General features: G+C 57.7%; 109 protein-coding genes, 3 tRNA genes and 3 pseudogenes (1 of these 115 cut by a window edge). 70 read left to right on the top strand and 45 right to left on the bottom strand.

Features of this window, described 5'->3' with window-relative positions; translation table 11 throughout:
* From AC0B60_RS00005 to AC0B60_RS00015, 3 genes and pseudogenes are all read left to right on the top strand, one after another.
* A pseudogene (locus AC0B60_RS00005) lies at nucleotides 1-139 on the top strand (4-oxalocrotonate decarboxylase); the annotation flags it as partial.
* 16 nt (nucleotides 140-155) lie between these two features.
* The gene (locus AC0B60_RS00010; protein ID WP_465083064.1) at nucleotides 156-347 is read left to right on the top strand and encodes a 2-hydroxymuconate tautomerase; all 192 of its coding nucleotides are present in this window, start codon (nucleotides 156-158) and stop codon (nucleotides 345-347) included.
* 363 nt (nucleotides 348-710) lie between these two features.
* Nucleotides 711-1052, top strand: a complete 342-nt coding sequence (locus tag AC0B60_RS00015) for a hypothetical protein (RefSeq protein WP_465083065.1) — start codon at nucleotides 711-713, stop codon at nucleotides 1050-1052.
* 185 nt (nucleotides 1053-1237) lie between these two features.
* On the opposite strand, the gene paaI is transcribed toward AC0B60_RS00015, so the two are convergent.
* Entirely contained in the window at nucleotides 1238-1684 is a 447-nt protein-coding gene (paaI, locus tag AC0B60_RS00020; RefSeq protein ID WP_465083066.1) for a hydroxyphenylacetyl-CoA thioesterase PaaI, read from the bottom strand.
* A pseudogene (locus AC0B60_RS00025) lies at nucleotides 1681-2450 on the bottom strand (3-hydroxyacyl-CoA dehydrogenase family protein); the annotation flags it as partial. The gene paaI and the pseudogene AC0B60_RS00025, both read right to left, overlap by 4 nt.
* Here AC0B60_RS00025 and AC0B60_RS00030 point away from each other — a divergent pair.
* Nucleotides 2430-2762, top strand: coding sequence for a hypothetical protein (locus tag AC0B60_RS00030; RefSeq protein WP_465083945.1), 333 nt, complete (start codon nucleotides 2430-2432; stop codon nucleotides 2760-2762). The pseudogene AC0B60_RS00025 and the gene AC0B60_RS00030 overlap by 21 nt on opposite strands.
* Nucleotides 2763-3277: 515 nt before the next feature.
* Here AC0B60_RS00030 and AC0B60_RS00035 read toward each other — a convergent pair.
* The 3 genes and pseudogenes from AC0B60_RS00035 to AC0B60_RS00045 form a co-directional block, all read right to left on the bottom strand.
* A pseudogene (locus tag AC0B60_RS00035) lies at nucleotides 3278-3520 on the bottom strand (ISNCY-like element ISMaq5 family transposase); the annotation flags it as partial.
* Between the two features lie 237 nt (nucleotides 3521-3757).
* Complete coding sequence (locus AC0B60_RS00040; protein WP_465083068.1) at nucleotides 3758-4657, bottom strand: haloalkane dehalogenase; 900 nt, start codon at nucleotides 4655-4657, stop codon at nucleotides 3758-3760.
* A 491-nt stretch (nucleotides 4658-5148) separates the two neighbouring features.
* Complete coding sequence (locus AC0B60_RS00045; protein WP_465083070.1) at nucleotides 5149-5493, bottom strand: hypothetical protein; 345 nt, start codon at nucleotides 5491-5493, stop codon at nucleotides 5149-5151.
* A gap of 148 nt (nucleotides 5494-5641) precedes the next feature.
* Here AC0B60_RS00045 and AC0B60_RS00050 point away from each other — a divergent pair, with 148 nt between their 5' ends.
* Both AC0B60_RS00050 and AC0B60_RS00055 read left to right on the top strand, forming a co-directional pair.
* Entirely contained in the window at nucleotides 5642-6766 is a 1125-nt protein-coding gene (locus tag AC0B60_RS00050) for an AI-2E family transporter (RefSeq protein WP_465083072.1), read from the top strand.
* Between the two features lie 81 nt (nucleotides 6767-6847).
* The gene (locus tag AC0B60_RS00055; protein WP_465083073.1) at nucleotides 6848-7273 is read left to right on the top strand and encodes a peptidoglycan-binding domain-containing protein; all 426 of its coding nucleotides are present in this window, start codon (nucleotides 6848-6850) and stop codon (nucleotides 7271-7273) included.
* 70 nt (nucleotides 7274-7343) lie between these two features.
* Here AC0B60_RS00055 and ilvD read toward each other — a convergent pair whose 3' ends face one another.
* Nucleotides 7344-9179, bottom strand: a complete 1836-nt coding sequence (gene ilvD, locus AC0B60_RS00060; protein WP_465083074.1) for a dihydroxy-acid dehydratase — start codon at nucleotides 9177-9179, stop codon at nucleotides 7344-7346.
* A 147-nt stretch (nucleotides 9180-9326) separates the two neighbouring features.
* On the opposite strand from ilvD, the gene AC0B60_RS00065 reads away from it, so the two are divergent.
* Both AC0B60_RS00065 and AC0B60_RS00070 read left to right on the top strand, forming a co-directional pair.
* The gene (locus AC0B60_RS00065) at nucleotides 9327-10583 is read left to right on the top strand and encodes an HDOD domain-containing protein (RefSeq protein WP_465083076.1); all 1257 of its coding nucleotides are present in this window, start codon (nucleotides 9327-9329) and stop codon (nucleotides 10581-10583) included.
* Between the two features lie 56 nt (nucleotides 10584-10639).
* The gene (locus tag AC0B60_RS00070) at nucleotides 10640-11218 is read left to right on the top strand and encodes an LON peptidase substrate-binding domain-containing protein (RefSeq protein ID WP_465083077.1); all 579 of its coding nucleotides are present in this window, start codon (nucleotides 10640-10642) and stop codon (nucleotides 11216-11218) included.
* Between the two features lie 10 nt (nucleotides 11219-11228).
* Here the strand turns inward: AC0B60_RS00070 and AC0B60_RS00075 are convergent, their stop codons facing one another.
* From AC0B60_RS00075 to AC0B60_RS00085, 3 genes are read right to left on the bottom strand one after another with little or no spacing between them, the layout of a single operon-like run.
* On the bottom strand, nucleotides 11229-12683 hold the full coding sequence (locus AC0B60_RS00075) for a bifunctional DedA family/phosphatase PAP2 family protein (protein ID WP_465083079.1): 1455 nt from the start codon (nucleotides 12681-12683) through the stop codon (nucleotides 11229-11231).
* Nucleotides 12680-13678, bottom strand: coding sequence for a GGDEF domain-containing protein (locus AC0B60_RS00080; RefSeq protein ID WP_465083081.1), 999 nt, complete (start codon nucleotides 13676-13678; stop codon nucleotides 12680-12682). Before AC0B60_RS00080 ends, AC0B60_RS00075 begins: the two co-directional genes overlap by 4 nt.
* Entirely contained in the window at nucleotides 13675-14685 is a 1011-nt protein-coding gene (locus AC0B60_RS00085) for a GGDEF domain-containing protein (RefSeq protein ID WP_465083083.1), read from the bottom strand. Before AC0B60_RS00085 ends, AC0B60_RS00080 begins: the two co-directional genes overlap by 4 nt.
* Before the next feature lie 180 nt (nucleotides 14686-14865).
* Here AC0B60_RS00085 and AC0B60_RS00090 point away from each other — a divergent pair, with 180 nt between their 5' ends.
* From AC0B60_RS00090 to lipB, 11 genes are all read left to right on the top strand, one after another.
* The gene (locus tag AC0B60_RS00090; RefSeq protein ID WP_465083085.1) at nucleotides 14866-16122 is read left to right on the top strand and encodes a glutamate-5-semialdehyde dehydrogenase; all 1257 of its coding nucleotides are present in this window, start codon (nucleotides 14866-14868) and stop codon (nucleotides 16120-16122) included.
* Nucleotides 16123-16128: 6 nt separating this feature from the next.
* A complete protein-coding gene (gene nadD / locus AC0B60_RS00095) occupies nucleotides 16129-16761 on the top strand; it encodes a nicotinate-nucleotide adenylyltransferase (RefSeq protein WP_465083087.1) in 633 nt (210 codons plus the stop codon).
* Between the two features lie 88 nt (nucleotides 16762-16849).
* Nucleotides 16850-17200 carry a ribosome silencing factor gene (gene rsfS, locus AC0B60_RS00100; RefSeq protein ID WP_036203834.1) on the top strand — a complete coding sequence of 117 codons (351 nt, stop codon included), beginning with the start codon at nucleotides 16850-16852 and terminating at the stop codon, nucleotides 17198-17200.
* 2 nt (nucleotides 17201-17202) lie between these two features.
* Nucleotides 17203-17673 carry a 23S rRNA (pseudouridine(1915)-N(3))-methyltransferase RlmH gene (gene rlmH, locus AC0B60_RS00105; protein ID WP_465083089.1) on the top strand — a complete coding sequence of 157 codons (471 nt, stop codon included), beginning with the start codon at nucleotides 17203-17205 and terminating at the stop codon, nucleotides 17671-17673.
* A gap of 14 nt (nucleotides 17674-17687) precedes the next feature.
* Nucleotides 17688-19580 (top strand): penicillin-binding protein 2, encoded by a 1893-nt coding sequence (mrdA, locus tag AC0B60_RS00110; RefSeq protein WP_465083090.1) that lies wholly within the window; start codon nucleotides 17688-17690, stop codon nucleotides 19578-19580.
* Nucleotides 19580-20722, top strand: coding sequence for a rod shape-determining protein RodA (gene rodA / locus AC0B60_RS00115; RefSeq protein ID WP_465083091.1), 1143 nt, complete (start codon nucleotides 19580-19582; stop codon nucleotides 20720-20722). Before mrdA ends, rodA begins: the two co-directional genes overlap by 1 nt.
* A gap of 138 nt (nucleotides 20723-20860) precedes the next feature.
* On the top strand, nucleotides 20861-21886 hold the full coding sequence (gene mltB / locus AC0B60_RS00120; protein WP_465083092.1) for a lytic murein transglycosylase B: 1026 nt from the start codon (nucleotides 20861-20863) through the stop codon (nucleotides 21884-21886).
* Nucleotides 21886-22755 carry a septal ring lytic transglycosylase RlpA family protein gene (locus AC0B60_RS00125; RefSeq protein ID WP_465083093.1) on the top strand — a complete coding sequence of 290 codons (870 nt, stop codon included), beginning with the start codon at nucleotides 21886-21888 and terminating at the stop codon, nucleotides 22753-22755. Before mltB ends, AC0B60_RS00125 begins: the two co-directional genes overlap by 1 nt.
* A 31-nt stretch (nucleotides 22756-22786) precedes the next feature.
* On the top strand, nucleotides 22787-23953 hold the full coding sequence (locus AC0B60_RS00130) for a D-alanyl-D-alanine carboxypeptidase family protein (protein ID WP_465083095.1): 1167 nt from the start codon (nucleotides 22787-22789) through the stop codon (nucleotides 23951-23953).
* 32 nt (nucleotides 23954-23985) lie between these two features.
* Nucleotides 23986-24255 (top strand): HP0495 family protein, encoded by a 270-nt coding sequence (locus tag AC0B60_RS00135; protein WP_036203854.1) that lies wholly within the window; start codon nucleotides 23986-23988, stop codon nucleotides 24253-24255.
* 4 nt (nucleotides 24256-24259) lie between these two features.
* Nucleotides 24260-24898: a lipoyl(octanoyl) transferase LipB gene (gene lipB, locus AC0B60_RS00140; protein WP_465083096.1), complete on the top strand. Its 639-nt coding sequence runs from the start codon at nucleotides 24260-24262 to the stop codon at nucleotides 24896-24898.
* 58 nt (nucleotides 24899-24956) lie between these two features.
* Here the strand turns inward: lipB and AC0B60_RS00145 are convergent, their stop codons facing one another.
* On the bottom strand, nucleotides 24957-26045 hold the full coding sequence (locus AC0B60_RS00145) for a GGDEF domain-containing protein (RefSeq protein WP_465083097.1): 1089 nt from the start codon (nucleotides 26043-26045) through the stop codon (nucleotides 24957-24959).
* Nucleotides 26046-26304: 259 nt separating this feature from the next.
* On the opposite strand from AC0B60_RS00145, the gene AC0B60_RS00150 reads away from it, so the two are divergent.
* Nucleotides 26305-27747, top strand: coding sequence for an ABC1 kinase family protein (locus AC0B60_RS00150; protein WP_465083098.1), 1443 nt, complete (start codon nucleotides 26305-26307; stop codon nucleotides 27745-27747).
* Here the strand turns inward: AC0B60_RS00150 and AC0B60_RS00155 are convergent.
* Nucleotides 27690-28130, bottom strand: a complete 441-nt coding sequence (locus AC0B60_RS00155) for a YqaA family protein (RefSeq protein WP_465083100.1) — start codon at nucleotides 28128-28130, stop codon at nucleotides 27690-27692. The two genes, AC0B60_RS00150 and AC0B60_RS00155, sit on opposite strands and share 58 nt — an antisense overlap.
* Before the next feature lie 105 nt (nucleotides 28131-28235).
* On the opposite strand from AC0B60_RS00155, the gene AC0B60_RS00160 reads away from it, so the two are divergent.
* Nucleotides 28236-30362 (top strand): methyl-accepting chemotaxis protein, encoded by a 2127-nt coding sequence (locus tag AC0B60_RS00160; RefSeq protein WP_465083102.1) that lies wholly within the window; start codon nucleotides 28236-28238, stop codon nucleotides 30360-30362.
* A gap of 180 nt (nucleotides 30363-30542) precedes the next feature.
* Entirely contained in the window at nucleotides 30543-30794 is a 252-nt protein-coding gene (locus AC0B60_RS00165; protein ID WP_465083104.1) for a GrxA family glutaredoxin, read from the top strand.
* Between the two features lie 64 nt (nucleotides 30795-30858).
* Here AC0B60_RS00165 and AC0B60_RS00170 read toward each other — a convergent pair whose 3' ends face one another.
* Nucleotides 30859-32121 (bottom strand): 6-phosphofructokinase, encoded by a 1263-nt coding sequence (locus AC0B60_RS00170; protein WP_465083105.1) that lies wholly within the window; start codon nucleotides 32119-32121, stop codon nucleotides 30859-30861.
* Nucleotides 32122-32275: 154 nt separating this feature from the next.
* Between AC0B60_RS00170 and mpl the strand changes: the two genes are divergently transcribed.
* From mpl to AC0B60_RS00190, 4 genes are all read left to right on the top strand, one after another.
* Nucleotides 32276-33670 (top strand): UDP-N-acetylmuramate:L-alanyl-gamma-D-glutamyl-meso-diaminopimelate ligase, encoded by a 1395-nt coding sequence (gene mpl, locus AC0B60_RS00175; RefSeq protein ID WP_465083106.1) that lies wholly within the window; start codon nucleotides 32276-32278, stop codon nucleotides 33668-33670.
* A 41-nt stretch (nucleotides 33671-33711) separates the two neighbouring features.
* A complete protein-coding gene (locus tag AC0B60_RS00180) occupies nucleotides 33712-34359 on the top strand; it encodes a flavin prenyltransferase UbiX (protein ID WP_465083108.1) in 648 nt (215 codons plus the stop codon).
* Nucleotides 34360-34477: 118 nt separating this feature from the next.
* Entirely contained in the window at nucleotides 34478-35623 is a 1146-nt protein-coding gene (locus AC0B60_RS00185) for an acyl-CoA dehydrogenase family protein (RefSeq protein ID WP_465083109.1), read from the top strand.
* A 154-nt stretch (nucleotides 35624-35777) separates the two neighbouring features.
* Nucleotides 35778-37631, top strand: coding sequence for a hypothetical protein (locus tag AC0B60_RS00190; RefSeq protein ID WP_465083110.1), 1854 nt, complete (start codon nucleotides 35778-35780; stop codon nucleotides 37629-37631).
* A 120-nt stretch (nucleotides 37632-37751) separates the two neighbouring features.
* Here AC0B60_RS00190 and AC0B60_RS00195 read toward each other — a convergent pair.
* Nucleotides 37752-37838 (bottom strand) — tRNA-Leu (locus AC0B60_RS00195).
* A gap of 273 nt (nucleotides 37839-38111) precedes the next feature.
* On the opposite strand from AC0B60_RS00195, the gene rnr reads away from it, so the two are divergent.
* From rnr to alr, 8 genes are all read left to right on the top strand, one after another.
* Nucleotides 38112-40724 (top strand): ribonuclease R, encoded by a 2613-nt coding sequence (gene rnr, locus AC0B60_RS00200; protein ID WP_465083112.1) that lies wholly within the window; start codon nucleotides 38112-38114, stop codon nucleotides 40722-40724.
* Between the two features lie 3 nt (nucleotides 40725-40727).
* On the top strand, nucleotides 40728-41465 hold the full coding sequence (gene rlmB, locus AC0B60_RS00205; protein ID WP_465083113.1) for a 23S rRNA (guanosine(2251)-2'-O)-methyltransferase RlmB: 738 nt from the start codon (nucleotides 40728-40730) through the stop codon (nucleotides 41463-41465).
* A 233-nt stretch (nucleotides 41466-41698) separates the two neighbouring features.
* Nucleotides 41699-42115, top strand: coding sequence for a 30S ribosomal protein S6 (gene rpsF, locus AC0B60_RS00210; RefSeq protein WP_036203898.1), 417 nt, complete (start codon nucleotides 41699-41701; stop codon nucleotides 42113-42115).
* A 29-nt stretch (nucleotides 42116-42144) separates the two neighbouring features.
* The gene (rpsR, locus tag AC0B60_RS00215; RefSeq protein WP_007154918.1) at nucleotides 42145-42375 is read left to right on the top strand and encodes a 30S ribosomal protein S18; all 231 of its coding nucleotides are present in this window, start codon (nucleotides 42145-42147) and stop codon (nucleotides 42373-42375) included.
* A gap of 27 nt (nucleotides 42376-42402) precedes the next feature.
* Entirely contained in the window at nucleotides 42403-43269 is an 867-nt protein-coding gene (locus AC0B60_RS00220; RefSeq protein ID WP_465083114.1) for a hypothetical protein, read from the top strand.
* Between the two features lie 20 nt (nucleotides 43270-43289).
* Nucleotides 43290-43736 (top strand): 50S ribosomal protein L9, encoded by a 447-nt coding sequence (rplI, locus tag AC0B60_RS00225; RefSeq protein WP_465083116.1) that lies wholly within the window; start codon nucleotides 43290-43292, stop codon nucleotides 43734-43736.
* 185 nt (nucleotides 43737-43921) lie between these two features.
* Nucleotides 43922-45319 (top strand): replicative DNA helicase, encoded by a 1398-nt coding sequence (gene dnaB / locus AC0B60_RS00230; RefSeq protein WP_465083118.1) that lies wholly within the window; start codon nucleotides 43922-43924, stop codon nucleotides 45317-45319.
* Nucleotides 45319-46419, top strand: coding sequence for an alanine racemase (gene alr / locus AC0B60_RS00235; RefSeq protein ID WP_465083119.1), 1101 nt, complete (start codon nucleotides 45319-45321; stop codon nucleotides 46417-46419). Before dnaB ends, alr begins: the two co-directional genes overlap by 1 nt.
* A gap of 4 nt (nucleotides 46420-46423) precedes the next feature.
* On the opposite strand, the gene AC0B60_RS00240 is transcribed toward alr, so the two are convergent.
* Nucleotides 46424-46783, bottom strand: a complete 360-nt coding sequence (locus AC0B60_RS00240; RefSeq protein WP_465083120.1) for a hypothetical protein — start codon at nucleotides 46781-46783, stop codon at nucleotides 46424-46426.
* Nucleotides 46784-47032: 249 nt separating this feature from the next.
* Between AC0B60_RS00240 and AC0B60_RS00245 the strand changes: the two genes are divergently transcribed.
* A complete protein-coding gene (locus AC0B60_RS00245) occupies nucleotides 47033-47911 on the top strand; it encodes a sugar nucleotide-binding protein (protein WP_465083121.1) in 879 nt (292 codons plus the stop codon).
* Between the two features lie 13 nt (nucleotides 47912-47924).
* Here the strand turns inward: AC0B60_RS00245 and fabB are convergent, their stop codons facing one another.
* Nucleotides 47925-49133: a beta-ketoacyl-ACP synthase I gene (fabB, locus tag AC0B60_RS00250; protein WP_465083123.1), complete on the bottom strand. Its 1209-nt coding sequence runs from the start codon at nucleotides 49131-49133 to the stop codon at nucleotides 47925-47927.
* 218 nt (nucleotides 49134-49351) lie between these two features.
* Between fabB and AC0B60_RS00255 the strand changes: the two genes are divergently transcribed.
* Nucleotides 49352-49876 carry an Mpo1 family 2-hydroxy fatty acid dioxygenase gene (locus AC0B60_RS00255; RefSeq protein WP_465083124.1) on the top strand — a complete coding sequence of 175 codons (525 nt, stop codon included), beginning with the start codon at nucleotides 49352-49354 and terminating at the stop codon, nucleotides 49874-49876.
* A 39-nt stretch (nucleotides 49877-49915) separates the two neighbouring features.
* Nucleotides 49916-50737, top strand: a complete 822-nt coding sequence (locus AC0B60_RS00260; protein ID WP_465083126.1) for a helix-turn-helix domain-containing protein — start codon at nucleotides 49916-49918, stop codon at nucleotides 50735-50737.
* Here the strand turns inward: AC0B60_RS00260 and ylqF are convergent.
* Nucleotides 50710-51597 (bottom strand): ribosome biogenesis GTPase YlqF, encoded by an 888-nt coding sequence (ylqF, locus tag AC0B60_RS00265; RefSeq protein WP_465083127.1) that lies wholly within the window; start codon nucleotides 51595-51597, stop codon nucleotides 50710-50712. The two genes, AC0B60_RS00260 and ylqF, sit on opposite strands and share 28 nt — an antisense overlap.
* 220 nt (nucleotides 51598-51817) lie before the next feature.
* On the opposite strand from ylqF, the gene AC0B60_RS00270 reads away from it, so the two are divergent.
* Nucleotides 51818-52258 (top strand): Spy/CpxP family protein refolding chaperone, encoded by a 441-nt coding sequence (locus tag AC0B60_RS00270; RefSeq protein ID WP_465083128.1) that lies wholly within the window; start codon nucleotides 51818-51820, stop codon nucleotides 52256-52258.
* 110 nt (nucleotides 52259-52368) lie between these two features.
* Here the strand turns inward: AC0B60_RS00270 and AC0B60_RS00275 are convergent, their stop codons facing one another.
* The 3 genes from AC0B60_RS00275 to AC0B60_RS00285 form a co-directional block, all read right to left on the bottom strand.
* A complete protein-coding gene (locus AC0B60_RS00275) occupies nucleotides 52369-54855 on the bottom strand; it encodes an efflux RND transporter permease subunit (RefSeq protein ID WP_465083129.1) in 2487 nt (828 codons plus the stop codon).
* 104 nt (nucleotides 54856-54959) lie between these two features.
* On the bottom strand, nucleotides 54960-56006 hold the full coding sequence (gene lipA, locus AC0B60_RS00280) for a lipoyl synthase (RefSeq protein ID WP_465083131.1): 1047 nt from the start codon (nucleotides 56004-56006) through the stop codon (nucleotides 54960-54962).
* Nucleotides 56007-56146: 140 nt separating this feature from the next.
* Nucleotides 56147-57424 carry an O-acetylhomoserine aminocarboxypropyltransferase/cysteine synthase family protein gene (locus AC0B60_RS00285; RefSeq protein WP_465083132.1) on the bottom strand — a complete coding sequence of 426 codons (1278 nt, stop codon included), beginning with the start codon at nucleotides 57422-57424 and terminating at the stop codon, nucleotides 56147-56149.
* Between the two features lie 145 nt (nucleotides 57425-57569).
* On the opposite strand from AC0B60_RS00285, the gene AC0B60_RS00290 reads away from it, so the two are divergent.
* Genes AC0B60_RS00290 through AC0B60_RS00315 form a run of 6 tightly spaced genes read left to right on the top strand, consistent with a single transcriptional unit; the run spans nucleotide 57570 to nucleotide 63912 of the window.
* Nucleotides 57570-59312, top strand: coding sequence for a peptide ABC transporter substrate-binding protein (locus AC0B60_RS00290; RefSeq protein WP_465083134.1), 1743 nt, complete (start codon nucleotides 57570-57572; stop codon nucleotides 59310-59312).
* A gap of 8 nt (nucleotides 59313-59320) precedes the next feature.
* On the top strand, nucleotides 59321-60241 hold the full coding sequence (gene oppB, locus AC0B60_RS00295) for an oligopeptide ABC transporter permease OppB (protein WP_465083136.1): 921 nt from the start codon (nucleotides 59321-59323) through the stop codon (nucleotides 60239-60241).
* Complete coding sequence (gene oppC / locus AC0B60_RS00300) at nucleotides 60241-61173, top strand: oligopeptide ABC transporter permease OppC (RefSeq protein ID WP_465083138.1); 933 nt, start codon at nucleotides 60241-60243, stop codon at nucleotides 61171-61173. The genes oppB and oppC overlap by 1 nt, the downstream gene beginning before the upstream one ends.
* A gap of 19 nt (nucleotides 61174-61192) precedes the next feature.
* Nucleotides 61193-62161, top strand: a complete 969-nt coding sequence (locus AC0B60_RS00305) for an oligopeptide/dipeptide ABC transporter ATP-binding protein (protein ID WP_465083139.1) — start codon at nucleotides 61193-61195, stop codon at nucleotides 62159-62161.
* Nucleotides 62158-63153, top strand: a complete 996-nt coding sequence (locus AC0B60_RS00310) for an oligopeptide/dipeptide ABC transporter ATP-binding protein (protein ID WP_465083140.1) — start codon at nucleotides 62158-62160, stop codon at nucleotides 63151-63153. The genes AC0B60_RS00305 and AC0B60_RS00310 overlap by 4 nt, the downstream gene beginning before the upstream one ends.
* 57 nt (nucleotides 63154-63210) lie before the next feature.
* Nucleotides 63211-63912, top strand: coding sequence for a hypothetical protein (locus tag AC0B60_RS00315; protein ID WP_465083142.1), 702 nt, complete (start codon nucleotides 63211-63213; stop codon nucleotides 63910-63912).
* Here AC0B60_RS00315 and AC0B60_RS00320 read toward each other — a convergent pair.
* Both AC0B60_RS00320 and AC0B60_RS00325 read right to left on the bottom strand, forming a co-directional pair.
* Nucleotides 63905-64330 (bottom strand): PACE efflux transporter, encoded by a 426-nt coding sequence (locus tag AC0B60_RS00320; RefSeq protein WP_465083143.1) that lies wholly within the window; start codon nucleotides 64328-64330, stop codon nucleotides 63905-63907. The two genes, AC0B60_RS00315 and AC0B60_RS00320, sit on opposite strands and share 8 nt — an antisense overlap.
* A gap of 111 nt (nucleotides 64331-64441) precedes the next feature.
* Nucleotides 64442-64518 (bottom strand) — tRNA-Met (locus AC0B60_RS00325).
* 220 nt (nucleotides 64519-64738) lie between these two features.
* Between AC0B60_RS00325 and fhuF the strand changes: the two genes are divergently transcribed.
* Complete coding sequence (gene fhuF / locus AC0B60_RS00330) at nucleotides 64739-65509, top strand: siderophore-iron reductase FhuF (RefSeq protein WP_465083144.1); 771 nt, start codon at nucleotides 64739-64741, stop codon at nucleotides 65507-65509.
* Nucleotides 65510-65532: 23 nt separating this feature from the next.
* On the opposite strand, the gene AC0B60_RS00335 is transcribed toward fhuF, so the two are convergent.
* From AC0B60_RS00335 to AC0B60_RS00375, 9 genes are all read right to left on the bottom strand, one after another.
* Entirely contained in the window at nucleotides 65533-66252 is a 720-nt protein-coding gene (locus AC0B60_RS00335; protein WP_465083145.1) for a 4'-phosphopantetheinyl transferase family protein, read from the bottom strand.
* A 20-nt stretch (nucleotides 66253-66272) separates the two neighbouring features.
* The gene (gene ychF, locus AC0B60_RS00340; RefSeq protein ID WP_465083146.1) at nucleotides 66273-67364 is read right to left on the bottom strand and encodes a redox-regulated ATPase YchF; all 1092 of its coding nucleotides are present in this window, start codon (nucleotides 67362-67364) and stop codon (nucleotides 66273-66275) included.
* A gap of 36 nt (nucleotides 67365-67400) precedes the next feature.
* The gene (gene pth / locus AC0B60_RS00345; RefSeq protein ID WP_465083147.1) at nucleotides 67401-67988 is read right to left on the bottom strand and encodes an aminoacyl-tRNA hydrolase; all 588 of its coding nucleotides are present in this window, start codon (nucleotides 67986-67988) and stop codon (nucleotides 67401-67403) included.
* 30 nt (nucleotides 67989-68018) lie between these two features.
* Nucleotides 68019-68666 carry a 50S ribosomal protein L25/general stress protein Ctc gene (locus tag AC0B60_RS00350; RefSeq protein ID WP_465083148.1) on the bottom strand — a complete coding sequence of 216 codons (648 nt, stop codon included), beginning with the start codon at nucleotides 68664-68666 and terminating at the stop codon, nucleotides 68019-68021.
* Between the two features lie 157 nt (nucleotides 68667-68823).
* Entirely contained in the window at nucleotides 68824-69774 is a 951-nt protein-coding gene (locus tag AC0B60_RS00355) for a ribose-phosphate diphosphokinase (protein ID WP_465083150.1), read from the bottom strand.
* Between the two features lie 52 nt (nucleotides 69775-69826).
* Nucleotides 69827-69901, bottom strand: a tRNA-Gln gene (locus AC0B60_RS00360).
* A 19-nt stretch (nucleotides 69902-69920) separates the two neighbouring features.
* Complete coding sequence (ispE, locus tag AC0B60_RS00365) at nucleotides 69921-70778, bottom strand: 4-(cytidine 5'-diphospho)-2-C-methyl-D-erythritol kinase (protein WP_465083152.1); 858 nt, start codon at nucleotides 70776-70778, stop codon at nucleotides 69921-69923.
* Nucleotides 70775-71413, bottom strand: coding sequence for a lipoprotein insertase outer membrane protein LolB (lolB, locus tag AC0B60_RS00370; RefSeq protein WP_465083154.1), 639 nt, complete (start codon nucleotides 71411-71413; stop codon nucleotides 70775-70777). The genes ispE and lolB overlap by 4 nt, the downstream gene beginning before the upstream one ends.
* Nucleotides 71410-73158: a tetratricopeptide repeat protein gene (locus AC0B60_RS00375; RefSeq protein WP_465083155.1), complete on the bottom strand. Its 1749-nt coding sequence runs from the start codon at nucleotides 73156-73158 to the stop codon at nucleotides 71410-71412. Before AC0B60_RS00375 ends, lolB begins: the two co-directional genes overlap by 4 nt.
* Nucleotides 73159-73388: 230 nt before the next feature.
* Here AC0B60_RS00375 and hemA point away from each other — a divergent pair, with 230 nt between their 5' ends.
* The 4 genes from hemA to AC0B60_RS00395 are packed head-to-tail and all read left to right on the top strand — an operon-like array spanning nucleotide 73389 to nucleotide 77349.
* Entirely contained in the window at nucleotides 73389-74678 is a 1290-nt protein-coding gene (gene hemA / locus AC0B60_RS00380; RefSeq protein ID WP_465083157.1) for a glutamyl-tRNA reductase, read from the top strand.
* Nucleotides 74675-75760, top strand: a complete 1086-nt coding sequence (prfA, locus tag AC0B60_RS00385) for a peptide chain release factor 1 (protein ID WP_465083159.1) — start codon at nucleotides 74675-74677, stop codon at nucleotides 75758-75760. Before hemA ends, prfA begins: the two co-directional genes overlap by 4 nt.
* The gene (gene prmC / locus AC0B60_RS00390) at nucleotides 75753-76601 is read left to right on the top strand and encodes a peptide chain release factor N(5)-glutamine methyltransferase (RefSeq protein WP_465083161.1); all 849 of its coding nucleotides are present in this window, start codon (nucleotides 75753-75755) and stop codon (nucleotides 76599-76601) included. Before prfA ends, prmC begins: the two co-directional genes overlap by 8 nt.
* A complete protein-coding gene (locus AC0B60_RS00395) occupies nucleotides 76591-77349 on the top strand; it encodes a HesA/MoeB/ThiF family protein (protein WP_465083162.1) in 759 nt (252 codons plus the stop codon). Before prmC ends, AC0B60_RS00395 begins: the two co-directional genes overlap by 11 nt.
* A gap of 139 nt (nucleotides 77350-77488) precedes the next feature.
* On the opposite strand, the gene phrB is transcribed toward AC0B60_RS00395, so the two are convergent.
* On the bottom strand, nucleotides 77489-78889 hold the full coding sequence (gene phrB / locus AC0B60_RS00400; RefSeq protein ID WP_465083164.1) for a deoxyribodipyrimidine photo-lyase: 1401 nt from the start codon (nucleotides 78887-78889) through the stop codon (nucleotides 77489-77491).
* Nucleotides 78890-78995: 106 nt separating this feature from the next.
* Here phrB and AC0B60_RS00405 point away from each other — a divergent pair, with 106 nt between their 5' ends.
* The 11 genes from AC0B60_RS00405 (at nucleotide 78996) to AC0B60_RS00455 (ending at nucleotide 91445) form a co-directional block, all read left to right on the top strand.
* Nucleotides 78996-79814: a hypothetical protein gene (locus AC0B60_RS00405; protein WP_465083165.1), complete on the top strand. Its 819-nt coding sequence runs from the start codon at nucleotides 78996-78998 to the stop codon at nucleotides 79812-79814.
* A gap of 75 nt (nucleotides 79815-79889) precedes the next feature.
* Nucleotides 79890-80750, top strand: coding sequence for a mechanosensitive ion channel family protein (locus AC0B60_RS00410; RefSeq protein WP_465083903.1), 861 nt, complete (start codon nucleotides 79890-79892; stop codon nucleotides 80748-80750).
* On the top strand, nucleotides 80743-81228 hold the full coding sequence (locus tag AC0B60_RS00415) for an ATP-dependent zinc protease family protein (RefSeq protein ID WP_465083904.1): 486 nt from the start codon (nucleotides 80743-80745) through the stop codon (nucleotides 81226-81228). Before AC0B60_RS00410 ends, AC0B60_RS00415 begins: the two co-directional genes overlap by 8 nt.
* Nucleotides 81225-82130: a 30S ribosomal protein S6--L-glutamate ligase gene (rimK, locus tag AC0B60_RS00420; protein WP_007154434.1), complete on the top strand. Its 906-nt coding sequence runs from the start codon at nucleotides 81225-81227 to the stop codon at nucleotides 82128-82130. The genes AC0B60_RS00415 and rimK overlap by 4 nt, the downstream gene beginning before the upstream one ends.
* A 1-nt stretch (nucleotide 82131) precedes the next feature.
* Nucleotides 82132-83199 carry a succinylglutamate desuccinylase/aspartoacylase family protein gene (locus AC0B60_RS00425; protein ID WP_036204041.1) on the top strand — a complete coding sequence of 356 codons (1068 nt, stop codon included), beginning with the start codon at nucleotides 82132-82134 and terminating at the stop codon, nucleotides 83197-83199.
* A gap of 14 nt (nucleotides 83200-83213) precedes the next feature.
* Entirely contained in the window at nucleotides 83214-83639 is a 426-nt protein-coding gene (locus AC0B60_RS00430; RefSeq protein WP_465083168.1) for a secondary thiamine-phosphate synthase enzyme YjbQ, read from the top strand.
* Between the two features lie 48 nt (nucleotides 83640-83687).
* Nucleotides 83688-84665, top strand: a complete 978-nt coding sequence (gene lhpI / locus AC0B60_RS00435) for a bifunctional Delta(1)-pyrroline-2-carboxylate/Delta(1)-piperideine-2-carboxylate reductase (RefSeq protein WP_465083170.1) — start codon at nucleotides 83688-83690, stop codon at nucleotides 84663-84665.
* A gap of 252 nt (nucleotides 84666-84917) precedes the next feature.
* Nucleotides 84918-85898, top strand: a complete 981-nt coding sequence (locus AC0B60_RS00440; protein WP_465083172.1) for a TAXI family TRAP transporter solute-binding subunit — start codon at nucleotides 84918-84920, stop codon at nucleotides 85896-85898.
* A 90-nt stretch (nucleotides 85899-85988) separates the two neighbouring features.
* Nucleotides 85989-88169 (top strand): TRAP transporter permease, encoded by a 2181-nt coding sequence (locus AC0B60_RS00445; RefSeq protein WP_465083173.1) that lies wholly within the window; start codon nucleotides 85989-85991, stop codon nucleotides 88167-88169.
* A gap of 112 nt (nucleotides 88170-88281) precedes the next feature.
* Nucleotides 88282-90096 carry a sensor histidine kinase gene (locus tag AC0B60_RS00450; protein ID WP_465083175.1) on the top strand — a complete coding sequence of 605 codons (1815 nt, stop codon included), beginning with the start codon at nucleotides 88282-88284 and terminating at the stop codon, nucleotides 90094-90096.
* Nucleotides 90093-91445, top strand: a complete 1353-nt coding sequence (locus AC0B60_RS00455; protein WP_465083177.1) for a sigma-54-dependent transcriptional regulator — start codon at nucleotides 90093-90095, stop codon at nucleotides 91443-91445. Before AC0B60_RS00450 ends, AC0B60_RS00455 begins: the two co-directional genes overlap by 4 nt.
* A 16-nt stretch (nucleotides 91446-91461) precedes the next feature.
* On the opposite strand, the gene AC0B60_RS00460 is transcribed toward AC0B60_RS00455, so the two are convergent.
* A complete protein-coding gene (locus tag AC0B60_RS00460) occupies nucleotides 91462-92142 on the bottom strand; it encodes a response regulator (protein ID WP_465083178.1) in 681 nt (226 codons plus the stop codon).
* Complete coding sequence (locus AC0B60_RS00465; RefSeq protein ID WP_465083180.1) at nucleotides 92139-93761, bottom strand: ATP-binding protein; 1623 nt, start codon at nucleotides 93759-93761, stop codon at nucleotides 92139-92141. The genes AC0B60_RS00460 and AC0B60_RS00465 overlap by 4 nt, the downstream gene beginning before the upstream one ends.
* A gap of 235 nt (nucleotides 93762-93996) precedes the next feature.
* Between AC0B60_RS00465 and AC0B60_RS00470 the strand changes: the two genes are divergently transcribed.
* Genes AC0B60_RS00470 through AC0B60_RS00480 form a run of 3 tightly spaced genes read left to right on the top strand, consistent with a single transcriptional unit; the run spans nucleotide 93997 to nucleotide 96943 of the window.
* Entirely contained in the window at nucleotides 93997-94974 is a 978-nt protein-coding gene (locus AC0B60_RS00470; protein ID WP_465083181.1) for a Bug family tripartite tricarboxylate transporter substrate binding protein, read from the top strand.
* On the top strand, nucleotides 94971-95417 hold the full coding sequence (locus AC0B60_RS00475; protein WP_465083183.1) for a tripartite tricarboxylate transporter TctB family protein: 447 nt from the start codon (nucleotides 94971-94973) through the stop codon (nucleotides 95415-95417). Before AC0B60_RS00470 ends, AC0B60_RS00475 begins: the two co-directional genes overlap by 4 nt.
* Nucleotides 95417-96943: a tripartite tricarboxylate transporter permease gene (locus tag AC0B60_RS00480; protein WP_465083185.1), complete on the top strand. Its 1527-nt coding sequence runs from the start codon at nucleotides 95417-95419 to the stop codon at nucleotides 96941-96943. Before AC0B60_RS00475 ends, AC0B60_RS00480 begins: the two co-directional genes overlap by 1 nt.
* 70 nt (nucleotides 96944-97013) lie before the next feature.
* Here the strand turns inward: AC0B60_RS00480 and AC0B60_RS00485 are convergent, their stop codons facing one another.
* Genes AC0B60_RS00485 through AC0B60_RS00495 form a run of 3 tightly spaced genes read right to left on the bottom strand, consistent with a single transcriptional unit; the run spans nucleotide 97014 to nucleotide 99719 of the window.
* On the bottom strand, nucleotides 97014-98399 hold the full coding sequence (locus tag AC0B60_RS00485) for a PhoH family protein (protein ID WP_036204072.1): 1386 nt from the start codon (nucleotides 98397-98399) through the stop codon (nucleotides 97014-97016).
* Between the two features lie 20 nt (nucleotides 98400-98419).
* Entirely contained in the window at nucleotides 98420-98911 is a 492-nt protein-coding gene (locus AC0B60_RS00490; RefSeq protein WP_465083187.1) for a CBS domain-containing protein, read from the bottom strand.
* A gap of 58 nt (nucleotides 98912-98969) precedes the next feature.
* Nucleotides 98970-99719, bottom strand: coding sequence for an START domain-containing protein (locus AC0B60_RS00495; RefSeq protein WP_465083189.1), 750 nt, complete (start codon nucleotides 99717-99719; stop codon nucleotides 98970-98972).
* A gap of 131 nt (nucleotides 99720-99850) precedes the next feature.
* Here AC0B60_RS00495 and AC0B60_RS00500 point away from each other — a divergent pair, with 131 nt between their 5' ends.
* Complete coding sequence (locus tag AC0B60_RS00500; protein ID WP_465083190.1) at nucleotides 99851-100864, top strand: DUF2804 domain-containing protein; 1014 nt, start codon at nucleotides 99851-99853, stop codon at nucleotides 100862-100864.
* Nucleotides 100865-100872: 8 nt separating this feature from the next.
* On the opposite strand, the gene minE is transcribed toward AC0B60_RS00500, so the two are convergent.
* From minE to AC0B60_RS00525, 5 genes are all read right to left on the bottom strand, one after another.
* Complete coding sequence (minE, locus tag AC0B60_RS00505) at nucleotides 100873-101127, bottom strand: cell division topological specificity factor MinE (protein WP_465083191.1); 255 nt, start codon at nucleotides 101125-101127, stop codon at nucleotides 100873-100875.
* A gap of 3 nt (nucleotides 101128-101130) precedes the next feature.
* Entirely contained in the window at nucleotides 101131-101943 is an 813-nt protein-coding gene (gene minD, locus AC0B60_RS00510) for a septum site-determining protein MinD (protein ID WP_465083192.1), read from the bottom strand.
* Between the two features lie 65 nt (nucleotides 101944-102008).
* Nucleotides 102009-102779, bottom strand: coding sequence for a septum site-determining protein MinC (gene minC / locus AC0B60_RS00515; RefSeq protein WP_465083193.1), 771 nt, complete (start codon nucleotides 102777-102779; stop codon nucleotides 102009-102011).
* Nucleotides 102776-103165, bottom strand: a complete 390-nt coding sequence (locus tag AC0B60_RS00520; RefSeq protein WP_465083194.1) for a HopJ type III effector protein — start codon at nucleotides 103163-103165, stop codon at nucleotides 102776-102778. Before AC0B60_RS00520 ends, minC begins: the two co-directional genes overlap by 4 nt.
* Nucleotides 103162-103443 (bottom strand): DUF1244 domain-containing protein, encoded by a 282-nt coding sequence (locus tag AC0B60_RS00525; RefSeq protein WP_465083196.1) that lies wholly within the window; start codon nucleotides 103441-103443, stop codon nucleotides 103162-103164. Before AC0B60_RS00525 ends, AC0B60_RS00520 begins: the two co-directional genes overlap by 4 nt.
* A gap of 124 nt (nucleotides 103444-103567) precedes the next feature.
* Here AC0B60_RS00525 and dinB point away from each other — a divergent pair, with 124 nt between their 5' ends.
* Nucleotides 103568-104632: a DNA polymerase IV gene (dinB, locus tag AC0B60_RS00530; protein ID WP_465083197.1), complete on the top strand. Its 1065-nt coding sequence runs from the start codon at nucleotides 103568-103570 to the stop codon at nucleotides 104630-104632.
* Here the strand turns inward: dinB and AC0B60_RS00535 are convergent.
* The gene (locus AC0B60_RS00535; protein ID WP_465083199.1) at nucleotides 104607-105182 is read right to left on the bottom strand and encodes a phosphatase PAP2 family protein; all 576 of its coding nucleotides are present in this window, start codon (nucleotides 105180-105182) and stop codon (nucleotides 104607-104609) included. The two genes, dinB and AC0B60_RS00535, sit on opposite strands and share 26 nt — an antisense overlap.
* Nucleotides 105148-106395 (bottom strand): glycosyltransferase family 4 protein, encoded by a 1248-nt coding sequence (locus AC0B60_RS00540; protein WP_465083906.1) that lies wholly within the window; start codon nucleotides 106393-106395, stop codon nucleotides 105148-105150. Before AC0B60_RS00540 ends, AC0B60_RS00535 begins: the two co-directional genes overlap by 35 nt.
* 90 nt (nucleotides 106396-106485) lie before the next feature.
* Here AC0B60_RS00540 and AC0B60_RS00545 point away from each other — a divergent pair, with 90 nt between their 5' ends.
* The 4 genes from AC0B60_RS00545 (at nucleotide 106486) to AC0B60_RS00560 (ending at nucleotide 110921) form a co-directional block, all read left to right on the top strand.
* A complete protein-coding gene (locus AC0B60_RS00545; RefSeq protein ID WP_465083200.1) occupies nucleotides 106486-107523 on the top strand; it encodes an NADP(H)-dependent aldo-keto reductase in 1038 nt (345 codons plus the stop codon).
* Between the two features lie 251 nt (nucleotides 107524-107774).
* A complete protein-coding gene (locus AC0B60_RS00550) occupies nucleotides 107775-108089 on the top strand; it encodes a hypothetical protein (protein WP_041333497.1) in 315 nt (104 codons plus the stop codon).
* 151 nt (nucleotides 108090-108240) lie between these two features.
* Nucleotides 108241-110463, top strand: coding sequence for an acetyl-CoA hydrolase/transferase C-terminal domain-containing protein (locus AC0B60_RS00555; RefSeq protein WP_465083202.1), 2223 nt, complete (start codon nucleotides 108241-108243; stop codon nucleotides 110461-110463).
* Complete coding sequence (locus tag AC0B60_RS00560; RefSeq protein WP_465083204.1) at nucleotides 110463-110921, top strand: FKBP-type peptidyl-prolyl cis-trans isomerase; 459 nt, start codon at nucleotides 110463-110465, stop codon at nucleotides 110919-110921. The genes AC0B60_RS00555 and AC0B60_RS00560 overlap by 1 nt, the downstream gene beginning before the upstream one ends.
* Before the next feature lies 1 nt (nucleotide 110922).
* Here AC0B60_RS00560 and AC0B60_RS00565 read toward each other — a convergent pair whose 3' ends face one another.
* A complete protein-coding gene (locus AC0B60_RS00565) occupies nucleotides 110923-111729 on the bottom strand; it encodes a lysophospholipid acyltransferase family protein (RefSeq protein ID WP_465083205.1) in 807 nt (268 codons plus the stop codon).
* 36 nt (nucleotides 111730-111765) lie between these two features.
* Nucleotides 111766-112530, bottom strand: coding sequence for a GNAT family N-acetyltransferase (locus AC0B60_RS00570; protein ID WP_465083207.1), 765 nt, complete (start codon nucleotides 112528-112530; stop codon nucleotides 111766-111768).
* A gap of 299 nt (nucleotides 112531-112829) precedes the next feature.
* Between AC0B60_RS00570 and AC0B60_RS00575 the strand changes: the two genes are divergently transcribed.
* Nucleotides 112830-112921, top strand: partial view of a response regulator gene (locus AC0B60_RS00575; protein ID WP_465083209.1) — the 5' end (the start) only. 646 nt of this gene lie beyond the right edge of the window; the window shows 92 of its 738 coding nt (coding positions 1-92); its start codon is at nucleotides 112830-112832; the stop codon falls past the right edge of the window.

Below are 112921 nucleotides of genomic sequence, written 5' to 3' on the forward strand. Positions count from 1 at the left end.
GGCAGAACGGGGTGAGCATATTCCAGCGGGCACCTTCATCATGACGGGCGGTATCACCGCAGCGATTGCCGTAGAGCCTGGTGACAATATCACGGTGCGCTACCAGGGGCTGGGAACCGTTTCCGGACGATTCGTATAAATAAGGAGGTTCTGTTATGCCCGTTGCCCAAATCAATATTCTGGAAGGACGTACCGACGAGCAAAAAGAGATGCTAATTCACGAGGTGACAGAAGCTATTGTCCGCTCTCTCGGAGCGCCTGTTGAAAGTGTGCGGGTCATTCTCAATGAGATGCCCACGCAACACTTCGGCATTGGCGGGCAGTCGGCGAAGATGTTGGGGCGCTGAGCTGCAGTTTCTGATCAGGCCTACTTTGGAGGAAGCGTTTGGGAGACTCTGAATAAGTTGCCCAAAGTCTACAATAATAGGGCTGCAGCCAACCTCATAGAACTCGCCGCGTTCACAGATTGACGCTTGAGATATTGCCATTGATCCAGAGTGACGAGTAAAACCTTGCGCTGGAACTCTGACTTTTACATGTGCGTCTCCGCACACTCTTTGCCCCGCTCTGCGGGGTTTTTTTTGGTGCGCCCGGCATGGGCGCACTCCTGGAGGTGAAAGTCCTGCCGTCAGCTGGCCATAGCGAACGAAGTGAAGCGCAACTGCGGAAGGGCGACTGACCTTGGGGAGGTGTAGCGTGGAGCGTAAACCGTGAGCGGATGGGCAAGGACCGGAGGGAACAGGGCGAGGTCTGTTGAAGCAAACGTTCGCACGAGAGAATATGCAGCGGGCATTGACGGTCTGGACATCGCACAGACCGTCGAACACCTGCAATGCACCTGGCCGGATCTCCGGCAACAGCTGTCCGAAGGCCATCATCGCCCACAACCTGTCCGTTGGGTAGGCATCCCGAAACCGAACGACGATGAGCGGGAACTGGATATCCATACCGGGCCGCACAGACCGTTGACGGTGCTGCCCATTACGTCTGCCGGCAGGCCTGACAGCAACAGAGACATGCGGGCGATGTCACAGCTGTCTTCGCCGGCCTGATTGACACAGCCGTAGGGAACGCCGTCAAATTTCGACCAATCCAGATCCGGGTGGCGTTCGGTTAGTACCTTGATGGGAATGGCACTAGGTCATCTGCACACACAGCGGAAAGAGTACCGCCGTAACGACCAATGGGGTTCGTATTGAATCGACGATGTAGGCGTCTTTAAGGAAATTGTCGGTGACTATGCAGTTTCCTCCGAATTGCGTACCGTGCCACGAATCTCGTAGGAACGGCCTCGGAACAGGGCAACCTTGCGACCGTCCTGATTGGTTAGTGTGATGTCGTAAACGCCGGTGCGGCCGCCGCGGGCCTGTTCTTCGGCGGTGGCGGTCAGCCGGTCGCCCTCTTTGGCACCGTACATGTAATCAATACTACAACCGGAAGCAACGGTGGACCGGTCGTAGCTGTTACCGGCAAAGGCAAACGCGGAATCGGCCAGGGTAAATAGGTAGCCGCCATGGCAGGAGCCGTGACCCTGGATCATGTCGCCTGTTACGGTCATGGTGATGACGGCTTTACCGGGGGCGACAGATTCAATGTTCATGCCCAGCTTCTGGCTGGCGCGGTCTCGCGCGAACATGGCTTTCGCGCATTCTTCGGCGAGTGTTTGCGGATCCATCTCGTTCATGAATAAAACCTCTTCTGTGAGAATGCATTCTTTCGGAGTAGCAGGACAGGGCGATAGCGGTCCTCTTCTGCGTAGCTGGTCAGGGTATTGGTGAGCACTTTGAAGATTGCCCCGTTCCATGCCGCTCGCTCCAGCTTAACGGACCGTCGGGATAGTTTAGTTTATACTGGCTTTCATGGCCAGATTCGTATCCGCGCTTGTCGCTACGCCGTGAAGAACTGCGTCGGCAGCTTCGTTGATGAGAGTATCGCTAATGTGCGCATGATTACCAGGCAGGGGCGACCAGCGATCAGGCTGACGGTAATATCCGCTTTTTGCAGTAAAACATAGGCACAGGAAACTGCCACATTGGAAGCCTGGTCGGCTGGCTCCAGGGCAAGCCTGGAAGTTTTTCTGTAGTCGAAAGTCAGGCCAAACAGCACCAGTTTGGAGATGCCATCGCTGGAAGCGCGCTCGGTGGCCATTCTGCGATCCGTCAGTTCAAATGCACCCATGCGGGAATGGCCGGCTTCGTTAACGATGGCATCCAGCGTGGCTGCATTGGTAGCCTGTTCCTGCAGTACGCTCTCGGCATAAATAAAACGGGCGGGCCACTAGGTTGACGATAAAACCGGAAGTCGAAGTTATGTACACTGGTTTCTTGCCCCAGGCAGTCGCCGAGGCGTCAACGGTATCGGCAACGGCTTGGTGGTCGCCAGTCCCATGACGACTTTAACCAGGGCCATGAGAGGTGCCGGGTGAAGAAGTGCATGCCCACCAAGCGCTCGAGGTCCTTTTCCAGATTGATCCGTTCTTCAAAGGTGTTGCTGGCGATGGCATGGAGCGCACGCTTAATATGGGCAAGGCTTTTGGTGGGCCGGTGGGGAAGCGCCGGGCCAGTTTCATGGTTCCTTCCATGAGCTGCTCGTTGTCCAAGCAGCACCAGATCATGTCCCAGTTCTTAGCCTGTTCGGCACTGACCTTCTCTCCTCGCAGTGCCATACCTTTGGCTTGGGTCATACTTGTCACGCAGGGCAGGACCCAGCATGCAGAACGCCTGAACAAAATTGAGAGAACGGGCCGCCAGAGCTCTGGTTAGAGCCAGTATTCAGCGCGATTGCGTATTGTTAATTAGTGCCCATAGAGCCCTCATTTTTAGCCAGTTCAGTTGATCTCCAGCGATAGGGATTGAGCTGCGAGCGATCGACTAGTGGAAGACGCCGAAATAATGACCTGTTTAACCGCCTTCTGATCGATCTGCCCGAGTTCCGGCCACGGGCGTGCATCGCATGGGCTTTCCATGTGCCATTCTAGTCGTTTTCCGGGTCGGACCTGCAGGCTAACCCGGACCGAGGCGTGCCAGCCGCGCCAGGTTATATTAGAGCCGAGGCCCAGACAAACCCCTTGAAGCCATCGTGACCTTTCCACGTCGTTTTTGCGGCCCCGAAGGCGCTTTTCAACTCGGACTCCGAGATGTTGGCGTGTCAAATCGTTCTGCCATTTTGGGCAAACTGGGGACGCTTGGGCCCCTTCAATGACTTGCTGTCGGGCGTGATCCGCCTGCCTCAATACCAATTGTGTAAGCTTCAGAAACTCAGGGAAAAGCGCGCCCTTGGTCGACTTTTCCGACAAATGAAAGGTCAATTGCTGCTTCAACAGCAAGCAACGTAATATGCTCTCTGCACTGAGGTCGGTTCTCTCCACGGCCGATATCTAAGTATTAATCAGATCCTCAGCCACCAGATCCAGGATCTCCGGGTGCCTATCCAGAACCTTCGAGAGCTCCTGGAGTTGGATGCCATACCCATGATTTGAGTAATGTTCGAATATACTGGCTATTAGTTTCTGGATGGGCACTAATTATGGGTACGCCCGCCAAGGTGTTGTGGATGTTGAGTGATAAAGAGGTTGCCTGTAAAGCGAAGGGAACTGAAGAGTATGAGCGCTGACACTGCAATGCTTCGAGAGCCTGGAGGAGTGTGAGCCGCTGGAAGAGGCGGATCCGGATCAGTCGAGAGTTGTGCTGGCAGTCACCAGCTCAAGCATGAGGGCTGATTCCGGGCCCATGGGTATCGTCCATGGCTCGACACCGAATCAGGCCGCCATTTCAGCCTTACAGGCGTCGATGATGATGCGGGCGAAGTCGTCCGGAGAGTCTTCCTGCAGGAAGTGGCCGCCGCGTAACGTGATGTGCGGTTGGCCATGGGCGCCGGGAATGCGGCGCTGCATATAGCGGTCTCCACCTCGCGTGATGGGGTCGCCGCTGCTGAAGCAGGTAATAAACGGTTTTTTCCAGGTTTCCAGAATACGCCAGGCCGCCTTGTTGGCATCGCTTGAAGGGTCTTCGGCGGAAACGGGAACCAGTTTCGGGAATGCACGGGCACCCGCCTTGAATTCTGCAGATGGGAAAGGTGCTTCATAGGCTGCTATTTCGGCTTTGCTCAAGGCCCTTTCCGTTCCTAGCTGAACAATCCGTCCGACTGGAAACCATGGGCTGTGGGTGGCAAAGGTTTTCCACATTGTGAATACGGCGGGCACCGGGGTGTCCCCGGTTGGTAGCATGCCGTTGCCGACAATGATCCTGCGGAAGAGTTGAGGGTGTTCGGCCGCCAGTCGCAGGCCCAGGAGCGAGCCCCAATTTTGGCAAACCAGAGTGATGTTGCTCAGGTCCTGGGCTTTAAGCCACTCAGAAAGCCACTCCATGTGGCGTTCGTAACTGTAGTCGTCCACATCGGCGGGCTTGTCGGATTTACCGAACCCGATCAGGTCGGGAGCCAACACTCGATGCCCCGCTTCTGCCACCAATGGGATCATGTGACGATAAAGGTACGACCATGACGGTTCGCCATGCAGCATTAGCACGGGGGATGCGTCCCTCGGGCCTTCGTCTACATAGTGCATTCTCAGCCCTGGCTCTACGTCCAGATAATGAGGGGAGAAAGGGTAATCCGGAAGGCCTGCGAAGCGGGCTTCATCGGTTCTCAGAATACGCATGCCATCGACTGTCCTGACTGAGTGGTTGCGTGGCTGGTGTTACCGCAGCCTTCAGGAATCAGGATAAATCAGATGGGAATTTTGTGTGTTTGGTTTACGTAACAGTGCGTTGACTGTTTGAATCAGGATGCTTTGCTGAAGAGTTCGTCTGGGTCATCAAGCCACGCCAATGCTGAATCACAGCAATTCAGGGCGCCACAGTCGTCTGCCGAGCATAGAGCAAGAGTCTGACAGTGGCCGCTATGGGGCCGAAGTTCTTCGTTACGGAAAATTCGGCCACGGGACAGAGTGGAGCGACAATGCCCGCACAGTAAAGTGGGTACGGCACTGCTTTTCGAAGCGATGGCGTTGTAATGTTCTGTTTGTTGCATAAATAAACCTCCATTGCCTCCAACGTAAGGGCGAACTGTGACAATTCAAAGTCAGTTCCACGAGAAATAGGGTGAGAACTACGAAAGCGCGCCCGAAAGGGCTCACTTATCAGGACCACTTCAACGATCCGGATCGGCAGCCGGGCGACGGTTCGAGCGCTTGTCTTCCCAGTCCAGGGATTTCGGGTCGTACCAGCCTATTCTGTCGAGCACCTTTTCCCGTGTGGCAGGAGAGAGCGTTGGCCACAGTTCCTGAAAGTCTTCCAGGCCCTGCTCGCGTTGGCGTGCCTGCTTGCTCTGCAGGCGCCGGATGATTTGCGGGAGTTGCAGGGCTTCGCCCAATTGGCCCGGTATCAGTACTTCCTGGCCCATCACCTTGCGGCGGTGCGTTCTGGCTGCCAGCACACGATTGAGAGCAGCGACCGCATCCAGCGCCGTTTCAATATCAAACTCTTCGTTATCCAACGTCGCGACCTGTTTAACGAATGACCAATAACCGTCCACTATAACCTGAAAGTCGCTAGACTGGCCATGATGGCGTGGTAGTCTAGGCCCATTCGGATCCGCAGCCCACCTACCGTGAGACGATTACACAGGTTCAGGGAATTTCACTATGTACGGAAAGTACGGAAAACTCGAGACACGGACCTTTCTGGCCATGTTGGTTGGGGTTTCTCTGGCGTTCATTCTGCTGATGAAGCCTTTTTTTGGCCCTATTTTCTGGGCCGTAGCCATTGCGCTGATTTTTCATCCGGTTCGCGAGTACCTGGCTCGGCGGTTGGGCGACCGTCCCAATACCATTGCTTTGCTAACACTACTGATCTGCATGGTGATCGTGGTCATACCGGTACTGGCGTTGGTGACATCTTTGGTGGCAGAGGGCTTGTCCCTCTACCAGCGAATACAGGAGGGGCAACTACGCCCCGGTGACTACATCGACAGGGTTATCCAATCGTTTCCGGCCATTGAGTCGTTTTTCGCCCAGTTCGGTATGGACTTCGCTGAAGTGAGGGACCGCGTGGTCAGTGCCTTCGTAGGGGGTAGCCAGTTCCTGGCAAAACAGGCGCTCGGTTTTGGTCAAAACACCTTCCAGTTCTTTCTGGGGCTGGCGCTGATGATCTACCTGGCGTTTTTCCTGCTCCGTGATGGCAGCAAACTGGTTGACCTGCTGATTCGAGCGTTGCCCCTGGGAGACGAGCGGGAGCGTCTGTTGTTTGCCAAGTTTGCAGAGGTCACGCGGGCTACGGTCAAGGGTAACTTGCTGATCGCCGTTATTCAGGGTGCGCTCGGGGGCGGTATTTTCTGGCTTCTGGGCATTCAGGGGGCGCTCCTGTGGGGGGTGGTGATGGCGATTGTGTCCCTGCTTCCCGCCGTTGGGGCGGCGTTGGTCTGGGTGCCTGCGGCTCTCTATCTCGCCGCGTCAGGAGAAATGGTGTCGGCAATTGTGCTAACGGCATTCGGAGTGATTGTTATCGGGCTCGCGGACAACCTGCTTCGGCCGGTTTTTGTTGGACGGGATACCAAACTGCCGGACTACATTGTGTTGCTCTCCACCTTGGGCGGGATAGTGATGTTCGGTATTAATGGATTTGTGATGGGCCCCTTGGTTGCGGCTTTGTTCATGGCGTTCTGGGGTATTTTCATACGCGAATTTGGGGAGTCGGAGGAAGCTCCGTCAGTGAATGTGTCCGTCTCTGCTACAGAATCACAACAATCGGATCGGTCCGGCAGTGCTTAGAATATGTTAGTCTTTAGTCGTAATGTCCATCTAGTAGGGACTGGCTACACAATAAAAAACGACAGGTAACTGGAGTAGATCATGGCTAGGCAGATATTCACTCACGTCCGTATATTGGCTGCTATCCTCGCGGGAGCAATGGCTCTGGCGGTGGCGCCCGTTGCGTCAGCAAACGATACTGTGGCGCTTAAAAATGCCCTTTATGCCGCGGGTTATGACATTAACAATGTCAGTCCGCAAATGGATGATGCGACTCGCTCGGCTTTGACCGCGTTTCAAAAGGACCTGGGCTTGAATGCTTCTGGTGTACTTGATGACGCGACCAAGAAAGCGCTGGGTATGGTTCACGTTCAGGTTGCGGCTGCGGGTACGTCCGGCAACGCCGGAGCGTCACAGGGTGCAGGCACTTCCAGTGCGGCCGCAGAGCCGGAAAGAGACGAGCCGGCGGAGCAGGCGGAAGAGGGTGATATTGAGGAAGATGACGACGGCGGCTGGTCCTTCTTCTAGGCCCTGACAACGTTGTTTTCCCACCCTGAACGCGGGCCCGGCGTAGTTTCTACGCCGGGCCCGCGTGCTTTTAGCCTAACTTTTCCAGGTTTCTGACCGCGCCCTTGTCAGCGCTGGTTGCCAGCAACGCATAGGCCTTCAGCGCTGGCGAGACTTTGCGCGGTCGCGACAACTCGGGCTTCCAGCCTTTCTCATCCCGCTCCTCACGTCGACGATTGAGTTCGTTCTGGTCTATCTCCACGTTGATGGAGCGGTTGGGGATGTCGATACGGATCAGGTCACCGTTCTCAATCAACCCAATGGCGCCACCTGCAGCTGCCTCTGGTGAAGCATGGCCAATAGAAAGACCTGAGGTGCCGCCGGAGAAGCGGCCGTCTGTCAGCAGGGCACACTCTTTACCCAGTCCCTTCGATTTCAGGTAACTGGTGGGATAGAGCATTTCCTGCATGCCAGGGCCGCCCTGGGGGCCTTCGTAGCGGATAATCACCACTTCTCCAGGCTGGACCTCGTCGTTGAGGATGCCTTCCACCGCGGTATCCTGGCTTTCGAATACCCGTGCCTTGCCTTCGAATACGTAGATGCTTTCGTCTACGCCCGCCGTCTTGACCACGCAGCCGTCCAGGGCAATATTACCGAAGAGAACGGCCAGGCCGCCTTCAGAGGAGTAGGCATTTTCAACGGAACGAATGCAGCCTGTCTCGCGGTCGCCATCAAGGGAGGGCCAGCGGGTGCTCTGGCTGAAGGCCGTCTGAGTGGGAATACCGGCAGGACCGGCTTTGTAGAATTCGACCACTTCGGGTGTGGGTTCCTGCATGATGTCCCAGGTCTTAAGGGCCTCACGCATGGTTTTGCTGTGGACAGTGGGCAGGTCAGTGTTAATCAGTCCGCCCCGCTCCAGTTCGCCGAGGATGCCCATGATGCCGCCAGCGCGGTGAACGTCCTCCATGTGGTATTTCGGGGAATTCGGCGCCACCTTGCAAAGTTGGGGGACCTGGCGGGACAACTGGTCAATCTCGTTGAGGGTAAACGGCACACCGCCCTCCTGGGCCGCTGCCAGCAAATGCAGGATGGTGTTGGTGGAGCCGCCCATGGCGACATCCATCACCATGGCGTTCTCGAACGCTTCCATAGAGGCAATGCTCAGGGGCAACACACTGGCATCGTCATCCTCGTAATAGCGGCGGGCATTCTCCACAATCTGTCTTCCGGCTTTCAGGAACAGGGCTTCGCGGTCCGAGTGGGTGGCGAGCATGGAGCCGTTACCGGGCAAAGCCAGACCAATGGCTTCGGTGAGACAGTTCATGGAGTTGGCCGTGAACATGCCGGAACAGGAGCCACAGGTGGGGCAGGCACTGCGTTCGTATTCTGCGACTGTTTCGTCATCTGCATTCGGGTCGGCGGCGATGACCATGGCATCGACCAGGTCGAGCTTGTGCTCCGAGAGTTTGGTTTTGCCGGCTTCCATGGGGCCACCGGAAACGAAAATCGTGGGAATGTTCAGGCGCATGGCGGCCATCAGCATGCCCGGGGTGATCTTGTCGCAATTGGAGATGCAGACCAGGGCGTCAGCACAGTGGGCGTTGACCATGTATTCTACAGAGTCAGCGATGATTTCGCGGGAAGGGAGGGAGTAAAGCATCCCGTCATGCCCCATGGCAATACCGTCGTCCACGGCAATGGTGTTGAATTCCTTGGCGACACCTCCAGCATCCTCGATTTCCCGGCATACCAACTGCCCCAGATCCTTGAGGTGTACATGGCCGGGAACGAATTGGGTAAAGGAGTTGGCAACGGCAATGATGGGCTTGCCAAAGTCTTCATTTTTCATGCCGGTGGCGCGCCAAAGAGCACGTGCGCCAGCCATATTGCGACCTGCGGTGGATGTCCGCGAACGATACTGGGGCATGGTTGTCTGGTCTCTCTCTTCTGCAACTGGGTCGGAAGGTGGAACGCAAAAGGATACCAGATTACCTCTTGATCGCATGGTTGTTTTGAGATTCCGCGCTTACAATGTGTAACAGAACGAATGAATAATTGATCGAGGAGTAGTCCTATGGCTGGCCAGGAAAGCCTGCCTCTGCGTCGTCTCAAGCAGTTTCAGCCCTTGAACCGGTTGACGGATGACCAGTTGGTTTTGCTCGCAAGTCGGGCGGAAAGAAGAACCCACGGCCCGGGCCAGCGAGTGGTAGAGCGTGGCGTACGGGATGGTCTGGATATATTCCTGATCCACGGTAGCATAGAGCTGGAGTCTATTGACGGCCGCAAGTCCACCATTGAGGCCGATACCGACAAGGCAATTAACCCCATTGCCCGGCTGCAACCCCGGATGTACAACGTGACCGCCATCAAGGCGAGTGAGTTCCTGGTTATTCAGCAAGACATCCTCAACCAGCTACTGCGGGCCGCTCCGGTGCCGCAGGTGGAAATGGATTCCGGTGACGGGGTTGGCGATGAGGGCAGCGAAGAGCAGCACCTGCTGATGGAGTTTTATGCCGAGCTGCGCTCCAATCAAGTGACGCTTCCAAGCGTGCCGGACGTGGCCTGGAAAGTGCGCAGGACCGTAGACCGAGAAGATTCCACGGCGGATCAGGTTGCCAGTGCCATCTCGGCGGACCCGTCGATGGCCGCAAAACTGGTTCGAGCCTGCAATAGTCCCCTGTACCGTGGTTTCAGCGATGTTCGCAATGTCCGCGAGGCGGTTATTCGGTTGGGTATGCGTACCACCCGCCAGTTGGTTACGGTGTTTTCGATGCGCGAGGTGTTCAAAACCAAACAGGTGTCACTGCAAAAGGAAATGGACAAACTCTGGCGCCATTCCCGTGAGATGGCGGCACTGTGTTGGGTACTCGCAGATAGTGCTACCTCCATCAACCCGGAAGAGGCTCTGCTTGCGGGGCTGTTGCACGATATTGGCGTAGTGCCGGTGCTGGTGCAGGCGGAGCATCACGTTAATCTGTTTGCCGATCAGGCCAACCTTGAGCATGCCATTGGCGAACTCAGGGCCGATGTGGGAACCGCAATCCTGGAAAGCTGGTCGTTCCCCAAAGGCTTTCTGGAGGCGACAAGGCATGCGGAGGACTGGGGGTATGAGTGTCGGGAATCCTCCCCCCAACTGGTGGATATTGTGATTGTCGCTCAGCTACATGCGATGATTGGTTCCAGTCAGAATAGCTCCCTGCCACCATTTGACGAGGTGCCGGCCTATCGTCGCCTTGGTGAGCTCGAGCTCAACGCGTCCCGAAGCCTGCAGTTGCTGACGGAGGCTCGTGCAAGGGTGGACGAAGTCCATCGCCTGCTTTCGATTCACTGAGGATACGACAAGGTCGTCGTTCCTCCGGAATTTGTTTACTGGTGACAATACCAACAATGAATGTACCTCTTTTTCCGCTGAACTCTGTCGTGCTGCCCGGGGGGCGGATTCCCCTGCAGCTGTTCGAGCCCAGATACATTGATATGCTCACCCGTTGCCTCAAGGAGGATCGGGGGTTTGTGGTCGTGCTGCTTAGGGAAGGTCTAGAAACTGGCAAATCAGTGGCTTTTTACGATATCGGCACCTATGTTCGCATAATTGACTTTCAGCAGATGGATAACGGTTTGCTGGGTATTACGGTTGAAGGTAAGGACAAGGTAACGGTGGTGCGTTCCTGGCAACAACCGGATGGACTGAATGTCGGGGACGTGGAGTGCCTGCTTGCGGAGGAGCGATGGGGTGTTCCTGAGCGTTTTGCGGAACTCCCCTCGGTATTAAAAGCGTTGTTTCGCCATCCGGTCGTCCAGGAGCTGGATATGGACGTAAACTATGATGACGCCAGAGACGTTGGCTGGCGCCTGACTGAATTATTGCCGCTGGATAAGCAGGAAAAACAGCGGCTGGTGGAGCTCCAGTCGCCCCTGGAGCGTCTTGAGCGCCTACTGGGGTTGCTGGAAGCGCTGGAAGAAAGCTGAAAAGCTGCTGCTACGGAGCCGTGACGCTGTACAGCTGAATGGCGTTTGACCATTGTGCCGTTACATACCAGACGACGAAGGCGAGCCATCCCCACCCCGCAAGCAATAGTGTTCCGTCCCGTGCCAGCGGGATGTTGTCGTAGCGGCTATAGCTGGCCCTGACGAACCCGCAGATGGATAACCCCAGAAATACTCCCGCCACCACATCGGTAAACCAGTGAACGCCCAGGTATAGTCGGCTTAGCGCACCAAGGATAATGGGAATGCTGAAAAGCAGGTAGTAGCGCCAGCGCCTGACATTCCGACTTTCCCTGGCTATAAAGCTTGCTGCCAGGGTGGAGAGAACGGTGATGCCGGTGGCATGGCCGCTAGGAAAAGCTCCCGAATCCGGAGGTCCGAGGACAACATCCGGCCGTGGTATGGCAGTCAGGTATTTGAGGCCCCAGACCAACACCGTCGTGAGCAGTGCTGCCCCCGCCACATGGATGGCGGCGGCGTAGTAACCGCGAAAGTAAAGTGCCAGGGCGCTCAATGTAGCGGCTGCCAGAAGAATCGGTGGGTCCCCCAGAAGGGTCAGCAGGATCATTGCCGGGTCCAGCAAAGGGTTCCGCAACTGAGAAAACCAACGCAGGGTCAGATCGTCAAATGGTGCCAGCAGTTCGGTGGCGGTGGCCAATTGCCCCCATATCATAAACAGGGCCCCGGCTCCCAGTGCCAGAGACAGGGACGGTAGTGGGAATTCGCCAGCCTGCGCAGGTCGCTGGCTGGTATACAAGCGCCAAAACCGGTGGGTGGCATCGTAGCGGGCGGTGAGGCGCGCCAGCCACAGGTAGAGCTGGCTGCTGTGTCCCAGGCCTAACTGGAAGCGGAAAAGCAACAGGTAAATCGCCAGCAGTATTCCGGTACTGACTGCGATCACGGGGTAAAAGTGAGCGGGCGGTTCAAACTCGCTGGCCAGGGCGCTACCAACCAGGTACCCCGGTAATACATAGACTGGCGCCCAGGCCGCAGCAGATGACAGGTTGAAGGCCAGGAACCGACGCCAGGGCATCAGAAACGCGCCGGCGATGAGCGGAATGATCGGTCGTATGGGGCCCACAAAGCGTCCGATAACGACGCTCTTGCCGCCGTGGCGATGGAAGAAAGCCTCGCCTTTGTCGATAAAGCCCGGGAAACGATTCAGTGGCCACAGCGTGTCCAGGCGTCCTTGGAAAAGTCTGCCGAGGGCGAAGCTGATGCCGTCGCCAGCAACCGCTCCGGCTCCGGCCCAAAGCAGGACTTCGGCAATCGGTACGGCCACCTGGCCGGCCAGCACCGCCACGGCGAACAGGATAGCGACCCCGGGAATCAGGATGCCCGCAAAAGCGAGGGACTCGAGGAATGCTGTGAGGAACAACGCCGCTGACAGCCAGCCTGGGTTGGTTGCCAACCAGTTGGTCAGTGACTGTAGCCACTCCGGCATCATGATGGGCGAACGTCTCCCTGGCTGTACCAGACCGAATCGGTACCGCGTTTACGGGCTTCCTCCAGCGCGTGCCTTACCCGCTTTCTCAGGTCCGCCGTGCGGATGTCAGTGCTGGCGCGGGTGGTGCAGCCAAGGCTGACAGTCAATTTTCCAGCCAGAGGCCAGTTATGCTCCGCGATGGTCCGTCGAATCCGTTCGGCTATGACGCGTACGCCTTCCTCTGGGGTAAAGGGCAGGATCAGGAAAAACTCTCCGTCTTCATGCGTGTAAAGGGTATCGCCTGCGCGGATAACGTCAAACAGGTGCTGAGTGAGATCCCTGAGCAGCCGCTGCATGCCGGCCTGCCCGTGAAGGTCTTCGGCTTCCTCGGCGTAATCAATAGCCAGGGATATCACCGACAGGGAATGCGACATGGCAATGGCCCGAGAGATTTCCTTCTGCAGGGTTTCGTCGAGGAAGCGCGCATTGTGGGCGCCGGTCACCGGGTCGGTTATGGCCAGATCCTCCGCCGATTGCGCCATGTGGTCGTAGTGCCAGACATAAAGCGCGGCCACCGCGATCAGTGCAAACACCCCTGAACTGGTGGTTACGGCGTGCATCAGGGGCGACGATAGGAGTAGGGAGAGTACCAGGGCCACCAGCAACAGCAGGGAAAGAATCAGTCCCTGCCGCAGCGGAAGGATCAGTAGATTCAGTACGACCAGGGGCATAACCCAATGACTGATGCCGGGCGGGTCAAGGGCGAACATGGCCGCCACCAATCCACTGTTCAGAGCTGTCAGGATAATGAGATGTCCTGGCGCCGACAGCTGGCGGCGGCGACAGATGAAGGTATATCCAGCGCCCGCGACCGTCAGCAACGCCATTCCGGCAGCCAGGAAGAACAAATCATAAAACCCGTAACGAAGGTTCTGGAACGCCAGGCTTGCAATGAAAAGACTGGCGAACGCATAGCCGGCTAGATGAGTAAAACTTCTCAGGCGGGTTTCGGTCATAACGCCGGCCCTTCGGTTCTGGGTGGGGGCGATGTGTGTGTCCAGGTACTGTAGGACTGGGCGCGGTCGCCCCCTTGTTGCTGGGCGCGCCGCAAGGCATTGGCAGCGGATTGCTGCAAGCTGTCTGCATCATCGCCGATATTCAGGCCGGCTATTCCCGCACTGACCGTCAGGTGTAATTGGTGGGAGGCAAGCAGGGTGCGTAGTCCCTTGCGGATTGTCTCCCCCAGTAATGCTGCCTCTGCCGTGGGGATACCTGGCAGGATGATCAGGAACTGGAGGTCTGCTACCCGGTAGTAGGTGTCGAAATCCCGCAGCTGGGAGTGCAGATAACGGCCGATCCGTGGCAGTATGGAGCGTATGTCGGCATCCGGGTCAATGTCGCTCAGGTGTGTGTCCAGGCCGATCATGATCACCGACATATCGGTGCCTTCCCGCTCACTGCGCTGGATTTCCTTGTGCAGATCAGCCGTCAGGTATTCGCGGCTGGCGGCCTGGGTAAGTTCGTCGGTCCGGCGCAGGGGCGCAAGTTGTCGAGATTTGTACTCACGTAGGAAAACCAGCAGGCCTGAAAGCATAGCGGTCAGCAGCAGGGCGCTAAGCATCTGGTGGCGTTCGGGCAAGCCGGCGGACCAATGGGTAGCAGACATCGCGAGAACGGCGCAGAGCGCGGTGATGGCCGCTGCCCAAGTGACGGGCAGCAGGGCAAAGCCGACCAGCGGTACCACGTAAAGCCAGTGGGTCAGGCTCCAGGGCCCTGTCCAGAGGCTGGCGACCAAGAGCGACAGCAGCGCCACAAAGAGTAGTCGGTGGATCGCTGGCCAGGGTTGTCGAGAGCGTCCGGGGTGAAAGGTGTTGCCGCTGAAGACCAGCGCCGCCGCGACAATGGCGGTGATCACTGTCAGCGTTTCTCGTTGAATTACTGCAAATGCGGCAATGGCGATCAGGATCAGGAATCCAGTTCTCGACAGGCGGCTTAACAGGAATTTTTCGGCCATCTGGGCCATGGTATCCGTCCTCTCCCGGGCGTCCGTATTTTGAAAGCATACAGCAGGTTTTGTTCAATGACCCGCGGAATAAAGTGTGTCAGGCCGGTATAATAATCGCTTGGGATGCGTACTTGAAACGGGAAAGGTAAAGTTAAGCCCTGATTCGCACAATCGGTTTTAACATTGAAAGGTAATCGGATGGATATTGCAGCTTATATGGCGGAGGTTGGACAGCAGGCACTGCAGGCCGCGAGGGCGGTGGCCCGTTCCACAACGGCTGTTCGCAATCAGGCGTTGCGGGCTACAGCTGATGCTCTGGACGCCGCGCGCGATGAGCTTGCCGCAGCCAATGCAAGGGACCTGGAGGGGGGCCGTGCCAGCGGCCTGGAAGCGGCGATGCTGGATCGGCTAGAGCTGACCCCGGCGCGCATCGATGCAATGATTGCAGGACTGCGCCAGGTAGCCTCGTTGCCGGATCCGATCGGCGAAATTACTGATATGACGTATCGACCCTCCGGCATACAGGTTGGTCGCATGCGTGTGCCGTTGGGTGTTATCGGTATTATCTACGAATCCCGGCCCAATGTGACCGTGGAGGCTGCCAGTCTGTGTTTGAAGTCCGGAAACGCCACCATTTTGCGCGGGGGCTCCGAGGCCATCCACTCAAATCAGGCCATTGCAGCCTGTCTGGCAAAGGGGTTAAAGGACTCGGGGCTGCCTGAAAGTGCCGTACAGGTTGTGAAAACCACCGACAGGGCCGCTGTCGGCGAACTGATTACCATGCCCCGGTTTGTAGATGTGATTGTTCCAAGAGGTGGTAAGGGGCTGATTGAGCGCATCAGCCGTGACGCGCGCGTACCCGTGATCAAGCACCTCGATGGCATCTGTCACGTGTATATCGACAGCCATGCAGATCCCGAAAAGGCCCTAAGCATAGCGGTGAACTCCAAGACCCAGCGGTATGGCACCTGCAATACCATGGAAACGCTTTTGGTGGATCAGGAGATCGCATCCGATATTCTGCCGTTGCTGGCGGACGCTTTCCGGGGCAAAGGTGTGGAACTCAGAGGATGTCAGCAGACAATGGATATTCTTCCCGAGGTTGTTCGTGCCACCGAGGATGACTGGGGCACGGAATATCTGGCCCCGGTTCTTGCGATAAAAGTGGTTGACGGGCTTGATGGAGCGATTGAGCACATCAATCTTTATAGCTCTCAGCATACAGACAGTATTGTCACGGAAAACTATACCCGGGCCCGTCGATTCCTGACGGAAGTGGATTCCAGTTCCGTTATGGTCAATACCTCGACCCGTTTTGCGGACGGTTTCGAGTATGGCCTCGGTGCGGAAATCGGCATTTCCACAGACAAGATTCACGCCCGTGGGCCGGTTGGCCTTGAAGGTCTGACATCACAGAAATACGTGGTGTTTGGCGACGGCCACATCCGGACCTGATTGCGCATGCATGTGATCTATGGCGGCACCTTTGACCCGATACATCATGGCCACTTGCGGCTCGCAGTCGAGTTGAGGGAGCGGTTGGGGGTAGCGGAAGTGGCTCTGATGCCTTGCCATGTTCCCCCTCATCGTGATGTGCCGGGTGCCACGAGTACACAGCGCCTGGCCTTGCTGGAACTGGCCATTGCTGACGAGCCCGGGTTGACCCTGGATGACCGCGAACTGGGGCGGGAAGGCGCCTCCTACACCGCGGAGACGTTGAGGCAAGTGAGGGCGGAGATCGGCCCCGACGAACCGCTCACCATGGTTCTGGGTACGGATTCCTTCGCCGGTTTCGACCGCTGGCAGGAGTGGGAGCGGATTCCCGAACTGGCACACATTGTCGTCGTGCAAAGGCCGGGACCGGGTCTGATACCGGACGGTGTACCGGCGCGGTTGTTGAACCAACGGTCAGTCGAGCGGGTAGAGGCCTTGTTCCGCGCGCCTTGTGGCCATATTTTGCAACTGGACCCGCCGTTGCTTGATATCTCCGCCACCGGTATTCGCGATCGGATTCTTTCCGGTCGCTCTCCCCGTTTTCTGCTGCCCGACCCGGTATGGCGGGAAATTCAGAACCAGGGACTGTACGGCGCATGACCGGACGGGAACTTTTAGTGCTACAATCCCGTCTGAATATGACTTTTCGGGTGGCTGCCTTCGCCGCTGCCCGTCCAACAGGGTGATTATGCAGGCAGAGCAACTGAAAGAACTGGTCGTGGGTGCGCTTGAGGACGTCAAAGCGCAGGACGTAAGCATCATTGATGTCAGGGGGAGGACCAGCGTAACGGACTACATGGTCCTTGCGTGTGGTACCTCCAATAGGCATGTGAAATCCCTGGCCGATTCGGTGTTGTCCGAAGCGAAGGAGCAGGGTGTTCGTGCCAGCAACGTAGAAGGCGCTAATGCGAGTGACTGGATTCTAGTTGATCTCGGCGACGTGGTGGTCCATGTCATGATGCCGGCAACCCGTGAGTTCTATGATCTCGAACGCCTCTGGCGTGATGCTCCCGATCTGGGTGTTGCGGGTAGCGAATAATCATGCGGTTACGCCTGGTCTGTGTAGGGCAGAAAATGCCCGAGTGGGTCAGCCAGGGGTATAACGAGTATGCCCGCCGGATGCCGCCAGAGTTGTCCCTTGATCTGGTGGAAATCCCTCTGGCCCATCGTGGCAAGAACCCGGATATCCCCAGGCTGATGCAGCGTGAGGGGGACGCAATTCTGTCGGCGTTGGGCCCTCGTGATCGGGTGATTGCCCTGGAAGTTGGCGGCCGCAACTGGTCCACTGAAAAATTGGCTGGCCAGCTTGAAAGCTGGCAGTTGGACGGTCGCGACGTCAGTTTTCTTGTCGGAGGCCCGGATGGTCTTGCCGACGTCTGCCGGAACCGGGCTGATCAGCTGTGGTCGCTGTCTGCGTTGACCCTGCCGCATCCGTTGGTGCGGATCCTTCTAGCCGAGCAGCTCTATCGAGCCTGGTCCGTCACTCGTAACCATCCTTATCACCGGGCCTAGGAAGCCAAGCCAATATGCCCTGGGGAGAGTTCAAAGACATCGCAGCCGAACGGCGTCTGTTCCAGCGTCGTGCCCTGGTCATGCTGTTGCTGGTCTTTGTATTGCTGAGCGTGTTGATCGCCCGAATGTATCAACTGCAGGTTGTAGAGCATGACATCTACACCACGCTTTCCGACAAGAACCGTGTGCAGGTACAGTCCGTGGCGCCTCCCCGCGGGCTGGTCTATGACCGCAATGATGTCCTGCTGGCGGAGAATCGCCCGGTCTTCAGTGTGACGCTGGTACCCGAGCGTGTTGGCGATATGGAGCAAACCCTCGCAAAACTCCAGGGCATGCTGAGCATTTCCGAGGAAGATATGGAACGCTTCCAGCGTCGGCTGCTTGAGCCTCGTCGTCCGTTCCAGGAGTTGCCCCTGCGTTACGACCTGGACGAGAAGGAAATTGCACGCCTGGCGGTTCACCGCCACGAACTGCCGGGGGTGGAAGTTTCCGCCGAGTTGGTTCGCTACTATCCCCACAGTGAGCTGACAGCCCATGCCCTGGGGTACGTCGGGCGTATCAACCGTCAGGAACTCCAGCGAATTGACCCGGTGAACTACGCGGGCACCAACTACATTGGCAAATCCGGAGTGGAGCGTTTCTACGAAGAGCTCCTACACGGGCAAGTCGGCTACCAGCATGTAGAAACTAATGCTCGGGGCCGGACCCTGCGCGTGCTTGAGCGCGAAAACCCGGTGGCAGGCGAGGATATACAGCTACACATAGATCTGCGACTCCAGCGGCTGGCCCATGAACTATTGGATGGCCGGCGTGGTGCTATTATTGCTATTGAACCCTCCACTGGAGGCATTCTGGCACTGGCGAGCGTTCCGGGCTTTGATGCCAATCTGTTTGTGACCGGCATCGGAGTGGAGGCTTATCGATCACTCAGTCAGAGTGCCGACAAGCCTCTGTTCAACCGGGCTTTGCGTGGGCAGTACTCTCCGGCGTCGACGCTTAAACCGATGCTGGCCATCGCGGCACTCGACAGCAATGCCACCACCCGTGACAGGACGATCTGGGACCCGGGGTATTATCAGTTGAATCCCGGGGGGCGCCGCTGGCGGGACTGGAAACGGGGTGGTCACGGGTGGGTCGACCTGAAGTCAGCTGTGGCTCAATCCTGTGATATTTACTTCTACGAAGTCGCAGTCGACATGGGAGTGGATACCATGCATCGATACTTATCCGACTTTGGCTTTGGTGAGGATGCCACACTGGACGTTTCCGGGGCGTTGAGTGGCTTGTTGCCGTCCAGGGATTGGAAACGCGCTATTCATAATGAGCCCTGGTATCCGGGAGACTCGGTGAACCTTGGTATCGGTCAGGGGTTCATGCTGGCGACGCCTCTACAATTGGCGACCGCAACGTCTGTGATCGCGAACCGCGGGAATTGGGCCGAGCCCAGGCTATTGAGAGATGTAAAGGGTGACAAGTCGGTTGGTGACGTGTTGCCAACCGGCACCCATCAATCAATTAAGCTTGAGAACCCGAACGACTGGGAGTTTGTCGTAGAGACGATGGCTGAGGTCATGCACGGTAGTCGAGGGACGGCCCGAGCGGCGGCGCGCGGCGCACCGTATCGAATGGCTGGCAAAACCGGGACCTCCCAGGTGTTTAGCCTGGCGGAGGATGAAGAGTACGACGAAGAAGAGATCCGTGAGCGATTACGAGATCATGCTCTGTTTGTTGGCTTTGCGCCGATAGAAGATCCCCAGATTGCCGTTGCTGTCATTGTCGAAAATGGTGGAGGCGGCAGCGGAACAGCTGCGCCTGTTGCACGGGCCATGTTTGATGCCTGGTTGTTGGATTTCTCAGGGGCAGGCAGTGAGCTCGTGGCTGGTTCATCCGGGGAGGGGAGCAACTGATGTCGGCCGGGAGCCTGTTTAATCAGTCAGCACGTCACCCCCTGTCAGGCCCGAGGGGTATATGGTCGGTGTTGCATATCGACCCGATACTACTGTTCTTGTTGCTGACCCTTATTGCGGGTGGGCTGTTCGTTCTATATAGCGGGGCCGACCGCAACCTGGAAGTCGTAAAAGCGCAGGGTATCCGGATGGGAGTGGCCCTGGTGGTGATGTTCGTGTTCGCCCAGCTTGATCCCGCTGTGTTCCGGCGCTGGTCGCCCTGGCTGTATTTGGCCGGGATTGCGGGATTGGCGGCAGTGTTGCTGGTTGGCGTAGGTGCCAAGGGCGCACAGCGTTGGCTGGCCATTCCCGGGTTGCCCCGTTTCCAGCCTTCGGAACTGATGAAGCTGGTGGTGCCGATGATGGCCGCCTGGTACCTGTCGCGCCATTACTTGCCCCCCAGGCTCCGCCATGTGGCGGTGGCGTTGCTCATTGTGTTGGCGCCCATGGCAATGATCATCCTGCAGCCGGACCTGGGGACCTCGTTACTGGTCGGCGCCGCTGGGATTTTCGTGGTGTTTTTTGCCGGCATGGGGTGGCGCCTGATCGGCGCCTTTCTTGCGATGGTATCAGTGGCGGCGCCACTGATGTGGTTCTTCGTTATGCGTGAGTATCAGAAGCAGCGTGTACTCACCTTACTGGATCCGCAGAGTGATCCGCTTGGTGCCGGCTGGAATATTATCCAGTCCAAGACCGCTATCGGCTCGGGGGGCATGGATGGCAAGGGGTGGCTCCAGGGCACACAGTCCCATCTTGAGTTTCTTCCGGAGAGCCATACCGACTTTATAGTTGCCGTTCTGGCGGAGGAATTTGGCTTTGTGGGCATGCTTATTCTTCTGGTGCTCTACCTCCTGATTGTTCTGCGGTGCCTGTACATTGCGTCGACGGCGCAGGATTCGTTCAGCCGGCTGCTGGCGGGCGCACTGACGATGACGTTTTTTATCTATGTCTTCGTCAATGTGGGTATGGTCAGCGGTATTCTGCCAGTGGTGGGGGTGCCGCTGCCGCTGGTCAGTTATGGCGGAACGTCAGGGGTAACGCTGATGGCGGCGTTTGGGGTATTGATGTCGGTCCATACCCATAGACGGATGATTAGTGCGTGATGACTGGGCGCCTACCATGGACAGGGAGTAATGGTTGCGAGGTCCGCTGCCATGGTAATCTTGGCCGCGATAACGGGCCGAAGTTGTGGTGACGTTGTATTGATAAGGTTCTCGAGTCGAAGCCAGTCAAGGGGATTCATGAAAGCTGTCAGGTATTGGTTAGGTGTCGGATTGGTGATGGCGTGCTTTGCTTCCCCTTCCCAGGCCGGGCCCTACAATGAGACACCTGAGAGCCGTGACTTTGTTCGTGAAATGTCGGAACGCTACGGATTTGAAGCCGAACGTGTGTCGGCAACACTGGCCAATGCGCAGCGCCGTGACTCGATTTTGGAAGCCATCAGCCGGCCGGCTGAGAAAACCCTTGAGTGGTACGAATACCGTCAGATCTTTATGCGTGAAGCGCGTATAGAGCAAGGCGTCAACTTCCTTGAGCAGCACCAGGAAGCGTTTGAGCGTGCCGAACGTGAGTACGGCGTACCAGCGTCAATCGTCGCAGCGATTATCGGCGTCGAAACCTGGTATGGCACCTATAAAGGGAAGTATCGGGTGCTCGATGCCCTTGCCACTCTGGCATTCGACTATCCGCCCCGCAGTCGCTTTTTCCGCAGCGAGCTTGTCCAGTATTTTCTGATGACACGTGAACAGGGCTTTGACCCTATGGAGTTGACGGGTTCCTACGCGGGGGCGATGGGGTACGGTCAGTTTATCTCCAGCAGCTACCGGCATTATGCGCTTGATTTTGACGGCGATGGTGTTGCCGACATCCTGGCCAATCCGGTGGACGCCATCGGCAGTGTCGCCAATTATTTCCACGCCCATCGTTGGCAAACCGGTGGGCCTGTGACAGAGCAGGTGGGTGACAGCCTGCCAAAGAACTCACCATTATTGACCGGGGAACTGAGGCCGACGTTGACGGTCAATGACTACCGGCAGGCGGGTATCGTCCCGAAAATGGATGTGCCCGGCGATGCCAAAGCCAGGGCGATCCGTCTCGTTGGTGACAAGAGCTCTGAACTATGGTTGACCTACCATAACTTTTACGTGATAACCCGGTACAATCACAGTCATCTATACGCCATGGCGGTACACCAGTTGGCAGGTGCGCTCGAAGAGCGGATGCGGCCGCTGGCAAATGAAAACAATGGGGAAAGTAACAGCTCGTGATGAAACGCCATGTTTTACTACTGGTTTTCGGGGTACTGGTGCTGGCAGGGTGTGCATCATCGCCCGAACCAGATCATTCCTCCCGCTACACCCTGAGCCAGGACCGCGCGCCTGCAGGTAACTTTGATGCATCGGGGCTTGCCGATGCCACGCCGCGATTTGAAGAGCCGCGTCGCGCTGGAAACAAATCACCCTACCAGGTCTGGGGCAAGGAATATCACGTCCTGGGCAGTAACGATGGCTATGTTCAGCGCGGCACCGCGAGCTGGTATGGTGAGAAGTTCCATGGACACAAAACCTCGAATGGAGAGGTTTTTGACATGTATGAAATGTCAGCGGCGCACAAGAGCTTGAAGATTCCCGGGTACGCCCGGGTGACCAATCTCGATAACGGTCGCTCGGTGGTGGTCAGGGTCAACGACCGAGGCCCCTTCCATGGGGATCGTCTCATTGATCTTTCCTACGCAGCGGCCAAAAAGCTGGGTTATCAGGGCAGGGGTACGGCGAGGGTAGAGGTGGCCGCCATCACAGTGAATCGTAACGGCTCGATGACGCTTGCCGGCAAGCCGTTCCCGGAATCGGGAGCGCCCGTGGATGCTGAGCGCCTGACGGATCCTGGTACAGGCAGCGAGGCCCTGTTCGTGCAACTGGGTTCGTTTAGCCAGCGCAACCCGGCCCAGGCCCTTTTGGACCGGGCTCAGCGTGCAGTCGCAAACCCAATGCGGGTGAGGGAAGTGGAAACGGCCTCTGGCCGCTTTCACCGAGTTCAGGTCGGGCCGTTCAGGGATGAGGATGAAGCTCTGAGAGCCCAGAGCCTGCTTGAAAATCACGGATTTGGTCAGTCAATACTGCTGACCGACACTCATTGAACCAGTCACTTACTTGAAACTGAATGGACCCATGGCACTAAATAAAGCGTTCCGAGCCTTCACTGCTGTTCTGCTCCTGATCCTGCTTCCGGCAATGCCGGTTGCGGCACAGGCTGTTCTGATTCCGTCATCACCGCAGATCGCGGCGAGTTCCTACATCCTGATGGACCCGCTTTCGGGGCGGGTTATCATGAAAGAGAACAGCCATGAGCGTCTGCCCCCGGCCAGTCTTACCAAGATGATGACGGCCTATATCGTGGAGCGGGAACTCGACGAGGGCAGAATTTCCCTGTCTGACATGGTGCCCATCAGCGTCAACGCCTGGCGAACTGAAGGGTCACGCACGTTCGTGAAAGAAGGGACGGAGGTGTCGGTTGAGAACCTGCTAAAAGGCGTCATCATTCAGTCTGGAAACGATGCGTCCGTGGCGCTGGCCGAATTTATCGCCGGTAGCGAAGGGGCGTTCGTTGATATCATGAACCAGCAGGCGCAGATTCTGGGGATGAACGAGTCCAGTTTTGTCAATGCCACTGGTTTGCCGGCGCCGGACCATTTCTCCACTGCCTACGATCTGGCCCTTCTGGCGAAGGCGATCATTAATGACTACCCGGAAAACTACCCGTTGTATGCCCAGAAGCATTTCACCTATAACAACATCCGTCAGCCCAACCGCAACAGCCTCCTGTGGCGCGATGACAGTGTTGATGGGCTGAAAACCGGTCATACCGAAGAAGCCGGGTACTGTCTGGTGGCGTCAGCCAAACGCAACGACACTCGGCTGATTGCTGTGGTTATGGGTACTGACAGCACCTCGTCCCGAGCCCAGGAAGTCCAGAAAATGCTGAACTACGGCTTCCGTTATTATCAGAGTGAGCGCCTGTTCCGCGCCGGCCAGGAATTGCTGGAGGCGCGCGTGTGGGGCGGGGCAAGCGATAGCCTTTCTGTGGGGCTGACAGAAGATGTTTACGTCACTATTCCCCGAGGCTCAAGGGATTCCCTGGCATCCACTGTTGAGCTTGACTCCGTGATCAAGGCGCCCATTTCCATGGGCGACGAATTGGGGCAGGTAACGGTGAAGCTCGGCGATGATGTGGTTGTGGATCAGCCGGTGCTGGCGCTCAGCGATATCCCGGAAGGCGGTTTCTTCAAGCGGATCTGGGACGCAATTAAACTATTCTTTGTTCAGCTTTTTGAGTAAGAACGAGAGTTGCCTGTAGGAGATAAACCGGGATGAGCGAACCAAAGGCACCCAAGATTGAGTTCCCCTGTGACTATGTGATCAAGGTTATCGGGGATGCCGCGCCAGACTTTGTGGAGTTTGTGGTGGGCGTTGTGGAACAGCATGCACCAGGCATCTCTAACGATGATGTGACGGTGAAAGACAGTCGCGGTGGTCGGTTTGCGTCGGTAAACCTTAAGATCGTCGCCACTGGCGAGCCACAGTTGAAAGCCCTGTTCGAGGAGCTCAAGGCCAGCGGCCGGGTTCATATGGTGCTGTAACCTGATGGCCGAGCTGATCGTTCGTGATCTGGGTGAGCAGCCCTACCTGGAAACCTGGGAGGCGATGAAGTCGTTTACGGCCTCACGGGACGCCTCCACGCCGGATGAACTCTGGTTGCTGGAGCATCCAAGGGTCTATACCCAGGGGCAGGCCGGCAAAGCCGAGCACATATTGGCCCCCGGTGATATCCCGGTGATACAGGTGGATCGCGGCGGCCAGGTGACCTACCACGGTCCGGGTCAGTTGGTGGTCTACCTGATGATCGACCTGACTCGCCACAGCCTGGGGATTCGCTCACTGGTGAATGTCATCGAGCAGGCTATTGTCCGAACTCTTGCGGGGTTGGGTGTGACGGCGGCGCCACGTCCAGATGCTCCGGGTGTCTATGTGAACGAAGCCAAGATTGCATCTCTTGGGCTGCGTGTGAGGCGAGGGTGTTCGTTCCATGGCCTGGCCTTGAATGTAGCCATGGACATGGAGCCATTTCGCCGGATCAACCCCTGTGGCTATGCCGGCATGGCCATGTGCCAGGTCAGTGACTTCGTCTCCGAAGTGACCGTTGCCGCTCTTGCCCCAACTCTGTCGGACGAACTGGTTGATGGTCTGGCGGGTGGCGCTGTTCGACGCGTAAGCGGTTGGTAAGGCCCAGCCAAAGTGCCTATTGAGAATGCCGAAACTGCCGACTGCGGCGGTTGCCTTGCTACCCGTGGGTACCCTCGGAATCACACACTTTGTTTCGCCCCAGGGTCTTTGCCCGATAAAGCGCTTCGTCGGCACGCTGTAGCAGGCGGTCGACGGACTCAGCGCCGTGGATAGTGGCTACTCCAACACTGATGGTGGTATTGATGCTCCCGCCCTGGGTCTCGATAGGCGTTGCTGCAATGGTCTGGCGTATGCGGTTAGCCGTCTGGGCGGCCTCGACAGCGTCAGTTTCGGGCAGCAGTACCAGGTATTCCTCTCCGCCCCAGCGTGCCAGCGTATCGACCTTCCGGCTGTGTTCCTGCAAGGTCCTGGCCACCATCACAATGGTTTCATCACCCACCTGATGGCCATAGTTGTCGTTGACGGACTTGAACAGGTCAATGTCCATCAACAACACTGAGAAACCGCGTGAATTGCGTAAGTAGCGCTGATATTCGGCTTCCAGCTGCTCGTGAGCTTCACGTCGATTGGCAAGCCCCGTCAGAGCATCGTGTTTAGCCGCATATTCGAACTCGGCAGCCAGTTTAAGCAGTCCGAGTTTACTGCGTCGCCGGCTCTGGTCCAGGACGTAGCAGGTGGACATTTCAAACCCCAGTACGGCAAGCATGGTGAGTCGGAAGCTGGTGCTGTAGGGCGAATCAAAAGCCAGGTCTCCGAGCGGGCTGAACAGCAGGGCGACCGCTGCGAGGCCCCCGGTACAGGCAAACACCCCAACTTTCGCTTCGCTGATGTAAAAAATGATGGGTGGGTAGGCAAACAACCAGATAATGGCAGAGCCATCCTCCACCGCATTGATGGCCAGATAGGTGAACAGGATCGTAATCGCGGCAATAAAACCGCGGCGTTGCAGGGTGCTGTTGTGACTGACCAGATAAACAATACCATTGACACCTAGCAGCATGGCAAAGACGATCAGGGTTGTGGCTGAGCCGGGCATTCCGCGGTCCAGGGATCGCCATGCGAAAAACAGCAGGAGGGGGACCGCTGCCAGAGTAAGCCAGCCGATCAACATCGGAACCGGAATTTCACCCTTCACCCGGAACTGTGACAGTTTGGTGTCGGAGGGTTTGCTGGTGGTCTGTGTCATTGTTGCTGTCTTGTTGTTTTTGGGCGTCAGTGGCGAGGTCATCGACCACATTTTTATACTAAACGGCTTTGGCTGTGGGGTCTGTGTAAAAACGTAAAACCTTTTGCCAACCACAGAAGTAAACACAGAAGAAGCGGTTTGCATTGGCCCCAAGGGCAATGAATTGACGGCACGCCGGTTAGGTTTGAGAACCCGGGTATCCGTATAATGGTTATAAAGGCTGATAGCGCCAACACTTACAGAACCGAGCAGGTTTTTGATGGCATCCAGACCCAAAAGCACATCTGTTGCACGTATCAAAACCGGTAGCTTTGAGCGCCGGCTTACCCTCACCAGGGCGGGGCTTTTCGCAGGGACCCGGATGGCCTCCCACATGGCCACCAACTGGTTCAGCAGCAAGGACAAGCGGGAGGCCCGGCACCGGGCCATGCTATCCAGCCAGGCGGAGTTCCTGGTAGACGAGTTGGGCAAGCTCAAGGGCAGTGTCGTCAAGATCGGGCAGGTGATGGCTCTCTACGGTGAGCACTTCCTGCCTGAGGAAGTAACCGAAGCACTGCATACCCTGGAAGACCAGACCACCTGGCTGGAATGGCCGTCGATCGAGCGTGTGCTTAAGGCCGAGCTGGGTGCTGACCGGCTGGCGGAACTGGCAGTGGACCCCGACCCGATTGGTGCAGCCTCGTTGGGGCAGGTCCATCGGGCGCGCCGGCGAAGTGACGGGCTGGAGCTGGTGCTCAAGGTCCAGTACCCCGGCGTTGACGAGGCGGTCGACAGTGACCTTAACGCAGTGGCACATCTGCTCAAGATTGCCCGCCTGGTCTCCTTCGGCCCCGAGTTCAACGACTGGCTGGAAGAAGTGCGGGACATGATGCACCGGGAGGTGGATTACCGCCTCGAAGCCCGTACCACCGAGAAATTCCGGCGGATGCTGCTGGACGACCCCCGTTTTGTGGTGCCCCGTGTTCTGGACGAGTACTGCACAGCCCATGTCATCGCCTCTACCTACGAGCCGGGCCACTCAGTGAGTTCGGTGGCGGTGCGGGAGCTTGCCCTTGATCGTCGTAGCGAGTTGGGCCGCGCCGCGCTGGAATTGTTCTTCCGTGAGCTGTTTGTCTGGGGTGAAATCCAGACGGATCCAAATTTTGGCAACTATCGAATCCGTATCGCCGGCGAGGAAGGCGCGGACAGCGAAACCGATCAGATTGTGTTGTTGGACTTCGGGGCGGTACAGGCCTACTCGGCGACCTTCCTGGACCCCGTCATCCAGATGATTCGGGCGTCCTACGAGGGCGACCTGCAGAAAGTGATTGATGGCGGTATCCGGTTGCGCTTCATGAGCCGGGATTGGCCTGATGACGTTCTGGACACGTTCGGCAAGGTTTGCATGTCGGTATTGGAGCCACTGTCCAGGGATCGTAGCGCCTGGCCGGACAACGCTGTGAATGATCAAGGCCAGTATCGTTGGAAACAGAGCGACCTGCCCTCGCGAGTGGCGCGTCAAGCCGCGCGTTCAGCCATAAGCCGCTATTTCAAGGTGCCGCCGAAGGAGTTTGTGTTCCTGAACCGCAAGCTGATCGGTGTCTACACGTTCATCGCGGTGCTGAATGCGGAATTTAACGGTGAGGATCTGCTCCGGGAATACCTCTACGGTGACCCCGGAACCCCCGATGCTTCCAGCACCAACCAGATGACCAAGCCGTAGCGCAACCCCTTGCCGATGGCTACCAGGATCACGAAGTTGAGCCAGGGCACGCGCATGATCCCACCAACCAGGGTTAGCGCGTCGCCCCCCAGTGGCAACCAACCCAGAAGCAGAGACCATTGCCCGTAACGGTTGAAGCGGGTGCGGGCCTTTTCGAGCTGGGATTCGGAAATCGGAAACCAGCGTTTGTGCTTAAAGCGATCCACTTGCCGGCCGATAACCCCATTAATAACAGAGCCTGCGGTGTTGCCCGCTGTCGCCCAGAGCCATATCCACCAGAGTGAATAGCCTTGAGTCACCATGCCGCCAAGGAGAATTTCCGAATAGGCCGGCAGTATTGTTGCTGCGGCCAGTGCGGTCATGAACAAGGTGAAGTAGGCCAATGGACGCTCCTGGTGAGATGAATGCCGATCAGACTTTAATGGCAGCTGTGCCTTCAGGGCACTAAGCTGATAATGAATTCCTACCTGAGACAGGTTGCTGTACCAATGAAAAAACTGTCACTGCGTTTCAAACTCTATGCCCTGGTCATTACGCTGCTGCTGGTTATGGGAATCAGTATTGTGGTGACTGCCCAGCTTTCCCTGGGGCAGATGGAGCAGCGAATCACCTCCGAAACCCGTGATACAGTGCGCAGCCTTGCCATCGACCGGTTAAGCGCAACCGCCGGGAAATACGGTGAGGTAGTCAGCGGCATGTTCGCCACAGCCTATCGGACACCGGAAGTCGTCCGCAACGTCATCAGCCGGAATATACAGGTGGACAGCTCCGGCCGCATCAGCCGCGTTGCCCTTCAGGAAACGGTGGGTGCGGTATTGGAGGAGCAGGAGGGGCTGAGTTCAATCTATGCCCAGTTCGAACCGGACGCCTACGACGGCCAGGACCGCTACTTCACCGGGGGTGTCGAAGAACACAGCAGTGATGAAGGTACCCTGGAAATCTATTACTACCGCTCTCCCGAGGGCGATGTGGTCTTCAGTCGCACTGAGGATCCGGCCACCAAGTATCTGGACAACCGGAATGAGTTCGGTATTCGCGAGGCGGAATGGTACCTGTGTTCCATGGATAGCCAGGAGCCTTGCATCATGGAACCTTACGAATACGAGATTGAAGAGGGCTATACCGAACTGATGACCAGCCTGGTCGTACCAATCATGGACGGAAACGAGTTTGCGGGCGTGGCCGGCGTTGACCTCAATCTGTCAACGCTCCAGAAAGCGATCCAGAGGGTCAGCGACAATCTCTATGACGGCGAGTCAAGGGTAACGCTGTTGAGCAGCAAAGGCCTGATTGCCGCGTCCAGCCACTACAGCGAGCACCTGGGGCGGCCGTTGGCGGAAGCATTGCCGGAGCAGGCTGGAACCTACACATCCCTGCACAGCGACGGTGGCACCTATGACGATGGCGAAACCCTGGCCGTGTCTTACCCTATCGAGATCGACCTGCCGGGCGCCCAATGGTCCCTGTTGATCGAATTGCCACGGCAGACCGCGTTGGCTGACGTGGCCGAAATCACCGACCTGCTGTCCAGCGAGGTGAATACCACTGCCGGTCGCCAGACCATGGTGGGGGTGTTGGTGTCGGTGGTTGCGATCCTGATTCTGGTGGTGCTGGTTCGCTCGGTGACCAAACCGTTAAACGAAATCCGTGACCGGATGAAAAACCTGGCCAGTGCCGAAGGGGATCTGACCAGCGAGTTGAACATAGATACCCATTCGGAACTGATCGAACTGGCTGGCGGGTTCAACCAGTTCCTGGGCCGCTTAAGGGAGATGATCAACGACCTCAAAGACGTCAACGCCAAGGTCAGCCAGCAGGCGGCCGATGTGGATGTGATCGCCAAGGAAACCGACGAGCAAACCGAAAGCCAGCATCAGGACATCGAAAGCGTTGTTACCGCGATGAACGAAATGTCCGCCGCCGCTGGTGAAGTGGCAGGCTTTGCGGGTGAGGCAGCCGAAAACGCGCAGATGGCTCAGGACGGCATCCGCTTTACCCAGGATACGCTGACGTCTGCCCTGGATGGCGTGGGCGCGTTGGCAGGCGATATGGACGAAGCCAGTACTGCCATAGGCCAGGTTGCCACCCGCAGTGAGGACATTAACCGTATTATTGAAGTGATCCGGGGAATTGCGGAACAGACCAACCTGTTGGCGCTGAACGCAGCCATCGAGGCGGCGCGAGCGGGTGAGCAAGGCCGGGGCTTTGCAGTGGTGGCTGACGAGGTCAGAACACTGGCGTCCCGTACCCGTGAGTCCACCGACGAAATCAGCCAAATGATTGATGGCCTGCAAAGCGATGTGGGTGGTGCTGTGACCGTTATCAACGGTGGTGTTGATCGCGCCACCCGAGCAGTGGAGGGTACCCGTGAGGCAGACCACTCTTTGGCCTCAGTGGTTGAGCGCATAGCAACCATTGTGGAACACGTCACCCACGTGGCCACGGCCGCCGAAGAGCAAAGTTCCGTCAGTGAAGAAATCAATCGCAACCTCACTCGGATCGGTGACGCCGCCAATGACCTTCGGGCATTGGCACAACGGGTCAGTGGCAGCGGCCGGACACTGGATGAGCAGGTGAAAGTGCTGGATTCGGAACTGAACCGTCTGAAAACCTGAGTGCCTGGCTGGATAAGGCCAAACGGCAACGCCCGATAGCGCTGGTTGCATCAGTCCAGGCTATCGGTGTCATTCAGTTCATTAATTTTATTTTTTCGGTGGGCGTGCCACCATGACAGCCCATTATATCGACGGCTGCAACACTCAGGCCTGTCCATTGTTATCAACAGGAGTCAGTTTATGGATCATGTCACCATCTACGGCCGTGCTTCCTGCGGTTTTTGTATGCGCGCCCGGCAATTGTGCGAGATCAGGGACATTCCCTATCGCTACGTGGACATGATCGAAGAAGGCATCAGCAAGGCGGATCTGGAGAAAACCGTTGGCAAGCCCGTGCACACGGTGCCGCAGATCTTTGTGGGCGAGGAGCACGTTGGCGGGTTTGACCACTTCTCGCACTACGTTCAGCGGTTTGAGGCCGCCTCGAGATAAACGGTTCGACGAAAAAAAGGCGCCAGCGGATGACCCGGTGGCGCCTTTTTTGTGGGCAAGTGGCTCAGAACTGGAAGTCGGCCTTCAGTTTCTTCTCCACAAGCTGATTCTTCAGCTTCGCGACTCTCGGCAGGCCATCATCGAATGGCGGGAAGCTTTCGCCGTGGATCAGTGGCTCCAGGTAATCGCGGCAGTCCTGCGTGATGCCATAGCCATCATCGGTGATGTAATGGATCGGCATTTTCTTTTCCTGGTTGGCGACCTCGCTCAACGGTGCCTCACCAATGTGCCAGCGATAAGGGCGTGACTGTTCGCGCACAATCGTCGGCATCAGCGCCTGTTTACCTGCCAGTGCCATTTCCACGGCCACCTTGCCTACCGAATAGGCCTGCTCTACGTCCGTGGCGGAGGCAATATGCCGGGCGCTACGCTGCAGATAGTCCGCCACGGCCCAGTGGTATTTGTGGCCCAAAGCCTGGCGCACCATGTTGGCCAGGGCCGGCGCGACACCGCCAAGCTGGGTGTGGCCGAAGGCATCCTTGGCGCCTGCATCGGCGAGGAAGCGGCCGTCTTCATACTGGGCACCTTCAGAGGCGACGACCACGCAGTAGCCATATTCCTTGACGCAGAAATCCACCCGCTCAAGGAAGCGTTCGCGCTCGAAGGGGATTTCCGGAAACAGGATGACGTGAGGCGGGTCGCCTTCGACTTTTCCTGCAAGGCCACCAGACGCCGCAATCCAGCCAGCGTGGCGCCCCATCACTTCGAGGATGAACACCTTGGTGGAGGTGTCGCACATGGAGCGAATGTCCAGGCTCGCCTCCAGGGTAGAGGTGGCGATGTACTTGGCCACCGAGCCGAAACCGGGGCAGCAGTCGGTGAAAGGCAGGTCGTTGTCCACCGTTTTGGGCACCCCGATGCAGGTAATCGGGTAGCCCATCTTCTCCGCAAGCTGAGACACTTTGTAGGCCGTATCCTGGGAGTCGCCGCCGCCGTTGTAGAAGAAATAGCCGATGTCGTGAGCGCGGAACACCTCGATCAGGCGTTCGTATTCCCGTTTATTCTCGGAAAAGTTCTTCAATTTATGGCGGCAGGACCCGAACGCACCGCCCGGAGTGTGGATCAGCGCCTGGATGTCTTCATCGCTTTCGAGGCTGGTATCAATCAGTTCCTCTTTGAGCGCGCCGATGATTCCGTTGCGCCCGGCGTAAAGCTTACCGATCTGATCGGGGTGCTTGCGGACGGTCTGGATAACCCCGCAGGCACTGGCGTTAATGACGGCGGTCACACCGCCTGATTGGGCATAAAATGCGTTTCTGGTGGCCATTTCCGGCTAGTGCCTCCTGCAGTTTCATCAATTGCGGCAGATGATACGCCAATCGCCGTTTTTTTTCATGACATCAAACGTCGTAAGGAACGCTTGACGGCCCGCATTCTATACGGGACGCTTTGCAGGTTTCATCCAAGAGGTCGATAACCGAATGCATATCCATATCCTGGGAATCTGTGGCACCTTCATGGGCAGTTTGGCCGTGTTGGCAAGGGAATTGGGGTACACCGTGACCGGCTCCGATCAGGGGGTTTATCCACCCATGAGTACCCAGTTGGAAGCCCAGGGGATCGGGTTAATGGAAGGTTACGATCCTGACAACCTCAAGCCCCAACCGGACCTGGTTCTGGTTGGCAACGCCATGTCCCGGGGCAATCCGGAGGTAGAGGCGGTTCTTAACCAGAACATAGACTATATGTCGGGCCCGGAATGGCTGGCGCGAGAGGTTCTGCGTCATCGCTGGGTGCTGGCGGTGGCCGGGACCCACGGCAAGACCACGACAACGGCCATGTTGTTGTGGATCCTGGAGCGGGCCGGGTTCGAGCCTGGTTATCTGATAGGTGGGGTTCCCAACGATTTCCCGGTTTCGGCGCGGTTGGGTAACAGCGATTTTTTCGTTATTGAGGCGGATGAGTACGACAGCGCCTTCTTTGATAAGCGCTCCAAGTTTGTCCACTATCGGCCTCATACCCTGATCCTCAATAACCTCGAGTTTGATCACGCGGATATTTTCGACAACGTCGAAGCCATTGAGCGCCAGTTCCATCATTTGGTCAGAACAGTCCCCTCCCGTGGGCTGATCGTGCGACCGGCTCTTGATACCCATCTTGACCGGGCGCTGGAGCTTGGCTGCTGGAGCGGCGTGCAGGCCACCTCGGTGGGCAGTGAGGTGCCTTATATGGCGGATTGGCGTGCTGAGTTGCTGTCGGAGGACGGCAGTCAATTCATGGTGGTACACCACGAACAACCCGTGGCGCCGGTCAGTTGGTCTCAAACCGGCCTGCATAACGTTCGTAACGCCCTGGCGGCCATTGCCGCCGCTCGTCATGTGGGGGTTACTCCGGACCACGCCGTGGCAGCGCTGTGCCATTTTTCGGGCGTCAAACGCAGGATGGAGTTGCTGGCGGATGTTGACGGGGTTCGCGTCTACGATGATTTTGCCCATCACCCGACTGCTATTGCTACCACTCTGGAAGGCCTGCGCCGAAAAGTGGGCGATGAGACCATCCTTGCGCTGATCGAGCCACGTTCCAACACCATGCAGCAGGGAGTTCACCAGCAAACCCTGCTGCCCAGCGCGGCTGAGGCAGACCGGGTGTTCTGGGCCAACCTGAATCGTATGGACTGGTTGCCAGCATTGGTCGAAGGCAGCGACACCGTGTTGGAGGCGCCGGGTCGTCATCGCGTCGGGGCCAGCGTTGGGGAGTTGATCGACCTGGTTCTGGATCAGGTGTCCGGTCCCTGCCATATTGTCATCATGAGTAACGGCGGTTTTGGCGGTATTCACCAGAAGCTGATTGCCGAACTGGAACGTAAATCCGGCTGACGGGGCATTCTGCCTCCGCTATCCAATCAGGAAACTTCAGTATGACTGCAGCTTCAGAACCCCGGCGGGTGATCAATCTTGCCTTTACCGGCGCCTCCGGTGCCCAGTATGGCCTGCGACTATTGCAGTGTCTGGTCGCGGCGGACTGCCGCGTGCATGTCATGATCAGCAAGGCGGCGCAGGTTGTGATTGCCACGGAAACCGATCTCAAACTACCGGGCAACACCTCTGCCATGCAGGAAGCGCTTTCCAGCTATGCCGGCGCCCGTCCGGGACAGGTGCTGGTGTTTGGCCGGGAAGACTGGTTCGCCCCGCCGGCTTCTGGCTCCGGCGAGAAAGCCCCGCTGGTGATTTGCCCCTGCAGTACCGGTACCCTGTCGGCCCTGGCCACAGGTGCCAGTAACAATCTGATCGAGCGCGCTGGCGACGTGGCCCTTAAGGAGCGGCGGCAACTGATCCTGGTGCCCCGGGAAGCGCCCTTTTCGGAAGTGCACCTGGAAAACATGCTGCGCCTGACCCGCATGGGCGCGGTTATCATGCCGGCCAGTCCGGGGTTCTATCACCAGCCAGAATCCGTGAGTGACCTGGTGGACTTCATCGTTGCTCGCCTGCTGGATCATCTGGGCCTGCCCCAGGACCTGATGCCGCGCTGGGGTGAGGAGAGGGCGAAGGCGAAACAGCCCGACTGAACCACTGGGCGATGGTTTTGGCCAGCCCGATTGATGCTTTTCATCATTGAGCGAAAACGCCGCGCCCCCGAGACTTGGTGAACGACAACCACAACACAGTCATTCACCGAGGTACACCATGATTCCACGCACAGTCTTTGATGCCGACCTTGACGGCTTCCGGGATTCCGTCCGCAAGTTCCTGCAGCAGGAAGCGGCGCCCTACCATGAACAGTGGGAGAAGGACGGCCAGGTCAGCCGTGAGCTCTGGAAGAAGGCCGGCGAACTTGGCTTCCTGTGCCCGACGATGCCGGAGGAGTATGGCGGCGTAGGCGCGGACTTCCGCTACAGTGCCGTCATCATGGAAGAGGTCTCCAGGGCAGGCCTGTCCGGCATCGGCTGGACCTTGCATTCCGATATTGTTGCGCCCTATATCCTCAATTACGGCTCCGACGAGCAGAAGCAGTATTACCTTCCGAAACTGGCGACCGGCGAAATGATCGGCGCCATCGCCATGACAGAGCCGGGCGCCGGCTCTGACCTGCAGGGTGTGAAAACCACAGCGGTGAAAAACGCCGCTGGCGATCACTTTGTGCTTAATGGCTCCAAGACCTTCATTACCAATGGCCAGTTGGCGGATCTGGTGATCGTGGTGGCCAAGACCGATCCGAAAGAGGGCGCCAAGGGTACCAGCCTGTTGTTGGTGGAGAGTGCCTGGGAAGGGTTCGAGAAGGGGCAAAACCTGAATAAAGTAGGGATGAAGGCCCAGGACACCTCCGAGTTGTTTTTCCAGGACGTAAAGGTGCCGGCGGATAAGCTTTTGGGCTCGATGGAAGGCCAGGGCTTTTTCCAGCTTATGGCGGAATTGCCTGCAGAGCGCCTGCAGGTGGGGCTGACCGCCGTTGCCGCTGCGGAAGCCGCCTGGCAATGGACCCTGGACTATGTGAAAGAGCGTAAAGCCTTCGGCAAGCCGGTGATTGCGTTCCAGAATACCCGCTTCAAGATGGCGGAAATGAAAGCGGAAATCACGGCTGCCCGGGTGTTTTGTGATCGCTGCCTGGAGCTGCACCTGGAAAAGAAGCTGGATATCCCCACCGCAGCCATGCTGAAGCAGCACACCACCGACCTGCAGTGCAAAGTGATGGACGAGTGTGTCCAGCTCCATGGTGGTTATGGTTACATGTGGGAATACCCCATTGCCCGCGCATGGGCGGATTCGCGGGTTCAGCGTATCTACGCCGGCACCAACGAGATCATGAAAGAGATCGTGGCACGGTCGTTCTGACGCCCGATATCGTCGGACTTGCGCGTCGCCGGGGCTGCTCCGTCGGCGCGTTTTTGTTACCTAAGTTTACAAATTGCCAAACCTATCAAGGTTCCCCCCGACAACATCCCCTACAGTAGCGGCACAACCTCTAACAAGGACAATGGTTGCCGCGATGAAACGCCTGTTCCCCCTTTCAGTTGCCCTGTTCACACTCGCCCTGGCCGGATGCGGTGAAGAGTCTGATGAGTCACCGGTTGATGGTCGCGACTTCGACGGCGAGGAATACATCGAACCGGAGCCCTATACCGGCCGGGTGATTGACGGTTACCTGCGCAATGCACGGGTGTGGCTGGATATGGACGGCGACAGCCAGTACACGCCGGGCCCGATGACCTTTGAGAACAGCGCCGGTACTGAGATAACCCTGCCCGGGGGGGAGCCCACCGCTTTGACGGGGGAAAACGGTGCCTTCTCGCTGGATACGGCGGGACTGGTGCAGGACCCGTCCATATCGCCGGATATCGATCCCAGGGATTTTCCGCTGTTTGCGGTGGTGTTGCCCGGTCAGACGCTGGAGCAGACGCGCATCGGGGATGTGGTACTGGAAGACGCCTACCTGCTCAGTGCTCCGCCGGGCGTGCGCAATGTCACTCCGCTGAGCCACCTGGTTCGGCAGCGCCGCCTGATTGGCTTGCAGGATCTTTCGGTCATCAGTACCGATCTGTCCGATGCCCTTGGCAACGTGAACCTGGTCAGTGACTATATCCGGTCCGGTGATCATCGTGCCCATGCCTATGCCCGCGCCTTCGCCCGCTTTATGGCCAGCCAGTTTCCTCCAGAGTATGCCAACCTTCTTCGCAATGGCGACGGGCGGGAACGTTACCTGAGTGAAGAGGCGGTTTACCTGCTGGGTGTTTCCTTTGCCCGCAATGCCCTCGATGTAGTTCGGATTGTTGACGACGCCGCTTCTCAGGGGAATTATGAGAACATCAATATTGACGAACTGTCCTTGCCAGAAGTGCCGGTTGAGCTGGACGATCCGGTTATCCTTGAACGCCAGACGGTTCTGGCCAGGGGGGAGGGGAGTGAGTTGCCAGCCACGATGTCCAACCTCAGTGTGTCGGCCGAACTGACCTTCGACTACTCGGAAGATGGCCGATTAACGGCTGTGACGGCGAACGGCTGCATGATGCCTTCACTGAGGGAAATGGCCCGGTTGATCAACGCCCGTGGCAAGATCGCTGATACCGATGTGCAATGGATGCCTTCGGTCTCACTGTCCCAGGAAAGTGCCAGCTACTATGAGATTGAAGGGCCTGATGAGCGGCTGACGTTTGACTGGCAGGATCGCACCGCGACGTTCGAAACCACCACCACCTGCCACCCGGGGCTCGCGTCATCCTCGGCATTCGGTGGCCCACCGGCAATCAGCTATGAATGGACTATGGCGGATGCCCGTGTCCAGACCCTGACGGCAGTTTCGGGCAGCAAGACGGAAGTGCTTCTTCCGGACTACCGGTTTGCCAACGAAGCCTTTTTTGGCTTCACGCGTTCCGTTGATGAGGCCGACGAGGAAATCGTCGCGCTCACCAGTAGCGTCCAGTCCTGTGAGGGAGACATTGATCCGGAGGATGCGGATGCGGCGCAGGTGGTGTCTGCCCAACAACCTTTCACGGTCACCGGCAATATCACGTTACCCGATGAATTCACGTCGCCGGCGCTGGAGTTTGATACTCGTAATGACCGGTTCCGGCCATTGCGATTTGGTTTCCTGAATGAGGAAATGAGTTCCACGCCTGGAGTCAGCAATTCAGAAGGGTTTGATTGGGCGTTCTACTACCCTTTCGACAGCTCCAGCGAATTTGTGGCGGACCAGCCCAACCTGATCAACATCGCTTACCTGAATCGCCATGGTGGGAGCAGGGCCTGCGGCCGAGAGTTCGAAAGGGCGCCTTCTGCGGCCTACGCTCGAGTGAACTACACCTATCAGCGACTCTCGGAATATTTGTCGGGATTAGTGGAGTGAGCTATGTGCGCAGGGCGGCTCTTCGCGAGAGTGCGGAGAGTTTTGCATTTGCGCGCGCAGGTTTATTGCGACATGTGCTTACAAGGGTGTCGGATTCGTAACACTTCCTGAGGGAGGAAGTGGTGCCGAGGAGAGGACTTGAACCTCCACGGGGTTGCCCCCACTAGCACCTGAAGCTAGCGTGTCTACCAATTTCACCACCTCGGCAGGTGATTTGCAGTCTCTCCGGTGGGCATTCAAACGTTTTACTTCGTTGAATTTCCGGACTTTCTGCCGCAGTTGAAGGGGTTGCCGTCAACCAATGGCGCGTACTTTAATCATTCGGAAAAAGCCTGTCAAATATTTTTTGTCCCGCTGGGGCCGGTTTTTATGCCTATTTTAGGCGGTCGGTTAGGCAGGCAGGTGCTGGCAGCGTTATACTCCTTTGCAAACGCAATATAACGATTGATTTCCAGCAGGGAAGTCAGACTAAGGATACGAATGGTTTCCAGAAAAAAGACGGACAAAGACCCACACGCGCAGCGTGAGGCCAGCAAATACGACAACCCGATTCAGAGCCGGGAGTTCATTCTCGACCATCTGAAAGAGCGGGGGGCGCCGGCCACTCACGAGACCCTGTGCGGTGAACTGGGGCAGCAGTCCGAAGAGGGCATCGAAGCCCTGCGTCGCCGGCTGATTGCCATGTGCCGCGATGGACAACTGATCTGCAATCGTCGGGGAGCCTACCTGCCTATCGAAGAGGCGGATCTGGTCACCGGCCGTATCACGGGTCACAAGGACGGTTTTGGCTTCCTGATCCCGGATGACGGTGGTTCGGACTTGTTCCTGACAGCTCGTCAGATGCGCCAGGTTTTCCACGGTGACCGTGTCGCCGCCCGGGTGGATCGGGTAGACGATCGCGGTCGTCGTGAAGGTGTGATTGTGGAGGTTCTGGAGTATCGCACGCATCAAACCGTTGGCCGGTTGTTCCAGGAAAGCGGTATCTCCTTTGTGGTTCCGGAGAACGCCCGCATCAATCACGAAGTGCTGATACCCGCAGAGCATATCAATGAAGCGCGTCATGGCCAGTACGTGGTGGTCGACATCCTGCGCCAGCCGACGGTGCGCACCCAGCCGACGGGCAAAGTTGTTGAAGTGCTCGGCGAGCATATGGCGCCGGGTATGGAAATTGACGTCGCCATTCGTTCCTACGACATTCCCCACAGCTGGCCGCCGGCAGTGGGCGAGCAGATTGCTGGCATCGCCGAGGAAGTCACTGAAAAGGACAAGCAGAATCGGGTGGATATCCGCAACCTGCGCCTGGTGACCATCGACGACGAAACCGCCCGGGATTTTGACGACGCGATCTATTGTGAGCCGCGCCCGCGCGGTGGCTATCGCCTGCTGGTGGCGATTGCGGACGTATCTCATTATGTGCGCCCCGGCTCTCCGCTGGATGAAGAAGCGATTAACCGTGGCAACTCCGTGTATTTTCCGGACCACGTGGTGCCCATGCTGCCGGAAAAGCTGTCCAACGGGCTGTGTTCCCTGAATCCGGGTGTGGATCGGTTGTGCATGGTGGCGGATATGACCATCAGCGCCAATGGCAGCGTCAGCGGTTATAGCTTCTACCAGGCCGTGATGCACAGCCACGCGCGGCTGACCTACAACAAGGTCAGCGACATGCTGGAGCGCCCGGATTCCGAGCGGGGCTACACGTTGTCAGAGCAGTACGCCCACGTATTGCCGCACCTGCACAACCTTTACAATCTCTACAAGTTGCTGCGTAAGGCCAGAACCGAGCGGGGCGCCATCGATTTCGAAACCACGGAAACCAAGGTGGTGTTCGATGCCAATCGCAAGATTGAGGAAATCGTTCCGGTCCAGCGCAACGATGCCCACAAAATTGTCGAGGAGTGCATGCTGGCCGCCAACGTGGCGACGGCGCGCTTCCTGAAGAAACACAAAGTGCCGTCCTTGTACCGTGTGCACGACGGCCCGTCGGAAGAACGGCTTAACGCAGTACGCCTGTTCCTGGGTGAGTTGGGTTTGCAGTTGGGCGGCGGCGACAAGCCAAGCTCCGCAGATTATCAGGCATTGTTGTCCAGTATTGCAGACCGCTCTGATGCCAACGTAATCCAGACGGTGATGCTGCGCTCCCTCAGTCAGGCGGTTTACAGCCCGGACGAGGGTGGGCATTTTGGTCTTGGCTTTGCCAGCTACGCCCACTTCACCTCGCCGATTCGTCGCTATCCGGACCTGATCGTGCATCGCGGGATCAAGTCGGTGGTTCATGGCGAAGAGGGTAGCAAGGACGTGGTGGTGCCCCCGAAGCGTGACCCGGAGCTTGCGGATTACCCTTATGATACACCCCGCATGCATCAGCTGGGCGAGCACTGCTCGATGACGGAACGCCGCGCTGACGATGCGACTCGGGACGTCATGGCGTGGCTCAAATGCGAATACCTCAAGGACCACGTGGGTGAGGAGTACGACGGCGTGATTGCAGCCGTTGTGCCTTTCGGGTTCTTTGTGGAGCTTTCTGGGGTCTACATTGAGGGCCTGGTGCACGTGTCCACCCTTAGTGGTGATTACTTCCATCACGATGCTGCCAAGCATCGTCTGATCGGCGAGCGTACCGCTATGAGCTTCCGGTTGGGCGATGAGGTCCGCGTGAAGGTGATGCGTGTAGGCATGGAAGACCGCAAGGTGGACCTGGAGCTGGTGAGCGAGCCACAGCATCGCCAGGCTGACCGGGATGCACTGGAGGTCACCAAGCGAGAGCCGCGGGATAAGGGCAAGGGCAAAGGTAAGGGGCGAGGTAAGGGTGGTAAATCCACCGCTGGCCGTGCTCCAAGGGTTGACCGGGACAAGGCTGGTGATGCGGCCGCCAAACCCCGCCGCAGGAAAGCGACTGGCTCAAAGCCCTCTGGCAAATCGGGGGCGTCCGACACGGTCACGCCAACGTTCGATGACGATGGCGAAATGTCGGCCCGTGACAAGCTGGTGGCGGAAGCGGCCAAGCTTGCACTGGGTAAGGGCAAGAGCAAGAAGGCGCCGGCTAAAACCGCCGGCGCTGACAAGAAACGAAAGCCCCGCAAGTCAGGAAAATAGGTCGTGACTGAAGAGTTTATTTTTGGCTGGCATGCGGTTGAGGCCGTTCTCAAGCGCGAGCCGGAGCGTTTGCAGCAGGTGTGGATCCAGACTGGCCGCGAGGACCGCCGTGTCAAGACGGTAACTGAGGCTCTTGATGAGCTTGGGGTTCGTTGGCAGGTAGTGCATCGCAAAGAGTTGGATCAGCGCGTTGCGGGTGTTCACCAGGGCGTTGTGGCGTCGGTTTCCGAAAGTCGTGAATGGAGCGAGGATGATCTCCTGGCCATGCTTTCAGGGTCTGAGCAGCCGCCGTTTCTGCTGATTCTCGATGGTGTGACCGACCCCCACAATCTGGGTGCCTGCCTGCGAACCGCTGACGCCGTGGGTGTCCAGGCCGTGGTTGTGCCGAAGGACAAGTCCGCCTCGTTATCGCCGACCGTCAGGAAGGTGGCCTGTGGTGCGGCTGAAACCGTGCCCCTGGTACGTGTTACCAATCTTGCGCGGTTTATGCGCACTATCAGGGACGATGGTGTCTGGCTCATTGGCACCGCTGGCGAAGCAGCCAGCACCCTATACCAGGCGGACTTCACCGGCCCGGTTGCCCTGGTAATGGGTGCCGAAGGCAAAGGCATGCGTCGCCTGACCCGGGAACACTGTGACCTGTTGATCAATATCCCCATGCTTGGCCACGTCGACAGTCTCAATGTGTCAGTGGCTACCGGCGTCTGCCTTTACGAAGCCTTGCGCCAACGGCTTGCATAGTGTCAGCCACACGCCTAGAATACGTGACCCCCTTTCCAGGGGGCTGTTTTGTATTGCCTGAAATCCTGGTAATCAATATCGGCTTTTTGAACAGGCTTTAATCCGTAATGTCTTGTTGATAAAAGCAAAAAGAAGCCGGCAGCTTTGCCTGCCACCTCCTTGCTTCTTGCATTTGCCCTGTTTTTTGAAACCGGTGCCTGTGCTGGGGGCTGTTTAAACCGTAGGGAGAACTCATGCGTCACTACGAAATCGTATTTATGGTACACCCGGATCAGAGCGAGCAAGTGCCCGCGATGATCGAGCGCTATACCGGCGTCATCAATGAAGATGGCGGCAAGGTACATCGCCTGGAAGATTGGGGCCGTCGCCACCTGGCTTACCCGATCAACAAGATCCACAAGGCTCACTACGTACTGATGAACATTGAATGTTCACAGGCAGCGATGGACGAGCTGACTCACAACTTCCGTTTCAACGATGCCATCATCCGCGACATGATCCTGCGCCGTGATGGTGCCGACATCGAACTGTCCCCGATGAAAGCTTCCGAGTCCCGTGAAGACCGTCGTGGCGGCGATGATCGTCCGCGTCGTTCAGCCGAATCTGACGAGCCACGTCAGCAGGCTGAAACCCAGGACGAAGAAGAGTAAAACCATCACCGGAGTTGAGGAGTTAAGTTATGGCTCGTTTTTTCAGACGTCGTAAATTCTGCCGCTTCACGGCAGAAGGTGTTAAAGAGATCGATTACAAGGATCTGGACACCCTGAAAGGTTACATCACTGAAACCGGCAAAATCGTGCCCAGCCGTATCACCGGCACCAAGGCACGCTATCAGCGTCAGCTGGCTACCGCTATCAAGCGTGCCCGCTACCTGGCACTGCTGCCGTATTCGGACAGCCACGATAACTAAGTAACAGAATTAACAGGACCCGGGACCATGCGTGCACTGGCACAGTTTGTAATGCGCGGTCCTCTGCAGGCAGGCGGGGTGGCAGCAGTTGCGACTGCGATACCCTTGTTGTTCTGGATAGGTGCGGCGGTTATTGGCCTGGTCATTCTCAGGCTGGGTATCAGCCAGGGGCTTAGTATTGGCCTCTGGGCGTTGCTTCCGGCACTCGGCTGGAGCTGGTTCGGGCAGGACCCGACGGCACTGGTCGTGTTGCTTCAGGCAATGTTGATGGCGTCCATCCTGAGAATAACCCTGTCCTGGGAGAAAGCACTGCTTGCAGGCAGTTTCCTGGGGATTGTGACAGGCTTGATGTTGCCCTTGGTGTATCCCGATCTGTTGAACGATCTGGTGCAGGCCGGGGTACGATTTTACGAAGAGTACAACGCCGAAATCGCCAGTAGTCTTGGCAGTGAGCTGGAAACAGTCATTCGGCAAACCATGAATGCGAGCATGGCCGGCACCTACCTGGTATTAGGGGTGTGCATGACCATGCTGGCGAGATCCTGGCAGGCTGGGTTGTACAACCCCGGCGGATTCCGGGTCGAGTTTCACTCGCTCCGGCTGTCACCGGCAATCGCGGTTATTTGTGTGATTACCATCGTGGCGGGGCCCGTTCTCGGGCTGAATTCCATGCTGCTGGGTTGGGTCGGAGGATTGCCACTGTTCGTGGCGGGCCTGGCGCTGGTTCATGGCGTTGTAGGTCGTAAGAATCTGAGCGGTCAGTGGTTGGTGATGTTCTACCTGGCACTGGTACTGCTTGGTCCAAGCCTGATGATTCTGTTGGTAGTTCTGGCTTTTGTGGATAGCTGGCTGGATATCCGGAGGCGAATGAAGCCCTCCGGCCCGGCTGAATAAAGCACGAAGAGGTTAACGAGATGGATGTTATTCTGCTCGAAAAAGTAGCAAACCTTGGTTCACTGGGTGACAAGGTCAAGGTAAAGGCCGGTTACGGTCGTAATTTTCTGCTGCCATACGGCAAGGCCGTTGCGGCTACTGCCGACAACCTGAAGGCTTTCGAAGAACGCCGTGCAGAGCTGGAGAAAGCGGCGGCTGAAAAGCTGTCTGCGGCCCAGGCGCGTGGCGAGGCTCTGGAAGGCGCTTCGGTCACCATCACCTCCAAGGCTGGTGAAGAAGGCAAGCTGTTCGGCTCCATCGGTGTGCGTGATATCGCAGATGCGATTACCGCTGCCGGTACCGAAGTAGAAAAAAGTGAAGTTCGTCTGCCGGAAGGCCCGCTCCGCGTGGTTGGCGAGTATGAGATCGAGCTTCAGCTGCACTCCGACGTGACCGTTCACATTAACCTGGCCGTTGTGGCTGAGTAATTTGACGGTATAGTCTGAGCGCCGGGTTTCTACCCCGGCGGCAGCCATACAGGCCCGGAATCCATTCAGGTGGATTCCGGGCCTGTTGCTTTCTGGTGTATGATTTGTGTTTTCCGTAGCTCTCCCATCGCATCGACAATCCCCGTAAACTGTCACGGATGTGATGCCCAGACGAAGACGTTTCCATGGCCAACCCGAATTTCAAACCGGTAAACAGCGACCCTGAGACCAGCCGAATCAAGGTTCCACCTCATTCCGTGGAGGCCGAACAAGCGGTGCTTGGTGGCCTGATGCTGGACAACCGCCGATTTGATGAGATCTCGGAGATCATTTCCGCAGGCGACTTTTACCGTCAGGATCACCGACTCATTTTTGGTGCCGCCGAGCGACTGGCGGGTGAAAGCGAACCGCTGGATGTGGTGACCTTGACCGAATTCCTGGAGCGTGCCGGTGATATTGAAGATGCGGGTGGGCTTTCCTATCTCGCAGAGTTGGCCGAGAAAACCCCCGGCGCTGCCAATATCCGCGCCTATGCCGAGATCGTGCGGGAGCGATCGATTCTGCGGCAACTGGTTCAGGTGTCCGGCGAGATCTCTGATTCCGCTTTCAATCCCCAGGGTCGGAACAGCAACGAGATACTGGACGAGGCCGAGCGTAACGTCTTCCAGATTGCCGAATCACGGGTCAAGGAAGGCTCCGGCCCGCAGGCCATCAACCCGATTCTTACCAAGGCCCTCAGTCGTATTGAGGAGCTGTTCGAGTCCGGCGAGACCACAACGGGTCTGACAACGGGCTTTAAGGACCTGGACGAGTGGACGTCGGGGATGCAGCCCTCGGACCTGTTGATTGTGGCGGGGCGACCGTCCATGGGTAAGACCACCTTTGCGATGAACATCGTTGAGAACGCCCTCATCAGTACCGGCGCACCGATTTTGGTATTCAGTATGGAAATGCCGGCGGACGCGTTGGTCATGCGTATGCTGTCCTCCCTGGGGCGAATTGACCAGAGTCGGATTCGTAGCGGCAAGCTGGAAGAGGACGACTGGCCGAGGCTGACATCAGCGGTGAGCCTGCTGAAAGACAAGCCGCTCTATATTGACGACACGCCTGGCCTGAGCCCGACGGAAATGCGTTCCCGTGCCCGCCGTATTGCCAGGGAGAACGACGGAAAGCTTGGCCTGATCATGGTGGATTACCTCCAGTTGATGCGGGTACCCGGCAACACCGAGGGCAGGACCGCCGAGATTTCCGAAATCTCCCGCTCCCTGAAAGGGATTGCCAAGGAGCTCAGCTGCCCGGTCGTGGCGCTTTCGCAGCTGAACCGGAGCCTGGAACAGCGGCCAAACAAACGCCCGGTGAACTCAGACCTGCGGGAATCCGGCGCCATCGAGCAGGACGCGGACGTGATCATGTTTGTTTATCGGGACGAGGTCTACAACGAAGACACCTCCGATAAGGGCATCGCCGAAATCATCATCGGTAAGCAACGAAACGGCCCCATTGGCACCGTGCGACTGGCCTTCATCGGCAAGTACACCAAGTTCGAGGATCTGGCCCACGGCGATTACGGCGGAGATTATTGATGCCACGGAAGACCGTTGCCCGTATTGATACCTCTGCACTCTGCCACAATTACCGTCTGGCCTGCAGGCTGGCCAGCCCGGCCCGCGCAATGGCCGTTATCAAGGCCGATGGCTATGGCCATGGCATTCGTGAAGTCGCACGGGCCTTGGCGAGCGACGCACCTAAATTTGCCGTTGCCTGTCTGGAAGAAGCCTTGGCGATCCGTGAGGCTGATGTTGACCATCCTGTAGTGTTGTTGCAGGGCATGCACAGTGCCGAGGACGTAGCGATTTGTGTTCGCGAAGGTTTTGAAGTGGTGGTCCACAGCAGTTATCAGCTGGACTGGCTGGAGCAGGCTGCTGAGATGCCGACGCTCTGGGTGAAAGTGAATACCGGCATGAATCGGCTTGGCTTCGCGCCTGACGTGCTGGCCGATGTTATGGCACGCCTGGGTACCTTTGGAGCGGGAGAGAAGGTGACGGGGTTCGTAACGCACTTCGCCTGTGCTGACGATATTTCCAGTGATGACACTGACCGGCAGACCCGGTTATTCAGTGAGGCAGTGGTGAACTGGCCTGCACTTGAGAAAAGCGCGTCGAATTCCGCCGCCCATTTTCTCCCCGCCCAGCCATCGTTTGACTGGACCCGCCCAGGCATCATGCTTTATGGCGCCTCTCCAACCATGGGCAAGACCGGCCCAGAGCTGGGCCTGGAAGCGGTGATGACACTGGAAGCCCCATTGACCGCTGTACGAACTTTAAAACCGGGAGAGTCCGTGGGCTATGGCCACACCTGGACCGCGACCCAGGAAACACGTATGGGAATTGTGGCCATTGGCTATGGTGATGGCTACCCTCGCCACGCCGGTACGGGGACTCCTGCCTGGGTTGCCGGGAGGCGCATACGCCTGATCGGCAGGGTGTCCATGGACATGCTGGCGGTGGACCTGACAGGCGCCCCGGAAGCATGCCCGGGTGACGCAGTGGAGCTCTGGGGGCGGCATATCAGCGTGGATGAAGTAGCGCTAAACGCTGGTACCATCGGCTACGAACTGCTAACGGGGATTACAGCCCGGGTACCCAGGCTGTATGAGAATTCGGGCAACTCTGAAGTAGGGTAGGTGGTCAGGAGGCGGGCTCCGGCTCGTGGATGATTTCCTCAATGAAGTCGAGAATCGCGGCCAGGCTGCGGTCGTCCAGTTTCTTCAAGACTTTGTGAACGACCATCTTGCTGCCTTTGAGCATGCTACCGATGCCCATTTTGGCCATACCCATGAGCATGCTGCTGGCGTTCAGTCGGCGTAGGGGCTCCAGGAAGAAGAAATCCAGGCCGCTGTCGGTCATCTCGACGATCAATTCAAACAGCTTGTCGATGGCGAGTTTGTCGGCCTTACCGCGCTCACGGAGTTCGTTAACGGTCTGAAGGGCGCGAGTGCGAAGTTCGTCCGAAATGGGGGCAACGATATGGCTTTGTTGTTTCAGCATGTAGGATCCTGTTGTTGTATGCTCGTCAGGTCTGCTCAGTACTCAGACACGTATTCTATGGGGTGTACTTCGCGTGCCATTGGCTCGAACGGTCTAGGGTGCCCGTCATATCAGTTATATCCCGGGTACGCGTTCCAACAAGCTGTGGGAACGATTACAGTGTGGTGAAGGCGTACAACAGCATACAGGCTAGTCGGCAACGGTACTGTTACCCGTTGCGAACAAAGAAATCGGAGGCGGTGAGCGCACGTGCACGTTCTTGTTGTTCATGATTATGGCCCTTTGGGGCGGGTATTGCTGGAGCGTCTGAGGAGCACCTCGCTTCATGTCAGCCCGCTGCTGATCAGCGAGCTTGAAACGGCGGACCTTTCGGCGCTGGAAGGCTGGATTCCCGACGACACCGACTTGATCGTGAATGCGCTTTGGCTAGCAGACCCTGAAAGTGCGGAAAAGAACCCTGAATCGGCTCACAAGGCGTCGTTTTCGTTGCCCGTGGCGCTGGCTGAGCACGCCTGTGAGCGCAATATCGCGTTGCTGCAATTGTCCTCTTCCTATGTGTTCGACGGCCGAAAGCAGAGTGCCTACATTGCCTCCAATCCCGGTCAGCCCTGTAACGAGTTGGGTAACTGGCAATGGGAATGCGAACAGGCACTGAGAACGCTGTTACCTCGACATATCATTCTGAGGACGGGCTGGAGCCTGGGACGCTTTGTCCGCAAGGTGCAGTCCGTTGCCGCAGGGTCCGACACCATCAAGTTACCCGGCAAATGCCGTGGCCAACCCGTGACGGTCAGTGATCTTGCCCGGGTGATTACCGCGATTGTCCAGCAGATAGACTGTGGCGCGGAGGTGTGGGGCACTTATCAGTATGCCGGCGCGGAAGACATCTCACTCTATGAACTGGGGCTTGCAATCACGGGATTGAGGGGCATCCCCGATGGTATCCGGGTGGTGGATGAAACGCCCGCATGGGCAACCCTGGAGCCCGCGAACGCCACCATGATCTGCACCAAAATCCGTAACACCTTTGGCGTCAAGCAGCTCCCGTGGCGTTCGGGGTTAGCCGAAGAACTGGAGCTGCTGTCGCTGAACGGCGGCAAGGAACTCACTGACGAACCCACAAGCTAGTATTGTCAGGGAGTCAGACTTTTCCGAATACCAGCGAGGCATTGGTGCCGCCGAACCCGAAGCTGTTGGACATCACTGTCTTAAGTGGCGCCACTTTGGAATCAGGCCCCACGACCGGCATTCCGGCAATGGTGTCATCCAGATTTGTCAGGTTTTTAGTGCCGGCAATAAATCCATTCTGAAGCATGATCAGTGAATAGATGGCTTCATGAACCCCGGATGCCCCCAAAGAGTGGCCGGACAGGGACTTTGTGGAGGAAATCTGCGGTACTTTGTCACCGAAGACATTCCGCACTGCCTTCATTTCCGCCACATCGCCTACAGGCGTGCTGGTGCCATGTGCATTGATGTAATCCACCGGTGCCTCAACCGTGGACAGCGCCTGTTGCATGCAACGCATGGCGCCCTCGCCAGAGGGGGCCACCATGTCATGTCCGTCGGACGTGGCGCCATAACCGGTCAGCTCTGCAATGATGGGGGCACCGCGCTTAAGGGCATGCTCCAGCTCTTCCATCACCACCATTCCGCCACCGCCAGCGATGACGAATCCGTCACGGCCAGCATCGAACGGCCTGGAAGCGGTTTCCGGGGCGTCGTTGTACTTGGTGGAGAGAGCGCCCATGGCGTCGAACAGCATCGTCAGGCTCCAGTCCTCTTCCTCGCCACCGCCGGCGAATACAATGTCCTGCTTGCCGGACTGGATCTGCTCCGCGGCGTGACCAATGCAGTGGGCGCTGGTGGCGCAGGCGGACGACATGGAGTAGTTTACACCACGAATTTTAAACGCAGTGGCCAGACAGGCCGACACGGTGCTGGTCATGATCCGTGGCACCATGTAGGGCCCGATACGTTTGACGCCTTTTTCACGCATGATGTCGACGGCCTCCACCTGGCTGGCGCTGGATGCGCCGCCGGAGCCGGCAATCAGACCGGTCCGGTCGTTGGAGACCAGATCGTCTGTCAGCCTTGAGGACGCAATGGCCTGCTCCATAGCGAGGTAGCTGTACATCGCCGACTGACCCATGAAGCGTCGGGTCTTACGGTCAATGATTGAAGTGTCCACATCAACGGAACCCGCCACATGGCTACGGAAGCCCATGTCACGATAGGTTTCATTGAACCGGATGCCCGATTTGCCGGCCTTGAGGCTTTCCAGCACCGCATCCGTGGAGTTGCCGAGGCAGGAAACAATGCCCATTCCGGTAACTACAACCCGTCTCATACTTTCCTCCTTAGCAGGGCCTGCACCGCGAACCGGGCCGATCCCTTCTGTCTTTGACTATAACCATCAGTCTAGGCGCTTTGGCGCCGCGGCGATATTTGACCTTGGTAAGGTGCCAGAAGAGGCGAAGTGATCGGCCATAGCCGTTACGTACAAGGCGGCGATCATGGACGTTGGTAAGATGGCGCTTATCAACAATAACCCGAGGGAGATTCACCGTGCGTTCACTGTCTCAATTCCTGCATGACTACGGCGATAGCCACCAGAACACCGTCAACCAGTGGGTCCATATTGCCTGCGTTCCGGCTATTCTGATATCAACGCTGGGACTGTTCTGGCTGATACCGGTAGGCAGTTGGCTTGGCCTTTCTGGCTCTTGGGCCTATTGGGTCAACGGCGCCACGATTCTCGCGGGCTTGTCGGGTATCGTCTATCTGCGCTTGTCGCTTTGGGTGTTCGTATTGATGGCGGGCTGGTTTGTGATGTCTTTGTGGGCCATACAGAGTGTGCTGGCCAGTGGTCTGTCTCTGTTCTGGACCAGTCTTATGGTCTGGATCGTTGCCTGGGCGGTCCAGGTGGTCGGCCATAAAATTGAAGGCAAGAAGCCGTCGTTCGTGGAAGACCTTGTGTTCCTGCTGATCGGGCCGATCTTCGTCAGTATCGAGTTTGCAGCGAAGCTCGGTATACCGGTTCCCCATGTCCAGAGCGGCCATAATGGTGGGCATCAGCCTCAGGGTCACTGAGAGGGGCTGCTTGAGGTATGCTTGCAGGGAAATGCAGAGTTGAGTGACACCATGCAGGCACCGCCCTTCAAAACGCCAACGAGCGGTCAGGGCCACAAGGGCACCTTGTTCTTGTGGCAGGATCACTGGCAGGTACTCGGACAGTTGATGCCCAACCGCTCCCACCGCCACATAAGCGCTTCCTTGCTGGTCGGGCTCGACAGTCCCTTCCGGCTGGCTGTGGACGGTGAATGGCGGGAAACCCGCGCCGCCATCGTAGCCCCTGATGTTCCCCAGGCACTGGAGCCTGGGGAGGCCAGAATCTGGAGCGTCCAGCTCGACCCCGACAGCGTTTACTGGCGGTCCCTGAGATCCGTTACGGCAGGCATGGCCTCCACGGATCTTTCGTTGACCGGTGTGGGTCTGCCTGATCCCGGGGAGACTGACTGCGAGGCCATGGCCGGCGCGCTGGCAAGAGTGATCTCTCAGAGCGGGCACGCGCCCGTTGCGCTGGACGACCGTATAGCGGCCATTTGCAGGAAGCTGCGGGCAGAGCTGCCGGAACGCCTGGAATTGAACTCTCTGGCTCAAAGTGTCGGGCTGTCCTCGTCACGGCTGACTCATCTGTTTCGTCAGGAAACGGGTGTGCCGTTACGCCGCTTTCTCTTGCACCTGAAGATTAACCGGGCATTGGCGTTCTGGGAACCGGGTATATCCGTCTCCCGGTTGGCGACTGAGGCCGGGTTCTATGACCAGCCTCATCTGGTTCGCACGGCACGTGATATGTTCGACGCAATGCCGTCCGCCTATGTGGCGGCCGGCTGGTTCAACGTATGCCGTTGTGGTCTTGATGATCAGACTTTATCCGCTTTATCGCGTTGACGGTCAGCTTCTTCCCGGGCTTCGTGCTCCACCATGGCGGGTGTCTCCAGCGAAATCCGCCCGAGCTTCCCGGAGCGGAATTCGTTGAGCAGTATTTCCGATACCTTGTGCAGGTCCGGAACGCCGCCTCTCCCCAGGAATCGCCGTTTTTCCGCAATCCCGTCCATCAGGGCCAGGCCGTCCCGAGGCCGCTCGTCGAAACCATAGCGTGCCATGGCCAGTTCGGGATAGGCCTCCAGCAGGTAATCCGCTTCGAACAACGCCACGTCTTCAAATTCGATAACCGCGCTGCGAATTGCGCCGCTGATAGCCAGCCGGTAACCACAGGCCTCGGGAGTCAGCTTGGGCCAGAGAAACCCCGGGGTGTCGTAGAGTAAGACATTGTCGGGCAACTTGATGGCCTGCTGTGCGCGGGTTACGGCAGGTTCGTTGCCAGTCTTGGCCGCCGGCCGGCCCGCCATGGTGTTGATCAGCGTCGACTTGCCAACATTGGGAATGCCCAGAATCATCACCCGCAATGCGCGCTTCTGGCGATCATGCTCCGGCGTCATCTCGGCGGCCAGTCGCAGTATATCGAGTGCTTCCGCACGCTGGTTGTGGGTCATGGTGATGGCCCGCACGCCACGCTCCTTTTCCAGCCAGCCAAGCCATTGCTCGGTAATGGCCGGGTCAGCCAGGTCCCGCTTGTTTAGCACTTTGATGACGGGCGTATCGCCCCGCAGGGCAGGGACCAGCGGGTTTTCGCTGCTGAACGGCAGGCGCGCATCCACGACCTCGATAATGAGATCCATCTGGGGCATTACCTGTTTGATTTCCTTGCGGGCCTTGTGCATGTGCCCTGGAAACCAGTTAATGGCCATGGTTGATACTCCTGAAATGGCTGAACGGCGCCATTATGGACGGGAATGACTAAATTTTCACATTTCTCTCAACCCGCCCATGGTGGGAGCTGAGGCATGTGAAGGTGTGAAGTATGTACAAAAAGAAGGGGGTTCGGGGTGAAATGCCCGGTTGTTTTGATTTAGGGTGTAGGGCTCGAAAACCCAAAGCGACTTAAATAATCGATTAGTGGAGATTTCTATGAAGCTCGTGAAACTGTTCGGAATTGCCCTGATTGCTATCGGGTTGTCTTCTCCGGCGATGGCGCAGCAATCTGGCGGGCAGCCGGACCAGGTTGATCAGCTGGCTCAGATGGTTGGCCTGAGTGAAGACCAGCAGGAAGAAATTCGCGGCATCATTGAAGAGATGCAGGCTGATATTCAGGAGCTTCAGGGCGAAGCCCAGCAACTGCAGCAAAAGATCCAGGCTCAGATCAAGCCGGATTACGACGAAGACGCGATTCGTGACAACGCCGAGAAGCTGGGTGATGTGACTGGCGAGATGACAGCAATGTCTACTCTGATGCAGGCCAAGGTGGACGCTGTGTTCACTCAGGAGCAGCGTGACGAGTTGAACAAGCGCATGCAGCAAATGCAGCAGCAGATGCAACAGCAGCGTCAGATGCAGCAGGGTATGCAGTAATCATCTGTTTTCCGGGTTAACGCCCGGAGCCCGAAAAAAACCGCCTTTGCCTCTGGCTTGGGCGGTTTTTTTGTGCCTGTATTCTGCCGGTTCGAGTGTAGGTGGTGGTGTTATCTCTGAGCTCCAAATGGCTTGAACAATACGATAAGCCGAGGCAACAACGTAAGCGCCCCCACCAGAGCCATAAACATGGCAAAGCCCGTAAACAACCCGAAGTAGATCGTCGGAATAAAATTCGATAGAACCAGGATCGAAAAGCCGGTAATAATCGTCAGCGAGGTAAAGAACATCGCCTGTCCGATGCTGCGGTGGCAGCGGTGCATGGTGGCGAGGTAGTCGCCGTCTTTCTCGAATTCTGTCTTGAAGCGGTGTATGTAGTGAATGGTGTCGTCCACCGCGATGCCCACCGTAATCGCCGCCACTGTAATCGTCATCATATCCAGCGGAATGCCCAGCCAGCCCATCAGGCCCAACACCGAACCCGCTGCGATCAGGTTGGGAGCCATGCCGATAAGCGCCAGCTTTATTGACCGGAACAGGATCAGGAACATCGCCATGATGGCCAGGAACACAATGCCGATGGTCTTGATCTGGGAATCGAAAAGGCTTTGCAGCATGTTGTTGTACATCACCGTCATACCCGTGAGCTTCACCTGATCGTCCTCAAAGCCCATTTCTTCCGTCAGATGAGTGCGAATGCGGTCCAGCAATGCCTGCCGACGCAGGTCCGGCGAGGTTTCCAGGATGCGGATGCTGAAGCGGGCCTGGTCGTGTTCCTCACTGATGTAAGGGGTCAGCAGGATATCCTTCAAGTCGTCAGGCACCGCCGAAGGTACGAACGCCAGCTTCAGGGCATCCAGCGGCTCGCCGCCATTGACCAGGGCAAGAATGTCCAGCGTGGTGTCGATGGACATGACCTTTCCGATTTCGGGCAAGCTGTCCAGGTAGCCGTGAACCTTACCCAGGCGGTCCATCTTCTGATAGGTGAACCAAGTATCGCGGTATTCCTCGGCACCCTCACAGTCCTCCACAAACGGGTCGCAGTCGCTGGCAAACGGGTCGCCTCCGGCAGCGCTTTCCGGGGGCTTTTCGTCGGTGATCACCACATCCAGTGGGGTAGTGCCGCCCAGGCGGTTATCGATGGTGATCATGCCCTGGTGAATTTCGGTACTGGATTTGAAGTAGTCAATGAAGCTGTTTTCTACCGTCAGGCGGTTCAGGCCGATGACGCAGAGCACCGCGAGGATGGCGGAGCCGACTAGTACGGTTTTGCCAAAGTGCTCGGTAAACCGCGCGAACCAATCAGTAAAGGGAACCCGGTCCGAGCGCACCCGGTCGTCCAGCGGCGGGGGCAGCAGCGCGAGCAGGGCAGGGAAGATGATAAAGGTGATGAGGAAGGCTACGGTCAGGCCGATGGTCATCATCCAGCCAAAATCGATCACCGGGCGTATGCCACTGAAGGTGAGCGAGCCGAAGGCTACAATGGTGGTGATGGCCATATAAAAACAGGGTTTGATCATGGCCAGCAGGGTGCGCCGCAGGGTGTCCCGTGATTCGGCTTCTGGATCGTCGTGCTGGAATTCCCGATAGCGAACGATCAGGTGGATGGTCAGTGACAGGGTCATGATCAGCAGTAGCGACACGAAATTGGATGAGATCACCGTGACTGGCCATTGCGCCCAGCTCAGGTAACCGATTACCAGCCATACCGTAAAGCTGCAGCACAGCAGTGGCACCAGCACCCAGCGCCATTGGCGGAAAATGATCGCGAGTGTCAGCAACAGGAAAATCAGCACGCCGACACCGAAGGTGGACAGGTCGTTCTGGATGAAACGGATCATGTCGGCAACGATCATGGGAACGCCGCCCAGGTAAATCTCGGCGCGGTCACGGTAGCTGTCGAGGATGCCCCTGACCTGTTTGATGGTGCGGTCCCTTTCCTCGCCCTGGGCCTCGGTAAATTCGATGAATGCCTGGCTGACGGTTTCCAGTTTTTGCTGTTCTTCTGCCGAGGCTTGGCCGCCCTGCACTTTGTCCCGCAGCTCGTTGCGCTCCCGGAGCAGTTCGAAATAGCGCTCGGGAGTGGGCAGATTTACCTGTATCGCGGTTGTGCGCGCGTCTTCGCTAATCAGCAGGTTCGGGTAGAGCGGATTGTTAAGTAGCGCTTTCCGGGCGGTGTCCGGCGCGACGTCATCCTCGTCAATGGTCTTGATCTCGGAGTCAACGGTGTCCAGGGTCAGCTCCGGGCTGTGGAGCAGGGGGACGTTGAGGATGCTGTTGGTGGAGCTGACATTTTCCAGAGCTGCCAGCTCATCCCGCAGGGACCCCAGTAACGTCAGCCCCTCGTCGCTGAACAATTCCTGGCCGGGCGTGTAGGTGACAACGAGAAAATCGTCGGAGGTGGTGAAGCGGCGGTTCACTTCCCGGTATTGCTCCAGGGAGCGATCATCCTCAAGAACCAGGGACTCGGCGGAGGCATCCAGCCGGAACTGGTCCAACCGCAGGCTGGCGATCAACAGCAGGGCGCCAAACAGCAGAAGAACCAGAATAGGACGGGGGAAAATCAGCCGGTCATAGAAAGATCGAAGCCAGGACATCGCAAGAATTACCCTACACAGTGAAAGCGAGTGCAGAGTGTGCCACAAACTGCCACTCGACGGTGACCCTGTTTGAGGCCTATTCCAGGGAATCGATCAGGGGGTCAGTCTACCGCTTTGACGGGGATTTGCTGCGCGTTGGAGGACGCAGGCACTTCTGGCACCGCAAGGCCCAGGTTGTTCTTCTCAAAGACTCGATCGGCACGGTAGCTGGAGCGCACCATGGGGCCCGACGGCACTTCCATAAAGCCTTTTTCCAGGCCGATCTCACGGTAGCGGTTGAAGTCTTCCGGGGTTACGTACTGTTCCACCGGCAGGTGGTTTTGGGTGGGGCGCAGGTACTGGCCCAAGGTCAGGATGTCGACGCCGATGGCCCGCAGGTCATCCATGGTTTCCAGGATTTCTTCCTCGGTTTCACCCAGGCCCAGCATCAGGCTGGTCTTGGTGAGCACGTCCGGACGGTATTGCTTGGCGTGTGCCAGTACGCTGAGGGTTTTCTCGTAGCCGGCGCGGGGGTCCCGCACGCGGGTGGTCAGGCGCTTCACGGTTTCCACGTTCTGTGCGAAAACGTCCAGGCCGGAGTCGACCACCTTCTCGACGTGCGCCATGACGGCGTCAAAGTCCGGTGTCAGCGCTTCCACCGCGACATGAGGGGTGCGCTGCTTGATCGCGGACACGCAGGCCGCGTAGTGGGCGGCACCGCCATCGTCCAGATCGTCCCGGTCCACGGAGGTAAGTACGATATAGCGCAAACCCATGAGTTCAACGGACTTCGCCGTGTTCTCCGGTTCTTCATGGTCGAGCCAGCCTTTGGGGTTGCCGGTATCGACGGCGCAGAAGCGGCAGGCACGGGTGCAAACGGAGCCCATCACCATAATGGTCGCGGTACCATTGGCCCAGCACTCACCGATGTTCGGGCAGTGGGATTCCTGGCATACCGTACTCAGGCGATGTTCGCTGACGTTTTTGCGTACCGCTTCATACCGCTCGCCGCCGGGCATACGCGCGCGCAACCATGACGGCTTGCGCTGGGTTTTGGTGTCGATGATGCCCGAGCCAGAGCGCTTGATGCCGTCCTTGATCGCTGAGAATCCATGTTCATTGCGGAACTTGGAACCACTGGTGACGCGTGATTTGTCGCTGTCGCTCATTACTCGGGGACTCTCTTCTCGGCGGCGGATAAAAGGCTTGGCTGACCCTAAAGGGTAATCTGCGCCAGCGGCGGATACAAGGCAGGTACGGATAATCACGGGGATTCCGGGCACGACTTTCGTCGTACCCGGTAACCACATCAGGCGGTTGCTTTGTCCAGCGCCTGGCTGATATCCGCAATGATGTCATCCACGTGTTCGATGCCAATGGACAGGCGCACCAGGTCCTCACTGACGCCCGCACTTGCCAGTTCCTCCGGGTTGAGTTGTCGGTGCGTTGTTGTGGCGGGGTGGCAGGCCAGGGATTTGGCGTCGCCGATGTTGACCAGGCGGTAGATCAGTTGCAGGGCATCGATAAATTTCGCGCCATTCTCGAGGCCTCCGGTGATACCGAAACTGAGGATGCCCGAGGCGCGGCCACCGCAGATCTTGTCGCAGGTGGCTTTATAGGGGCTGTCGGCCAGGGTGGCATAGTTTACCCATTCCACCGACGGATGATCCTGCAGGAACTTGGCCACTTTTTCGGCGTTTTCGCAGTGTCTTTCCATGCGCAGGCCGAGTGTTTCAAGGCCCTGCATGATCAAAAAGGCATTGAACGGAGCCAGAGCGGCGCCGGTATTGCGCAGGGGAACCACACGGCAGCGCCCGATGAAAGCCGCGGCGCCAAGGGCTTCGGTATAGACCACGCCGTGATAGGACGGGTCTGGCTCGTTGAGCATGGGGAACTTCGCCTTGTTGGCGGCCCAGTCGAACTTCCCGGAGTCGACCACTACGCCGGCTACGGTGGTGCCGTGGCCGCCGATGTATTTGGTCAGAGAATGCACCACGATATCTGCACCGTGGTCAAAGGGCCGGCACAGGAAGGGCGTTGCCACAGTATTATCGACGATCAGCGGGATGCCGTGTTTGTGGGCGATGTCGGCCCAGCGCTGGATATCCACCACGTTACCGGCCGGGTTGCCAATCGATTCGCAAAACAGGGCGCGGGTATTGTCGTCAATGGCCTTCTCGACCGCGTCGAAGTCATCGTGTCGCACCATGCGGCAGTTGATGCCCTGGTTCGGTAGCGAGTGGGCGAACAGATTGTAGGTGCCGCCATAGAGCTGGCCGGTACTGACAATGTTGTTGCCCACCTTACAGATGGTCTGGAGCGAGTAAAGGATGGCCGCCATGCCAGAGGCCACCGCAAGGGCACCCACACCACCTTCAAGCTGCGCCATACGTTCCTCCAATACGGCGTTGGTGGGGTTCATGATGCGCGTGTAGATATTGCCCTGTACTTTCAGATCAAACAGGTCGGCGCCGTGTTGGGTGTCGTCGAACGTGTAAGAGGTCGTCTGATAGATGGGTGTGGTCGCGGCGTTGGTGGTCGGGTCGCCGTTGAAGCCAGCGTGAAGGGCGAGAGTTTCCGGTTTCATGGTTGAGCATCCCTTTTATCAAGCGTTGTTATTGAGGTCGAACATCCCGACTGAGTATGCCACAGGCATGGGAACGTGAGCATTGTTTCATGTTGCCCCTCATCGGCTTGTGACTTCCGTGTTTCCGCGCTAGGTTCGAACAGATATGACAGCCACAAACCTGCAAATAACAACAGGCATCACCCGCCGGACAACAACGCCCACCCTTGGCTCGAAGACGAGGGCTGCTTTGGCCGTTCTGCTCTCCCTGTCTCTCATCGCTTGCAGTGATGATTATCCCAAAAATGACGGTGGGCCGGCCCCGGCCGGCGCTGGTATAGACGCTCCGAAAAGCAGTCTGCTGGAACATCCGGAAACCGGTGAGCGACTGGCCGAAAGGCAGGTGCTTGTTCGCGGCAATGCCAGCGAGCCCGCTTCCCTGGACCCCCAGCTGGTCCAGGATAGCGTGGGTGGCGCCATCGTGGTTGACCTGTTCGAGGGGTTGACCCGCAGCGGTCCCGGAGGCGATACCGAACCGGCGATGGCAACGTCCTGGACTTCGTCCGACCACAACCTGACCTGGACGTTCCAGCTCCGGAAAGATGGCCGCTGGAGCGACGGCACTCCAGTGACTGCAAAGGATTTCGTGTACGGATGGCGCCGGGCGGTAGACCCTGAGGTTGGTTCCAATTACGCGTACTACATTGAGTCCGCCGGGGTCGCCAATGCCGGCGAAATCATTACTGGGGAGAAAGCACCGGATTCACTGGGTGTGCGCGCCGTCGATGAATTCACCTTCGAGGTGACCCTGGACGAGCCGATCACCTACCTGCCGGACATGACCGTCCATTACACCATGTTCCCCGCTCCGAGGCAGGCCATCGAGGCCCACGGTGAGGACTGGACCAGGCCTGGAAAGATGGTCTCCAATGGTGCCTATACATTGCAGGCCTGGCATCTCGGCGAGAAGCTGGTGGCGGCCCGCAATCCGCATTACTGGGCAGATGACAGTACCATTATCGACCGGGTGGTTTACCTGCCCATCGAGTCTTCCTCCGCCGAGTTGCAACGCTATGCCAGTGGCGAGTTGCACATGACGTCCACGGTGCCGGTGTCCCAGATGGTACGGTTGAAAAAGGAGCGGCCAAAGGAATTGATGATGGTGCCCAGCATGGCCACGTACATGTATGTCTTCAACGTAAACCGGCCGCCCTTTGACGACGTGAGAGTACGTCGGGCGCTGACCTACGCCATTGATCGCAATATCATCGTCAGCTACATCACCCGAGGCAACCAGATGCCGGCATTCACGCTGACACCGCCTTACGTCAGCGGTTTCGACTTCCGGCAGCCTGAGTATGCCACCTGGCCCCAGACTCGTCGCGACGAAGAGGCGCGCGAAGCCCTCGAGGAAGCCGGCTACAATGAAGACAACCCTCTGGAATTCGAGTTGCTCTACAACACCGACGAGAGTCACAAGGCGCTGGCCATCGTGGTCAGCCAGATGTGGAAGGAGAAGCTGGGTGCGAAGGTCACCATCAGCAACCTGGAATGGAAAACCTTCCTCTCCGAGAAGCAGGCTGGCAACTATGGTATCGCCCGGTTTGGCTGGAAAGGGGATTACAACGAAGCCTCCACCTTCCTGACCCTGCTAACCAGCGACAGCGGTAACAACGACGGTGACTGGAACAGTCAAAAATACGACCAGTTATTGCTGGATGCTCGTTCCAGCGACGATCCCAATCCCTATTACGTCAGGGCTGAGGAGATCCTGTGGCAGGAGTTTCCGGTGGTGCCGGTGTTCTTCAACACCACGGTGGCGCTGGTAAGTCCATCCCTGAAGGGTTATCCGGAGAAGAACCCCCGAAACATTGTTTACAGCAAGGATATGTACATCACTGCGGACTGAGGGAAGCCATGTTCAGTTTTATTATCAGGCGTCTGGCTGTAGCGGTACCGACCGTACTGGCGTTGATCACCGTCTCGTTCGTGCTGATGCATGCAGCGCCTGGCGGCCCGTTCACCAATGAGCGCAATGTGCCGGAAGCGGTGATGGAAAACATTGAGGCCAAGTACAACTTGGATAAACCCCTGTGGCAGCAGTACCTCATCTACGTGGGCAATGTGGCCCAGGGCGACCTGGGGCCCTCGTTCCGTTATAAGGACTTCACGGTCAATGAGCTGATCGAATCCAGCTTTCCCCGGTCCGCCTACATCGGTGCCTGGTCCTTCCTGTTCGTAGTGGTGTTCGGGGTAGGGCTGGGTGTGGTTGCGGCCCTGAAACAGAACCGTTGGCCGGACTACACGGTGATGACCGCCGCCATGACTGGGGTGGTGTTCCCCAATTTCGTGATGGCGCCGTTGCTGGTACTGCTGTTCGCCGTCACCCTTCGCTGGTTGCCCGCCGGTGGCTGGGAAGGCGGGCAGGTGGAATACATTGTATTGCCCATCATTGCCATGGCCACCTCCTACATTGCCCAGGTGGCCCGCATCACCCGTAGCAGCATGATTGAGACTCTGCGCAGCCCGTTTATTCGCACTGCTCGGGCCAAGGGCATCCCCCGGCACAAAATTGTACTGCGCCATGCACTCAAGCCCGCATTGATTCCGGTGGTGTCATACCTGGGGCCCGCCTTCGTGGGCATCATCACCGGCTCGGTGATCATCGACCAGGTGTTCTCCACCGGCGGCATTGGCCAGCACTTTGTAAACGGCGCTATCAACCGGGACTACTCGCTGATTCTGGGGGTCACCATCCTGGTGGGCGTATTGACCATCGCCTTTAACGCCGCAGTGGATATCCTCTACACCTGGCTGGACCCAAGGGTGCGTTACTGATGTTTTTCTCCGACAAGCACGCGGGCATGGGCGAACTGGCGGACACTCTCGCGGACGATGCCTATACCGAAGGTCGCAGCCTTTGGCGGGACGCTCGCCGGCGCTTTATGAATCACCGGGCCGCGGTGGCGAGCCTGGTGGTGCTGGTTCTGTTGCTGTTGTTCGCCGCCTTCGGCCAGTTCCTGTCGCCCTGGGACAACGAGTCTATTGACTGGGCCAGCCTGCCGAACCTCGATGAAGACGGCGTACCAAGCCTGGCCAGCCAGCACTATTTCGGTCTCGACCCCATCGGCCGTGACCTCTACCAACGCACCGTGCAGGGCAGCCGTATATCACTGATGGTCGGTGTTCTTGGGGCCCTGACGGCGGTGGTCATAGGCACTCTCTACGGTGCCATTTCAGGCTATGTAGGTGGGCGTACCGATGCCATCATGATGCGCACCCTGGAAGTGCTCAGCGCATTCCCTTTCATGTTCCTGGTCATCGTTCTGATGGCGGTGTTCGGGCGCAATGTGCTGCTGATTTTCGTGGCCATCGGCGCGGTAAGTTGGCTGAACATGGCCCGGATCGTGCGCGGCCAGACCTTGAGCCTGAAGCGCAAGGAATACATTGAAGCGGCCATGTCGGTCGGGGTGCACCCCTTCCTGATCGTGCTTCGCCACATCGTGCCCAACGTGTTGGGGGTGGTGATTGTCTATGCCACGCTGTTGGTGCCGGAGATGATCCTGTTTGAATCCTTTATCTCTTTCCTGGGGCTGGGGGTGTCGGAACCCTACACCTCCTGGGGCGCGCTGATTTCCGAAGGGGCAGATGCCATGTGGACCGCCCCCTGGACACTGATTTTTCCCATGCTGATGCTGGTGCTCACCCTGTTCTGTTTCAATTTTCTTGGCGACGGGTTGCGGGACGCGCTCGACCCTAAAGACCGCTGAGCCGTCAGGAACCTGATCTATGGCAATGTTGGAAGTCAATAATCTCAAAGTGGCCTTCGATACACCGGATGGCACCTTGCAGGCAGTGAGGGGGCTCAGCTACCAAGTGGAGGCTGGGCAGACCCTGGGCATCGTGGGGGAGTCAGGCGCCGGCAAAAGCCAGGGGGTATTTGCCCTCATGGGCTTGCTGCCGGATAACGCCCGGGTCAGTGGCGAGGTGCTGTTCGAAGGGGAGCCCCTGCTCAACCTGCCCGAAAAGCGCATGAACCAGATTCGTGCCGCCCGCATCGGCATGATCTTCCAGGACCCGATGACCTCCCTGAACCCCTTCATGAAAGTCAGCGACCAACTCACCGAGGTGTTGATCCAACACAAGGGCATCAGCCGAAAACAGGCCCTGCAAGAGTCCCTGCAGATGCTGGATGCGGTGCGTATCCCCGAAGCCCGCAATCGCATACATCGCTACCCCCATGAATTCTCCGGTGGCATGCGCCAGCGGGTGATGATTGCCATGTCTCTGCTGTGCCGGCCGCAACTGTTGATCGCGGACGAACCCACCACGGCCCTGGATGTGACCGTGCAGGCCCAGGTGATGGGTCTGCTGCGGGAGCTGCAACAGGAGTTCAACACCGCCATCATCCTGATTACCCACGACCTGGGCGTGGTGGCGGGTAGCTGTGACCAGACCCTGGTGATGTACGGCGGCCAAATGATGGAGTTTGCCGCCACTCGGGATCTGTTCCGGGATCCTGCCCATCCCTACACCAAAGGCCTGATGGGTGCCATTCCGCGTATTGATGAGCAAATGGATGAACTGGTTACCATTCCCGGCAATCCGCCCAACCTGATGAACCTGCCGCCGGGCTGTCCGTTCTGTGACCGTTGCCCCGTGGCCGAGCCGCGCTGCTACCATGAGCTGGATCCGCCGGAGCGATTCGGGGCAGGGCGCATCCGAGTATGCAACCTGCCACGGGAGGCGATTCGATGAGCGAACAGCAGCCCATATTGGCGGTTGAAAACCTGCAGGTCACCTTCGACATCATGCCCCGCAACGCCTGGCCCTGGACCCGTCCGCAGCCACTGAAGGCGGTGAACAACGTCAGCTTTACCCTCAATGAGGGCGAAACTCTCGGTATCGTGGGGGAATCGGGCTGCGGCAAATCCACCCTGGCAAGGGCCATCATGGGCATGTTGCCCAGCCAGGCGGGACAGGTGGTGTGGCTGGGCGAGGATCTGCGGGGTCTCAACCTGAAACAACTGCGCAAACGCCGCCAGCGCCTGCAAATGGTTTTTCAGGACCCACTTGCCTCCCTCTCGCCCCGCATGACCGTCGGTGACATCATTGCTGAACCCCTGCGTACCCACTACCCGGACATCAAAGGCACCGAGTTGCGGGAGAAAGTGGATGCCATCATGGATCGCGTTGGCCTGCACTCGCATCAGAAGAACCGCTACCCCCACGAATTCTCAGGAGGGCAGTGCCAGCGGGTGGGCATCGCCCGGGCGCTGATCCTGGAGCCAAAACTGATCATCTGCGACGAGCCCGTCTCCGCCCTGGATGTGTCAGTGCAGGCCCAGGTGATCAATCTGCTCAAAAGCTTGCAGCGGGACATGGGCCTGTCACTGATCTTCATCGCCCACGATCTGAGTGTGGTCAAGCACATCAGCGACCGGGTGATGGTGCTGTATCTGGGCAATGTGGCCGAAAATGCCACCCGTGCTGAACTGTTCGCTAACCCCCGGCACCCCTACACCCAGGCCCTGATGGCCGCGGTACCGATCCCTGACCCGGAGAGGGAGCGGGCAAAGCCTCCGGCCGAACTGGAAGGCGACCTGCCGTCCCCGATGAATCCCCCCAGCGGCTGCGTGTTCCGTACGCGATGCCCGCTGGCGACGGACTATTGCAGTAAAGAGATACCAGTTCTGGAGGACAAGACCGGGGCAGGGCACTGGGTGGCCTGTCATTACGTGGAGCGTTAGGAAGAATTGAACTACGCTTGTGGTGTGAATGGACCTCCGTGTTGACGAGTCACTCTTATGGACAGGACGTCTGCGCCCTATCGACCCCTGCTAGTCGCCCTCCTCGCGATAGCGATGCCCTTGAATCTTGCTCTCGCAGAGGAACCGGTGCGCGTCGGGATTGTTGCTGGAATAGAGCGGGAAATAACGGTTTCGGACGGAGCGTTGGAGGGGCGCTTTTCCGCGTTCTACCGATGTGTGTTCGAGCGGGTCCCCGGGGATTTTCAGTTCGTCGAAATGCCTTTGGCGCAACTGCTCTACCAACTGAGAAAGGGCGGTGTTGCGGTGGGTTTTCCTCTGGTTCAGACCTCTGAACGGGACCGCTACGCTGATTTCGGTGGGCGACTCTTCCAGACAGAGTATGTCTACCTGTTTCTGAAAGAGATGCCTCCCCTCAGCCAAACCGCTGGCCTCACGTACGCGTTCGTCAGGAAGTTCGTCGGGGATCAGTTGGTTCAAGGCGAAAGCGCAAAGACTCTACACGTATCCGAATGGCGCCAAGCAGTCTATTTACTCAAGTTGGGCCGGGCAGATGTTGTGGTCATTCCCTGGGTGCTCGTCGACAAGTTTATGGCCGGTTATGAGGGCAATTACTTTGTGCGAACGGCAGCCTGGGTAGACTTTTCACTATACGTATCCCATAAACATGGCGACGGCGGTTTGACGGAGGATCTGCGTCGCGCCATTCGCCAGTGTCGTTATCAGAACGACATCAACTGAGGCTCGCATCCTCATCAGGAAACACCGTGTCGTAGCACCAGGTAAAAATGAACGCATAAACCAGGTAAAAGACGACGAAAGCAATATCAACGATCAAGGCTTCAATCAGACCAATCCCCATCCACCAGGCGATGACCGGCAGGAAAGCAATCATCAGGCCCAGCTCAAAACTGATCGCATGAAGGAATCGCATTTTCAGTGACTTGCGGGTAGAGCCGGTAAGGCGCTTCAGGCTGTGATCGAACATGAGATTGAAGAGATAATTCCAGCCGGTTGCCATGGTTGCGCCTATGGCAGCCAGGATGCTGGTTTTGTCCAGCTCAAAGCCAAACACAAGTGCGGCTAATGGAATGGCGATGAGCAGGCCGATGATCTCGAACGAGACGGCCTGACGGATTCTGTCTTTGGTGGTTCTCATGGAAATTCAGGAACAATGGAGGCGGGTCGTCCCGCGTTCAATTCCCGGGAAGGGCGGGGGCGTCCCCGAAACGAAAAAAGGTCACGACATGAGTCGCGACCTTTTAAATTCTGGTAGCAAGGGGCGGAGTCGAACCGCCGACCCCGGCATTATGAGTGCCGTGCTCTAACCAACTGAGCTACCTTGCCAAATTCGTTCTGGATGAGCTCCAAACGAGGCGCGTATTTTCTGGATTTTACCCGGTACTGTCAACCCTCTTTTAGGTTTTGTGTGTTTGGATATCTTGGATTGCGATGGTTGGCTCTTGCTCGGGAACCAAAAAAACATATAATGATAATTATTATCATTATATGTTCGCTCGTATTAGCGGGCCTTTCCGGCCATTTAACCACTTTCGTTGTTTTATCCATGACCATTCCCGCGCTTGCGCCACTGTTTGTTGGTGACTTTGAGTACTACCGGTCCATCCTGGTGCTGCCCGACGATACGCGCCCCGCTATACCAGCGCGAGATCTGGTTACGGAGGATGGCTTGTCGTGGTTGTTGGAGTGTTATCGTCGTTCGCAGCCTGGTGACGATGACCGCGCATTGCTTTCCCAATGGTCGCGCACCTATTTCGCAAAGCTCGTTATTCCGACGATAACGGCCAATCTCGTGTTAGGTCGGGAATTGCCGGTCGGTCTCGACACACTTGAGATTATTATGGGCTGCGATGGCCTTCCTGAGGCTTTTCGTATTCCCGATGAAGGCCGTCCCTTTGAGCGGGTGCCAACGAGCCCGTTTGAGCGTTTTGGAGAGCTCCTGGAGGGTAATTTCGAGCCATTAGTCGTGGGGTGGAGTCACCAGGTTAAACTGTCTGGCAAGGTGCTCTGGAATAATGCTGCGAATTACATTGAATGGCTGGTAGGGGCGTTGACGCAAATGGGCGTGGCGTCGAGCTGCCTGGAAGATGGAAGGCGGCTTATAGAATCCGAGTACCGCCCAGACGGAAAGCGAAACCCGATGTACCGTCCCGTGCGGTATATTCCGCGTAGCGTGGGCCCCTCTCCGTTACGGCAGCGTCGACAATGCTGTATACGTTACCGCTTGCCAGGGTTGGAGTTGTGTGAGAACTGCCCCCATATTGATAGGCCACCCAAAGGAGCAAAGCTGCCTGAAAGTCTTGCTTATAGCGTCTGACACTGGGCGTCGGAAGCAGAATGTCAGTAGGCTGGAACCACTATCAGGCTCACAAGCCGATGCTCTTCCCGGATAAACCATGCGTCCAGTTCAGTGTGCGATGCCCATTCCGGTGACAGGGTTTTGAGCAGGCGCAATCGGGCGCTGCCGTCGGGATGCCAGGACAGAACTTCTGCGTCTTCAAAGTAGAATCGCTGTTTAACAAGGGGGTAAAGTGCTTTGAAGAGCGCTTCCTTGAGGCAGAATGCCAGGGTAATAAAAAACCCCGCCTGACTGGTTAGCTCGGCACTGAACCGCTCCTGCTCAGAAGGCGTCAATATTTGCCGGCAAAGCGGCAGGGCGCGTTCATCGGGCATGATGATTTCCGCATCCAAGCCAACTCCGGCGTAGTCGATTTGCTGGCCAATAACCGCAGCTGCCCAACCCCGGGTGTGGGTGATTGAGCCTACGCAGCCAGTCGGCCATACAGGCGCCCGGTCGTCGCCGAGGGCGGGCACCACCGGTTGCCCCGTGGCGCGCAGCAAGCCTTCACGGGCGCAGAAACGGCCGGCCAGGTATTCCGCCTGGCGTTTGGCCACCGCCCGTTCCACGGACGGTGGCGGGACGATGTCACTGATCGTAAAATCGTCCGGTTTAAGATTGTCGGGGTCAAAGTCCAGGCTGATCAGCTCAAGCCCTGGCAACGACTGCGGCCAGGGCCACCGGTCATCCGGGTTGCTGCAGCATGCTGGCAGGAGGCTCACCTCTAGACGCTCCCGCCTGGTCAGACATTGAACCGGAAGTGGATAACGTCGCCGTCCTGGACAATGTATTCCTTGCCCTCGAGACGCCACTTACCGGCGTCCTTGGCTCCGGATTCGCCGTTGTACTGGACAAAGTCTTCATAGCTCACCACTTCGGCGCGGATGAAGCCGCGTTCGAAATCGGTGTGGATCACGCCTGCCGCTTGTGGTGCGGTGGCGCCTATGCGCACGGTCCAGGCGCGGACTTCCTTTACGCCTGCGGTGAAGTAGGTTTGCAGGTCGAGCAGGCTATAGCCGCCACGGATCACCCGGTCAAGGCCGGGTTCGTCCATGCCCATCTCGTCCAGGAACATGGACTTTTCGTCGTCTTCCAGCTCCGAGATTTCGGCTTCTATCTTGTTACAGATGGGCACAACAACCGCGTTTTCGGTTTCTGCGATCTTTTTCACCGTATCCAGATGAGGGTTGTTCTCGAACCCGTCCTCGCTGACGTTGGCGATATACATGGTGGGCTTGACGGTGAGCAGGCAGAGCTCGCGGATCAGTGCCATTTTCTCTTTGTCGAGATTCATGCTGCGAACCGGCTTGCCTTCGTTCAGCACGGGAAGCAGGGTGTCGAAGACTTCAAGCTGGGCCTTGGCCTCTTTGTCGCCGCTTTTTGCGACACGCTGGACCCGTTTGATGGCTTTCTCGACGGTTTCCAGGTCAGCCAGGGCCAGTTCTGTGTTGATGATTTCGATATCCGAGGCCGGGTCAATCTTATTGGCAACGTGAATGACGTTATCATCCTCAAAGCAGCGCACCACGTGGGCAATGGCGTCAGTCTGGCGGATGTTGGCCAGAAACTGGTTGCCCAGCCCTTCACCCTTCGACGCACCTTCTACCAGGCCGGCGATATCCACGAACTCCATTGTGGTTGCCACGACCTTTTCTGGCTTCACGATTTCGGCGAGCTTGTTCAGGCGGGGGTCGGGCATGGCCACCACGCCAGCATTAGGCTCTATGGTGCAGAATGGGAAGTTTTCCGCGCCAATACCGGATTTGGTCAGTGCGTTGAACAGGGTGGATTTGCCGACGTTGGGAAGGCCGACGATGCCGCAGTTAAATCCCATGGAATGCCTCTGCTGGTGCTGGAAAATTTGGGCGGATTATACCGGTTTGAAGCTGTGCAAGCGATTCATCGCAGCGGGAAGTTTGCCGCTGGCGGCGTCTGGCAGTACGCGGATGATCTCATCGATCAGAGCGTTGAGTTCTTCGGTTTCCCGTTTGCCCAGGCGGCCGAGTACATAGCCGGTGACCTGGCGGCTGTCGCCGGGGTGGCCGATGCCGATGCGCAGGCGCTGGAAATCGTTGGTGCCGAGGTGAGCAATGGTGTCCCGCAGGCCGTTGTGTCCGCCATGGCCGCCGCCTTTTTTTAGCTTGGCGGTACCCGGGGGCAGATCGAGCTCGTCGTGGGCAACCAGAATCTGTTGGGGTTGAATCTTGAAGAAGTCCGCCAATGCCTTGATGGAGAGGCCGCTGCGGTTCATATACGTGGAAGGGTTCAGCAGGTGCAGGTCGAGACCTTGTAGCTGAATACGGGTGTAGAGCCCGTGGTATTTTTTTTCGGGGCGGAGCGTCTGGCCCGTATCTCGGGCCAGCGCTTCGACGAACAGGGCGCCAGCGTTATGGCGGGTATTCGCATAGTCGGGGCCGGGGTTACCCAGTCCCACCACCATGAGGATATCCTGTGCCATCTGCCGTTGCCCTTATCCGTACAGGAGCGATTACTCCTTGTCTTCGCCTTCTTCGCCTTCCTCACCGTCTTCGGCTTCGTCATCAACCTTGGCGCCGCGCGGTTTGTGGATGGCTACAACTGGAAGGTCGTGGTCTTCGCCCTGGATCAGGGCTGCAACGCGAACGCCTTTCGGCAGCTTCAGATCGCTCAGGTGCACAACCTGGTCCATGTCCACTTCAGCCATGTCGACTTCAAGGAACTCAGGCAGGTTTTGCGGCAGACAGATCACTTCCACTTCGTTGATCTGGTGGTTGGCAACGCCGCCGTGGAGCTTGATAGCCGGTGCAGAATCTTCGTTCAGGAAGTGCAGCGGTACGTTAACGTGGATTTCGTGATCCTTGTCAACGCGCAGGAAGTCAGCGTGGGTCAGCAGCGGCTTGTACGGGTGGCGCTGCAGATCCTTCAGGATCACGCTTTCTTTCTTGCCTTCCAGTTCGATGGTCAGAACGTGTGAGAAGAAGGCTTCGTTTTCCAGAGCTTTTTTCAGCTCGTTGTGCCAGATGGAAATCGGAGTGGCTTCTTTCTTTCCGCCATAAATGATGGCCGGAATTTTACGCTCCTCACGACGCAGGCGGCGGCTCGCACCTCTCCCCTGATCGCCACGAGGAAATGCTTCGATAAGAAATTCCTGAGACATGGTTATTAACCTCAATTTTCACCAGAGCGGCCCGCGACCAGACCCTGAACCGGTGATATTTTCGATATGCCGGAAGCTTTTCCGGCGGACTAAACAGACCGGGAGCCCACTGGGCTCCCGGTCTGGATTCTTTTCACTAAATCAGGCGGTTAGCTGATCAGGCGTTCTCAAACATCGCGCTGATGGACTCTTCGTTGCTGACGCGACGAATAGATTCCGCAAGCAGCCCAGCCATAGTGAGGATGCGGATCTTATCACAATTACGCGCTTTGTCACCCAGTGGGATGGTGTCGCAGACAACCAGCTCGTCCAGCTCAGAGGCGTTGAGGTTGTCAACGGCCGGGCCTGAAAGGACTGGATGCGTGATGTAGGCGACCACACGAGCGGCACCATGTTCTTTCAACGCGTTAGCGGCTTTGCAGAGGGTGCCGGCGGTGTCGATGATGTCGTCCACCAGGATACAGGTCTTGTCTTTTACATCACCGATGATATGCATGACCTGCGACACATTGGCCTTGGGACGGCGTTTGTCGATGATGGCCAGATCGGCATCGTCCAGGCGCTTTGCCACGGCGCGGGCACGAACTACGCCACCCACGTCAGGAGATACCACGACAAAGTTCTCAAAACGCTGCTTCTCGATGTCCTCGAGCATCACCGGGGTGGCATAGATGTTATCCACCGGAACGTCGAAGAAGCCCTGAATCTGGTCGGCGTGCAGGTCAACGGTCAGGACCCGGTCAACGCCGATGCTGGAAATCATGTCTGCAACCACCTTGGCACTGATGGCAACGCGGGTGGATCGAACGCGACGATCCTGGCGGGCGTAGCCATAGTAGGGAATAACCGCGGTAACCCGGGTAGCGGATGCACGGCGCAGTGCGTCGGCCATCACGATCAGTTCCATCAGGTTATCGTTGGTGGGGTTGCAGGTGGGCTGAATGATGAAGACATCATGCCCGCGAACGTTTTCGTTGATCTCAACGGTGGTTTCACCATCGCTGAAGGTGCCAACGGTGGCCTGGCCCATGGGGATGTGAAGTTTCTGGGCGATGGCCTTGGCAAGCTCCGGGTTGGCGTTGCCAGTAAAAATCATCAGTTTGGACACGACGGCATCCTTCTCGGTATCGGCGTTTGATTCAGAAGAAGCGGGAGAAAGGTGGCTGGGGTGGCAGGATTCGAACCTGCGCATGACGGGATCAAAACCCGTTGCCTTACCACTTGGCGACACCCCAGTATCGTGCTTTTTTGGCATCATTTTAGCTCTGTCAGCTTTTTGTGAAGTGGTGAAATGTTCACCCCTTGAGCTACGAACCCCGTGATGCCGGAGGGTTTGCTTTCCCAGATGATCCGGGCTGCGGATTCTGTCGGGAAACGTCCAAATATGCAAGCCCCGGTTCCGGTTAATCTTGCAGGTCCGAATTGTGCAAGCCACTCCAGGCTTTGACGAACCTCAGGATACAGTCTCCGAACTACATCCTCACAGTCGTTTCGGTACCTCGAGGCGTCTCCCTCAAAAGCGGGCGCTATTTTGATTCCGGGGGTATCCCTTGTCAACCCTTGCTCGGAAAAAATCTCTTTGGTGCTTATATTGCAAGGTGGTTTTATAACCACAAACCAATCCTCTGGTGGATTGGCATCGGTGAGTTGTTCGCCTACACCTTCGCCCCAGGCGGCATGTCCATGCACGAATACGGGCACATCGGCGCCTAGGGACAGGCCCAGTTCAGCCAGTTCTCCCAGGGATTGGTTAAGGCCCCACAGCCGGTTCAGCCCTACTAGAGTCGTGGCGGCATTGGAGCTGCCGCCCCCCAGGCCGCCGCCCATGGGCAGTTGCTTGTCCACCGTAATGCTGACGCCGGGGATCGTGTGGTCTGCGGTTGCCGCCAGTTTCCGCGCGGCACGCACAATCAGATTGTCCTCGTCGGGCACTCCGGGCAGGGGTTGCTCAAGGACGATTCTGCCATCCGTGCGTGGCATCAGGGTCAGGGTGTCGCCATGGTCCAGGAACTGAAACAGGGTTTGCAGTTCATGGTAGCCATCCGATCGGCGCCCGAGAATGTGCAGGAACAGGTTCAGCTTTGCCGGGGAGGGCAGCACCAGGCTGTTCACCGGCTGTCTCCATCGGTTTGGTTCCAGCTGGTTACCACCACTCTCACGCGTTTCTCGCCCTTGATTGCCGTGATGCGGGCGGGCAGTGGGGGGTAGCCCTCAATGAACGCCTGCCACCGGTCGTAGCGGATCTCCCAGCCCTGTTGACGTATGACGGCCAGTTGGCCCTTGTTGTCGAAGAACACGCGGAAATCCCCGTCAGGGCCGGGCAGGCCCCGTATCCACCAGGCCAGGCTGTCGATGGGAAGCAGCCAGCCGGTGGCGGCATTGACCAGGGACTCCGGGTCGCCGGACTGGTAGCGCTCACCGTTCGGAAGTGTGAGCTCTATAAAGCCGGGAACGCCCTCAAGAGTTGTTCGGCCCATGCCGAGGAACGACGATGACAGTGCCAGTTCGTAGGCTTCCCGGTCCTGCTTCCAATAGTTGATGACGGCGGTGCCGCTGTCCGAGGGCTGGCGAACGGCTAGCTTTCCGGTCAATTCCCAGTGTTGAAACTGGTCACGCCGGGCACTGGTGTTGCTCCAGTCGGCCGGCGGTTGTTCGGTCAGGCCTTCGGGGAGTGGCTCAACCGTCAGTGAACTACAGCCATTCAGAATCAGGGCGGCGAACGTTAGCGCGATAACCGATAATTTCACAGGGACGGCTCCCCAGTCAGCCTCTCAACGGTCTCGGTCAGTATCGGGTGGTCCGGGGCCTGCTCGAGTCCCTCTTTCCAGATCGTGCGGGCCTGTTCCTGGTTGCCGGCCTGCCAGAGCGCTTCGCCGTAATGAGCGGCTACCTCCGGGTCGGCATAGGCTTCCCAGGCGCGGGACAAATAATCCAGCGCTTGTTGGGTGTTGCCCTGCAGGTACAGTACCCAGCCCATGCTGTCGAGTATGGCCGGGTTTTCCGGGTCGATGGCCAGGGCCCTTTCAATATAGTCCCTGGCTTCATCGAGCCGGTCCGTGCGGGTGGTAAGGATATAACCCAGCGCGTTGAGCGCCACGGCGTTTTCGGGCTGCTCTTCGATGATCGTTCTCAGGTCGGCCTCGGCCTGCTCTGGCTTATTCATGGAGTCCAGCAGCATGGCACGGGCGTAGCGAATGCGAACATTGTCAGGGAATGATTTCAGTGCTTCATTGGCCGCCTGAAGAGCCTGCTCGTCATGGTCCCGATCCAGCAGGAGGTTGATTTCCAGCAGGCGGAAATTCTCGTCCTGATCGGGGTTGTTCTTGCGGATTTCGCGAATGTCGGCCAGGGCCTTATCCAGCTCTCCCTGCTCCGCCATGAGTTCACTGGCCCGAGCCAGGGCCGGAAAATAGTAGTTGCCTTTCTCGACATTCCGGTAGTAGCCGATGGCTTGCTCGTTTTCGTTGTCCTCGTCGGCAATCCTGCCAAGATAGTAGTGAGCCTCATCGCTATGATGGCCCTGTTCGATGAGGCGGGTCAGTTCTTGCTCGGCCAGGGCAACCTGGTCGTTTTCAAGTGCGACGAGGGCGTAGGAGAGTCGCAGTCCGGGAACGTCGGGGAAGCGGTTAACCAGTCGGCGAAATTCGTTCTGTGCAGTTTGCAGCTCGCCTTCGCCAATCAGCATGCGGCCATAGAGCGTTCCCATCTGGCGATTATCAGGGAATTGCTGTGTGTTCGCCCGCAGGTGATCCAGGGCCTGCTGTTTCTGGCCGGTCTGGTAAAGCAGGTCGCCCTTGAGTATCAGTGCCGGCTGGAAGTCCGGCTTGCTGTCCAGCAGTGGCTCCAGTTTGGTGAGGGCCTGCAGTGGGGCGCCCGTCACCTTCATCAACAGGGCAATGCTGTACTGCAGTTCCGGGTTTTCGGGATGGCGCTGCTCCAGTTGCTGGTAAAGGTCGAGCAGTTCCTGCTGCTGTTCCGGCGGCAGGTTGCCGGCCATCGCGGCAAGACTGTCAAAATCCGCGTCGCCGCCCAGGTCCATGATCTGCTCCATGTGGCCAAGGGCTGTTTCCAGTTCGTTCTTCTTTACAGCCTGGATGGCGGAGACCCGATGTGCCTGCATGTTGTCGGGGTCCACCTCCAGCCACAGCGCTGCCAGCTTCTGTTGCGCGTTGTCAGCGTTCAGTGACTGGGCTATGCGCATGGTCCGCTCGATCACACCCAGGTCGCGGGATTGCTGTGCCGCCTTCATGTAATTGACAAGCGTGACGTCGAATCGACCCCGCTGGGCGGCTATCTCGCCGGAGAGCAGCAGGTACAGTTCTTCCGGTTCAAAATCGGCGTAACGGATGTCTGGTGACGATTCCGTGGATGATGCTGTGGCGTCATCAGGCGACGAAGTGGATTGCGATTCCTGGTTGTCCTGGAGAAAAGCGCAGCCGGACAGGGAAAGCCCGAGCAGGCAGGTACCAAGCAGTAATGCAGACTTATGCATGCAACATCCCATGATCTGTGTACGATGCACCTGATCGGCCGGAGAGAGTCTGGCGGCGGTCTCAGATGTGGCGTAGTGCGACAAGGCTCTATGATGGCACAAGCGCCTGATATTGCCCAACCTGTCAGCAGTTGCCGATATCACGACGGTTATGGGTGGCGACACTGGCTCCCGATCGTTAAAATGGCGTTATCGAACCGTCGTCAAAGATAAGGCAGTCTAACCCCGATATGGCACTGGTCACCCTCGGAATCAATCATCGTACCGCTCCGGTCGAGTTGCGTGAGCGCGTCGCGTTCACTCCCGAGCGTATGGCCGAGGCGTTTGCTGAATTGCGTGCCACCTCCGGCGCCAGTGAGGCGGCTATCCTGTCTACCTGCAACCGCACCGAGCTTTACCTGGCTGGCGATGATGACTGTGCTCCGGCGGTATTGCGGTGGTTGGCGGGGTTTCATGACATGGAGGCGGGAGACCTGGAAGACGTACTCTACGTACATCGGGACTCGGACGCGGTGCGCCACATCATGCGGGTTGCGGCAGGACTGGACTCCATGGTGCTCGGTGAACCGCAAATCCTCGGCCAGCTCAAGGACGCCTACGCCCTGGCCCGTGAGCATGAGGCCAGCGGCGCGTTCCTGTCCCGTCTGTTCGAGCATACGTTTTCCGTCGCCAAGCGTGTGCGTACCCAGACTGCTATTGGTGAAAACCCGGTGTCGGTGGCCTACGCTGCGGTCAGCATGGCGCACCACATCTTTGCGGATATGTCCCGAAATCGGGCCTTGTTGATCGGCGCAGGCAAGACCATTGAGCTGGTCGCGAGGCACCTGGCCGACGCTGGCGTGAAAAACTTCCTGGTCGCCAATCGCACCCTGGAGCGTGCCCAGGCGCTGGCGGAATCCCGTGGCGGGCAGGGCATTATGCTCTCCGACATTCCTGAACACCTGGCGAACGTAGACATTATCATCTCCTCCACTGCCAGCCCGTTGCCTATTCTTGGTAAGGGCGCCGTGGAGCGGGCGCTTAAAAAGCGCAAGCATCGCCCCTATTTCATGGTGGATATCGCCGTTCCCAGGGATATCGAACCGGAAGTGGGCTCCCTGGCGGATGTCTACCTCTATACCGTTGACGACTTGAGGCAGGTTATTGAAGAGAATGTTCGTTCACGAGAGGGCGCCGCGCGGGAAGCAGAGAACATGGTTGCTGATGGCGTACAACAGTTCCTGAGCCAGCTACGGGCTCTGGATGCAGTCTCCACCCTCAAGCAGTTCCGTCAGCGAGCTGAATCCCTGAGAGACGGGGAGACCGAAAAGGCTATCCGCGCCCTGCGTAATGGCGCAGATCCCGAAACCGTGATGCGAAGCATGGCCAGGGGATTGACCAACAAATTACTGCACGAGCCGTCCATCCAGGTCCGCAAGGCCACCACGGAGGGCAGAACCGAAGTCACTCAATGGCTCAGAGAATTGCATCAGCTTGATGTTCTGGATGCCGACGCGCCCATCACCCCGGAAAAACTATGAAGTCATCGATTCAGTCCCGCCTTGAGCAGCTTGTTGACCGCTTCGAGGAAGTCAGCGCGTTGCTGAGCGATCAGGGTACCATTGCCAATCAGGATAAATTCCGCGACCTGTCCCGGGAATTTGCCGAGATCGAGCCCATCGTTCATTGCTTCCAGGCGTGGCAGAAGTCCCGTGATGATGTAAAGGAAGCCACCGAACTGGCTCGCGACGGTGATGCCGACATGCGCGCCATGGCGGAAGAGGAGCTGGGCCTGGCGGAGCAGACGAGTGAGGAGCTGGACGAAGAGCTTCAGCGCCTGATGCTGCCCAAGGACCCGAACGACGGCAAGAACGTATTCCTGGAGGTTCGTGCCGGCACTGGTGGTGATGAGGCGGCGATTTTCGCCGGTGACCTGTTCAAGATGTACATGCGTTATGCCGAACGCCAGCGCTGGCAGGTTGAGGTTGTCAGCGCCAGTGATGGTGAGCATGGTGGTTACAAGGAAATCATTGCCCGCATTGCTGGTAGTGCGGTCTATGGGGCGCTGAAGTTTGAATCCGGTGCCCATCGGGTGCAGCGGGTGCCGGAAACCGAATCCCAGGGCCGAATTCACACCTCCGCCTGCACGGTGGCGGTGATGCCGGAAGCGGATGAAACCGAGGCCGTTGAAATCAACAAGTCCGACCTGAGGGTGGACACCTTTCGAGCCTCTGGCGCCGGCGGCCAGCACGTCAACAAAACCGATTCAGCGATTCGTATTACCCATATTCCCACAGGCATTGTGGTGGAGTGCCAGGAAGAGCGCTCGCAGCATAAGAACCGGGCCAAAGCGATGAGTTTCCTGGCATCGCGTCTTCAGAACGAGGAAATCGAACGTCAGCAGAAAACCATGGCGGCGACCCGAAAGAGCCTTGTGGGCAGCGGCGACCGATCAGAACGAATTCGCACCTACAATTTCCCCCAGGGGCGGGTGACCGATCACCGCATCAACCTGACGCTGTACAAGCTGGACGAAGTTATCTCCGGTGATCTCGATTCGGTCATCATGCCTTTGCAGCAGGAGCACCAGGCCGACCTGTTGGCCTCTCTGGCTGATGAGTGACAAATCCCTGACCTGTGAGGCGTTGTTAAAAGAAGCTGCCGTGCTGATCGGCGGTGATTCCCCGCGCCTTGATGCTGAGCTACTCCTGGGTTATGTGACTGGCTGGTCCCGAACCAGTTTCCGGGCGTGGCCCGAGCGTAAGGTGGACGTGGCCCTGGTTGCCCGCTTCAGAACCCTTGTGGAACGACGCTGTGAAGGCCACCCGATTGCACACCTGCTGGGCGAACAGGAATTCTGGTCACTCCCGCTGAAGGTCAATCCATCCACACTGATTCCCCGCCCGGATACTGAATGCCTGGTGGAGGCAGCGCTGGCGCTGGATCTACCGAGAAATGCCAATGTGCTGGATCTTGGTACCGGCACTGGTGCCATCGCACTGGCCCTGGCCAGCGAGCAACCCGGTTGGCGGGTTGCCGCCTGCGACGCCGTCCGGGAAGCTGTGGATCTCGCAACCGACAACGCCGACCGGTTGGGCCTGCCGGTGACGGTGCGACAAAGCAACTGGTTTGAGGATTTACCATCAGTTGCTTTTGAACTCATTGTTTCCAATCCACCGTACATCGCAGGGAATGATGTCCACCTGGGAGAGGGCGATGTGCGCTTCGAACCGGCGTCGGCCCTGGTGGCCGGCGATGACGGCCTGGACGATATCCGGCGGATAACCGCTGAAGCCCCGGCATGGCTCTCGCCGGGGGGCTGGTTAGTATTGGAACATGGCTATGAACAGGGAGCGGCTGTGCGGCAACTGTTTACCGATGCGGAGTTGACCTGTGTGGAGACCCGCCAGGACTACGGCCGGCGCGATCGCTTCACCCTTGGGAGAAAACACCATGCTGAATGATGAGGAACTGCTGCGTTACAGCCGCCAGATCCTGATGCCCCGGTTTGATATTTCAGGCCAGGCCAGTCTGAAATCTGCGCGTGTGTTGGTCGTTGGTGCCGGCGGTTTGGGTTGCCCGGTCGCGCTCTACCTTGGCGCTTCCGGAGTTGGTCACCTGACTCTGGTCGATGACGACAACGTAGAAGTAGCCAACCTGCAGCGCCAGATCGCATTCGAACAATCGGATCTTGGTGAATCCAAAGCTGAGCACCTGGCCGATCGTGTGCGGCGCATCAATCCTGACGTGTCAGTTACAGCATTGACCGAACGATTGAAAGGGGACGAACTAAGTCGTCAAGTAGAGTCCGCCAGTCTGGTCGTTGACTGCACCGACAACTTCAGCACCCGTTTCGCCCTCAACCGCGCCTGCGTGTCTGCCCGCGTCCCGCTGGTGTCTGGGGCCGCCATCCGTGGGGAAGGGCAGTTGTCAGTTTATGACGTCCGCGACGACAGCAGCCCTTGCTATCATTGTCTTTACCCGGAGCAGGGCAACGAAGACCTTACCTGTTCCGAAGCCGGCGTTATCGGCCCTCTTGTTGGCATGATAGGCGCTTCCCAAGCCATGGAAGCCGTGAAAGTCATCACCGGCGTGGGCAAACCGTTGATAGGCCGCCTGCTCATTCTGGATGCCTGGCAAATGGAATGGCGAGAAATGAAACTCGCCAGAGATCCAGGTTGTCCTGTCTGCAAAAGCAGAGAGTCAGCATAAGGCCGGATGGGGGGAGGTTCTGCCAAAACCGTGCGGAGCCATGGATGGCGGAGCCGAGCGTACACGGACGTATTCACAGCGTGTTTTGGCAGAACCTCCCCCCTGCCGGCCGCTTCCTCCCGACGCCGAAGCCGGCGCCTTAATTTTTCAGGGCCTGAAACTTAGCAATCGCCTCTTTTCTGCTTTCTTTCAGGTCAACAATCGGCCGCGGATACCCACCGGGAATAACACCGCCAATCCAAGGCTGGTGAATACGCTTGTTGTCCAGTTTTGCGATCTCGGGAACGTATTTGCGGATGAATTCGCCATCCGGATCAAACCGCTCACTCTGAGTGGCCGGATTAAACACCCGGAAATAGGGCGCCGCATCAGTGCCCGTAGACGCACTCCATTGCCAGCCACCGTTGTTGGAGGCCAGGAAGCCATCCACCAGTTTTGACATGAAATAGGCCTCACCCAGTCGCCAGTCGATGAACAGGTTCTTGGTCAGGAACATGGCCGTGATCATGCGCAGGCGGTTGTGCATCCAACCAGTCTGGTTCAGCTGGCGCATGGCGGCGTCGACAATGGGGATGCCGGTGTTTCCGGCCTTCCAGGCTTCGAAGTTCTCGCCGGGTGCGTTCCATTGCAGTGACTCGGTCTCCGGCTTGAACGCCCGGTGCATGCTAATCCTGGGGTAGTGGTAAAGGATATTTATGTAGAAATCCCGCCAGGCGATTTCGTTGCTCCAGGTGGCCAGGCCTTCCTGGTTGCCTCCCATACCTTGCTGTTGGCGGGCGGCAATCAGGCACTGTTTGCCGGAAAGCACCCCGTTGGCCAGGTAAGGGGAGAGCAGGCTGGTACCATCTACGGAAGGCAGGTCGCGCAGATCCTTATAGTCCCCGCCGTGGTCGTCGAGGAACTGCTCCAGTTGCCGGTGGGCAGCGTCCTCTCCGGTTTCAACAAGCCGGAGTGGCGGATTGTCGAAGCATTTTGGCAGGCCCTCATATTGAGGAGGCTCAACAGCTTCACTGACAGGCTTGGGAATGGGAAAGAGGGTTGGCTGCGCCTCATCGATCCAGCTTCGCCACCGACGGGAAAACGGGGTGAACACGGAATAGGGCTCACCCTGTTGCGTGAGGATCGTGCCAACAGGCGCTACCGTCTGGTCCCGGTATTTATTCACCGCTACGCCAATATCATCAAGGGTGTGTTTTACGGCCTTGTCGCGGCTCCTTTCGTTAACTCCGTATTCCTCATTGAAATGCAGATGCCGGATACTCTCTCGCCTGCAGAAATTTTGCAGTTTTTCAACGCTGTCGGCGAAAGTGGTTGCGGTCATGAATGAAAGGGAGATGCCCAGTTTCGCCAGTTCTTCCGACAGCGCATTGGCGTGGTCCAGTACAAATTGAACCCGCGCCGGGGACCAATCATGCTCCTGCCACTGAGCCGGAGTTACGATAAAACAGGCCCGCACCGGTTGTTGTTGCTTGCAGGCTGCAGTAAGGGCAGCGTTGTCGGCAACGCGCAGATCATTTCGGAACCATACGAGCTGAGTCATTGAACTTCCTGAAATTGATGGCGGATCGACGGTTACGGATGGATATTCGCTGGAACGTGCTGATTGGATTATAGTTAATGGAAGAATTTATGGACAAAGGGCCGGAATGACGACGAGTCTGGACACACAGCGAACGATGCAGGATGGCCACTGGGCAACGCCTTACACATTGGAACCCGGGCACACGCAATACCACGAGCTCAGCCACACCCGAATCTGGATAACCCTGCTGGATCAGGAATGGCTGATCCGCTACCAGCGTATGCCCGAAGACGACAATCAGGAGCGTTGGCAGCAAAGGGTAACCCACACGCTACCCGATGCGGATCTGGGGGTTCAGCGTTTTGTTCGGCCGGACGATGGCAGCCGGGTTAGTTACCTGCCAGCGATGTCCAGCCTTGCCACGGTGATACGTCCCTACCAGCCCCTGACCATCCCTGCCGAGAGTGAGTGCACCATTTACGTTGGCACGCTCCTGTGGATGCGAATCCAGGCCGGGAATAAAGGCACCCACCTGATGGAACTGCCGCTGGCGGACCCTTCGTTGACCTGGGTTGGCAGGACCACCATGGAAGGCGAGTTGTGCTACTCCGCCGCCACGTTTGCACGCCTGGTGCTCGAGGCGGTGCCAAAGCGTCCCTGGCGGGCAATTACGCCCGTGCGTATCGTCAACGAGCGCCAGGAACCGTTGCTGCTGGAGCGGTTCAACCTGCCAACTCCGTTGCTGTCTCTGCATCGCAATGACAAAGGGCAGCTCTGGACGCCACGCGTGACCGTGACCTGCGAAACCGACATGAATTCAGCGCGCCTGAAGATTGATCAATCGCTGATTGCCGCCGCCGGCCAGTGTGAAATGATTTCGCCGGCACGGGAGCACACCAACCGTGGTGGGCTGGTAAGAGCCTACGATCGCATATTCGGCTGATAACACCGGTCGGCTGTCGATATTGAACCCGTGAATGGAGTTACCTCCTTGATTGAGCAGTTTGAAAGCAGCCTGATGCAGTTTTTTGGTGCCATCGCCTGGGGTAAGTGGATCAGTACTCTGTTCCTGCTTATTCTCGGCATTGTGCTGGCTTCCTTTGCGGCCCGTGGTGTTACCCGATTTATGCAGGACCGCGCGTCACGGCACCACACGGTGATGTTGAGGCGGCTGGTTTTCTATGTCGTACTGGCCATCTTCTTTGTCGCCGCGTTACGCGAAGCCGGCTTTTCTCTCGACGTGGTGCTGGGCGCCGCCGGTATACTGACCGTTGCCATTGGTTTCGCATCCCAGACGTCCGCTTCCAACATGATCAGCGGCCTGTTCCTGTTGGTTGAGAAGCCCTTTGAGATTGGTAACTTTATTGAAGTCGAAAACACCATTGGTGAAGTGGTGTCCATTGATATGCTGAGCGTAAAGTTGCGCACGCCGGACAATCTATATGTCCGTATACCCAACGAAACCCTGATCAAGACCCGAGTAGTCAATCGCTCACGCTTTCCCATCCGCCGCATGGACCTGACGGTGGGTATTGCCTATGCGGAGGATGTGGAACGGGTAGAAAAACTGCTTTTGGAACTCGCGAGACTGAACAGTGCCAGTCTGGAAGAGCCCAGGGCATTTGTACTGGTGACCGGATTTGGTCCATCCTCAGTGGACCTGCAGTTCTCTTTCTGGGTGCCCAGCAACAAGGTGCTGGAAGGCCGAAGCCAGATGATGGTTGCCATCAAGAAAGCGCTTGATGAGGAGGGTATTGAAATACCCTTCCCTCATACGAGTATTTATGCTGGAAGCCATTCCGAGCCCTTCCGGGTGGAGCTGCTTCGGCCGGAAACCACAACCAACAAGGGAGGCCCGGATGCCGACCAGAATGGATGATGCCTCGAAAGCCGGCCCGGTGCCGGACACAGACGGAAAGCTGGCATTGGGCTGGCGCGAGTGGGTTGCCTTGCCGGAGTTCGACATTTCCCGGATCAAGGCGAAAGTGGATACCGGTGCCCGCACCTCATGCCTGCACACCTTTCGTACCGAACCCTACACTGAGAGTGGCGAGCGCCGAGTCCGCTTCTGGGTGCACCCGGTTCAGAACGATCTACATCATGTGGTGGAGTGCGATGCGGCGGTTCTGGATGAGCGCAACGTCTCAGACTCCGGTGGTCATAAAGAACTGCGCCTGGTGATAGAGACTCGCCTGGTGCTCGGCGACATCGAGTGGCCTATCGAAATGACACTGACTAACCGTGACTCCATGCGTTTCCGTATGCTGCTTGGTCGAACAGCAATGGCCAGGCGCGCCATTGTTCTCCCTGAATGCTCCTATCTTGCCGGCGAGCCGGCCCTAAGGACGAAAAAATGAAGATTGCGATTCTGTCGCGTAACCGTCACCTCTACTCAACACGTCGACTGGTGGAAGAGGGTATCAACCGGGGCCACGAAGTGAAGGTGATTGACTGCCTGCATTGCTCCATGAATATTACCTCCGCCGACCCGCGCATTCACTACCACGAGGAAGTCCTGGAAGATTTCGATGTGGTGATCCCTCGTATTGGCGCGTCTGTGACCTTCTATGGGACGGCGGTGTTGCGGCAATTCGAGATGATGGGCGTTTTCCCAGTCAACGAGTCCGTGGCTATTACCCGCTCACGGGACAAGCTGCGTTCGTTGCAGTTGCTGGCCCGAAAGGGGGTTGGTATGCCGGTGACCGGCTTTGCTAATAAGCCGGACAACGTGCCGGAACTGCTGCAGATGGTGGGTGGCGCCCCGGTCGTTATCAAATTGCTGCAGGGCACCCAAGGCATTGGCGTGGTGCTGGCCGAAACCCGCAAAGCGGCGGAAAGTGTCATTGAGGCCTTCATGGGGCTGAAAGCAGACATCCTGGTACAGGAGTTCATTAAGGAAGCCGGTGGCGCTGACATTCGCTGTTTCGTGATTGGTGACAAGGTGATTGCGGCGATGAAGCGCCAGGGCGGGGAAGGCGAGTTCCGTTCCAACCTGCATCGGGGCGGTACGGCCTCGCTGGTGAGGATAACCCCCGAAGAGAGAAAAACGGCCATCACGGCGGCAAAATCCATGGGCCTGAACGTGGCCGGTGTGGATCTGCTGCGTTCCAGCCGTGGGCCCCTGGTTATGGAAGTGAACTCCTCACCGGGCCTGGAAGGTATTGAAAATGCCACCAACAAAAACGTGGCTGGCATGATCATTAACTGGACCGAGAAAAACCAGAAGCCCTGGAAAACCCGCACCAAGGGGAGGGGCTGACATGGCTGCTCGGGCGCCGTTTGTTATTGCCGGTCACGAGGTCAAGGCTGGCACCCGACAGACTGTTGAGATTCCGGTTGCCAAGCTTTATACCCACACGCCACTGCATATTCCCGTTGAAGTGGTTCATGGCCGCCGGAGCGGGCCAGTGCTCATGGTCTGCGGAGCGATACACGGGGATGAAATCAACGGCGTAGAGATTGTGCGCCGCGTGTTGACCAACTCGGCCCTGCGGCATTTGCGGGGGACATTGGTGGCGGTTCCCATTGTCAATATTTTCGGGTTTGTTCAGCGTACCCGTTACCTCCCGGACCGTCGCGATTTGAACCGCTGCTTCCCGGGAAGTGAAACCGGCTCTTTAGGTGGTCGCATCGCCTACCTGCTGCGCACGCAGATCATGGAGAATGTCTCCCACATTATTGACCTGCATACGGGCGCCATACACCGGTTCAACCTGCCGCAGATTCGTGCGGAGCTCAAGAATCCGGAAACCATTCGTATGGCGGAAGCCTTTGGTGCGCCTATTATCATCAACGCCAGCCTGAGGGAGGGCAGCCTTCGTGCCTACGCCGACTCCCAGGATATTCCGGTGGTCACCTTCGAGGGCGGAGAAGCCCTCCGATTTGACGATGTGGTTATTTCCAGTGGCGTGAAAGGGGTCATCCGCGTGATGCGGGAACTGGAGATGATTCCCGCCAAGAAAGGCCCCAAGGCCCCGAGGAAACGCTCAGAAACAGCTGCAAACTCGCAGTGGGTGCGCACTGATACCGATGGCATCATGCGCCCGGTTGCCAGTCTTGGCCAGAAGGTGCGGAAAGGTCAGAGGCTGGCCATGGTGGCCGATCCGTTCGGCGAGTCGGAAACCGCCGTCACGTCGCCCTGTTCCGGCATTGTCATCTGTGTGAATAATCTTCCGCTGGTGAATGAAGGCGAGGCAATCTATCACATTGCCCGATTCGACGAGCTTAGCGAGGCAGAAAAAGCCATGGATTATTTCCGCAGTAGTTACGAGGGTGATGTGGGCGACGACGTGGTGCCCGTTCACCCGTGGGACGACCGACAGAAATAGAGACGAGGTTGGGTATGATCTGGGATCAGACTACTATCGAACTGGCGCCTCATCCCAGGGGCTTTCATCTGGTTACCAATGAAATCCTGGCTCAGGCGCCGGCCCTGCAGAACTGCCAGGTAGGGCTATTGCACCTGTTTATACAACACACCTCCGCCTCCCTGGCCATCAACGAGAACGCCGATCCGGACGTGCGCGGCGATCTGGAGCGCCATTTCAACGTGATGGTGCCAGAGAACGCTCCCCACTATGAGCACACTATGGAAGGCCCGGACGACATGCCTGCGCATATCAAGAGTATTCTGGTAGGCCCGTCGCTGACCATTCCTGTGAATGACAGCCGCCTGGCGCTTGGCACCTGGCAAGGGGTTTACCTCTGTGAACACCGGGATCGGGCTGGCGGGCGGCGTATCGTCGCAACGTTGCAGGGGCGATGGTAAACACTAGCGCCAGAACGCCTACACTCGACTGTATCGGGAGAACAAAGCATGCAAATCGTCAACCCTGAAGCTGTCGCCGAGCACCTGTCCTGGAAGGCTCTTATTGATCAGTTGGGAAAAGCGTTTACGGGTGGGATTGTGACACCACCGCGCCACCATCATTCCGTCGAGCGTGAAGACGGAGATGCCACGACGCTGTTGATGCCGGCCTGGGAAGACCGGGACAAAAAGCCGGGCTATCTTGGTGTGAAGATGGTGAACGTTTTTCCCCAGAACGCGAATCATGGCATGCCAGCCATCAGCGGCGTCTATCTGCTGAGCGACGGCGCCACAGGCCAACCCCTGGCCTGTATCGATGGCAGTGAGCTGACCCGCCGCCGCACTGCTGCAGCCTCCGCCCTGGCAGCCCGCTATCTGGCCCGTGAAGATGCCGAGACGTTGGTCGTCGTGGGTACCGGGAAGCTGGCGCCAATGTTGATTGAAGCCCACGCTTCGGTGCGGCCGATTCGCCGGGTTGTGGTGTACGGCCGCAACCTGAGTAAAGCTCAGGACCTCGCCCGGACGTACTCGGGTTACAGCAACGGACAGGTGGTGTTTGAGTCCGTTACCGCTACTGACAACCTGGCATCGGCGGTTCCAGAGGCGGATATCGTCAGTGCGGCGACGCTTTCAACACAACCCATTATTATGGGCAAATGGCTAAAGCCCGGAACGCATCTGGACCTGGTGGGGGCATTCCGGAAGGATATGAGGGAGACTGACAGCGAATGCGTTGCCCGTTCTGACGTCTTTGTTGACTCCTATGCCGGCGCTAAAGGCGAAGCAGGGGATCTGCACTTCGCTGTGAATGACGGCGTTTTTGGCATGGACAAGATTCAGGCGGAGTTGTCTGAACTGGCAAGTGGTACGCATACGGGCCGCAGCGGGGATGATGCCATTACCCTGTTTAAATCCGTGGGTGTTTCGCTTGAAGATCTGGCGGCGGCCATCCTGGTTTGGGAGAATTATTCGAGTTCCGGTAAATAGGGCAACGCCTGATCACACGATCCGTGTCGTGTGATATGGGTGGATGACCACCCATTACCCCTCTGGCAATGTGTGGAACATTACCCGTTATCTCTCTATCCGTTTCGATCTTATTTAAAAAGTCTCATAAAATCAAATTCTTACCATATCTGGCCTGCTAGTTGCTCCTGTTCGTTGCTGTAAGTGTCCAACCGGAACCTGCTGGGCTCCGTTCTAGCACCCAACAAACACAACGAAACGGGAGCACTCTCTATGAAAACCCAATCCGTCATTGCCATGGCATTTGCCTCAACGTTTGCCGTCACCAGTCCCGTCATTGCACAAGACCGGTCTGGTTGGCCGGACAATTTCACGGTCGGTACTGCAAGTCAGGGGGGAACCTACTTCGCGTATGGATCCGGATGGGCAAACTTTGTGGCCGAGAACCTGGGCGTGTCCGGCGGTGCCGAAATCACCGGTGGACCGATGCAGAATATGGCGCTGGTCCATACCGGCGACCTGAAATTTGGTTTGACTACGATGGGGCCGGCGCAGGAGTCTATTGACGGTAACAGCCCACTGGCACCGGGCATGAAAATGGACAACGTGTGTGCGATGTTCCCCATGTATGAAACACCGTTTTCCGTCACGGCTCTGTCCAGTTCCGGGATTACGTCTATCTCCGATATTCCGGACGGCGCCACCATTGGTTTCGGACCCGCAGGCTCCACATCCGACACCTATTTCCCCCGTATCATGGAAACCCTGGGTGTCAATTTCGAGCGCCGCAACGGTAGCTGGTCTGATCTGGGTGGGCAGTTGCAGGACGGCCTGATTGACGTGGTGGCCTTTGCGGCAGGCATTCCGATACCTGCGGTCAGCCAACTGGAAGTACAGACGGACGTAACCATCATCGGCATGACGGACGAAGAGGCCAAGAAGGTGACTGAGAATTTCCCGGTCTCGGAGTTCACCATTCCAGCCAGCACCTACCAGTCCCTGAGTGAGCCGTCCCGCGTGGTCTCCATGTGGAACTTTGCCATGGTGAACTGTGACATGCCGGAGAGCTTTGTGTATGAAATCACCAAGCTGACCATGGAAAACAACGACAAGATGGTGTCTATCCACAAGGCTGCCAAAAACTCAATCCCTGAAAACTACAAGAAAAACAATGTCCTGAATTGGCATCCCGGCGCTGCTCGTTGGTTCAACGAAAACGGCTACACGATCGAAGATAGCAAGATCAATCAATAACCATCGTGTGTGGTGGAGGGCCACGGTGGTGGCCCTCCAGAGCAAAGCCGGCACATCGCCGGCCCCGTTTTCCCGTGAGCAGGGTCTATCATGACTGACAAACAACACCCCGAAGAATACCCGGTGAACGACATCGGCGATGACCACACCCTGGCCCACGATGTTGACGAAGAGCCCGTCGCTGGCAACCGCCGCCTGTTTGAAGGTGGGATGCTGAAGTTCGTGACGTTGATGGCCATCGCCTATTCGGCTTTTCATCTATACAGCCTGAACATCGCGCCGTTGGAGACCTGGTCTTTCCGGATTGTGCACATTGCGGGCGCCCTGGTACTGGGCTTCATCCTGTTTGCCGGTGCCCGTTTTGTGTCCGCAGAAGAGGGGCCCGCACGTCACCGCTGGACCACCTGGATCGGCGCCGTGGCCATGGTGCCGGCGGTGTATGCGCTGTACCAGACATTTTCGTTCCACCAGATGATTCTGGATGGCACGCAAAGAATTCCAGTTAACCTTGAAACCTGGCATTTCGGTTGGCCGCTATTGGTCGCCAGTACGCTGGGTATTGTGATGAGTTGGTTCCATCAGCGAGAGCGTTCCCGTTTCAGTGTGCCGGACCTGGTGCTGATTGTGTGTTCGGTGGCGGTCGCCGCCTACTTCCTGGTGGTTTATAACACCTCCATGCGTATGTCCACGGGCACCTCGTTTGCGCCGGTCGGTATTTCATTCTCTGCCATTGCGGGTACCGCCCTTATCATGGAGCTGACTCGCCGGGTAGCCGGCCTGGCCCTGGTGATCATCGGGTTGGTGTTCCTGGTGTATGTCTTCCTGGGCCCCTATCTGCCCGGCTTCCTGGGTTACCCGGGCCTGTCGGTTCAGCGCTTTTTCAGTCAGGTTTATACCGACGCCGGTATCCTCGGCCCGACTACGGCCGTTTCATCGACTTATATCATCCTGTTTATCGTCTTTGCCGCCTTCCTGCAGGCGTCAAAGGTGGGCGACTATTTTGTGAATTTCGCCTTCGCCGCGGCGGGCCGCACCCGGGGTGGCCCGGCCAAGGTGTCGATTTTTGCTTCCGGCCTGATGGGTATGATCAACGGAACCAGCGCCGGCAACGTGGTCTCCACCGGCTCCCTGACTATTCCGCTGATGAAAAAGGTGGGTTACAGCAAGCGGTCCGCAGGCGCAGTGGAAGCCGCAGCCTCAACGGGTGGGCAGATCATGCCGCCGATTATGGGGGCGGGTGCCTTCATCATGGCCGAGATTACCGGTATCCCGTATACCGAGATTGCCATTGCGGCGATTATTCCGGCGATCCTGTACTTCGCCTCTGTTTACTTTATGGTGGATTTTGAAGCCGCGAAGACCGGCATGCGTGGCATGCGCGATGATGAACTGCCGCAGCTCAAGAAGATGATCAAGCAGTGCTACCTGTTCGTGCCCATTATCATCCTGATTGCGGCCCTGTTCATGGGCTATTCGGTGATACGGGCCGGTACACTTGCAACGGTGTCTGCGGCTGTTGTCAGCTGGTTCTCGCCCAACAAGATGGGCATACGGAAGATTCTCGAAGCGTTGGAAGTCGCGTCTTACATGGCCATCCAGATTATTGTGGTGTGTGCCGCGGCCGGTGTGATCGTGGGCGTTATTTCCCTGACCGGTGTCGGCGCGCGGTTCTCTGTTTTGTTGCTGGATGTGGCCGAGGCCAGCCAGTTGCTGGCGCTGATCTTCGCCATGTTTATTTCCATTTTGCTGGGTATGGGTATGCCGACCACAGCTGCCTACGCGGTTGCTGCATCGGTGGTGGCGCCGGGCCTGGTCCAGTTGGGCATCGAGCCGCTCACGGCGCATTTCTTCGTGTTCTATTTTGCGGTCGTGTCCGCTATTACGCCCCCGGTTGCGTTGGCGTCATACGCCGCTGCTGGAATCTCGGGTGCGAATGCGATGGAAACCTCCGTGGCCTCCTTCCGCATCGGTATCGCGGCGTTCATCGTACCGTTCATGTTCTTCTACAACGGTGCCTTGTTGATGGATGCCGGTTGGTTTGATATCGCTCGTGCACTGGTTACCGCGCTCTTTGGGGTGTACATGCTGTCCGGCGGTGTGCTGGGCTGGTTTGCCCGTGCCTCGGCGGGCGTGGTGACGCGCCTCTTGCTGATTGGTGCGGCGCTGCTGATGATCGAGGGAGGTTTGTGGACCGACCTGACGGGTATTGCACTGGCGGTAGTGGCTTTCCTGGCGCAACGTCAGAACAAACTCCGCCCGGCAAGCACCTGAACAGCAGCCGCTGAACTGCCTGGGGCGGGACTTTCGAACGGAAACTCGATTGCCCTTGCTCCAGCAGAACTATACTGTAGCGGCTTTCAACGGTTTTTCTGGAACCGGAGTTATGGCCTACCGGATAATTGTCTTCCTTGTGTTTGTGGTGACGCTGGCCTTCTCGTGGACGCTGGGGGGCTGGTATGGGTACCAGCAGGTAGAGCAGGAGAGCGTGGAAGAGTCTTTTCGTTATCGTCAGCTCGTTGCCAATGAGCTGAACCGGTATATGCCTATCCCCGAGCTGATGGCGGAACACCCTCTGTTGGCAAAGGCGCTGGCGTCTCCAGGTGATCCCGACACCCTTCTGCGGGCCAATGATCAGATGCAGCGAATGGCAACCATTGTTGGCAGTTCAGATGTGTATCTGATGGATGCGTCGGGAACCACGATCGCGGCCAACAATTACCTGCGCGAGGACAGTTTCGTGGGCCGAAATTTCGATTTCAGGCCCTATTTTCAGAACGCCATGACAACCGGCGGCTCGGCGATCTACTTTGCGCTTGGCGTAATGTCCGATGTTCGTGGTCTGTATTTTTCCCACCCGGTTCTTGGCGAGAACGGCGAGATATTGGGCGTCATCGCGATGAAAGTGCTGGTCCAGGAACTGGAATCGCAGTGGCGCCGACCGGCATCGCTAAGGGATTCGGAAATGGTGGTTCTGGACGATAGCGGCATCAGTTTCCTGTCCAGCAAGTCTGAGTGGCTCTACCGGAACTTCACGGGCAATAAGGGCGTTCGCCCCTCTGAGTCGTTGCGTCAGCGCTACCCCGACCGAGAGCTCTCTCCGATAGATTATGACAGCCTTGGCACGCCCTGGGGGCTGTCGGGTCAAGCCAGCACCATTCGCATTCACGGCAATGGCGACAGCCGCGAATACTTGAGGGTGCGAACGCCCCTGCCACGGCTGGACTGGAACCTTCAGGTGATGGTCAGTACCCGCTCTGTTGTCTGGACTCGACTTGGGTTTGCGGCGGCGGGTACCGCGATCTTCGTGGTTGCTCTATTCGCATTTCTGTACTTGCGGGAGCGTTACCGACGTGAGGCTGAACTGGCGCTCAGGGGAGAACAGCTTGAGCGCAGTGTCGCCATCAGAACGGCCGAGCTTGAGCGCTCCAATCAGCAACTTCTGGATGAAATCCGCGAGCGGGAAAAAACCCGCGATGAGCTTCGTGAAACCCAGCATGAATTGATCCAGGCAGCCAAGCTTGCCGTGCTTGGCCAGATGTCTGCGGGTCTGAACCATGAAATCAACCAGCCGCTGACGGCGATTCAGACCTATGCCCGCAACAGCCGCCGGTTTCTCGAGAAGGGGGCAACGGAGATGGTGGATGCCAACCTTTCAGAGATCATCACCCTGTGTGACAAAATGGCGGAGCTTACCCGTCAGTTCAAGGTGTTCGCCCGCAAATCGGAAGGGCCACCTGCACTGGTTGATTTGCGGCAATCGGTCGACGGCGCTCTGAAGATCATGGCCGCCCAGGAAAGTCGATCCGATATCTCCATTCAATGGCACCGCCCGGAGCAACCGGTGCAGTGCCACGGAGACCTGATCCGCATTGAACAGGTCATGGTGAACCTGGTGGCGAACGCCATTCAGGCAGTCGGAGGCACCGAACGGCCGGAAATTACCATTGATGTGGAAGAGGATGGCGGGCATTGGTATTGCCTTGTGAGGGATAATGGTTCTGGCCTGCCGGGCAGCACGGAGAGGATCTTCGAGCCATTTTTCACCACCAAATCGGTGAAGCAGGGGTTGGGCCTGGGCCTGTCAATATCCCGACAGATCGTGGATGCCTTGGGCGGCAGCCTGACGGGGCGTAACCGGAATGACGGACCGGGCGCGGAGTTCGTATTAGCACTCAGAAAGCGGGAGGCCACCGAGTGACAGAGGCATCGGTAATTTTTGTGGACGATGACCCGCATATCCGCCGGGCCATTGCGCAGACCCTTACACTAGAGGATTTGTCTGTTGCGTGTTTCGAGGATGCACGGTCCGGCCTTGAAAACATTACGCAGGACTATGAGGGCGTAGTGCTATGTGATTACAACATGCCGGGAATGGATGGCCTGGAAATGCTCGACAGGATTCGCGCCATGGATGAAACCATCCCGGTGATTATCCTGACCGGGCAGGGCGATATCAGTACGGCTGTTACTGCCATGCAGCAAGGCGCTTATGATTTTATCGAGAAACCCTTTGATCACGACGAGCTCCTGGAGCTGCTTCGCCACGCCCTGGAAAAGCGCCACCTCGCACTGGAAAACCGGCGGCTGAAAGCCCAACTGAAGCACCTGGCCCGGCCTGGTCCTCGAATCCTGGGGGATTCAGCTGGTATGCAGAAGGTGATGGCAACCATCGATCCGGTGCTGGATATCTCCGCTAATATCCTGTTGCACGGCGAGACCGGTGCGGGGAAGGATGCCTTGGCGCGTTATATCCACGAGAACAGTCCCCGAAGCACCCACAACTTCGTTGCCATCAACTGCGGTGCGGTGCCCGAGAACCTGATTGAGAGCGAGCTTTTCGGCCATGAAGCCGGTGCCTTTACCGGGGCGGACAAACGCCGCATCGGGAAAATCGAATACGCGCACAAGGGCACTCTGTTCCTGGATGAACTGGAGAGCATGCCCATGGCCCTCCAGGTCAAGTTGTTGAGGGTGCTAGAAGAGCAACGTGTGGAACGCTTGGGCAGCAACCAGGTGCAGAACGTGGATGTCCGCATAATCGCCGCCACCAAGGCTGACCTCAAGCACCTCAGCGATGAAGGCGAATTCCGTGCCGACTTGTACTACCGGCTGAACGTGGTGAAGCTGGATATTCCGCCGCTGCGCGAGCGCAAGGACGACATTCCCGTGCTGTTCCACCATTTCGTGCTGATTGCCGCCGCCCGCTACGACCGCGAGAGCATTCCCCTGGATGCCAGCCAGGCCGCGCGTCTGATGCAACATAGCTGGCCGGGGAATGTCCGGGAGTTAAGGAACCTGGCCGAACGCTACGTTCTGCTGGGGCCAGCGGCATTGGATGAAAACGATTCCTCCGTTACCGCCAATGTGTCCGGGCGCCAGACACTGTCCGAAATGATGGACGACTTTGAGCGTTCAGCCGTTGTCAGCGCGCTCAATACCTGTCACGGCAGCATTAAGGACACCATGGTCCAGCTCGGCATTGCTCGCAAGACCTTGTACGACAAGATGAAGAAGTACGGGCTGGACAAGGCGCAGTTTCGGGATTGATCCCCCAGGCATGGGTTTAGACGTGATACTGCCGTTCGGGGCGGCCGACGCTGCCATAGGTCACTTCCGCGGTTAACTCCCCCCGGCCAACGAGGAACTCGAGGTAGCGCCGCGCTGTCGTCCGTGACGCGCCCATGGCGTGGCCGACTTCCTCGGCACTCCACTGGCCGGATGAAACCACCTCGCGAATTTTATCCAGCGTAATGCTATCAATACCCTTGGGCAGTCTTTCTGAGCGTACGGGTTGCCGGGTTTCGCCTGATCCTCTGGGCAGCAGGGCGTCGACTTCTTTCTGGGCGATTTGCACCAGGCCAGACAGTTGTCGTAGGTGTTCTCGGTAACGGTTGACAGCCTCCTCAAGGCGTTCAAAAACCAGAGGCTTGAGAATGTAGTCGAAGACACCGCCGCGCAGGGCACTCTTGAGCGGTTCCACCTCCTTGGCGGCGGTGATAAGAATAACGTCGCTGCTGCTATCCCGTGCCCGGAGTTCGCGCAGCAGATCCAACCCATTGCCGTCAGGAAAATAGATGTCCAGCAGGATCAGTTGGGGGGCCATAACGTCAATTAGGTCACGGGCATCCCCCAGGCTGTGGGCGATGCCGCACAGCTCCACATTCTGGAGTCGCTCAACAAACCGCCGCTGGATTTCGGCGATCTGCCGGTCGTCCTCAACAATCAGGATTCGAAGGGTATTCAATGATTGTCACTCCCCTGACTGGTTTTCGGAAGGTAGAGGGTAAATCGCGAACCCACACCCGGTAGGTTCTCCACCGTGATGGAGCCGCCCCAACGATTCAGGAACTGACGCACCAGATGCAGGCCATAACCGTGTTCTTCAGTGCTTTGCTTGGTGGTCACGCCTTTCTCGAAGATCTTCTGTTGTGAGTCTTCCGGGATACCGGGCCCCTGGTCTTCGACTTCGAAGATCAGTTCATGCCCCAGGTCCGTCATGGATAGCTGAACCCGTCCTCCTTCGCCCGTCTGGTGGCGGGTGGCTTCGAGGGCATTGTCGATGAGGTTGCCGAGGACACTTACCAGCTGATCCCGCGGCATGTCGGCGGGTATGTCCACCATGCGGCTTTCGGCGTCGATCTGTAAGCCCAGTCCCATCTCCCGGGCGCGGTTGTACTTGCCCATAAGGCAACCGGCGATAACCGGATCAGGGACGGCCTCCAGCAGCAGTTGAATCAGTGCCTGGTGGTCGCTGACTTCGCTACCGATCAGATTCAGGGCGTCGTCATAGGCTTCGATCTGGATCAACCCCGCGATGGTATGCAGCTTGTTCGAGTATTCGTGAGTCTGGCTTCGTAAGATATCTGCGTACTGCTGTATGCGGGTCAGTTGTCGGCTGACCTGATCCACCTCGTCTCTCAATCTGAAACTGGCCACAACACCGGTAATGTCCGCACCCTGGCGCACAGGTAACCGGTTGACGATCATTTGCCGGTTTCGCAGCCAGACCTCGCGGTCAAAGTCCGGCGTGCCGGATTCGAGTACCGACAGCAGGTCACTTTCGGGCAGAACGTCCAGAATGGGGCGACCTGAAAGTGGCGTGTCGGGTTCAATGCCAAGGGTTTCCAGGGCCGTTCGGTTGAAAGTCGTAATCACGCCGTCGCGGTTGATGGCGATGATGCCTTCCCTGACGGATTGCAACGTGGCGTCCCGCTCTTGAAACAGACGTGCAATTTCTTCGGGTTCCAGGCCGAATATGGCCCGCTTGAAACGCCCGGCGATCACCATGGCGATGACGATGCTGACCAGCAGTGTCAGGCCAACCACGGTATACAGTACGAAGCTGTAGCGTTTGATGGTGGCATCCACCTGATCGACGCCGTACCCCACCGAGACAATGCCGATAATATCGCCGGTATCCGGCTCAATCACAGGGGCCTTGCCTCGCATGGACTCGCCGAGACTGCCAGTGGCTCGTGCCACATAGGCCTCGCCATCAACGAGCGCGACCAGCCCTTTGTCGCCGTCGTCGTCGGCCATGGAATGGCCGAGGCGATCAGGGGAGGGGTGTGCCAGGCGAATGCCCTGATGGTCACCGATCACAATGAATAGTGCTTCATTGGTGCGGGCCAGACGGCTTGCCAGCCGGTTCAGCTCATCAATATCGCGCTGGCGTACGCCCTCGATCACCGAGGGAGCGGCCGCGACGGTCTTCGAAACCATGAGAGCCCGTTGCCCGATCTCATCGAACAGGGAGTCACTGAGGTAATAGCCGGCAAACACGCCAATGAGGATCGTCTGCGCAGCGCTGACGAATCCGAGCGTGAGGATCATCCGGGTTTTGAGTTTGGTTTTTCGGAACACGTTGTCAGCAATGATTGGTTTGTTGTCATTATGCAGTCAGGTTAAAACACCCGCTTTACGATTGCCCGTGAATTTTATGAACGAAACGTTCTTTAGTTTCTTTAAAGGCATTACGCGCACAAACTTCTGGCTGTATTGGTGAAACTTTAACCTCTGTCCTGTAACGCTTTCCGTTGGCCCCGAACGCCGGCCATTCCTCGGAAGCGATCACAAAAACAAGACTGAGGTGACAATCATGACTATCAAACGAAGCCTGTCGTTTATCGCTGCAGCGGCTTTCAGCCTTAATGCCATGGCATGGCAACCCTCCGGTAAAGTTGAATGTATCGCCCCGTCGGACCCCGGTGGCGGCTGGGATTTCACCTGTCGTAGTGCCGGTAATGTGATGAGGGACCTTGGCCTTATTGATGGCACCGTGCAGACCATTAATATGGCCGGTGCCGGTGGCGGTGTTGCGTACGCCCACACCGTCAGCAAGCGCGCTGAAGATGACAAACTGATTGTAGCGGCATCAACGGCAACCACCACGCGCCTGGCCCAGAAACAGTTCCCCGGCCTGGATGCCGATATGGTGACCTGGATCGGTGCTTTGGGTGCTGATTACGGTGTTATTGCCGTGGGTAAGGACTCGCGGTACGAGAACCTGAATCAACTGCTGGAGGCGATCAAGCAGAACCCGAAATCGGTCAAATTCGCCGGTGGCAGTGCCCGGGGGGGCTGGGATCACCTGAAGGTCCTGATCACCGCGAAGGCGGCAGGCGCCGATCAATTGCCCTCCATTCCGTACCTTTCTTATAACAACGGCGGTGAAGCCATGACCCAGGTGGTCGGTGGCCAGGTCGACGCCTTCACCGGTGATATCTCCGAGGTCACCGGCTTCCTGTCGTCGGGCGACCTTCGTGTGCTGGCCGTGCTGGCCGACGAGCGCCTGCCGGGTGAATTTTCCGATATTCCGACCGCAAAAGAGCAGGGCGTTGACGCCGTTGGCCCGAACTGGCGCGGTTTTTACATGCCCAAGGGAGCTTCCAGTGAGTCCAAAGCGTTTTGGGTCGAGACCGTCGATACCCTGTATGCCAGTGAGGAGTGGAAAAAGGTGATGAAGGCCAATGGTCTCATTCCGTTCCATCCGCCTGCAGATGAGTTCGACAGCTTTGTCGAGCAACAGGTACAGGACATCGAGAACCTGTCCCGCGAAATAGGACTGCTGAAATGACAGGTTTGGGTGATCGGCTTCTTGGCCTGGGCCTGATGGTTCTGGCGGTGGCCTACGGCTGGGTTGCACAGCAGTGGCCCGAGCCGTTCGGCGGCGCGGAAACCGTTGGGCCGGAAACCTTCCCAACCATCCTTGCGGTGGTTCTGGTCGCCGGTAGCATCTATCTCATGGTCAAGCCGGACCCCGACGCCCAGTGGCCGCTGGGCCGGTCCGCGCTGGAGCTGGTGGTGTCGCTGGTCGTGCTGGTGGTCTACGCGATGCTGCTTGAGCCCCTGGGGTTTGTGATCTCGACAACCCTGGCGGTTGGTACCCTTAGCTGGCGTATGGGCGCCCCCGCCAAGAATGCCTTTTTAACGGGTCTGGTCAGCGCGGTGGTGGTGTTTGCGCTGTTCAACTATGGCCTGGCGCTGAGCTTGCCTGCTGGCATTCTGGAGGTGAACTGATGGAAACGCTCGGTTTTCTGATGGAAGGTTTTGCGGTTGCTCTGACACCGTACAACCTGATGTTTGCGCTCTTCGGCGCGTTCGTTGGCACCCTGATTGGTTGTTTGCCCGGCCTGGGGCCGGCAAACGGTGTGGCGATTCTCATCCCGTTGGCATTTACCCTCGGTCTACCGCCGGAAACTGCCATGATTCTGCTGACGTCGGTATACGCCGGTGCGATGTACGGCGGTCGTATTTCCTCCATCCTACTCAACATACCTGGTGACGAACCGGCGATGATGACCTGCCTGGATGGCTATCCCATGGCCCAAAAGGGGAGGGCTGCAGATGCTCTGGCGATCTCGGCCATTGCATCCTTTGCCGGTGGCCTGATAGGCACCATTGGGCTAATCATGCTTGCCCCTGTGCTGGCGAGATTCGCCTTGAGTTTCGGCCCGGCGGAGTATTTCGCGCTGTTCCTGCTGGCCTTCGCCACCCTGGGTGGTATTACCGGCAAGAACCCGATGAAGACGGTGATTGCCGCTACCCTGGGGATCATGATCTCCACCGTGGGCATTGATATCTCCACCGGTACGCAACGCTACACCTTCGGTGTGTTGGAATTGTACGAGGGTATTGATTTCATCCTTGCGATTGTTGGCCTCTTCGCCATTTCGGAACTGCTCTTTTTTGTCGAGTCGCGCATGGGCGGCGGGCGTAAGAAGATGAATGTGGGCAGGCTGACGCTCACGTTCAAGGAACTGGTGTCCACCATTCCTACCCAGTTGCGAGGTGGTGTGCTCGGGTTTATTTCCGGCGTGCTGCCAGGTGCCGGTGCCTCCCTGGGCAGTTTTATCAGCTACACCCTCGAAAAGAGCGTGATCGGCAAGAAGGGCACGTTCGGTGAGGGCGATATCCGAGGTGTGGTCGCACCTGAGGCGGGCAACAACGGTGCTTCTTCGGGCGCGCTTGTGCCTATGTTGACGTTGGGTGTACCGGGTAGCGGTACCACGGCGGTGCTGTTGGCGATGCTGATTTCACTGAACATCACGCCAGGCCCACTGATGTTTACCCAGAACGCCGACATTGTCTGGGGGGTGATTGCCGCCCTGCTGATTGGCAATGTGCTGCTGCTGGTGCTCAACATACCGCTGGTCGGCTTCTTTGTGCGCCTGTTGTCGGTCCCGCCCATGTACCTGCTGCCCATTGTGACCATGGTTGCCTTCGTGGGCATCTATTCCATCAGCAACAGCGCCTTCGACCTGTATTTCATGGTGGCGTTTGGCGTGGCGGGTTATTTCCTGCGCAAACTGGAAATTCCGGTGGTGCCGATTATTCTCGGGCTATTGCTCGGACCGGAAATGGAGAAAAACCTGGGGCATGCCCTGGTGTTGTCAGATGGTGACTGGGGCATTCTCTGGGCAAGCACTCTGGCGAAGTGTTTCTGGCTCGTTGCCGGGCTGAGCCTGATATTGCCTTACGTGGTTGGCCCGGTGCTGCGTCGCCGCATGAACGCGGCGATGAAGGAAAGCCCGGCCAGCGACTGAGCCGGTTCCCGTTCGCCAACCTCCGCTTTGCCGCACCGGATGACCGGTGCGGCTTTTTTGTGTGCGCTGGCTAGAGATTCGCTTCCGCGTATTCCGCAAGTACGGAGCGTGGAACGCCCTGCAGATGGATATGCCCGCCATGTCGAAAGCTCTTGAAGCGTTCGGTCATGTAAGTCAGTCCTGAACTCAGGGCACTGAGATAGGGCGTATCGATCTGTGCCAGGTTGCCCAGGCAGATCACCTTGGAGCCATTGCCGGCTCGGGTGATGATGGTCTTGATCTGGTGCGGTGTCAGGTTCTGGGATTCGTCGATGATGATCAGGCTGTGTTGGAAGCTGCGGCCGCGAATGTAGTTCATCGACTTGAAGTGCAGTGGCACCTTGCTGAGGATGTAGTCCACGCTGGCGGTCATGTTCTCGTCGTCTTCGTGGAGGGCTTCCAGGTTGTCCACGATGGCGCCCAGCCAGGGCTCCATTTTCTCGGCCTCGGTGCCGGGGAGGAAGCCGATGTCTTCATCCAGCCCCTGGGTGCTGCGAGTGGCAATAATGCGTTTGTACAGTTTACTGGCCACGGTCATCTCGATGCAGGCTGCCAGTGCCAGGATTGTTTTACCGGAGCCGGCGGAACCGGTCAGATTTACCAGGTGGATATCCGGGTCCAGCAGCAGGTTCAGGGCGATGGCCTGGTATATATCCCGCGGTACGAGGCCCCAGACTTCCTCGTGCATCAGATCGTGCTGGTGCAGATCCCGAATGACAATCTGGTCTTCGCCCACATCAGACACCTTGCCGACAAATCCCTGCTCATCAATCACGAACTCGTTGATGGTCAGCCTGGCCAGGTCGCCCTCACGACGAAGGATGTGTTCGGTAATACCCTCCCGCTGGATGGTTTCGACTTTCTCGATAGTGTCCCAGAACGAGTTCGGGAATTCTTTGTACCCTTTCGGCAGCAGGTCAATATCGTCCAGCAGCATGTCGTTGTGGTAGTCCTGGGCTTCCACGCCAAAGCCCCGGGCCTTCAATCGCATGTTGATGTCCTTGCTGACAAGGATAATGTCCCGCGATGTGTGGCGGGTTTGCAGGGCTGCCAGGGTATTGATGATCTTGTTGTCGTTGAGGTGCTCAGGCAGGCCATGGTTGCCCTGGTAGTCCGTGCTCATCAGTATCGATAATGCGCCGAGAGGTTCCGCTTTCTTGCCGCGCACTATGGGTACACCCTTCTCGATCTCCCCGGGGCTGGCATCACCCAGCAATTTATCAATGTTGCGGATGGCCTGACGACAGTCGGCGGCGACGGCCTGTTTGCCGGATTTAAGACTGTCGAGTTCTTCGAGGACCGTCATCGGGATGATGACGTCGTGTTCTTCAAAATTCAGGAGGGCGTTCGGGTCGTGGATAAGGACGTTGGTGTCGAGGACATACATCTTTCTGCGAGCCTGCGATGCTCTTGGCATAGGGTGTGATACCTCTCTGGTCAGCCGTTCCCGGCACAGCGGTTGGTGAGCTCCTGGTCGGAGATCAGTTTGAGCATGTCATACGTGGTCACTATACCGGTGATTTTTTCGTCTTTGGTGATGAAAATCCGGTGCAGGTGTTCACGCATCATAATATCGGCAATGTCGCGCACAGGCGTTTGCTCGTCAACCGATAAAACGATAGGGGTCATGATGTCACGCACTTCCACCGGCACCTTGCCCATCTCCTCAAAAATGGCCATGCGCAGGCGTCGGGCTTCCTGTTCCTCTTCCGGGGTCATGCGGGTAGCGGATTCGGAACGGCTGGCGTTCCAGCGGAATTCGGTGATGTCCTTGAGGGTGGCAATGCCGACGATCTCGCCTGTTTCGTCGGTAACCGGGCTGCCGGTAATTTCGTTGTCGGTGAGGAACCTGGCCAGACGGTCCATCGTCCAGGATTGAGGTACGGCCTTGATGCTCGGGGTCATGATCTCGTAAGCGAGAACGGTCATTGACGAATCGGCTCCGTTAGCAGGTCCTTTGTAAAAGAGCTTAGCTGTTACTGGTGTTCTAGTCATCCCCTGATTCAGATTTGGGGACCACATCTTTCAGTTGGCCCTGTGGGTCGTAGATTAGCTCGTGGTTCTGGTAGCGATCCCATTGGGCAACCCGTTCCAGCTGCTCAATGGAACGAATGGGAATGTCCACGAGCAGGGTATTGACCAGCCAGCCGGGGATCGAACCGTTGGGCTCTGTGTGCTGAACCCAGATCATTCGGGTTTGGTCGTCTTCGGGAATAAAGCGGTAAAGGGTGTCGGACTTGTCGACACGGATGTAGTCATCTTTTTCGTCCCGTTGATCAGGAATGGCGTTGAGGTCCATCACGATCTCGCCATCGGCCTGCTGGCCCCAGGTGCGAATACGCAGCACGTAGTCACGGTCGGTGACCGGCCAAGGCATATCGTTGACCGAGTAGGCGTAGCGCTCATAAAAATCACCCGAGCCGAAGGCGTAGGATTCCGAGCAGTTATGAACCCATTGAACGCAGGACTTGGGGTTGATCATGACCGCCATCAGGTTCTCGATCGGTACGTCGAGTACGGCCACAGCCTTGAAAGCCTGGAAGCTGGAGTCGGGCTGGTCAGTGGTATAGACCCGGATATGGCCGGTTTCCTTGCGGAGGCTCCAGTTCTCTGAGTCTTCTGCCGGCAGCCCGGCAAAGGCCAAACCTGAGGTCAGCAGGAAAACCGTGGTGGCTGCAAGCCAGTTGACGCGTCCATAGGCCTGGCGTTGGTTGCCATGGGCTCTCAGGTTTTGCATGAGTTACACTTCCTTGAACATGGTCGGGCGAGTCTACCACGACTGATCTGGTGCCAGCCTGCTATGATCGGGGGTTTGTGAACTGGGTAACTGACTGAATTCCCGACGTTAACATTTGGCCTGAATTGACGATGAATAAAACAAACAAGCGACTGATTGATGGCCGGGGGCGAGTCCCTTTCGGCTTATTGGACACACCGGTGGATATCATCAACTATCGGGACTTCGATCTTCGCACGGTGATGGACAAACCGCGGTCGGCCCTGGCCCGTAAAGCCCGTTTTAATCAGTTTCAGTTCGTCAGTGCGATGTCGCCGGGATGGGTGTTCGGGCTGGCGGTGGTGGACCTGAAACTAGTCAGTACAGCGTTCTTCTACCTATACGATTTCAAGACCGGGCAGATGATGGAGCAGTCCCTGACGCAGCCATTGGCGATGGGGACCCACATTGAGCCCTGGCCCGAAACCGGGGTGACGGAGTTCCGTAAAGGGAGGACATGTGTTCGCATCACGTCGGACGGCCACTCGCGCGGCGTGTCGGTTTCCGGGCCCGATGATCTCCGGATAGCCCTGAAGATAGAAGCGGATACCCAACCTCTGAGGCTGGTGTGCCCGGCCGGTTACAGCGGTTGGGTGTTTACCCGAAAATCAGCGGGTTTGCCGGTGTCGGGAGACATTCGCTGGCAGGGTCAGAACTGGCAATGCGATCCCCGGTCACGCGCAGCCGTCGATTGGAGTTGCGGGTTTATGAGGCGCGAAACCGCCTGGAACTGGGCAAGCCTGGCAGGTGTACTGACAGACGGCCGTGCTGTTGGTCTCAATCTGGCAGCGGGCGTGAATGAAACCGGTATGACAGAAAATGCGCTCTGGCTGGACGGGCGCTGCATCAAACTCGGACAGGCTCGTTTCGTGTTTGATCGCTACGATGAAACCGCACCCTGGCAGATCAGTACGGGCGACGGCAGGGTAGAGCTGACGTTCATGCCTTCGGGGGTTCGGAGGGAGCGACTCAATGCTTTGCTGATCGCGTCCAATTTTCGCCAGTACATCGGCACCTTTACCGGGACTGTCTGCGATGAGAGCGGCGAGCCAGTCCCCGTAGACGGCCTACGGGGACTGATGGAGGATCACTTTGCCCGCTGGTAGCGTACCTGTCAGTGTTCCGGCAGGGTAACGTTCAGTTCCAGTACTGAGCAGCTGTCGTTGCGATCCACTTCTACCTGGACCTGATCATCGCTGATCTGAACGTACTTGCGGATCACCGCAAGCAGCTCTCTCTGCAACTCTGGCAGGTAGTCGGGTTGTTCGCGCTGACCCCGTTCGTGGGCAACAATGATCTGTAGGCGTTCCTTGGCGACGCTGGCGGACCGGTTGCTTTTCTTGCTCTTGAAATAATCGAGGAAACTCATCCGTCAGCCCCCCTTGAACATCCGTGAGAAGAAACCCTTTTTCTGGGACGTCATAAAGCGGTACTCGCGTTCCTCACCCAACAGACGGGCGACAGCATCATCATAGGCCTGCCCCGCATCGCTGTCTTCCTCGAGAATCACCGGAACACCCTGGTTGGAGGCGTTCAGTACTATCTGGGACTCGGGAATCACCCCCAGCAGGGATATGGCGAGAATTTCTTCCACGTCAGCCACGGAAAGCATTTCACCTTTCTCCACCCGGTCCGGGTTGTATCGGGACAGCAGCAGGTGTTCCTTGACCGGGTCCTGGCCCATTTCGGCGCGGCGCGACTTGCTCTGAAGAATGCCGAGAATGCGATCAGAATCCCGCACCGAAGACACCTCCGGGTTGGTGACCACCACGGCTTCGTCGGCGTAGTACAGTGCCATCAGGGCGCCATGCTCAATGCCGGCGGGCGAATCGCAGACGATGTAATCAAAACGTTCGGACAGCTCGTTGATCACCTTTTCAACGCCGTCTTTGGTTAGGGCTTCCTTTTCCCGGGTCTGGGAGGCCGGCAGGATATAGAGGGTATCAACCCGCTTGTCCCTGATGAGGGCCTGGTTGAGGGTGGCTTCGCCCTGGATCACATTCACGAAGTCGTACACCACCCTGCGTTCGCAGTTCATGATGAGATCCAGGTTGCGCAGGCCCACGTCGAAATCGATCACCACGGTCTTGTGGCCCCGCTTCGCCAGGCCGGTGCTGATAGAGGCGCTGGTTGTGGTTTTACCTACGCCACCTTTTCCTGAGGTAACGACAATGATTCTAGCCAAGGTTGCATTCCTGTTTCGCGGTGGATTCGTCGCTTTCCCCGTCTGTGCGGGTAGTTACGTTTTTTTCAGGCCTTCTCCAGTGGCGTTACCACCAGCAGATCATCCCTGAGCTGGATCTGGACGGCGGTTTTCCAGCCGTTGTCCTGAAGATCTTCGGAGATTTTATAGTGTCCGGCGATGGACACAAGCTCTGCTTCAAGAGACTGGCAGAATACCCGTGTATGTTCCGCACCGTGAATACCTGCGAGGGCCCGCCCGCGTAAAGGTCCATAGACATGAACGTTGCCGGCCGCCAGCACTTCGGCGCCGGCCTGAACCGGCGCGAGGATGATCAGGTCACCGTCGGGCGCGTAAACCTGCTGGCCGGAGCGGACCGGCTGGTTGATGATTTTCGCGGGCGCTGGCTCACCGTGGTTTTCGGCCCTGGCGGGGGCCGGCTTTTCGGTGGATTCAGTCGTAGCCGACTCCGCGACTGGCGCGGGGCCGATATCCCGATCACGTTGGTTGCCACCGGGAAGCAGCGCCAGTGAAGCACCACGGGCCAGGCGGCGCTGATCATCGTTGCCACCGCGTACGCCGATGACATGGATATTGTGGCGGCGGCAGGCGCCGATGATCTTGAAGAAATCCAGTTCGCTGCTCAGCCCCTCATACTTTTCCAGGCTGATGATCAGGGGGATGTCCTTGAAGAAGCCGGGTGCCTGGCTGATTTTGTCCCTGAGCGTGCCTTCAAACTCATCGTTGTCAAAAAAATACAGCTCCAGTGCGGTCATGGAAACGTTCGCACTTTTCAGTTGGAAACACTGCTTTACCCCGGATACGGCAGTTTCGCTCATGGATGGGTCTCTTCCGTGGTGTCGTCCTGAGTGGTGCCCGGGCGCTTGCGAAGCGCGGGGCTGTCAAAGCGGATACCGGACCAGCCGGTGCCCATGAATTGGCGGATATTGCCATGGCTTTCACCTGCCGGTTCATCCAGCACCTGCTGGTAGTGTTGAGCAAACAGACGCAAAGTGTCGGATTCGGTCAGGTTGCAGTATTGGGCCAGGGAAAATACCCGACATGAACCGGCATTCTCGCCGGTGCCATTGTACAGCGGTCCGTTGTGGAACCCGGTGGGCTGATAGTCGAAAAATCGGTCAATCAGCGCCAGGGTGTCGTCAAAGTCGCCATGGCCGGCTTCAACCGATGCCAGGTGGATGCGAACCGCGTCATTGACGTTCATGCCTTGTGGTCCTGTTTGGGCCCTTGTTGATAGCGGGCTTTCCACTCTTCATAAGGCATGCCATAGATGATCTCCCGCGCGTCCGGGTCTGACAGCTCGAAGCCTTTGTCGGCGGCCTCGGCGCGATACCATTTGGAAAGGCAATTGCGACAGAACCCTGCCAGGTTCATCAGGTCAATATTCTGGACCTCGGTGTGCTCGCGCAGATGGTTAACCAGCGTTCGAAACGCGGCGGCTTCGATTTCCGTCTGCGATTGTTCTGGGATCGGGTTTGTCATGATTGCTCACACCTGTCGTTGTCGTCGTTGGGAGTCGCTACTCGGAGCTCCTGACATTCTCAGCATGTTACCGTAAGATACAAGGCTGTACATATGTACAGATAATTTACTTGATTGAAGAGTCATGGCCCAGCGCAAGATTATCCATGTAGATTGCGACTGCTTCTACGCCGCCGTGGAAATGCGGGACGATCCCTCATTAAGGGAGGTTCCGCTGGCAGTGGGTGGTGAAGGTGGTCGCGGAGTGGTCACCACCTGCAACTATAAAGCAAGGGCCTTTGGCGTGCGGTCCGCCATGCCCGGCGGCGAAGCCCGGCGCCTGTGCCCCGGCCTGGTGACCGTGCCGCCGGATCTGGCCCGCTACCGGGCGGTGTCGAAACAGGTGATGGCCATCCTGAGGGAGTTGACCGATCTGGTGGAGCCGCTGTCGCTGGACGAAGCTTTCCTGGATGTCAGCGAGGTAACCGAGCATAAAGGCAGTGCCACGCTGATGGCGCAGTACCTGCGCAAGCGAGTGAAAGACGAGGTGGGTATCACCATTTCTGCCGGCGTTGCTCCCAACAAATTCCTGGCGAAGATTGCCAGTGACTGGAAAAAACCAGACGGTCTGTTTGTGATCCGCCCGGAGGACGTTGAGGGTTTCGTTCAGGACCTGAAGGTCGAAAAGCTTTTTGGCGTGGGGCAAGTGACCGCTGGCAAACTTCACGCGATGGGCGTTGCCACCTGTGGCGACATTCAGGCGCTATCCGCTGAGGCCCTGCCGGAGAAGTTCGGCAAGCAGGGGTACCGGCTGCGGGAAATGGCGTTCGGCCGTGATGACCGGGATGTGGTGGTGTCGCGCATCGCCAAGTCTGTCAGCGTGGAACGGACCTTTTCCCAGGACCTGCCGGACAAGCGCGCCTGCGAGTCGGTGATGGCCTCGCTGGTGGCCGACCTGAACCTCCGGCTCAGCCGCAAGGCCGGCCGAAAACCCATTCACAAACTGTTTATCAAGATTCGTTACAGCGACTTCTCCACCCATACCCTGGAGCGTGTGCGCGACCGGATTCAGCAGCCCGAACTGGAGGACTATCAGCCGCTATTGGATGAATTGGTGACGGATACGGGCCGCCCGGTGCGCCTGTTGGGGCTGGGCGTGCGCTTTCGCAGTGATGAGTCGCCGGTTATGCAACTGCGGCTGTTTGAATAAACAGGTCGTAAAAGCCGTTAACCGAAGCCAGGCCTAAGACGCCGCCAATCAAGGCGCCTGCCGCCACGTCGCTGGGATAATGAAGGCCGAGCACGACCCGGGAAGCGGCCACGCTCAAGGTGAAAGGTAGTAACAGCCAGGCCATCTCCGGCGCCGTCATGGCGAGCACCGTGTTGAAGCAGGCTGCGTGTAAGGTGTGGCCGGACGGAAAGCTGTAGCGATCCAGGGGCGGTGTGCCGCAATTTATCGACGGAAACGATATAAACGGGCGTTCGCGGATCAGCCAACGCTTCAGCAGCTTGTAGGTGATGGTGCAGGTCAGACCGGTGGCCACCATCAGCAGCGCGATGGCGAGCCCGGTCTGAGGCATAAGCACGGGCATCGACAGGATGACCAGATACCATAGCCAGCCATCACCCAGCCGGCTGACAATCTTGAAGTACCCCTGCACCGGGCGAAACCGCAGGGACCGATTGATGGACTGGCAGAGGGCAAACTCCCTCTGATCCACCAGGTTAAAGAAGCGAGATGCCTTGCTTGTGGAGGGCATTGTAGCTATTCCTCAGTGGCTGGTTCAGTATCAGGTGTTCGAACTGCTCAACCTGTGCGGCCCAATTCAGGTCCAGCGCGTCCAGGCGTGCCTGCGCCCGTATCCTGTTCATCAGGGTTGGCTGGTCGGCCAGGCGCAGGGCATGGTCGACAAAGCCGTCGTCGTTGCTGAGTTGAGCCTTCATGCCGTTGTCTTCATGGCGGATATGTTCGCTGGCGGCGGCATCGTCAAAAGCAACCACCGCCAGGCCACTGGCCATGGCTTCAGTAACCACGTTGCCGAAGGTGTCGGTCTTGCTGGGGAACAGGAAAATGTCACCGGAGGCATAGTGCCGGGCCAGATCTTCGTCACGGCGGGTTCCGGCAAACACGTAATCCGGATGGCGTTCGGCCAGGCGCTTGCGCATCGGCCCATCACCCACGAGTATGAATTTCGCGCAGGGGTGCAGACCGCGGATACGCTCAAAGCATGACACTGCCATCTGAAGGTTTTTTTCCGGCGCGAGGCGGCCAACATAGAGTACAGCCCGGTCGTTGGCATGTAGCCCCCATTGCTGCCGGAGCACCATGTCCCGTTTGTGGGGCGAAAAATGGGTGCAGTCAACGCCGCGGCTCCATATGGATGTTGGGTGAATGCCCATGTCATGGGTTGTCTGAGCGATTTTCCGGGTTGGCACCAGTGTTATGGCTGTCCTGTTGTGAAACCAACGGCCGTAGCTGCACAACAGTTTCTCCAGGAACCCCGCGCTGTAGTAGCGGCTGTAGGCATGGAAATTGGTGTGGAAGCCGGAACTGACCGGAACGCCGGCCCGTCTGGCGGCCGCAACAGCCGCTACCCCAAGGGGCCCCTGGGTGGCAACGTAAACGGCGTCCGGGCGCTGATGCTTCCAGAGTGAGGCCAGGAAGCCCGGCCGGGTCATTCCGAACCTTAAGTCGCTATAACCAGGCAGTGGCAGGCCGGTCACCACTTGCTCGTCGGAAAACGGGCATTCCCCGGCACCTTCGAAACGTCCTTTTGATTCATGGCGCTGGCGGGGGCGGATGACCGTTACCTTGTGGCCGCGTTGCATCAAGCCCAGGCACAGGTGCCTGAGAGTGTTCGCCACGCCATTGATTTCCGGAGGAAAGGTCTCCGAAACAATGGTAATGTGGCGCTTGCGCCCTGAAGCCTGGGTGGCTCTCATCACGGTGTTACCTGTGGTTTCCTCTTTCATGCCTCCACTATGGAAACCTGGCATGACAGTTCCGGGACAGTCCCGTGACAATCCCTTTACCTTTTTCAGCAATCAGATTCGGGAGTACGCATGAAAACCCGCAAGCTCGGCAGGACCGACATTGATGTAAGCGAAATTTGCCTGGGTACCATGACCTGGGGCGAGCAAAATACCGAACAGCAAGCGTTTGAGCAGCTGGACCTGGCCACCTCCGAGGGCATTAATTTTATCGATGCTGCGGAGATGTACCCCGTGCCGCCGCGGGCTAAAACCCAGGGTCTCACGGAAAGCTATCTGGGTAACTGGCTGGCGAAGCGGGGCCGCCGCGATGACCTGGTGATTGCTTCCAAAGTCGCGGGGCCGGGCAATGGGCTGGATTACCTCCGGGATGGCCCGCGCCTGACCCGGGACCATATCCGTCAGGCCTGTGAAGACAGCCTGCGCCGGCTCAAGACCGATTATATCGACCTCTATCAGGTGCACTGGCCGGATCGAAATGCCAATTTCTTCGGCAAGCTGGGATATCGGCACAGTGTGGACGAGCAGGCTACCCCTATTGAAGAGACGCTGGGCACGCTGGCTGAACTAGTCAAGGAAGGCAAGGTCCGCCACGTAGGAATTTCCAACGAAACTCCATGGGGAACGAGCGAATACCTCAGGCTGGCTCGAGAGCGTGACTGGCCCAGGGTTGTCAGCGTGCAGAATCCCTATAACCTGCTCAACCGGACCTTTGAAGTGGGAATGGCGGAAATTGCCTGCCGTGAGCAGGTTGGCCTGCTGGCCTACTCACCGCTGGCCTTCGGCATGCTCTCAGGCAAATATCTCGACGGCAAGCGCCCGGAAGGTGCCAGGATGACCCTGTTTGAGCGCTTCACCCGGTACACCAGCGGTCGCGGTGCCGAGGCGACTCGTGCCTACGTAGACTTGGCAGCCAGCCACGGTCTGTCACCGGTGCAGATGGCGCTGGCGTATGTGACCAGCCGTGATTTCGTCACCAGCAACATTATTGGAGCTACGACGCTTGAGCAGCTTCGTGAAAACCTGGGGTCGGCGTCTGTGTCCCTGAGCGAGGAGGTGCTTGGGGCGATAGAGAACCTTAACCAAGTGTACACATATCCCTGCCCCTAGTCCTGCAAGGGTTACGGATTATTAACAACTCCTGCCGTACAGCCCCCTCTTTGACCGTTACTGGCGGCATAGTGGGGGCTACTTACAGTTTGCAACAGAGATTGCTGTTTTCTTGACAAAAATGCGGTGATTCTGTGACAAAAAAGCGGCACTTTTGTGGGCAAAATCACATCTTTCCGACCTTTAATCATTAGACTTAAGCATTACATGACAGTAGAATTCCGTTTCGATTACAGGTCGCCAGAATTATTATGATTATCCGTATCTTCGTCGCACTTCTTGCCCTCAACATGATCGCCTTCGTCGTTCGCGCTGAAGCTAGCGAGCGTGTGTTTGCAGACGAAGTCCCGGCCGAGAACGTGTATCAGCTCCAGGAAGAAATGTCGGGCGACTTCGAGCGTGAAGAATCCGACATGTATGCCACCATTGGCTCGCGCCTTCTGAGTCTCAGTCTCAGCGGCTCAGATTCGGGAAAGAAGTCCTATGCGTCTGATCGTGCCAAGCCGGACCACGGTATTGCATTACTTGAAGAAGGCGCCTGCCTCAACCTTCGCTGGAACTTCTGAGCCCTCACCGTTGTTTCATCCCCTCGAATCCTGACTGACCTCCCACGAATCCGCGCCAACGTTTATCTGTCTCTGCGCATTGCCTGTCACAATGGCACATGTGATTATCCGTATCGGTAAGCATTCTGACGGCAACTGAGGGAGTAACACTATGGCCGCGATGGTGGAGGAACAACTGCCAGTAACGCTCACGGACAGCGGTGCCTGTGTGGACGAGCTGATTCGCCGGGTGGGTAAGCGCATTACACTGGGCCTGCCACTGGGGCTTGGCAAACCCGTACGTTTTGCTAACGCCCTCTACCAGCGAGCCAAGGACGATCCGTCCATAGAGCTCCATATTGTCACGGCGCTATCCCTGACCGCGCCCGGTGGCAGTTCATCTCTGGAAAAGCGGTTCATGGGGCCGTTTGCCGAACGCCTGTACGGGCGAATTCCGGAACTGGACTACGCACGGGACGTGATTCGCCAGCGTTTACCCGACAACGTGCGGGTGTCCGAATTTTTCTTCAAGGCCGGGTCCTTCCTGAATAACAAGGACCAGCAGCGTAACTATGTCTGCACCAATTACACCCACGCCGTGCGTGACCTGATGGCACTGGGCGTCAACGTCGTGGGCCAGATGGTAGCCCCGGCGACCGAACCGGATCAGGAAGGCTACGTTAGCCTGAGCTGCAATCCGGACCTGAGCCTGGACCTTCTGCCCCTGTTGCGGGCGCGGGAAGCGGCCGGAACACCCGTGGCGTTGGTGGCAGAAACCAACAGCCATCTGCCATTCCTGGGCAACGATGCTGCGGTCGAGAAAGACCAGTTTGACATCGTCCTGGAGCACGCAGCCTCCGACTACCCCCTGTTCTCGGCACCGCAAATGGCGGTCAGCCCGGAGGATCACCTCATCGGGTTCTACGCCAGTGCGTTGCTCCGGGATGGAGGAACCTTGCAGGTGGGAATCGGCTCGCTGGGCGCGGCGCTGGTGCACAGTGCCATTCTGCGGCATCGACATAACGGGCACTGGAGGAAAGTGTTCGATCACCTGAAGGTGGCGGACCGCTTTCCGGTGGTTTCTGAGTACGGTGGCACTGATGCCTTCAAGGAGGGGCTCTACGGCTGCAGCGAAATGATGGTGGATGGCTTTATTTACCTCATGGAAGCGGGTGTCCTGACTCGCGAAGTGTTTGATCATGCCGAATTGCAAACGTTGATAAATCGGGGAGAGCTTACCCAAAATGTCTCTCTGGACTCCCTCGATGTCCTGCGTCGGGAGCAGTTGATTGATTCGCCGTTGCGGGCCAGGGACGTGCAGTGGCTGTGTCGTTACGGCATCCTGAATCCGGAGGTTGAGTTCAAGGGTGGGCGACTGAGTGTGGGGGACCAATCCCTGGACCCGGATCTGGACAGTGAGGAGGCGAGAAGCGCCATGGAGTCGCTGGCCCTGGGAACGTCACTGACGGGAGGGGTTGTGGTGCATGGTGGCTTCTTCGTTGGCCCCGAAGCGTTCTATCAGCGGTTGCGGGACCTGTCACCGCACGACCGCCAGCGCATCTGCATGACCAGTGTCAACTACATCAACCACCTGTACGACCACGAGTTTGGCAATCAACGCCTGAAAGTTGCACAGAGGATGCATGGCCGGTTTATTAATTCGGCAATGATGCATACGCTCAGTGGTGCGGCGGTGTCCGATGGGCTGGAAGACGGGCGAGTGGTCAGTGGTGTTGGCGGCCAATACAACTTTGTGGCCATGGCCCACGAACTGCAGGGCGCCCGGTCCATCCTGACCCTGCGCAGTACCCGTACGTCCGGTGAGAAAACACTGTCCAATATTGTATTCAGTTACGGGCACTGCACTATCCCCCGTCATCTTCGCGACATTGTGATCACCGAGTACGGTATCGCGGATCTGCGTGGCCAGTCCGACGAGCAGGTATACCTGCGATTGATCCGCATCGCGGACTCACGGTTTCAGTCTGATTTGCTGAAGCAGGCCCAGAAAGCGGGAAAAGTGGATGCGTCGTTCCGTCTGCCTGAGCAGTGGTGCAGTAACACGCCAGAGGTGGTTGGAGAGGCCATAAAGGTTGCTGGAGACACAGATATGTTTCCAGCGTTCCCGTTCGGGCGGGACTTTACCGACGAGGAGCTTCGTTTGGGCAAGGCGTTGCAAACACTGAAGGCCGCAACGGCTACCCGTCGTGGTAAACTGTTGACTTTGTGGCGCGCCGTCAAGGCAAGCGACGATGAAGATCGCTACCAGCCTTTGCTGGAGCGCATGAGCCTGGATAAGCCCCGGAGCCTGAAGGCGAGACTGGACCGGCGCCTGGTCATCCATGGCCTGAATCTGACTGATACACCCCCGAATACAGGAAACACAAACGCCTGATGCAAAAACCTGCTGTATTAACCGTCCATTATGTCCTCAAGAACAAGCTCGGTGAGCTGGTTGACACCTCCGAGGGTAGCGAGCCGCTTCATTTCCTGGAGGGCAGCCCGGAAATCATCCAAGGCATCCAGAAAGCGGTGAAAGACCGTAATGTCGGTGATTGCCTGGAAGTGACCGTGCCGCCGGCCATGGCGTACGGCGAACATAATCCGGAACTGATCCGCAAAGTGCCCCGCTCTATGTTCGAGGGGGTGGAGAACCTGCAGGTAGGGATGAAGTTTCAGACCAATGCCGGCGACACGGCCCAGGTCGTGCAGGTGGTGAGCATCGATGGCAATCTGGTGCGGGTGGACGCCAATCATCCGCTGGCGGGTTTTACTCTGTACTTTGATCTGGAAATTATCGGTAAGCGCGAAGCCACGGAAGAGGAAATTAACGCCGGCCATCCGCTGAGCTGAGTTATGTCTTCGGGCCGGCAATCGCTGTCGGCCCGCCTGAAGCGTGATCTGAAAGGCGTCCTGCCTGAATCTGCTGCAATCCATCGTGTACCGTCTGCCGTAGAGCCCGCGTTATATCCGCCAAATCCGTGTTTTTATCAACGGTCACCACCGGATGTGCAATAACACCAACCTCGACCGCCGGCTGGCGAAGCATGCGAACTAGGTGATGCTGAAATTCATCGTCGCCGATAAACGGCGCCAAATGGTCGGGGTGGCCGTTCCTCAGGTAGCCAATGCTGAGAGGCTGTATGTCGACGCCCGCATCCGCCGCAGCGTGAAGTAGGCGGCTATGGAAGGGCAGGACCGTTACTCCGGCTGTGGTAGTACCTTCCGGAAACACCAGCACCGACTGACCGTTCAGAAGGGTGCTGGTAACTTCGTGGCGAGCCTTGTCGGCCTTGCCGCTGCCGCGCTGAATGAACAGCGTGCCCGCCTGTGTGGCCAGCCAACCGATCACCGGCCAGCGGCCGACTTCCGCTTTAGACAGGAAGCGCAGGGGCACCTGTCCGCCTAGTACAGGGATGTCCGACCAGGAGATGTGGTTGCTGACATAGAGCACAGGCCTCTCGCTGAAGGTGCCCTGCGTGGACATGCGAAAACCAAGGCAGCGACTGGCCCCGTTGAAGCAGATACGGGCGAAGGGCGCGCGGTCAATGCGGCAGCGGAACAGGGCCTCAGCCAGTAGCAGGGTGCCGGCAAGCGTTGCCGTCAGGCCCATGAAGCCGGTAAATAGTGCCAGTCTTGTTGTCAGACGTATCAGTTCCATAGCCAATCCTCCGTTTGCCAGGTAGGTCTCAGTCGCCTATTGGGCCTGTTTGCGCATGAAGTGGCGGCTGTAGCGACTGGCCAGGTTGTTGACGTCCAGCACCACCAACAGGTCTGCGCAACGGAAGTCCGGGTCCCAGCAGGGCTCGCCACAGACGCGGGCGCCGAGGCGCATGTAGGCCTTGATCAGAGCGGGAACGTCCACGGGGCGGTCTTCGCTGACGGCGTGGGTCAAGTGCGGCAGTGCCCGCAACGGGGTTACCCGGTACTCCTCGCCGGCCAGAAATTCCCGCTGCAGGTAGCGGGCTATACGCCAGGCTTTCAGACCGCCATCAGACATACCGATACTGGCGCAGCCAATCAGGTAGTCAACGTTTCGCGATACCAGGTATTCCGCAACGGACGCCCACAGCAGGCTGATGGTCGCGCCGTTACGATAGTCCGGGTGCACACAGGTTCTCCCAAGCTCGGCAACGGTCCCCGGGAGTTGGTAGAGGGACGAGAGTTCAAACTCACCTTCGGAATAGAAACCACCGGCTTGCATGGCCTGACTGTGGTGGAGCACTCGTGTTGTGGCCACCAGTTCGCCGGTATTCTCGTCGGTGACAATCAGGTGATCGCAGAATCGGTCAAACTCGTCCGCATCAATGCCAGGGACGGTAGCACCCAGGTCAGAACCATACTCTTCCGAAAAAACCTGATAGCGCAGTTTCTGGGCGGACTCAACGAGATCCGATTGTTGGGTGATGACGGTTTGAAGCCGTCGGGCCGAGCGTGACAGGCGGGCAGTCTGGGCGTTCATGGCAATGCCTCTTTGTTTCCACTTTTCGACAAGGCTATGAATCCGGTGTGACATCGGAATGAACGTGGGATGACGACTTTGTGACAAGTCCCGTTACCGGTGCGGCACTGTGACCTTAGTTACGGGCTGTAACGAACAGGCAGTTCCATGTATATTTCTGAATAGCATGTATAATTGCTGTTACAGGAGGTAGCCTGTATTGTCAGTTGGGTAGCTGATCTTCTGACAGGCAGCTCTGTTTCGGCCAGGAGGGGTGAAGTTGGCCGGACGTTTCAGAAACCGGAAAAACAAAATCAGAGATGGATGGCGTGGAACAGACGAACGAAAGTTGGCGGATTCTTATAGTCGAAGATGATGAGAGGCTGGCAGAACTGACCAGGGAGTACCTGGA

Source organism: Marinobacter sp. V34 (genome assembly GCF_055524115.1).

Excerpts from the sequence above, each read along its gene's own strand:
- AC0B60_RS00010 (WP_465083064.1), top strand. The coding sequence starts at position 156 with ATGCCCGTTGCCCAAATCAATATTCTGGAAGGACGTACCGACGAGCAA.
- paaI (WP_465083066.1), bottom strand. The coding sequence starts at position 1,684 with ATGAACGAGATGGATCCGCAAACACTCGCCGAAGAATGCGCGAAAGCC.
- AC0B60_RS00040 (WP_465083068.1), bottom strand. The coding sequence starts at position 4,657 with ATGCGTATTCTGAGAACCGATGAAGCCCGCTTCGCAGGCCTTCCGGAT.
- AC0B60_RS00050 (WP_465083072.1), top strand. The coding sequence starts at position 5,642 with ATGTACGGAAAGTACGGAAAACTCGAGACACGGACCTTTCTGGCCATG.
- AC0B60_RS00055 (WP_465083073.1), top strand. The coding sequence starts at position 6,848 with ATGGCTAGGCAGATATTCACTCACGTCCGTATATTGGCTGCTATCCTC.
- ilvD (WP_465083074.1), bottom strand. The coding sequence starts at position 9,179 with ATGCCCCAGTATCGTTCGCGGACATCCACCGCAGGTCGCAATATGGCT.
- AC0B60_RS00065 (WP_465083076.1), top strand. The coding sequence starts at position 9,327 with ATGGCTGGCCAGGAAAGCCTGCCTCTGCGTCGTCTCAAGCAGTTTCAG.
- AC0B60_RS00070 (WP_465083077.1), top strand. The coding sequence starts at position 10,640 with ATGAATGTACCTCTTTTTCCGCTGAACTCTGTCGTGCTGCCCGGGGGG.
- AC0B60_RS00075 (WP_465083079.1), bottom strand. The coding sequence starts at position 12,683 with ATGATGCCGGAGTGGCTACAGTCACTGACCAACTGGTTGGCAACCAAC.
- AC0B60_RS00080 (WP_465083081.1), bottom strand. The coding sequence starts at position 13,678 with ATGACCGAAACCCGCCTGAGAAGTTTTACTCATCTAGCCGGCTATGCG.
- AC0B60_RS00085 (WP_465083083.1), bottom strand. The coding sequence starts at position 14,685 with ATGGCCCAGATGGCCGAAAAATTCCTGTTAAGCCGCCTGTCGAGAACT.
- AC0B60_RS00090 (WP_465083085.1), top strand. The coding sequence starts at position 14,866 with ATGGATATTGCAGCTTATATGGCGGAGGTTGGACAGCAGGCACTGCAG.
- nadD (WP_465083087.1), top strand. The coding sequence starts at position 16,129 with ATGCATGTGATCTATGGCGGCACCTTTGACCCGATACATCATGGCCAC.
- rsfS (WP_036203834.1), top strand. The coding sequence starts at position 16,850 with ATGCAGGCAGAGCAACTGAAAGAACTGGTCGTGGGTGCGCTTGAGGAC.
- rlmH (WP_465083089.1), top strand. The coding sequence starts at position 17,203 with ATGCGGTTACGCCTGGTCTGTGTAGGGCAGAAAATGCCCGAGTGGGTC.
- mrdA (WP_465083090.1), top strand. The coding sequence starts at position 17,688 with ATGCCCTGGGGAGAGTTCAAAGACATCGCAGCCGAACGGCGTCTGTTC.
- rodA (WP_465083091.1), top strand. The coding sequence starts at position 19,580 with ATGTCGGCCGGGAGCCTGTTTAATCAGTCAGCACGTCACCCCCTGTCA.
- mltB (WP_465083092.1), top strand. The coding sequence starts at position 20,861 with ATGAAAGCTGTCAGGTATTGGTTAGGTGTCGGATTGGTGATGGCGTGC.
- AC0B60_RS00125 (WP_465083093.1), top strand. The coding sequence starts at position 21,886 with ATGAAACGCCATGTTTTACTACTGGTTTTCGGGGTACTGGTGCTGGCA.
- AC0B60_RS00130 (WP_465083095.1), top strand. The coding sequence starts at position 22,787 with ATGGCACTAAATAAAGCGTTCCGAGCCTTCACTGCTGTTCTGCTCCTG.
- AC0B60_RS00135 (WP_036203854.1), top strand. The coding sequence starts at position 23,986 with ATGAGCGAACCAAAGGCACCCAAGATTGAGTTCCCCTGTGACTATGTG.
- lipB (WP_465083096.1), top strand. The coding sequence starts at position 24,260 with ATGGCCGAGCTGATCGTTCGTGATCTGGGTGAGCAGCCCTACCTGGAA.
- AC0B60_RS00145 (WP_465083097.1), bottom strand. The coding sequence starts at position 26,045 with ATGACACAGACCACCAGCAAACCCTCCGACACCAAACTGTCACAGTTC.
- AC0B60_RS00150 (WP_465083098.1), top strand. The coding sequence starts at position 26,305 with ATGGCATCCAGACCCAAAAGCACATCTGTTGCACGTATCAAAACCGGT.
- AC0B60_RS00160 (WP_465083102.1), top strand. The coding sequence starts at position 28,236 with ATGAAAAAACTGTCACTGCGTTTCAAACTCTATGCCCTGGTCATTACG.
- AC0B60_RS00165 (WP_465083104.1), top strand. The coding sequence starts at position 30,543 with ATGGATCATGTCACCATCTACGGCCGTGCTTCCTGCGGTTTTTGTATG.
- AC0B60_RS00170 (WP_465083105.1), bottom strand. The coding sequence starts at position 32,121 with ATGGCCACCAGAAACGCATTTTATGCCCAATCAGGCGGTGTGACCGCC.
- mpl (WP_465083106.1), top strand. The coding sequence starts at position 32,276 with ATGCATATCCATATCCTGGGAATCTGTGGCACCTTCATGGGCAGTTTG.
- AC0B60_RS00180 (WP_465083108.1), top strand. The coding sequence starts at position 33,712 with ATGACTGCAGCTTCAGAACCCCGGCGGGTGATCAATCTTGCCTTTACC.
- AC0B60_RS00185 (WP_465083109.1), top strand. The coding sequence starts at position 34,478 with ATGATTCCACGCACAGTCTTTGATGCCGACCTTGACGGCTTCCGGGAT.
- AC0B60_RS00190 (WP_465083110.1), top strand. The coding sequence starts at position 35,778 with ATGAAACGCCTGTTCCCCCTTTCAGTTGCCCTGTTCACACTCGCCCTG.
- rnr (WP_465083112.1), top strand. The coding sequence starts at position 38,112 with ATGGTTTCCAGAAAAAAGACGGACAAAGACCCACACGCGCAGCGTGAG.
- rpsF (WP_036203898.1), top strand. The coding sequence starts at position 41,699 with ATGCGTCACTACGAAATCGTATTTATGGTACACCCGGATCAGAGCGAG.
- rpsR (WP_007154918.1), top strand. The coding sequence starts at position 42,145 with ATGGCTCGTTTTTTCAGACGTCGTAAATTCTGCCGCTTCACGGCAGAA.
- AC0B60_RS00220 (WP_465083114.1), top strand. The coding sequence starts at position 42,403 with ATGCGTGCACTGGCACAGTTTGTAATGCGCGGTCCTCTGCAGGCAGGC.
- rplI (WP_465083116.1), top strand. The coding sequence starts at position 43,290 with ATGGATGTTATTCTGCTCGAAAAAGTAGCAAACCTTGGTTCACTGGGT.
- dnaB (WP_465083118.1), top strand. The coding sequence starts at position 43,922 with ATGGCCAACCCGAATTTCAAACCGGTAAACAGCGACCCTGAGACCAGC.
- alr (WP_465083119.1), top strand. The coding sequence starts at position 45,319 with ATGCCACGGAAGACCGTTGCCCGTATTGATACCTCTGCACTCTGCCAC.
- AC0B60_RS00240 (WP_465083120.1), bottom strand. The coding sequence starts at position 46,783 with ATGCTGAAACAACAAAGCCATATCGTTGCCCCCATTTCGGACGAACTT.
- fabB (WP_465083123.1), bottom strand. The coding sequence starts at position 49,133 with ATGAGACGGGTTGTAGTTACCGGAATGGGCATTGTTTCCTGCCTCGGC.
- ylqF (WP_465083127.1), bottom strand. The coding sequence starts at position 51,597 with ATGGCCATTAACTGGTTTCCAGGGCACATGCACAAGGCCCGCAAGGAA.
- AC0B60_RS00270 (WP_465083128.1), top strand. The coding sequence starts at position 51,818 with ATGAAGCTCGTGAAACTGTTCGGAATTGCCCTGATTGCTATCGGGTTG.
- AC0B60_RS00275 (WP_465083129.1), bottom strand. The coding sequence starts at position 54,855 with ATGTCCTGGCTTCGATCTTTCTATGACCGGCTGATTTTCCCCCGTCCT.
- lipA (WP_465083131.1), bottom strand. The coding sequence starts at position 56,006 with ATGAGCGACAGCGACAAATCACGCGTCACCAGTGGTTCCAAGTTCCGC.
- AC0B60_RS00285 (WP_465083132.1), bottom strand. The coding sequence starts at position 57,424 with ATGAAACCGGAAACTCTCGCCCTTCACGCTGGCTTCAACGGCGACCCG.
- AC0B60_RS00290 (WP_465083134.1), top strand. The coding sequence starts at position 57,570 with ATGACAGCCACAAACCTGCAAATAACAACAGGCATCACCCGCCGGACA.
- oppB (WP_465083136.1), top strand. The coding sequence starts at position 59,321 with ATGTTCAGTTTTATTATCAGGCGTCTGGCTGTAGCGGTACCGACCGTA.
- oppC (WP_465083138.1), top strand. The coding sequence starts at position 60,241 with ATGTTTTTCTCCGACAAGCACGCGGGCATGGGCGAACTGGCGGACACT.
- AC0B60_RS00305 (WP_465083139.1), top strand. The coding sequence starts at position 61,193 with ATGGCAATGTTGGAAGTCAATAATCTCAAAGTGGCCTTCGATACACCG.
- AC0B60_RS00310 (WP_465083140.1), top strand. The coding sequence starts at position 62,158 with ATGAGCGAACAGCAGCCCATATTGGCGGTTGAAAACCTGCAGGTCACC.
- AC0B60_RS00315 (WP_465083142.1), top strand. The coding sequence starts at position 63,211 with ATGGACAGGACGTCTGCGCCCTATCGACCCCTGCTAGTCGCCCTCCTC.
- AC0B60_RS00320 (WP_465083143.1), bottom strand. The coding sequence starts at position 64,330 with ATGAGAACCACCAAAGACAGAATCCGTCAGGCCGTCTCGTTCGAGATC.
- fhuF (WP_465083144.1), top strand. The coding sequence starts at position 64,739 with ATGACCATTCCCGCGCTTGCGCCACTGTTTGTTGGTGACTTTGAGTAC.
- ychF (WP_465083146.1), bottom strand. The coding sequence starts at position 67,364 with ATGGGATTTAACTGCGGCATCGTCGGCCTTCCCAACGTCGGCAAATCC.
- pth (WP_465083147.1), bottom strand. The coding sequence starts at position 67,988 with ATGGCACAGGATATCCTCATGGTGGTGGGACTGGGTAACCCCGGCCCC.
- AC0B60_RS00350 (WP_465083148.1), bottom strand. The coding sequence starts at position 68,666 with ATGTCTCAGGAATTTCTTATCGAAGCATTTCCTCGTGGCGATCAGGGG.
- AC0B60_RS00375 (WP_465083155.1), bottom strand. The coding sequence starts at position 73,158 with ATGCATAAGTCTGCATTACTGCTTGGTACCTGCCTGCTCGGGCTTTCC.
- hemA (WP_465083157.1), top strand. The coding sequence starts at position 73,389 with ATGGCACTGGTCACCCTCGGAATCAATCATCGTACCGCTCCGGTCGAG.
- prfA (WP_465083159.1), top strand. The coding sequence starts at position 74,675 with ATGAAGTCATCGATTCAGTCCCGCCTTGAGCAGCTTGTTGACCGCTTC.
- prmC (WP_465083161.1), top strand. The coding sequence starts at position 75,753 with ATGAGTGACAAATCCCTGACCTGTGAGGCGTTGTTAAAAGAAGCTGCC.
- AC0B60_RS00395 (WP_465083162.1), top strand. The coding sequence starts at position 76,591 with ATGCTGAATGATGAGGAACTGCTGCGTTACAGCCGCCAGATCCTGATG.
- phrB (WP_465083164.1), bottom strand. The coding sequence starts at position 78,889 with ATGACTCAGCTCGTATGGTTCCGAAATGATCTGCGCGTTGCCGACAAC.
- AC0B60_RS00405 (WP_465083165.1), top strand. The coding sequence starts at position 78,996 with ATGACGACGAGTCTGGACACACAGCGAACGATGCAGGATGGCCACTGG.
- AC0B60_RS00410 (WP_465083903.1), top strand. The coding sequence starts at position 79,890 with ATGCAGTTTTTTGGTGCCATCGCCTGGGGTAAGTGGATCAGTACTCTG.
- AC0B60_RS00415 (WP_465083904.1), top strand. The coding sequence starts at position 80,743 with ATGGATGATGCCTCGAAAGCCGGCCCGGTGCCGGACACAGACGGAAAG.
- rimK (WP_007154434.1), top strand. The coding sequence starts at position 81,225 with ATGAAGATTGCGATTCTGTCGCGTAACCGTCACCTCTACTCAACACGT.
- AC0B60_RS00425 (WP_036204041.1), top strand. The coding sequence starts at position 82,132 with ATGGCTGCTCGGGCGCCGTTTGTTATTGCCGGTCACGAGGTCAAGGCT.
- AC0B60_RS00430 (WP_465083168.1), top strand. The coding sequence starts at position 83,214 with ATGATCTGGGATCAGACTACTATCGAACTGGCGCCTCATCCCAGGGGC.
- lhpI (WP_465083170.1), top strand. The coding sequence starts at position 83,688 with ATGCAAATCGTCAACCCTGAAGCTGTCGCCGAGCACCTGTCCTGGAAG.
- AC0B60_RS00440 (WP_465083172.1), top strand. The coding sequence starts at position 84,918 with ATGAAAACCCAATCCGTCATTGCCATGGCATTTGCCTCAACGTTTGCC.
- AC0B60_RS00445 (WP_465083173.1), top strand. The coding sequence starts at position 85,989 with ATGACTGACAAACAACACCCCGAAGAATACCCGGTGAACGACATCGGC.
- AC0B60_RS00450 (WP_465083175.1), top strand. The coding sequence starts at position 88,282 with ATGGCCTACCGGATAATTGTCTTCCTTGTGTTTGTGGTGACGCTGGCC.
- AC0B60_RS00470 (WP_465083181.1), top strand. The coding sequence starts at position 93,997 with ATGACTATCAAACGAAGCCTGTCGTTTATCGCTGCAGCGGCTTTCAGC.
- AC0B60_RS00475 (WP_465083183.1), top strand. The coding sequence starts at position 94,971 with ATGACAGGTTTGGGTGATCGGCTTCTTGGCCTGGGCCTGATGGTTCTG.
- AC0B60_RS00480 (WP_465083185.1), top strand. The coding sequence starts at position 95,417 with ATGGAAACGCTCGGTTTTCTGATGGAAGGTTTTGCGGTTGCTCTGACA.
- AC0B60_RS00485 (WP_036204072.1), bottom strand. The coding sequence starts at position 98,399 with ATGCCAAGAGCATCGCAGGCTCGCAGAAAGATGTATGTCCTCGACACC.
- AC0B60_RS00490 (WP_465083187.1), bottom strand. The coding sequence starts at position 98,911 with ATGACCGTTCTCGCTTACGAGATCATGACCCCGAGCATCAAGGCCGTA.
- AC0B60_RS00495 (WP_465083189.1), bottom strand. The coding sequence starts at position 99,719 with ATGCAAAACCTGAGAGCCCATGGCAACCAACGCCAGGCCTATGGACGC.
- AC0B60_RS00500 (WP_465083190.1), top strand. The coding sequence starts at position 99,851 with ATGAATAAAACAAACAAGCGACTGATTGATGGCCGGGGGCGAGTCCCT.
- minE (WP_465083191.1), bottom strand. The coding sequence starts at position 101,127 with ATGAGTTTCCTCGATTATTTCAAGAGCAAGAAAAGCAACCGGTCCGCC.
- minC (WP_465083193.1), bottom strand. The coding sequence starts at position 102,779 with ATGAGCGAAACTGCCGTATCCGGGGTAAAGCAGTGTTTCCAACTGAAA.
- AC0B60_RS00520 (WP_465083194.1), bottom strand. The coding sequence starts at position 103,165 with ATGAACGTCAATGACGCGGTTCGCATCCACCTGGCATCGGTTGAAGCC.
- AC0B60_RS00525 (WP_465083196.1), bottom strand. The coding sequence starts at position 103,443 with ATGACAAACCCGATCCCAGAACAATCGCAGACGGAAATCGAAGCCGCC.
- dinB (WP_465083197.1), top strand. The coding sequence starts at position 103,568 with ATGGCCCAGCGCAAGATTATCCATGTAGATTGCGACTGCTTCTACGCC.
- AC0B60_RS00535 (WP_465083199.1), bottom strand. The coding sequence starts at position 105,182 with ATGCCCTCCACAAGCAAGGCATCTCGCTTCTTTAACCTGGTGGATCAG.
- AC0B60_RS00540 (WP_465083906.1), bottom strand. The coding sequence starts at position 106,395 with ATGAAAGAGGAAACCACAGGTAACACCGTGATGAGAGCCACCCAGGCT.
- AC0B60_RS00545 (WP_465083200.1), top strand. The coding sequence starts at position 106,486 with ATGAAAACCCGCAAGCTCGGCAGGACCGACATTGATGTAAGCGAAATT.
- AC0B60_RS00550 (WP_041333497.1), top strand. The coding sequence starts at position 107,775 with ATGATTATCCGTATCTTCGTCGCACTTCTTGCCCTCAACATGATCGCC.
- AC0B60_RS00555 (WP_465083202.1), top strand. The coding sequence starts at position 108,241 with ATGGCCGCGATGGTGGAGGAACAACTGCCAGTAACGCTCACGGACAGC.
- AC0B60_RS00560 (WP_465083204.1), top strand. The coding sequence starts at position 110,463 with ATGCAAAAACCTGCTGTATTAACCGTCCATTATGTCCTCAAGAACAAG.
- AC0B60_RS00565 (WP_465083205.1), bottom strand. The coding sequence starts at position 111,729 with ATGGAACTGATACGTCTGACAACAAGACTGGCACTATTTACCGGCTTC.
- AC0B60_RS00570 (WP_465083207.1), bottom strand. The coding sequence starts at position 112,530 with ATGAACGCCCAGACTGCCCGCCTGTCACGCTCGGCCCGACGGCTTCAA.